The organism is Acinetobacter lwoffii, assembly GCF_029024105.1.
Lineage (GTDB): Bacteria > Pseudomonadota > Gammaproteobacteria > Pseudomonadales > Moraxellaceae > Acinetobacter > Acinetobacter lwoffii.
The window spans coordinates 574720-690062 of record NZ_CP118963.1 but is presented as its reverse complement, the minus strand read 5'-3'; the positions used below and the strand labels follow the sequence as shown (position 1 = coordinate 690062).

The window sequence follows — 115343 nt, the reverse complement described above, 5'->3', positions numbered from 1 at the left end:
GTTAGTTTTGCAGCATTTCATAAAAGACTGAAGGCGGGAATTTTATATCACGATCAACTCAGTGTAAGTGATAGAACTAATTTTCCTGCTTCTATACTTGAGGAATGGCTAATTAATGAAAAGAAAAACATCAATGGCACATATACATATCATCGTCCACCCCCACAAAACGATGAATCTAATGATTATTTTACTATTCCGGAAATTATGGAAATACTAAATATCAATAATCGTAATGCACGTTTATTTCTTAAAATACCAGATATTCCAACGACTAAGAAATATCTAAATCATTATACTCAATATTGTCTTTCCAAAGAATTTGTTAATAGTTTTCATAAAAAATATATTTTTTTAAGTCCACTTGCTGAATACTTGGACGTTTCTCATCTCACACTAAGAGCCAAGCTTGCAAGTTTAAATATTGAACCAATATATATAAACAAACTTTATCCAGCCTATTATGCAAGAAAAGATATAAAGCATTTAGATAAGTCCATGATTGAAAATATAGTTACTTATAAAAATAATTCAGGGCGTAAAAAAGCTGGAATTGTAGATAAGAGGAAAAATGATGCTTATATAAGCCTTAGTGAAGCAGCTAAACTTCTAGGTATTTCCCCATCTCAAACAGCTCAACTTATTCAACATAAATGGCTTAACGTAGAAAATTTAGAGATACGTCCTTATCGTATTCCGAGAAGAAGTATCGACAATTTAATTCAACAAAAGAATGATCCTACGTATGTTGATATAGAGGTGGTACTCAATGCATTAGATTGCTCATATGACCAACTTGAAAAAAATTGGATTATGACAGGTCATTTAAAACTTCGACATATTGGATATTGGCGGTCCTTCTCCAAAACTGAGTTTGATAAAGCCATGAAGATTCACCAAGAGTATTTTACAGCTTCAGAGGCTAATGACTATTTAGGTATGCATCGCACGCATATGACTAATCTAGTAACTCAGGGATTAATTAAGCCTAAATTTCATGGCAATAAATTTTATTCGGTCCGACTATTCTTACGGGAGGACGTTGATAAATTACTCGAAGCCGGTTATGGCTATAAAAGTAATCAAAAAAAATCTTAACTTATGTGTCAGAGATTCTCAGAAAATCTTAACTTATGTGTCAAAACCTCGTTAAGATTGAATGTCAAAAAAACTAATAAATAATTGATTTATTTAATCAAATAAATCTCACATTATCTGTCATTTAACGTAAAATGACACGACATCTGTCATTTTAACTTTAAATAAAAAGCCACCCCTGCGGTGGCTTTTTTATGATCTGATTGATCTGCTTAAATTCTGAAATTTATTTCAACCGATTCCCTGCTTCATCAATAATCATTTCCTCATTTTCCATACTAAAAGCTGCGCGCTGCGGAGCAGAAAGAATATCTAAAACAACTTCTGATGGTCGACACAATCTCACACCAAGTTCAGTCTGCTGATCTCAACAATCGATATTCTGAACGGGTGGAAAGTGCCGAGGAATTATCGAAACGGGTGAATCAACAAAAGATCTAGTTTTATCTCAAATCATCTGATCAACTTTTCAAAACTTAAATATTAAAAAATCCCACTCAGGAAGCGGGATTTTGTTTTTTGAAAATTTAACAGCCCTAAATCATTTCAATTAAAATTCTTTTGTCACACTCAGACCAGCGCTCCAGTTCCGCCCTTCTGCCGGCTCATAATAACGTCCTTCTGGTCTACTACTTTCATTAACAATCACCGAACCAGAATAATCTTTATCAAACAGGTTATCGACACGCGCAAAAGTATTCACCGCCCAATCTTGCATTTTCCAGTGATAACCTACATTGGCACCAGCGACTGTGTAGCTTGGCGCATATTCAGTATTGGTATCATTGACATAAATACGATCTGAGTAACGCACGTCTAAACCCGCACTCAAACCATTTTCAGGTTTCCAGCCTAAACTTAAAAATGCCTGATTTTTGGCAATCCCCGGAATATAGTTTCCTGATTCAACTCTCGACACTGCAATACTGCCATTCTGATTTAAAATTTCAGGAATATCTGCATCAAAAGTTGCATCTATATAGCTATAGCTGGCTTGAGCAGTGAGATCACGCCAAAGGTTTTTGTTCCAGGAGAGTTCAACACCTTCTCTTAAAGTTTTATCGGCATTACGGAAAGTAGAGCGACCATTATCATTTTCTGCAGAGACAATATCATTCTCAGTTTGGGTTTGGAAAATAGCAACAGTAAAATCACCTAATGTACTTACAGACTTTAATCCCATCTCATAGGTTTCACTTTCTGCTGCTTTTAAACTGAAGCTACGGTTTTCTGCAGTATTTGCAGGATAAGACATTTCGGTAAAGGTCGGTGTTTCAAAGCCTTGTGCATAACTGGCATAAGTCATCAGCTCAGGTAAAATCTGCCAGCTTAAGGCCATGGATGGCAATAATTTCTGATAATCGGTTTTACCTGAATTATCGCCATTCGCAAGAAACTTGTCTTTAGATTTGAAATGTACATTGCTATAGCGCAGGCCGACATCCAATGTCCAATCGGGAGCAAAGTGATAAGAAGCTTGCAAATACGGATCTAAATTCCATAGGGTATTGTCTTCATCTCGACGCAGTTCACCTTTAACCCCCAAGCGATCACCTAAAAAATTTTGATAGCCTTTACGATCTTCAGACATGGCATCAATGGCGACACCAGCAATCAGTTTAGTATTGGGCAGAATATCCTTACCTGTCCAGCGTAAATCTGTCCCATAAAAATTACGGTTAAAGTCAATTACACCACCCGGGTGGTTTGCTGCCTGCTGAATAGTCCTAGGAATACAAATATTCGTATCTTTCACATATGCACACTTCGGAATAGACTGATATTGTGTAACTTCACGCTGTCCCCAATAGGCCATACCATACAGTTCATGCTGGTCATTGATCGGTTTATTCCAGGTTAGACCCGTTTGAACCTGTTCAATTTCTTTGCGCGCATTGAAATCTAATACATTTTTTACTACCTGTTTAGGATTGGCCTTCCTCTGCTCTCGGGTTAAACCGCCCGGATCATCCGCTGCAATTTTGACATAGTTATTCATCCAGTTGATTTTAGAGCCATCTTCCAGATCCCAGGTCAGCTTGGCATTGCTCAGCACTTTATGCGCGCCGCTATGCTCCCGAAAACCGTCAGTATCAAAATAAGAGGAGCTAATGATATAAGCTGGTTCATCGGCATTTTCTGCACCGCCTTGCAAAACCAGCTTGGTCTGCCCTTTGTTCTGGCTCCCTGCAGAATGCCCCAGTTCAATCGAGTCAGCACCTTGCCCCTCTCGCGTGGTGGTTAAAATCGTCCCACCGGAAGAGTTGCCATACAGTGATGAAAATGCACCACCCAATACTTCAATATGATCCAGACTATTCAAATCAATATTCGAGGTTTGCCCCTGCCCATCCGGCATTGTTGCAGGGATTCCATCTACATATAAACGCACACCACGCACACCAAAACTGGAGCGAGCGCCAAAGCCTCGCATCGAAATTTGTAGGTCCTGGGCATAGTTTTCACGGTTATTTAACTGTAATCCCGGAACGCCTTTTAATGTTTCTGAAAGGTTCACATTCATACTGTTATCTTGTTCTTGATTTAGATAATACACTGACGCCGGTGTGGTCAATCGCTCCCGATCGGTACGGGTCGCTTGAATGACAATCGTGTCTAACCTTTGGACTTCTTGTGTGTCATTTTCTGCATAAATATTCTGACCTACGCAAGCAATCAGGCAGGACAAGGTCGATCTCACAAATGGAAGTTTCGGGCTTTGATACATAAATGACAGGCCTTATTTGAAAGTGGTTTAATGCGGCAAATACCTTATCGAGATGGCGTACATCTCATGATTCAATTCATTTTGTTTTAAGCATCGATATCCAATAAATGCGTTGATTCGATGACATATAGTTCGCTCAATGGATAGAAAAACTTTGAGCTTAAAATTCTGTGTTCGGTAAATTCAGACTTGATTAGTCCTTTATCTGAATAGCACTGAAAATCAGCCATATACAAAGAATATTATTTTAATGTGATCTGAATAAAATTGAGCTTTCAGAAACAAATCAACATCATTTCTCTGTGTCCTTAAAACTCGATGTAGGCATTCAACAATAGCGTATAAAAAAGCCTGACGAATCAGGCTTCTTCATACTTAATTAAAGGTTCAACTATTTATTGTCTGGCAAGGCATAAGCCACCAGAGAGTCGCCCATTTTGGTGCCAAAGGAACCATGACCACCGGCCATAATGACCACATATTGCTTACCATTGGCTTCATAGGTCATTGGCGTAGCCTGACCACCTGCAGGTAGACGACCTTTCCATAGTTCATCACCGTTGTTCACGTTAATGGCACGGATGTAGTTATCTTGAGTTCCACCCACAAACATCACGTTGCCCGCAGTTGAAATAGGTCCACCCAGCATCGGCACACCCATTTTGAATGGCGGCAATGGAATGCCTGGCATACTGTCACGAATGGTACCGATACGGCGTTTCCAGGCCACTTCATGAGTATTTAAGTCCACACCTGCAACAAAGCCCCATGATGGCTGTTTACACGGCAGCCCAAACGGAGACAGGAACGCACTGATTTCAACGCCATAAGGCACGCCATACATCGGTTGAACGCCGGCTTCTGTGCCTGCACCTTTAGCCGTCTTAGGACGGTTCGGATCTTGAGGAATCAGTTTTGATACAAATGGCAGGCCAATCGGGTTGGTCAGTGCAATTTGACGGTCCGGATTCACCGACATACCACCCCATTCAAACACACCCAGGTTACCCGGGAAGACCAGCGTCCCATTTTCAGAAGGTGGGGTATAAATGCCATCGTAATTCAATTTGTGGAACGCAACACGGCAGACCAACTGGTCGAACATGGTCGCACCCCACATCTGTTTATCGGTCAGTTTATCTTGTGGCGCTAGGTTAAAATCAGAGAACGGTTGAGTCTTAGAATAGAACTCGCCTTTAGTTTGAGGACCGCGTTTCACAGATTGTGGTACCGGTTTCTCGGTAATCGGTACAATGGCTTTACCATTACGACGATCCAGCACAAAAGCATTCCCGGTTTTGGTCAAGACATAAATGGCTGGAACCATATTGCCGTTTTTGTCTTTAATCTCGGTCAATGTCGGCTGTGAAGGTACGTCCATATCCCACAAATCATGATGGGTAGTCTGGAAGTTCCATACCAGCTTACCGGTCGTCGCATTCAGGGCCAGCATCGAGTTGGCATAACGCTCGTCCAGTTCAGTCCGGTGACCACCGTAAATATCCGGTGTACCGACACCCGTTGGTACGTAGACGATATCCAGCTCTGCATCATAGGCCAAAGGTGCCCATGCATTAGGTGAATTATGTACAAATTTTTGACCCGGTGCAGGAATCAAATTCGGATCTTCAGCGCCTGTGTCAAATACCCAAAGCAGTTCACCGGTATTGACATCATAACCACGGATCACACCTGACGGCTCTTCAGTTGAATAGTTATCTGTAGTTGAACCCGCAATAATGATCGTAGTGCCGGTTACTACAGGCGGTGAGGTTGGAATATAACCGCCTGGATATGGGAATGGCATATCTTTTTGCAGATCGACTTCGCCATTTTTACCAAAATCAGAACAGACTTTACCGGTGGTCGCATTGACCGCCACTAAACGCCCATCATTGACCGGTAAAATGACTTTTTGTGGACATTCAGCAGAGCTGCTTTTTTTCGCAGCGAGACTGCTTTCAAAACCAGCCGTATTGTTGACATCATAATAAGACACGCCACGACAGGTTAAATGCTGATAGGTATGATCAGCTTTCAGCTTTGGATCATAGGTCCATTTCGCCTTACCTGTTGCCGGATCAAGCGCAGTCAATTTCTGGTGAGTGGTACAGATGTACATGTTGTCACCCACCTTGATTGGGGTAACCTGATTGGTGGTTTCACCCGAGTCATTTTCAGTCTTGAATTCGCCCGTGTGATATTCCCAAGCCACCTGCAAATCTTTGACATTTTCAGTATTAATCTGCTTTAACGGTGAATACCGTAAACCGGACTGGGTACGACCATAAGCAGGCCAGTCTTCATCTGCCACACCGGGAATTGGCTGGTGAGTTGCAGGCTGCTGGGATTTTAATTCACCGCGAATTTCTTGCGGGTCATTAAATACAGCATAAATCATGACGGCAATAGTAATGGCCAATGAAGCACCCAAGGCAATTTTCGCACCTTTGCTTTGATCAAAGCCACGTGTTACTGCCGGAATCAGCAGGGCCAGACCAAACAGCCCTAAAATATCTAAACGCGGCGCAAGTGCAAAGAAATCTGAACCGACTTCCCACAGCCCCCACACCACTGTCGCCAAAACGAATATGGCATAAACAAGGAGTGCAGCACTTTTTCGTTTATACAAGAGAACTGCGGTCGCAATAAAGAGAATACCTGCAATGATGTAGTACCAAGACCCACCCAGCACTGCAAGATAAATCCCTCCAATCAGCAGTCCTATACCGAAAACAGCGGCAATGACCGCTAAAATCGTTTTCAGTACTGAACCTGATGATGAAGTATTCATATTGAACACCTATAAAAGTTTTTTTGAAAGTCCATGCACATGACAGGCATGAGCACCCTTATTGTTAAATTCTGAGTTATAAATACATCAATGTCTTAAGCAAGCATTGCCCATTACTGCAACAAAGCACCTAGAGATTCAATAGTGTATTTGCAACTAAAAACTATATTTTAAAATGACGTATTAAACTTGATTCCGCCCACCCAGACATTTTCACCATCTTTATATGCACCGACGTGACGCACATATTGCACATTCGGGCGAATGGTGAGCCAGTTGGTGGCATGCAAGCCATAATAAATTTCTGCATCGATTTCTTGATGACGGTCAGCACTGACATCGTCATTCATGTTGATGCGTGCAATACCAAATGCGATTTCATCTTGAGGGCGTGAATCCATTGCACCCTTATAAACCAGCCCGATATTTTGCATATCACTGACATTATTGGTTTTGGAGTCATGCACTGTCGCATTCACAAAGCCGGTCAAACCACGCGAAGCATCTCCGTCATGTGCAGTTAATTGTTGCTTGGCAACAATCCAGCCCCCATGGTGATGATCGGTTTGATCTGGATTGGAAATGACTTCAGCTTCCGCCGTGCTGTAGTAATAACCGGCGCGGTATTCACCTGGCAATTTTTGTGTGCCCAGTTTAGGCGTCCAGACCACTTCTGCAGGAAGCATTGCCCCTTTGGAGCCGTCCGTACTCAGATTAAACCCTTTACCACGTTCCAGATTCTCAGGGTTGTATTCATAAACACCGACCTGGGCATAAAATTCAGGGTTAATGTTGTATTTGACTCGTGCAGCCCATTGGCTTACCGGCCAGTTGTACCACTGATCGCCAACCCAATTCCCGACTTGTGAACCGCATAGGGCCAGATTCTGGAAATCGCAGTCAAAACTGTTGAAGTCTTCGCCTTCACCAAAGCGTCCGACTTTCACATCCAGTTTTTGTTCCAGGAATTTTTTCTTGATCCATAAATCAGTCAGACGCCAGGTTTGACCACGGCCCCAGACCTCTTGCACTGAACTCAGATGGTCGTTTAAAGCAGCAGTGCTTTGAGACAGTGACTGACCATTACGCTGGGTGACAGTAATTTGCGCTTCGGTATCTTGCCAGCCTGCAATCTTTGCCAGATCCAGATGTGCCCCAAAAACAAACTGGTCCGCATATTCAGTTCTATGGTTTGAAGATCTTTGCGCATCAATCAAGCTTGCCATTTCACCCGTATAACCAAAACTGAAATCATAGCCCTGATTTTGGAGTGCTGTACGTTGCCCGTTCCAGTCACCGAGCATCCACGGGCTTTCCGAACTGAAAGCAGCTTCAGCATGCACAGTGGTCGTGGTTAAGATGAAAGAGGCACAGCAAAGGTAAACGGCCTTCGATAATGGGGAGAGATACATTGAATGTGATACCTTCATCACAATATGAAGCTTTTTATTATACGCCTGTTGATTTTAAAAAATCGTTACTAATAGATAAAAAGTATGAATAAAATGTTATATTTATTAGTATTATTATATGCTTTTTGTAAATTTAAAATTTATAAGTATCTGTTTATCATCATATTAAATTTAACAACATCAAACCATAGTTCCAAAGAAAAATTTGATATTCATCAGATAGATTTAGCTTTAATTTCTTATAAAAGATTCAGAGATAAATCAGCTCCATTACTATTTAATTTTCTTCATTTCAAATCATGCAACGCTACATTTTTTGTTGATTGAATACTGAATCACTATTGCGATAAGGCTTTTAAAAACATGAAAAAATTATTGTCATTTCACCATAAACTTTTAAAAATTAGATTATGCTAAAGTTATTCTGATAAGAAATTGCGTCGCTTTAAAACAATAATCTAGCTTAATAGACGAGAACAAGCATGAAAGGTTCAATCCTTGATTTTTCTATTCAACACAATACCGGTTTTATCTCGGGGGATGATAATCAGCGCTATAGCTTTAATGGCGCGGACTGGCGTAGTGAGCGTCCACCTTCACGCGGTGATCGGGTCGATTTTATCGTCAATACTACAGGTGAAGCCTCTGAGGTTTATTTAACCTCAGGCAGTTCTATTTATCTGGGAGAAAAAATTTCCAGTCAGCTTGGCAAATATTCAAATCTGGATCAAGCCGAGGAAAATTACAGCAGCATTGACTGGTTTGTAAAATGTCTGACCAACTATGCAAACTTTTCCGGCCGTGCACGCCGTAAAGAATTTTGGTTCTTTATGCTGTTTTGTGTAATTTTAGGCATTGTTGCTGAGGTAATTGATACAGTTTTAGGCACTAAACCGCTGGTGAATAGCCTGCTTAATCTGGCACTTCTAGTCCCAAGTCTGGCCGTTGGCGCGCGTCGGTTGCATGATGTAGGACGTTCTGGTTGGTGGCAATTACTGACGCTTACCGTGATTGGCATACTGGTACTGATCTGGTGGTGGGCAACTGAAACCAAGCAACAAAACAATGAGTATGGTGCTCCTGCCAAATAACCGAACCTTACAAATCCCGTCTTGATGCGGGATTTGTTTATCGATTATTTAATGACTAAATATCAGCAAAATCAGACTTTCTCCATGCTGCAAGATCAATTAGTGAAATTTCCAGATGCTGTATGGGTGCAAATCTATAAAGATAAAATGCAGCTGATGAATATAGATGGCACGATTACGCATACTCTGCTACCCGATGTGCCTTATGCCCATCCGCGGAGTATTATTGCCGACTTTGATGCAGCCGCGGTGACGCTGAAACGGCTGTTACCATCGTCAATGATGAAGAAACTATTTAGCTCTATAGCACTGCTGCAAATTATGGATCTGCCTGAAGACGGTTTAACCGAAGTTGAAAAGCGCGCGTTACTCGAACTCGGTTATGAAAGTAGCGTGCAAAATGTCATCCTGTTTGACCATGCAGGAAATGCACTGACCAAAGCCAGAGTTCCACCCCAACATCGAATGACGATCATCAATATTTTACTGGTGATTATCATTATGGTGGTGTTGGCATCGACCTGGTTTTTGACGCTTTAAATGTTCTTGTAAGAGCAAAAATCCCGCACGCTGCGGGATTTTTATTGAGATAACAATCTAATAAGAGAGTTAATCTGTATAGATGTAGCAGCTTATAGACAAAATATCTCTAAAAATCAGCTCAAATAAAATAAGCAAAAATTAGGGTTTATTTAAAATAATCTAGCAACTGATTAAAGCGGTCTATTTGATATTTAGGCTGTGCCAGTGCTAACTCTTCCTGACTACCATAACCATAATTTACCGCAATAGTATCAATACCATTTTGACGGGCACCAAAAATGTCATGCTCACGGTCACCCACCATCAGGCATTGATCGGCCTGTAATTTTTGCTGCTCTAAAATATACTGAATCAGCTCAGCTTTATTGGTTCGCTCGCCATTCAGCTCACTACCATAAATGTCGGTAAAATACTGGGCCAGATCAAAATGTTCCAGAATCTGTTTGGCATACACTGTCGGTTTTGCTGTAGCGACAAACAAGCGATAACCACGGCGTTTCAGTTCTGCCAGCGTTTCTGCTACACCCTCAAAAACATGATTTTCATAGAGACCCTTGACTGCAAAGCGCTCCCGATAACCCATCAAGGCCTGTTCAGCCAGAACATGATCGGCCTCAACATTTAAAATTTTGGCAAGCGAGGCTTTTAAGGGCGGACCAATAATCCAGTCGATATTGATCTCGTCACTAATCGGATGACCGATCTTTTCCAGACCATAGCGTGCAGACGTCGTAATCCCCACTTTCGGATCGGTTAATGTCCCATCCAGATCAATTAAAATATTCTTAATCACCGCCTATCCCCTCTCATCAGCACCGATATAAATTAATATCGAGAGTTCATTCAAATTTGCCTATACTAATGCAATTTTAGTGAATGAAGGACATCATTTTGCGCCCTACCGTACTTTGCTTTTCCGGTTTAGACCCTTCAGGTGGAGCCGGCCTTCAAGCAGATATTGAAGCTATTGGTCAAAGTGGTGCACATGCGGCAATTGCCTGCACAGCCCTCACTATTCAAAATTCACAGCAGGTTTTTGGTTTCGAAGCCACTTCCAGAGAATTGCTATTGGCACAGGCCAATGCGGTGGTCAATGACCTGCCCATTCGTTGCGTAAAATCTGGCATGTTAGGCACCACAGACAATATCGTGGCTCTGGCCGAGTTTCTGACTGTACATCCAGATTATCTGTATGTGCTGGATCCGGTTTTGGTCGCCAATAGTGGCGGCTCGCTGGGTAATCAGGAAACGCTGGTCAAAGCATTTACCCAGCTGATTCCATTAGCCACTATCTTAACGCCGAACACGGTTGAACTACGCGCCCTGACGGGTGAGCAAGACCTCAAACTGGCCACTCAAAAATTATTTGAAATGGGTGCACAGGCAGTTTTGGTCAAAGGTGGCCATGAAGATACGCCAGATTACATTCAGAACAGCCTATATATCGCAGGTGAGCTGGTCAACGAAACTCGCTGTCCACGTCTACCAGGTGAATATCATGGTTCAGGCTGTTCATTGGCCAGTTTCATAGCCGGACGTCTGGCCATGGGCGACCAGTTAAAAACTGCAGTACAGTATGCTGAAACCTGGCTATTTGGAGTATTAAAAAATGCTGAAATTCCTGTTCCAAATGGCCAGAGAATTCCAAAGCGTTTTTAAAATCACATGTTTTAAAATTAAAAAGCCTGAATGCGTCAGGCTTTTTTTATCGCTGCTATTTTATAAACAATACTATTTGGCCTGATAAATGACTTTGCTTACGTAGGTCGGTAAATTCCAAGCACCACCGGCGAAGCCTTTACATTGCACGGTCAGACTACTGAAGCTTTTGACAAATTTCTTGCCATTCCAGGCCCATTCGTCCTGACTCAGACAATCACCCAAACCACGTACTTTATGCCCAGAAAATATCTGGCCTTGGCTAAATGTTTCTCCCGAGGTGGTTACTAGCTGTTTCAGTTGCTTATTTTGATCCATCAGCCAGAAGCCACTACCCATATTATAAGCCCCGCGCCAGCACGGCACCTGAACCAGCTGATTCTGGGCATTAATGGGATAAATGGTCATGACATCATCATTGAGAAAACGCTGGCTAAACAGCAAATCACATTGATCCTCGTTGGTGGTGGCTTTCAGTTTTCGAATCATCTGCTGACTGGCTGCCGTATTCAATTTCGCTTGAGTGACTTTGCCTGACTGATATTTTGGTATCTGAATTTTCGGTATCGCTGCAGCTTTGAGCACCGCCTGATTGGATTTTTTCCCCGGCCTGATCAAGGCTGAGGGCGTAGAAAGTCGACGCTGAAATTCATCCATATTCAGTAAAACGGCACTGGCACCGGCGGTCGATAAGTTCCAGCGTGATTGCGCATTTTTAAATATCACTGGACTCGTTCCCTGCACTGCTTTCAGCAAGGCACGCGTTTGACTGCTATTGAGTTGCCCTATTCCTTCCCGATTGAGACCAATCACGCCATAAGGTGTGCTGGCAATTTGTAGCTGAAGCTGTCGTGTGGGTGTGGCAGCAGCTAAGGGTAAAATCTGGACTTGGGCTTTGATAACACTGTTTACACCCGCAGCACGCTCCAATAAAACTGAAACTGGCTGATCAATATCTTGATCCGATTGATAACCGGCAGCGCGGCAGGTGCCGGTATTATCACAGGCAATTTCCCAGTCTTTATGTGAAAAATGCAGTCCCTGCATGGCCGCTAGACTTAATGAGCTGATACTGGCTAGACCAAATGTGATACTCATGATTTTGATGCTGTAGATCCATTTTTGTTTCATCATTTAGTCCTTATTTAAAATGCTTGCCGAGGTGGCTGGCTGCATCTGCTCAATCTGCTTCTGTTTATCTTTTTTCTTACGCTCGTTGCTCAAAGTCGCCATTAAATCCTGTGCCAAAGCCTTAAGCAGAATCATATCTTCGGCCTGCATCTGTCTCGGTTGTTTATCCAGCAGACACAGACTCCCAAGCGCAATTCCATTTTTATCTTTTAAGGGCACACCGGCATAGAAACGGATATGATACTGTCTTAATTCTGACAGATGTGGAAAGCGCGGGTCACGCTGCAAGTCTTCTATCACCAAAGGTTCATTCTGATAGAGCAGATGGGTGCAGACTGAATCCTTGCACATTTGCTGGGTTGCCTCCTGGGTAAAAGGACTGACTGGAATATACATTTCATGCTGATTCAGCCAGGAAATTTGCGCGTAGTCGACATCAAAAGCCTGACGGGCTTCTTCAATATATTGTTTATAAAGGATCTGATGAAAGTGATCTAATAATCCCAACTCATTTAAAGCCTGCTGCCGTTCTTTTTCATTCTTGATCTCCAGATTCTCAAACCAGCTTTCCCCTTCATTCAAGGTATAAGTTTCGATAGTCAGAATCAGATCATCGACATTATTGACCAGTGCCTGCAGCTCAAAACGTTGTTGCAGTTCATCCAGAAGCTCCAGCTGCATCACACTCCAAGTCGCAAAAATGATTTTCAGCTCAGGATATTGCTGCGCCAGTCTATATTTCAGCAACCGGATCTGTGCCGCAGGCGCATGATGAAAAATAGACACACATAAAATCTTGATCGAAGCTGGCAGTACAATACCCTTTCCTGATTCACTCGATTGAATCAGCACATCCAGATCATTTCGGGCAGCAATATTTTTGAGATTTAGGGCATGCGCCAACATGGCAGAAATCTGGGTGTCAATTTCCCAACGCGCACCAACACAATAAACTTCGGGCTGCTCGGCACTCATCTTACTCGGATAGGCTTTTTGGAAAGCATGATTAAAGAACTGCAAGCCCTGATAAAGACGCAACCGGTGCTCGGCAGTAACATCGGTATCATGTCCTTGCGAATAAATCCGAATAGCTGGAATGGCCACTTCGCCATAGAACATTTGTACACGGCGGGCCACCTCCTCCGCACAGGGCTTTTTTGGCAATTGCGCACAGATGTAATCATTGGCTACCTGCATTGCATCATTGACTTCATCAGCCACCAGTCGTTGATAAAAGCGTTCGGAGGGTGACAATACTGGCGTACTGCCAAGCAAAGTTTTAACAAAACCCCAGTGCCGGCACGTAGTTGGACAAAACCAGCAGGCAGGCAGTCAAAGGCGTCGACAAGATCAGCCCTACCGGTCCCCAGAGGGTGGTCCAGAACGTAGCAGCCAGAATAATCGCCAAGGTAGACAGACCGGTACTTTCCCCATAAAGCCAAGGTTCAATCACGTTATTGCTGATGAGTTCCAGCACCAGAATCAAGCCCACAGTCCAGAGCACCATGTCCCAGCCCGGATCAACGGCAAAAGCCAGTGTAATCGGGAAAATAGCTGAAACGATCGGACCAACATAGGGTACAAAACGCATAACCACCGCGACCAGCCCCCACATGATCGCTGCCGGTACGCCAATCAATAACAGTCCAATCGCCATGGGAATGCCATAAGTGACATTGACCAGCAGCTGCATGCGCAAATAGGTTCCGATACTTTTGCCGGCATCATCCAGCGCATCGGTGCCGATATTCAGATTACCGCCCAAGAGTTTCAGAAAGCGGTCGTGCAGGTCTTTGCCATTGAATAAAATCAATACCATAAACAGGAACACAATCCCGATAATCGCCAGCGGATTCAGGATTTTACTCAACCAGTCCAGCGCAGCCTCTTCACTCGTTGGTTCCAAACCGACCACTTTGACATTCTGCACATTCGGGTCTTCTGTTTCCTGTTCGGATGTGTCTATCGAATCTTCGACTGTGTCAAAGGTCTGGATCGCACCGTCCCACATACTCGGTCCCTGACGATAGTTTTCGAGCATTTTCAGTTTTTGCTGGATAGTGTCCTGATATTGCGGCAGTTCCTGACTCAGCTTGCCAAGTTGCACCCCCAGATAAGTTGCAGTACCGCCCAGAAATGACAAGGTCAAGCACATGACCAGGCCAATCGCCGCCCATTGGGGACACCCCCATCGCTTTAAACGGGAAACCAGAGGAGAAAGTAAAAATGCCAGCAGAATGGCCAAAGCCAGCGGAATAAAAATATCACGACCAAAATACAACGCCGTCATGACGACAGCAGCAATTACAAAGCCTGCCATCATTCTGAGTGCATGGTGGGTGCGCTGTCGCTCGGACTGATCCGGCATCAATACTTCAGTCTGTTGTTGCAGGTTGGCCTGTCGTGGTTTTACTTGACTGTTCTTGTTGTTATCCACCTGGAAAGTCCTAAAATATTATTCCTTCAACATAATTTAGGACTTTCTATATTTTTGTTACAAAGGTATTCCTGTAATCATTTGCAAAGATATTTCACTTAAATCTTTTCAGATGAGTGGATTAACTCACGCTTTTGATCCGGCGCATTTTCCGGGTTTCGAGTTGCACAGGGACTGAGGTATGTTGATGCAGCAATTGCCATTTGCCCTGCTGCTTGCTGAGACACATGCTGACCCGACACCAGCCCAACTGAAAAATCGGTTCAATCACCGCATAATTTACCCCTACATAACCATCGACCACAGCCAGATCATGCGTGACATGAATATTCATATTCTGCCGCTCTACACGTATTCCTTCGGGCATAAAGTGCCGATATTGTTGCCAGAGAGCCTGATAGGCTTCGACACCTTTAACTTCCATACTGACATCGACCAGACGGATCTCCGGTCGGCACAATTGAACAATATCCTGAATTTCAAGTCTGGCTATGGCATTATCCCATTCCTGAAGAAATACCATGACCTCCCGAGCCAATTGTTCATCCCCAAAAATCTGCATTAAATTTTCCTCAATCGGACAAGTCAGACCTGAAATCTGGGATTCAATCAACTCACCCGATTTCTGATCTTTTGTTCTTATTATTTTGCCTATGCTAAAGCGTTATTCTCGCTTTGCTCTTCCCACTGCCGGATTGGATACAGCTCACCTGAAGATTATTTTTTAAATTATTTTTATTTCAATCAGGATGAATATGCTGTTTCTAAATTGGATGATTCAAAAATCAGCAGCGATTAAAAGTTACTTTAGAACTTTTATTGCATGCCTGTAAATGACATAAAGCGTCATTTAAAAATAGAAATAATTTTAGATCTGAATAAGATAGCGGGCTGTTACAGACCAAGTCGATCTGTTTATAAATTTCGTATGGCATTAATAAAGTTTTAAGGCATTTGATCCATGTGATATCAGCAGATAAAAGCCATCATTCAGATAATGGCTTTACTATAGGTCTGCTTTGGCATTTCAATGATTTCGACACAAAGCTGTATTTTTAAGTCTGGCTGGGCCGCAATATATTACTGCATGACGTCGAGCACCAATTCGGAAATTGCCTGACGAACTTCGACACTGCGCCCGCTCAACAGTGAAACTTTGGCATGCACATAGGCCTGATCTGTAACAACATTCAGTCCAATCACATAATCCTGCTGCATAATCGCACGACTTTTTAAATCATTGGGATCGGTGACATGGCCGGCGTTAAAAAGTGCCTGATGGATAGCAACCAATAAGGGTTTGATCTCGATATGTTGCAGATTGTCAGAATATTCCAGATGCAAGTGCGGCATTAAAGTGGTCTCAAATCGAAATGCGAGGATCAGGGCGGCAGGAAAATGATTAGCCCAGAATTTCAGCAATAATGAGAATAATACGAATCATCAACCGTATTATTCTCTCGTCAGAATTTTAGTCTAGGGCTAAATTTAAGCTTTCTTGACATATTCGGATTTAAGTTTCATCGGGCCGATTCCCTCGATTTTACAATCGATATCATGCCCATCGGCAGCATCAGGCAACAAACGGATACTTTTGACTTTAGTGCCCACTTTCACCACTGAAGATGAACCTTTGATTTTCAGGTCTTTAATCACCGTTACACTATCACCATCTGCCAGCACATTGCCATTGGCATCCTTAATGATCACTTGTTCTTCAGTGACTTCACCTTCTTTCCACTCGTGTGCGCATTCAGGACAGATCAGTAGATCACCATCTGCATAGGTATATTCAGATTGACATTTTGGACAGTTTGGCAGACCCATAAGAACCTCGAAAAAAGAGAAAAATTAAATAAATGAAACAAATAAGCTCACAGTATAGCATTTTTGTCAGGCGCGCTGATGGAGAGGACATTGGGATGAAACCAACACAGGAGATCCAAGGAATTAATTGTCTGAAATCTGCGGATTAACCAGCAAAGACAGGAGTTGCAGTGATTCCTGCCAACTCAAATGACATACCGCTGGCGGCACCACATCCGGATAACCCACCTGAATAATGTGTAAACCGGTACCGATTGACACTTTTTCAAAGATGATCGTGACCTCTATTTCACCCTGCAATTCGGGGGTAGAAAACTGATCGGTATAGCGCAGCAGCTGATTGGGAATGACCTCATGATAAATGCCATGAAAATGATGTTGGGTTCCGGTAGAAAAATTGGTAAAGGTCGTTTTATAGCTGCCGCCGGGTTTGACTTCCGCATGTTCTACTTTGGCAATAAAGCCATGTGGTGCCAGCCATTTGGCCAGTGCATCCGGATGTACAAAGGCACGATACACCCGCTCCGGTGGTGCACTAAACACACGATGCATTTTTAAGGTGTAACTCATTTTTTCTTGTCCTTTGTTCTTATTATTAGATCTCTTGCGAAAGTAAAAAATTGTTTATACTAGCCCCATGAAATATGAAAATTTAACTCGATTTAATGATGGGGAATTTAAACGACTCGTTGGAGTTCCTCGTCCATTATTCTTAAAAATGGTATCGGTGTTACAACACGCTGAACTTGCCAAGAAAAAATCTGGAAGGCCGCATTCTTTGTGTTTAGAGGATCAATTATTGTTAACTCTAAACTACTTACGCTGTTATAGGACTCAAATTGAATTATCCGCTGACTATAATCTTGCTGAAAGTAATGTGAATCGTACTATTCATAAAGTTGAAAATGCTCTGATTCAATCACGGATTTTTGCATTACCCAAACGGAATCAAAAGTTTAGTGAAGGTGATTATGTGATCGTTGATGTCACTGAGTCACAGATTGAGCGTCCCAAAAAAACAAAGAAAATTCTATAGCGGTAAAAAGAAGAAACATACGCTAAAAACACAGGTCATTTTTAACCCAAGACTAAAGCAAATTGTAAGTATACAGGTCGAAAGTGGCAGAAAACATGATCTGACGATTGCGCGTAAGTATTTTAAGGAGATGATCATTTATCCTTGTATTATGGCAGATTTAGCCTATAAAGGATTTCATCAGATTAAGAGTAAGTTACTCATTCCAATCAAGAAACCTAAGAATTTATCATTACCCAAAATAGCAAAACAGATCAACCAAGAAATCAGTCGGCGTAGGATCACAATTGAACATATCAACGGCAAACTTAAATATTTTCGGATATTAACAGAACGGTATAGAAATAGACGGAAACGATTTGGTCTAAGAATGAATTTAATTGTTGGAATGGTGAATTGGATGCTCTTGAATTAACTTTCGCAAGAGATCTATTTTTTATTGCGGGATATTCCCTGCATTTGTTGTGACTAAATCCTCAGCATCATCAGCCTGAGTTAAGTACTCATTTGAGTTATTTTATCCAGTTTTGAGCTGGCTATATATAATGAGTATGTATCTATACTCAAGCTCAAACCTTCGTATAGCAATTAAAGAGTAATAAAAAAAACCCGGCAGCACCGGGTTTCTTACTTTAAATCATTTAAATACAAGCATGCTCAGCTACTACGCAGGCTGCTCTCTTCGTCATCCAGCTCATCATCATAGACATAGGCCATACAGCCCCAACCATCATATTCACCCTGAAATTGTGCAGCGATTTTGCTGAACCATTGTTCCAGATCCACGATATCTTCGTAGGCAGGCTCCATATATACATAAATCGTGATGATCCATTCCAAGGTATCGCTATCTTCGTCCTGAAACAGGCTGATTTTTTGCTCTTCTTTTAATAGATGCAAGGCACAACGATCTGCCTGCGCTTCATCCGCAAAGGCAATCGAAAATTCAATTTCGTGCGCTTCTTGCAAGTCGTCGCCATCCTGATGCATTTGCCACAGTACATTGCCATTTTCATCGTCAGGGAATTGATTGTAATCACGTGACATAGAAGTATCCTTATTATGATGCTGTTTTATTCTGCATTTAAGATTAGCTGATTTTTGTACCATTATCGAGATACAGACAAAAAATATTATCTTTTAACCATAAATAAACATATGATTTTTATAAATATAAAAATAAGTAAGGGGATCAATATATTCAAGATACCTAAAGGTCAAAAATCCTGAAAAATATCAGGATTTAAACCAACTTATGGCATTCAGAATACTCTGGTAAAAATCTTCTAGCCCTATGAGTGTCATGATCTAAGCGATGTATGGATGCAGATGATCTTGTTTCAATTGCAAAACCAGTGCAGCAAACTTGAGCTCCTCTAAACGCAGATCAAGATAGGATTCTTGAATCATCGCCTGACTCAGTGCCTGCCCGGTATAATTCAGCAAGACATAATCATCCTTTAAGGCTTGCAATATCTCGCCCAGATTTTCTGTGCTTAATTGAGAGAGATATAAATCTGCCTTACAGTTGAAAGCCAGACTAAGGATTTCAATAGTACTTCGACGGCGATTGTCGTCGACATAATTACAGCTCGCCACCTGCTGTTTTTCTATGGCCTGTTGAATTCTGTCACGGACATTGCGTAAATGCCGAACCGCATCCGTTTCGCTATAACCCTCAATCAGCTGCTCTAAAACCTGTGTTGCGGGAAGCTGCAAGCCGAAGCGCTGGGCCTGTATTTTATGCTGTAAAGCACTCAATACCTCTTGCAAGCGATGCTGTTGTTTAGCCTGTTCATAATAACCGTGCAAACTTTGTCGGGCCTCCTGCTCAACCTCGGCCACGGCCTGCGCCTGAAACTGGGCAAGATAATCTTTTACTCTTGCGATATAGGCTTTGAGATCATCGATCATGATCGAAGCATCCAGCTTGGTCGCTTCAACAAAGTTTTCGGCCTGCAAAGTCCGGTTAATAATATATTGCTCGATATCCCAGATATCCTGATATTTTTTATATTTATTCAGGGCAATGTTTAAACTGCCATTTTGTACCCGCAATTGGGTGATTTCATAATTCAATTCATCGACTTGAGTTTCATAATCTGCCAATTTGCTGCGGGAATGATCCAGGTTTTCCTGTAAAAACTGGATATTGCTGCGTAATGAAGCCTGTACCTTTAAGCTCCATAGCAATGCACATATTAAAATACTCGCGAGAACGAAGAGAGCCATACTGAGCATCGTTCTTTCCTTTAACCCCGGGCAGCGCCCTAAACCATCAAATTAAAAATTTATTATAAAGTCATGATTAATTTTGCATCACTTCGGCCAGATAATCAAAGCCGTTGATCAATACTAAGTCATTCATTCATTTTATTTTTCTACAAAATTTTTATGTGCAAGTCATGTATGACTGACTACTTTCCAGCTCAAGACAAATCCATTCTGAAACAACTTACGATATTTTTTATATCAAAGGATATAATTTGAAAGTTTAAAAATAATGAAAGGAAGGTTAAAAAATCATAAAAATAAAGGCATCAGGCCTATAGCGGGAGATAAAAGAATAAAAAATCTCTAGGCTTATCGTCAAGAGATAAACCGAACATTAAAATTTATATTCTGCAGTAACAGCCGATCAGGCAATGGATCAGTAGAAAATTTCATTTGAACATGCTTATAAAGCCACTCATTTCCACGCTGTTATCGAAATAAATTCTCACACTTTTTTATTCGGATTGCCCAGTTTAAGAGCTTGATCCTCATCATATTTATGAGCTTAAAAAGCATGTGTCCAGCTGGCTCTGATTATTAAGCAGAATCAAATTAGAACGGTATGGCTGTCTTAATTTCGACCGGGATACCACTCAAAGGCTGGATAAAGGCCAGATAACTGGCATGCAAGGCCATACGATTCAAAGGACTGCGCTGGGGTTCAGGATGATAAATTTTATCACCAGTAATGGGATGACCCAGATGCAGCATATGCACGCGTAGCTGATGGGAACGGCCGGTAATAGGTGTCAGTAACACTCGGCTAATGTCTTGCTGGGGTAGATATTCTATTGCCTGATATAAGGTTTTGGCGGCTTTGCCCAGTTCATAATGCACCATTTGACGCGGACGGTTTTCCCAGTCAGTTATCAGAGGTACTTCGACGCTGCCCTGTCCTTCAAGTTTGCCTTGTACCAGTGCAACATAATTTTTATGCACGGTGCGCGCCTGAAACATTTTACTCACCGCCACTTCTGCATCGCGGTGTTTGGCAAACATCAAGATACCCGAGGTGGCCATATCCAGACGATGGGTAATTTTAGCCTGCGGATACTGATCTAAAACCCGTAAATAAGCGCTGTCATGATGTTCAGGTAAACGCCCCGGCACCGACAATAATCCGGCCGGCTTTTCAATCACCAGCAGATCATCATCTTCATAAACAATCTGCAACGGCTCTTGCGGTGGGCAATAAATAAAGTCGAGGTTAATCGGCATGTAGGTGTAGCATCTGGGGCAATGCGCGCAAAATAACAAGCGGGATTTAGCCTGTCAATCACTGCGCACAGCCAGATAGATTAATCTGCCAGATAATAATCGACTGTCGAGACCACGCGGACTTTCTTCAAATAGGGTGTATTGCTGTCACGATCTTCAATACTAAACAGTCCCTGATTGGCGGACTTGATTTTGCCCAGACTGCTCTTTGAATCGGCAGCAAATTTTTCTGCCACACTGCGGGCATTTTCGGTGGCTTGTTCAATCATTGCCGGCTTGATGTCATTCAGCTTGGTAAACAAATATTCCGTTCTTTGTCCAGAATCATCTCCAGCAAAGGCAATGCCTTTTCTGCCCAAAACCACCAAACGGCTTTGCGCTTTGCGTACTGTATCGATGTTGTGGGTATAGACGGTAATGGTCTGGCTGGCGGTATAGCGCAGTGCGACATTGGCATCACCACCATATTGCTGCGCGTATTTATCGGTAATACTGGGTGAGGCGCTGGTGATCTCTTCCGCACTAAAGCCTTCATTTTTTAGAAAAGTCTGAATTTCCTGGGTATTGCTTTGCATGGTGTCATACAACTCGGCCAGATCCTGATTGCCGGCATTAAAGCGGATCGGCCATACCGCCACATCGGCTTTGACTTCGCGTTCCGACAAGCCTTTGACCGAAACTATACGTTCATATTGTTTAATTTTCAGCGCGCTATTACCCAGAATCCATCCGGCAATAATCATCCCTAAGCAAATCAAGGCACCTAAAATCAGGGCCGGTTTGAATTGATTCATCCTTCAACTCCTTTGAAATCTTTTTTCATTCTTATTGATCCTGCCACGCTATCAAGTAGCGATAAAATGATACTAATTTGATCTTATTTTTATCACACGAAGATTTAATCACAACACCGCACTTAGCCTTGATTCATCAGATAGATTGCAATTAACGGTGTCAGGTTAAACAGCAGAATGCCAATTTTATACACCGCCATACCCGAATAATGAATCACATCAAAACTGGTGTCTGACAGCCGAAACCATTTTCCATGCACCTGCTTCATCCAGTTTCGGGCAAAGACAAAGACCATGAACCAGATCATGAGAATGACATAATTAATGAGTGTGCAAAACAGTAAAAAACGACACCAGATATCGAGATTCATGAGGATTCCCCTAGGGGACAGCTGATGTTTTTAAAATAACAGATCATCTTGAGAAATGAAGGATTGATTTGTATCTTGCTTGGATAAATAGTTTTATTAAACTTATGATTTATATTTATTTTTTATTCTGCATGTATTGCTAGAGAATTTTTTAGGGTGTTGGGAAAACTCGCAATGGTTTACTTCAACTATCATTCTTTGTAAGACCTGATCTTATAGCCTATAAACTTTTGGTCTATAGCGTCCTAAGCCGAATCGAGACCTTTTGGGTTCGTACTGCACTCGCGTTTTGCGCCGCTCACAGCATGCTACTCTTTCCGATCCCATCACACCCTTGAGAGCTATATTAGGCAAAGATGGGCGGGATTAATTTCCTATGTTTTTTTAATTTTTAGAATTTTTGAAAATTTATTTCATTATTAATCCAATTTAAGGAAAATAAACCCTATCCTTCAATTTTTACGCTTTTTTCTTCGATAAAAATGGACTTTATTGCAATTTATCTTCAAGACATGAGGACTATTTATTGAAACAAAGCAGCCTGAATCCATTGTGCATTAAACCACCAGATACTGATCGCTGACATCCCGCAGAGCAGATTGGCCAGAACCTTATTGAGTCTCGTCAGTTCAGAACTATAAATTTTCAGGTTAAGCAGGTAAGCGATCACAGCGTAAAACGAGCCAATCGCGCCCCCGAAAAGAATCAAGATGAGCGGCCATGCGGAATAGAAATGGGCTTTTTTATCTAATTTTCCTGACTCTGGTGCGTGCTGTTGAATATCCATAGGTGATAGCCCTCTTTTTAATATATGCACTTGCACTATTTCTAGGCAGATATTTACTCTTTAGAAAATATTTGCCTTTTAGGACTTTCATTGAAGCAAGAAGCAGACCAGTTTTAACGTACAAAAAGCTGTCGAGTATGATGATTGATATAGGCATTTAGCCCATCGCCATATTGGGCAAGCTGTTTCATGTTTTCGACATGCTGATAGCCGGCACTGCTATAGCTGTAGGTATAAACTTTCGAGGTTTTCTTAAATTGAACCCGAATAAACTCGTTACCAATCTCGTAATTGGCAACACCTGAGTCATGATTAAGATCAAGATAATATTGCAATTGAGCTGCCCTAAACACGATGAATCTAGGGTTTTATATGGGGTTTTATTGGTTAATTTTCAAACAATAATATTTTAAGAAAATAAAATCTATAAAAAAAATATCCCATTATTTAATGGGATATTTTTTAAATCGGAGTGAACTATTTAACAATTAGGATCCACTACAAAACTTGTCTGGCTGAATTTTTGCCATGCACCAGTAGCAGCACCATCCACAACGAGAATAGAGATAATTCCCCAATCCAAGAAAACACCTAATAAGGTTGTTGGATCAAAAGTTTTTTGTGGAATAACGATGTTGGTTTGGCAGCCTTGCTTCTCTGCTTTAATTACATAATTTTCTTTCTTTTTGAAAGTATAAACAGTATTACGCTGACCCATATATTCTTCATTGACATATAACTTAGCCAATTCATCGTTACTACGGATATTCACAGTTTGTGTTGAACCATTAAACATCGTCGCACAGCCTGAAGTAAATAACATCACACTTCCTATTACTAAAGCTGTAAATTTTTTCATTGTTTCCCCCGGAAATATCTAACCTTAATTCTAAGTGGTTAGCTAATTTTTAAAGCAGACAACCTATACCTTTTATAACAATAGTTCAAATAATTTTTTGAATTTATTATAATTTTTTACTTTAAACCAAGATTCTCCTCCCGATATAAAACTGTTTTCTCATAATAATTTTTTATTTCTATGTATGAGATTTGGATACCACAGCAAAAAGCCCTATCGAGTAATAGGGCTTTCGTTCAAAACAGAGGGTAACTGTTTGAGTTGTTTTGCTTAGGCATTCTTATTGTTAAATTGATTGCCTTGGCATTTGGTACACGGTGGTAAACGATCAGTACCAATTTCTAAGTAGGTGCGGTGTCCGCATTGAACACAAAAATAGAAGCCTGTTCCGGGTTTTTCGCCAGCAGTAACCATCTTTGTTCTCCATGGTTTTAGAAATGGTCTATCTAGTATAACCCTCTAGTGATGAATGTCTATTGTCCATTTTTGTAAATGATGATGGCATTTGGGCAAAGTAGTATTTCTAATTATTATTCAATAACTCATTAATTAAGTGATAATTTATTATTTTTTTCAAGTTAACTAGTTTAATAACATTGAGATAAGTGATGCATAAGGTCAAGTATAGCGCAGTGCGTTAATACAAAATTATCGCCATAGCCATATGAAATTTTATATTCCCTTAAAGTTATAGACGTCTTTAATCATTGAGGAAGCTCAATTGCTTAAGTTTAAAAAGAAAAGTACCTGTTTGTATTTTCTTGATAAAGACATTAATGCTCTAAATAAAAACCCCACTTCACAGTAGGGTCTTTTTTAAACAATATCAACAACTTTAATCCACTCCAACCCTCCTTAAAAAAGTAGGGAGTTCCCCACTGCTGTCCCATAGTTTGCTTTAAATAAAAAAACCTGAGTCCTAACAGTTAAAATATGAGTGCAAACAAACACTTTAACGACCAGGATTCAGGTTTTGTCACATCAGAATACCGTATTTCATGAGCTAATTAAACCTGTTGTGCGACAGGATTTTGAACAACTTGCTAAAGTACACCATGTTGGACAGAAATTTAGAGCGGCTTCCCGGTGGGATCAGTTTATTGCCATATTGATGTCTCAATTCTCTTGTAGACAAAGTCTGAGAGATATTCAATCCAATTTGGAGTGCCAACAGGAAAAGCTAAGTCATCTCGGAGCAAAGTCTATTCCCCGAAGCACGCTGGCACGAATCAATGAGCAGCAGCCTGCTGCCTTGTATCAACAGCTATTTCACAAGTTGCTTAAATACTATGAACACTCAAAAGTAGCTCATAAATTTCGCTTTAAGAATCCCTTGTATTCCTTGGATGCCAGTCATATTGACCTGTCGCTTTCCTTATGTGAATGGGCCAAAGTTCACGACTCAAAAGCCAGCATGAAACTCAGCATAGGATTGAATCACAGCAATGATATTCCTGAGTTTGTTGCAGTTGAAAATGGCAAAGAAAATGACATGGTACAAGGCCGCAAATTCCAGTTTCCTGCTGGCAGCATTGTAGTTTTTGATAAAGGCTATGTCGATTACCAATGGTATGCAAATCTGACTGCTCAAAACATTGGATTTGTCACACGTTTTAGGCCTAAATCTGTGTATCAGGTGATCCAGCAACATCCAGTGCTTGAATCCAAAGGTATTCTAAAAGATGAAACCATTCAGCTGAATAGCGCACATGCCCTAAAAAGAAAAGCCCCAGTGTTAAGAAGAATTGAATATAGAGATCAGCAAAGTGGCAAGCACTTTAGCTTTCTCAGCAATAACTTTCATTTAGCCGCCTCCACCATTGCGGCGATTTATAAAGATCGTTGGAAAGTTGAGCTGTTCTTTAAGGCGATTAAGCAGAATCTCAAATTAAAAGCGTTTCTAGGCCGCAGCAGGAACGCAATTCAGACACAAATCTGGATTGCGATGATCGCCTATTTATTGGTGAGTTTCGCTCAACATTTAGGGAAAACAGGTTGGACAGTTCAACGTTTACTCAGAATAATTCAAGTGAATTTGTTTGAAAGAAGAACTTTAAAAGCTTTATTTTCACCCGATAAAATACCCATAAAACAAGAGGAAGCTCAAATGAGCTTCCTCTTGTGAAAAATTGTGGGACAGCAATGGGGAGTTCCCCTCTTTTTCAAAGAGGGGCTAGGAGTGATTAAAAAAAAGATTAAGCCACATTTCCTTCCAAGAAATCCTGTGCAAAGCGCTGTAATACCCCACCCGCTTCATACACATGTACTTCTTCTTCAGTATCCAGACGACAAGTGACTGGAACTTCAATAATCTGGTTCTTACCATCATCGGTTGAACGCTCAATCACTAAAGTTAAAGTCGAACGTGGCGCAATATTACCAATCACGCTATACAGCTCTGTACCATCAAGACCTAAAGTCTTACGATCTGTACCCAGTTTAAACTCAAGCGGCAACACGCCCATACCGACCAGATTGGTACGATGAATACGCTCAAAACCTTCAGCGACAATTGCTTCTACACCTGCAAGACGTACACCTTTCGCTGCCCAGTCACGACTCGAACCCTGACCATAATCCTTACCGGCAATAATGATCAACGGCTGTTTACGGTTCATGTAGATCTCAATCGCTTCCCACATACGCATCACTTCACCTTCAGGCTCCACACGTGCTTTAGAACCTTGTTTAATGGTACCGTCAGAACGCACCACCATTTCATTGAACAGTTTAGGGTTGGCAAAAGTCGCACGTTGCGTGGTGAGGTGATCACCGCGATGCGTTGCATAGGAGTTAAAGTCTTCCTCAGGCACACCCATTTTTTTCAGGTATTCACCTGAAGCACTGTCGAGCACAATGGCATTCGATGGTGATAAATGATCAGTGGTGATGTTATCGCCCAAGATCGCCAGCGGACGCATATTTGACAAGGTACGCGGTGCAGCCAAAGCCCCTTCCCAATACGGCGGACGACGGATATAGGTACTTTGCGGACGCCAGTCATACAACGGACTTGTTGCTTTTTCATTCACACCCAAGTCGAACATCGGAATATAGATTTTTTTGAATTGTTCTGGTTTTACAGCAACTTTCACCAGCGCATCAATTTCTTCATCCGATGGCCAGATATCTTTCAGATAAATCGGGTTGCCATCTTTATCATTTCCTAAAGCATCCTTTTCTATGTCAAAACGAATCGTACCGGCAATCGCATAAGCCACTACTAATGGCGGTGAAGCCAAGAATGCCTGCTTCGCATAAGGATGAATACGTCCATCGAAGTTACGGTTGCCCGAAAGCACCGCTGTTGCATACAGGTCACGGTCGATGATTTCCTGCTGAATCTTTGGATCTAATGCGCCCGACATGCCGTTACAAGTCGTGCATGCATAGGCCACGATACCAAAGCCCAGTTTTTCTAAATCTTTAAGTACGCCTGCTTCTTCCAAATACAAAGCAGCCGCTTTAGAACCCGGTGCAAAAGAAGATTTCACCCAAGGTTTACGCACCAAGCCCAATTCATTGGCCTTACGTGCTAGCAAACCTGCCGCCACCGTATTACGTGGGTTAGAGGTATTGGTACAAGAGGTAATCGCCGCGATAATCACCGCGCCATCTGGCATTAAGCCTTCTGCTTCTTGTGCGCGAGCAGCATCTAGATTACCGGCAATACCTTTTTCTTTCAGGTCAGAGGTTGATACACGTGCATGCGGATTCGATGGGCCAGCGATATTACGTGTCACAGTCGATAAATCGAAATGCAGCACACGTGGATATTCCGCTTGGGTCATATCCGATGCCCAAAGCCCGATCTCTTTGGCATAAGTTTCGACCAGTTTGACTTGCTCAGGCTCACGACCGGTCAAGGTCAGATAATCAATGGTGTTCTGGTCGATATAGAACATCGCAGCCGTTGCGCCATACTCAGGCGTCATGTTGGAAATCGTGGCGCGATCACCCACCGACATGCTGTCAGCACCTTCACCAAAGAATTCTAAATATGCGCCAACCACACGCTCTTTACGCAGGAATTCAGTTAATGCCAAGACGATATCCGTTGCGGTAATACCCGGCTTGCGCTGACCGACCAATTCCACACCAATGATATCAGGCAGACGCATCCAAGACGCACGACCAAGCATCACATTTTCAGCTTCCAAGCCACCCACACCAATCGAGATCACACCCAATGCATCGGTATGTGGCGTATGCGAATCTGTACCAACACAGGTGTCCGGGAATGCCAGACCATCACGGTTTTGAATCACCGGAGACATTTTCTCCAGATTGATCTGGTGCATGATGCCATTGCCCGCAGGAATTACATCAACATTTTCAAACGCGGTTTTAGTCCATTCAATAAAATGGAAACGGTCTTCGTTACGACGGTCTTCAATGGCACGGTTTTTCTCAAAGGCATCCGGATCAAAACCACCAAACTCAACCGCCAGTGAATGGTCGACAATCAGCTGGGTTGGAACTACCGGATTGACTTTAGACGGGTCACCGCCCTGTTCTGCAATCGCATCACGTAAACCGGCAAGGTCCACCAGCGCCGTTTGTCCCAAGATGTCATGACACACTACACGTGCCGGATACCAGGGAAAATCATGTTCCTGTTTACGCTCAATTAACTGGCGTAAAGACTGTTCCAGAATGGCAGGATCACAACGACGCACCAACTGCTCTGCCAGGACTTTGGAAGTATAAGGAAGTTTGGCATATGCGCCTGGCTGAATATCTTCTATGGCCTGTCGCACGTCATAATATTCCAGCTGGGTGGATTGCAGCGGTTTACGGTAGTTGTTGTTCATAAGCTTGCCTGCCCTCGTTTATCTCTATTTTTATTCATCAATAGATATTGATGAGTTACTTTTGTAATAGCAGCATTGTACGCCGCACAAATAGCATTTCCCAAATTTTATATTTCTCAAATACTTAATTATAAAAATCGGTATTTTCGCAAAAATTTGTTACATAGACTTTAGAATTTTTGCTTTAAAGCGGTCTTTTGCTAAAAAAATCTGAATAATTCGCCTTATTCTTTAGTCTTATGTTGCAAAATATTTCTCTATATTTTTATTTGATTATTACCCTAAACCACTAATATCATTAATAAATAATTAATTTTATGTGCATTTTTCTAAAGATAAAAAAATATAGTCTCACTGGTTTTCATAGGCCTGTCCTGCCGCCGCATTTAGCAAAATTTCAATCCCCTAATTTGGGATAGCAGATTTTCCAAAACTATCAGAAGCTCAGTGTGACGCATGTCACATTATTCGCAAACCTCACATTAAAACAATAACCATAACAGGCAGAACTGAAATGTTGAAAATCGCAATATTCGGAGCTATAGCCGCCATTTTGACGCTCTTAGCTCGCGGTTGGGATGGAACAAAAAATCCATCACCACCGTCCAATCCATCACCACCGTCCCAACCCTCTCATCCCTCACACCCAACACCTCCACCCAAACCCTCACATCCCGTTCCGACCACATCAGACAGCTTGATTAGCAACCCACCTCTGTTACCGAAAAGTGCCAAGGGCAAATATGAGCTGATCGTGGCCTATAAAACCAGCAAGCTCTATAACCCCAGAAATGGCTTATGGGATCAGGTACTGCTGAGAGGCTATTTAACCAAACCCAGTTTATTTGATAAGAAAAAAACTGGTGAATATGTTGAGGATCAATTGGTCGGGCCACAGATTCGGGTCAAACAGGGTGAAACCTTGGCACTTAACCTGAATAACCAGCTTCCACCCGAGTCAGAAACAACTTGTCCAACTCATGTTGAGAATGTAAATGAACCTCACTGCTTTAATACTACCAACCTGCATACCCATGGCTTCTGGGTCAGTCCTCAAGGCAATAGCGATAATGTTTTCCTGAAATTCAAACCTCAGGAAAAATTTGATTATCAGTTCAAAATGGAACCGAATCATCCCGCAGGGACTTACTGGTATCACGCCCATCTGCACGGTTCAACTGCTCTTCAGGTGTCGAATGGCATGGCTGGCCCATTGATTGTTGAAGGCTCAAGAACGCCAAAAGTCAAAAATGGTAAAGTCACCTCAACTGGAGATATGGATATTCTATGGAAAGAAAAAAACAGTTACCCGAACGAAAACATCCTGTTGTTCCAGCAAATCCAATATCGCTGTAGTAATCCCGATCCTAATATCACATTCGCTGTTCCCAATAACTGTGAAGGTGTAGGTATAGGCATGCTGGAAAATTATAATGACCTGTCTATTAGTGGCTTCTGGACCAACCAGAATTACTACACGTCTATCAACGGTAAAATTGTGGGAGAGATGAAGGTTGAACAGAATGTATTTAACCGCTGGCGCATGATTCATGGCGGTGTACGCGATACCATTGGTTTAATCATAAAGGAAATTCCTGACTCCAGTAAGTTTAGCGCAGAGCAAACCATTAAAGCCTGTTCAGCCTATCAGGAGGCAGACAAGAAAGCTGAATTTGAGAAGCTGAATAGCCTGAATGTGCATACCATCGCGCAAGATGGCTTAACTATGAATCATATACAGACCAGAACCCTGTCCGTGTTCCATCCTGGTTATCGTCATGATGCAATGGTTGCCTTTCCGACCACCAATAGATACTGCATTTTTGACACCAAATTGAATATCGATGATGAAATTAACGCGCCATTACCGAATGTAGGCCCTCAAATTGCTCCAAATCATCGGTTCAATGCCCAACTGCTGGGATGGGTCAATGTAAAAGCAGCCAAGACCAAGGCTCAGACTGCTGCACAGTTCCTGAAAGATCGGGCACAAAAAATTGGTTTAAGCAAAGACATCCAGACCCAGTTATCTCAGCTTAATCTTTCTGCGTTTAGTGATCATCCATCATTGATGACACCCGAAATTGATAAAGTAGTTGCTGCCCGACCAAAACAATATAGTGCTTTTTCGCTCGGCCCCGACCCTAGAACTGGCGTATTCAAATTTGGCTTCCGACATAAAAAAGATGGAGATACACTGAGTTTTGGAGATTTCTTTGATGGAGATGGTTCAGTGGGTGGCGAATATGTCCGTCAGTTACAAGTTGGACAGACTGATGAATGGGAATTGACAACCGAAAATTTTGGCGGTCATCCGTTCCATATTCATGTTAACCCGTTCCAGATTGTTAAAATTTTGAATCCTGATGGTAAAGATGTCAGTGAAGCATTATCTGAGCCAGTCACAGATCCAAATGGACTTGAAGATGTGCAATACCGTGGCATGAAAGGACAATTTAAGGATACGCTTTTTATAAAAGCTAACTATAAATTTATTCTCAGAAGCCATTACAAGAAATTTGAAGGTGACTTCGTACAGCACTGCCATATCCTCGACCATGAAGATCAGGGTATGATGGAAACCGTACGAGTCTGTGGAGGCAAATTCCCTTGTGATTCGCCATTACCGGCTAGCCATCATCACTAAAGATCTGCTCGCTAAAAGCCAATGATTTCGATTGTTGGTTTTTTTGTTTGCCTCTATTTGATGCTTGCTGCACAATAACTGCATTGATTTATAGTATTCAAACCGGGGCTTATTATGGCAGCGTCTCCTGCTTTTACATTGTTTAGTCTGAATGGTGTAGATGCACAAAAATTCCTTCAAGGTCAGGTGACTTTGAATACTGAAACTTTGGCGGAAAACCAGACACGCTATACTGCGATCTGCAGTCTGAAAGGACGCATTCAATTTGGCTTGTGGCTTAAAAAAATCAGTCCGGAAAGTTTTGAAATCGTCAGCACTGAAGATCAGGCTACGGAACTGACCAATCATATTAAAAAATTTGGTGCCTTTTCAAAAATGAAACTGGAATTGGTCGGTCCAGTTTATCCAGTCATCAATGGCATTCATACTGACTTTGTGGCGACTGAAACCGATGTGACGATGTGGGAACAGCAAGCCATTGAATCAGGTCAGGCCTGGATTCAGGCTGCCACTGCAACCCTGTTTCAACCACAGGAATTACGTTTGCATCAACGCGAAGGCATTCACTATGACAAGGGTTGCTATCTGGGTCAGGAAGTCATTGCACGTTTATGGTTTAAAGCCAAGCCAAAACACTGGTTACATCTGGTTCAAGGCACAGGTGCCGCACCTGATGTTGCGACCAAACTGAATAATGATGTTGAAATCGTCAATAGCATCGCGATTGAGAATGGTTATAAAGCACTAGTCGTGGCAAAACCTGAAGCATTGACCGAGCTAGGTCTCGAAGTTCTGGAGCTTCCTGAAGCTTTGAGCGGTGATGTAGCGCGTCCGCAATAATCACTGCATAACTCATAAAAAAGCCAAGATAAAATTCTTGGCTTTTTTATTTTAGAAGCCATGAAACAGCTTGTTCATGTCTTTTACCACATAATCTTTAAAATGATAGGCCCGCGCATGTTTGGCATCAAACTTTGCCGTGAGTTCACCTTTTTGAAAGACATATACTCGGTCTTCCTGACTCATCAAAAACTCTGCACCAAGTTTCATCAGCAGCGCATCAATCTTGTCTTCATCAGCAATCGATTCATCAGCATTGATTCTGTCATAGTGACGTTTAATGGTTTTGACAAACATGGTGAAATCCTGGGAGTCTGATTCAAACCGAGATTTAACCAGAGAAGTCGTCTTAAGCAAAGTAATCCTTTTGATATCTGCAAGATTGAGCAAAACCTGTCCAAATCATGCATCGATTTAAACGGTGTATTGTGCTTTGATGATTTGTATTTAGTGACAAATTGTATATTTACAAAGCACAAAATCCTTTTATGATGTAAGTGAAAATGATTAAAACCGCACCAAGGAATAAGGTGCCAGCAATAATAAGGTTATAGGAACCATGAAAAAATTAGTACTCGCTACAGTTCTTGCCCTTTCTGCGCAATTCGCTCTGGCAAATACCGTAAAAGATCAAGTCGATCCCCAATTCCAAAAAGTTGAGGCCATGGTCAAAGCCAATAATTTTAAAGGTGCCTATGACGCTTTGAATCAATTGGCCAGTCAGGGAAATGCCCAAGCTTTATATAACTTAGGCTATTTGACCCAAACCGGCCAAGGTACAACCAAGGACGAGAAAAAAGCCATTCAGCTTTACGAGCAGGCAGCCAGCAAAGGCTATCCGGTGGCCAATTATGTACTGGGTAAAAACTATGCAGCCGGCACACTCGGCCTCAAACAGGATTTGGCCAAAGCCAAACAGCATCTGGAACGCGCTTCAGCAGCCAAATTTGATGATGCCAGCATTGATCTGGCCATACTGCTATTTTCTGAAAATACGACAGCGTCAAATAAAGCCGGACTACAAAAGCTGCAACCGCTGATCAGCAAAGGCAATATGCAGGCCATTCATGCCAAAGCCTTATATGACATCAGCAGCGGTTTCAAAAACAAAGATGAAAAACCGATTCAGCAAGGCCTAAGCAGCATTCAGGAACTCGCCAAAAAAGGTTATATTCCGGCGCTGATGGCAGTAGGTAATATGTTTGCCAATGGCAGTATTGTTCCGCAAAATCTGCCAGAAGCTAAGAAAATCTTTGCCGCACTGGCGCAGCAAAATGTTCCGCAGGCCAAAGAGTCTTTGGCAGCGGTAGACAAAATGCTGGCTGAACAGAAAAAAGCGCCTGCGAAGAAAAGTTAAGTTAATTCCACAAAATTAAAATATAAAAAGCCCCATGCAATTTGGGGCTTTTTTTAGTAGCAGAGCATCCATCTGCTAAAAGATTATCCCCACCACAAGGCAATTAAGCCACTGGTCACGATAAAACCGACAATAGTACTCATCAACAATGGCGTTAAGGTTCGATCATTCAAACCATACGCCTGTCCCAGCATGCCAAAAATCGTCGGCATCGGCAAAGCTGCAATTAGCGTACCAGCATGGACCATTTCCTGACTTAAATCAGTTAACTGGCTCAGTCCCAGATACATCAATAACGGCATCATGATATTGCTGGAAAATACCAGATAGAAACTTTGCAGGTTGACATATTTCAGACTCATTCCCACGATCCCACCTCCAATGGCAAACAAGGCCAATGGTGAGGCCGTCTGACCAATCAAGGCAAAGACCTGATCGAGATAGACTGGAATTTTAATCTGGAAAACTGCACAGGCCATGCCCAGCATCACTCCCATAAATAAGGGATTCTTTAGCAAGGTCAGTAGCACACTTTTCAAAATGGCGCCAAGGTTCGCCTGATGTTGTGTGCCCAGCGCAGCCATGACCAGCACCAGCGGAATCAGCAACACGCTTTCAATGATGACCACCAGAGAGGTATAGGTCATCGCCTGTTGTCCGATCAATAAGCTAAGCACAGCTGTACCAATCAGCCCGGTATTTGACATTGCAGCACCCAGCGACAAGACTGCACTTTGCGAATGCGTATTCTGAAAATGACGGCGCATGATCCAGAAACCGCTACCATAGAGCAGTAAGGTCACGCTGCTATACACGGCAAAGTATTCAAAATACCAGATTTCATGCAGGTCTTTGGAGGCAAGGGACTGAAAGAACAGCAAGGGCAAGGCTACTTTAATCACAAAAGCACCGACCGTCCCCACCTGTTCTTTGTTTAACACTTGACTCTTTACAGTCAGATAACCCAGCGCCAACAATAAAAATATGGGCACAATGACCGCAAAAATCATAATGCAGTATCCTCTTGTCAGTGATATTCCATTATAAGAATTTCTGAGACTAAAGCAGTGTTAAAAAGGCTCAAACAGGTGATTCAAACCATGCGGTGCACAGCGCAGATATTGCGGTGAAATTTTGATTTTTTCCTCAAGTGCTGCCGCTGCATGCCAAGGCCAATGTGGATCATAAAGAATGGCACGAGCCAGTGCGATGGCATCAGCTTGACCTTTTTGCAAAATATCTTCTGCCTGCTTAGCTTCAGTAATCAAACCGACGGCAATCACGGGAATACTCACGACTTTCTTGATCGCATCTGCAAAAGGCACCTGATAATTCGGCTTCACATCAATGTTCTGTTTGACATGCAGCCCGGCACTGGAGATATGAATATAAGCAGCACCCGCAGCTTCTAGTGCTTTGGACAATTCAATTGAAGAATCAATGGTCCAGCTATCTGGCTGATCCATCCAGTCGCTGGCTGAAATACGCACTCCAATTGGATAACCTTCTGGAACCGCCGCTTTCATGGCTTGTAATACTTCCAGAGTCAGGCGAATCCGGTTTTCCAGTGAACCGCCATACTGATCATCACGTTTATTTGAAAGTGGTGACATGAACTGATGCAGTAAATAACCATGCGCTGCATGCAGCTCAATCAGGTCAAAACCGGCATCAACTGCACGTTTGGCACTTTCTGCAAAGTCAGCAATGACCTGCTCAATTTCCGACTGGCTTAAGGCTTTGGGTGGATGTTCATCGGCCTGAAAAGGAATATCACTGGCAGAAACAGTTTGCCAGCCATGTGCTTCATCCGGCTTAAACTGACCTTTACCTGCCCATGGTTTATCTGTTGAAGCTTTACGTCCGGCATGTGCGAGCTGAATGGCAAAAGGCATCGGGGAGATGGATTTGACTTTTTCCAGTAGGGTCTTGATCTGCTTAGCCTGTTCATCATTCCACAAACCTAGGTCAGCATAACTGATCCGGCCTTCTGGCTGTACTGCAGTCGCTTCGACAATACATAAACCTGCACCCGATAAGGCATAGTTAGCCCATTGCTGCTCATGCCAATAGGTAATTTCCCCCTGCTCTGTTGCAGAGTACTGACACATCGGCGCAATCACGATTTTATTTTGAAGTTGCAGTGATCCAAATTGAATAGGTTGAAATAGTAATGCCACGCTGTATTTCCTCTTTTTATTGCCTAGTTTCACTCTAAAAATAAAAACAGGCTCCTAAGAGCCTGTTTAGTTATAACGTGAACGATCAAACTTTAGAAGATGATTCGTGTAGTCAAACCGAGTACCAGTGCATCATCTACATTATTACTTGAACCTGGATTAATGACATATTGCAGGTTTGGACGCAGCATCAGCCACTTTGTTGCGTTATAGCTATAGTTCAGTTCAATATTGTATTCTGCATCAGCATTGAAAGCTGGCCGTGAATCAGCAAAGCGATTATTCACATGCACACGGTTTACTGCTAAACCTAAAATATCATTCGGCTGGCTGTCCGCAAGACCGATATATTTCACACCGATTTGTTGTGAATTATCCACTTTATTGGTATCGCGGTCATGCCAGGTAAAGTTGGCAAATGAATGCAAACCCTGACGGCCCTGACCTGTAGACGTTAACTGTTGCTCTACAGCTAACCAGCCGGCAAAGGTACGGTTTTTGGCATCAGTAGGATTGGCAATATCCTTTTGGTTGGCAACATCATCGGCAGTATTGTACATCCCGCCGACACGGTAGCTGCCCGGCAAGCCATTCACCAATGATTTCGGCGTCCAGATTACTTCTGCCGGAATCGTCACGCCATCGGCATGGTCGGTATCCAGACTCCAGCCCTGACCTTCTTTAGCGCCATTACCATTATCTGGATTAAACTCATACACACCGACTTGTACTGCAAGTTCAGGATTGAGTTGCTGCTTCACGCGCGCACCCCATTGTGCTACAGGCGTATTCATCCAGATATTGCCCTGCCATTTTCCCATTTGCGCTGCACAAAATGCAGTACTGGCAAAATCACAAGCCATGACATTAAAGTCCATGCCCAGACCAAGACGACCCACCTTAATACTGAGTCCCTGCTCTTTATAATTCTTTTCAATAGACAGCTCGCTCAGACGGCTATCCTGATTACCACGTCCGAAAGTACCTTGTACATTGGCCAGTTGCGGTGCACTAGGATCCTGCAAGTCACGGACAGAGGTACTTTGACCCTGACGTGCACTCATCACGGCACGTACGGTGACGCCATTCCATCCTGCCAGCTTTTCCATGTCCAGTTGAGTACCTAGCCATAATTGGGCAGAAGTTAATGGATCTGCGCCCTCATTACGACCACCATCAGCAAGATAGGCGGTATCGGTTAACAGATTGGCTTCAAATTTAATTCCCTGTTGGGCCAGTTCTGTACGTTGACCATTCCAGTCACCCAGTAAATATTGACCTTGTGGATCAAATGCAGATTCCGCTTGAGCGGTTGTCATGGCAGCCATTAAAGGCAATAGAGCTAGACCTAAATATTTCATGTAAAACCTAAACATTCGGAGAGAAAAACAAGCAAGGTTTTTAAATTGCTATTAGGTGCATGAATTTACATAACTTTTCATATAAATTCCCAGCATTTTTTTTATTACTCATTAAACTTTTAGTTATGCCTTAAACATAAAAATATAATTTTTATTTTAATAATCTTAAATTATTTATATATTTTTCATTAGCTTATAATGTATTGATAATTTCCATTCGATTTCCTCCCAAGAAAATTCACTATAAAAACATAGAAACCTAGTTTATTCTTTAAACAATTCCAGTTTAAATAAAGATGAAATACCCAGTCATTTTCCAGCGATTTCACCCAGATTAACGCTTGCAATCCCAGCCAATTCACCCAATATTAGCTGCATCTCCCTCGCCACTGATGAGTTATGCCTGAATTACCAGAAGTTGAAACCACCAAAACCAGTTTATTACCCTTATTGGAACAACGCGTCCAACGTGTTGAAGTGCGTCAGTCCAGTTTGCGCTGGCCCATTCCAGAAAATATAGAAAAGCTGGTGGGGCAAAAATTACTGAAGCTCACTCGCCGTTCTAAATATATTCTGGCGGAGTTTGAACACGACACCATGCTCTGGCATTTAGGCATGTCGGGGAGTTTCCGTCTATGCGAGAGCAATGAAGAATTACGCAAACATGACCATCTAATCATTCAGTTTGAAGATATCGAACTGCGTTATCATGATCCTCGCCGTTTTGGCTGCATTCTTTGGCTGGATGCACAATCACAAAGCAAATTGATTGACACGTTGGGGCCAGAACCTTTAAGCGAGAACTTTAATGCCGAGTATTTATTTGAAAAATTGAAGAATAAAAATGTTGGCACCAAAGTTGCAATTATGGATAACCATGTGGTGGTGGGCGTAGGCAATATTTATGCGACCGAAAGTCTGTTTAATCTGGGGATTCATCCGGCACAACCGGCCTCGACTTTAAGCTTGATTCAGATCGAAAAGCTAGTATTGGAAATCAAGCGCATCTTGAAACAGGCGATTGATCTGGGTGGTTCAACCTTAAGAGACTACACCAATGCCATGGGAGAAAATGGCTATTTCCAGCAAACCTTGCTGGCTTATGGTCGTGCCGGTGAAATGTGTATGAACTGCGAGACCACGCTTGAAAATATCAAATTGGGACAACGAGCTTCAGTTTTTTGTCCTGAGTGCCAACCTTTGAAAAAGATTCATCTCCCTATCAAAAAAGTGGCAACTTTACGAGGGGAAAAGTCATGAAAACAGCCATTGTGCGTCATATTCTGGTTAAAGATAAAGAAACCGCTGAGCAGCTTAAAAAGAAGATTTTAAGTGGCGCCGACTTCAATAAAATCGCAAAACAGTATTCAACCTGTAATTCTGCCAAACGTGGCGGTGAGCTAGGTGAAGTGAAGAAAGGCCAGCTGGTTCCAGTGATTGATAAACTGGTATTTACTGCCGCTGAACGTGTATTACATGGTCCGGTCAAAAGCCAGTTTGGTTTTCATTTGGTCGAAATCAAGTTTCGGATGGATTTTTAATATTTATAAATCCCTCCCTACCTCCCTTTGTTAAAGGGAGAAGTTCCCCTTTTATAAAGGGGATTTAGGGGGATTAGAAAAATTAGACTTGAGGTGGACGCTTTTTCAATTCATCACGAATTTCACGCAATAATTCAATATCGGCTGGGGTGGTCGGAGTTTCCTCGACTGGGCCTTCTTGTTTACGTAAACGGTTCATGAACTTCACCAATAAAAATACGACCCAAGCCAAGATTAAGAAATTAATTAAAATCGTTAAAAAGTTACCGTAAGTCAGTACATTCACACCCGCCTTAGTCAAAGCATCCAGAGATTGTAAATTGTCTGGGTTTCTTCCCAAGATAAAGAATTTTTGCGTAAAATCGACGCCACCACCGGTGATCACGGTAATTAGAGGCATAATGATGTCTTTCACCAATGAATCGATGATCTTGCTAAAAGCACCACCGATAATGACACCAATCGCCAGATCCATCATGTTGCCTTTGATCGCAAACTCTTTAAATTCTTGAATAATGCTCATAACTGCTCCCATATGTTATTTTCAAGTTTTGGGTCAAATTATACCTGAATAAATACTTTTAATTTTGACTTAGTTTAATGCGTTTTAGTAAATTATGATTTAAGCATAACGTAAATATAAAAAAACCGTAATCTTCGAAAAGATTACGGTTTTTGAAAACCCGAAATAATCTAGCGATTATTTACCTGAACGGTTACGTTTACGTTCGTTTTCAGTCAAGAAACGCTTACGGATACGGATTGACTTAGGTGTTACTTCTACTAGTTCATCATCTTCAATAAACTCAAGCGCTTGCTCAAGTGTATATTCAATCGCAGGAACCAGCGTTAACGCATCATCAGTACCAGAAGCACGTACGTTCGTTAACTGTTTTGCTTTAGTCGGGTTAACTGTCATGTCGTCTGAACGAGAGTTAATACCGATGATCATACCTTCATAAACTTCTAACTGTGGTTTCGCGAATAGACGACCACGATCTTGAAGTGTGAACAGTGCATAGCCCAGACAAGTACCTTGAACCATAGAAATCAGTACACCGTTTTGACGTTTTGCAACAGTACCTTGCTTCATTGGACCGTAGTGCGAGAAGCTAGACGTCATGATCCCTGTACCAGAAGTCATGGTCAGGAATTCAGAACGGAAACCAATCAGACCACGTGAAGGAACAGTTGCTTCAATACGGATACGGCCTTTACCGTCAACTTCCATATTGGTCATTTCGCCTTTACGGTGACCCATTTGTTCCATTACAGCGCCTTGGTGCTGTTCTTCAACGTCAAAAGTAACGTTTTCGTATGGCTCTTGTTTTTCACCATCAATTTCTTTGATGATTACTTGTGGACGCGATACGCCCATTTCGAAGCCTTCACGACGCATGTTTTCAATCAGAACTGAAAGGTGAAGTTCACCACGACCAGATACTTTGAAACGGTCTGGACTGTCAGTATCTTCAACGCGTAATGCTACGTTGTGAATCAATTCGCGGTCTAGACGTTCACGGATATTACGTGAAGTTACGAACTTACCTTCTTTACCAGCAAACGGTGAGTTGTTTACCTGGAATGTCATCGATACTGTAGGTTCATCTACAGACAATGGCGGTAAAGCTTCAACATTTTTCGGATCACAGATGGTGTCAGAAATGTTGAGTGCATCGATACCTGTTACACAAACGATATCGCCTGCAGAAGCTTCTTCAACGTCAACGCGATCTAGACCATGATAACCCATGATTTTTAAGATACGGCCGTTACGTGTTTTGCCATCTTTATCGATTACAGTTACTTGTGTGTTTAATTTCACTGAACCACGCTGGATGCGACCAATACCGATAACGCCTACGAAGCTGTTATAGTCAAGTGAAGATACTTGCATTTGGAATGGACCGTCAACATCAACCGCTGGTGGTTCAACGATGTCTACGATCGTTTGGAACAACGGAGTCATATCTTCAGCAAGTTCTTCTGGAGAAGGACCAGCAACACCACGAAGGCCTGAAGCATAAACAACTGGGAAGTCTAACTGTTCGTCAGAAGCACCTAAGTTGTCGAACAAATCGAATACTTGGTCAATTACCCAGTCTGGACGCGCGCTTGGCTTGTCCACTTTGTTAATAATCACGATTGGTTTCAAACCACGTGCGAACGCTTTTTGCGTTACGAAACGAGTTTGTGGCATCGGGCCTTCTTGTGAGTCTACAAGAAGAAGTACGCAGTCAACCATCGACATTACACGTTCAACTTCACCACCGAAGTCGGCGTGTCCCGGGGTGTCCACGATGTTAATGCGGTATTCAGTATTGGTACGTTCATCTAACCATTTGATTGCAGTGTTTTTTGCAAGAATGGTAATACCACGTTCGCTTTCAATAGCGCCAGAATCCATGACACGCTCGATCTCACCCGCGCGATCACCGAGAGCACCTGATTGTTGCAAAAGTTTGTCTACAAGAGTGGTTTTACCATGATCGACGTGCGCAATAATGGCGATGTTACGGAGAGTTTTAATATCTGACATGTAAATTCAATGCGTATGTAATTTGAGGGCAAATTATACAGAAAAATACAAAACTTTTATAGTCACTGTAACCACACTCCTCAACTTTTTTTGCCCAGTTGGGGCTTTTTTGATTTTGTAAAGACGTGTAACTCGATTAGAATAGCGCCACCCAGCCTTAATTTGCATTGACACATGTCTGATTTTAATCAATCTCCTCTTTCTAAAGATCAACTCGACCTGGTATATGGTCTGGAAGATCGACCAAAACCATTAATTGCTTTTTTAGCTGCATTCCAGCACTTACTGGCGATTATTGTCCCGATTGTGACCCCTGGCCTGCTGATTTGTTTGGCACTCGGTGTTTCCAAAGAAGACACCAACATGATTTTATCCATGTCCTTGGTAATCTCGGGCATCGCGACTTTTTTACAGTCTAAAAAAGTGGGGCCATTTGGTGCCGGTCTGCTGATTGTCCAAGGAACCAGCTTTAACTTCATCGGTCCAATTATTGGTATTGGTTCAGCCATGGTGGCTGCAGGCACACCTGTAGAAGCAGTCATGGCTTCTATTTTTGGTGTGGTGATTGCAGGTGCATTTATTGAAATGGGCGTGTCACAAATTCTGCCTTGGATCAAAAAACTGATTACACCGCTGGTGACCGGGATTGTCGTGCTGCTGATTGGTTTGACCTTAATTAAAGAAGGTTTAATCAGTATGGGCGGTGGTTATCAGGCCATGAGCGATAAAACTTTTGCCAATGCTGACAACCTGATCATGTCTTGTACCGTCTTGGCGTTGATTATTATTCTGAACCGTATCCGGATTACCTGGGTAAAAAGTTCTGCCATTTTGATCGCCCTAATCTGTGGTTATGTTCTGGCGGGCTTTATGGGGCATCTGGATTTCTCTGGTCTAAAAGATGCATCGTTGGTACAGATTCCAACCCCAATGCATTTCGGTTTAAGCTTCTCCTGGAGCCTGTTTATTCCGATGGCATTCATCTATCTGGTGACCTCTTTAGAAGCGATTGGTGATATCACTGCGACTTCAAAGCTTTCCAACCAGCCAGTTGATGGTCCAAAATGGATGCAGCGCATTAAAGGCGGTGTACTGGTAAATGGCGCGAATTCATTCCTTGCCGGTATTTTTAACACCTTCCCGAGTTCCGTATTTGCACAAAATAATGGCGTAATCCAGTTAACGGGCGTAGCAAGTCGTTATGTCGGCATCTGGATTGCTGCTTTGCTAGTTATTCTTGGTTTACTGCCTGCAGTTGCTGGTATTATTCAGGCCGTTCCGCAAGCGGTACTGGGTGGTGCAGTGATGGTGATGTTTGGTGCAGTCGCAGCCTCTGGCATTAACATTCTGTCTGGTGTCCATCTGGACCGTCGTGCCCTGCTGATCATTGCGATTTCACTGGCACTGGGTTTAGGTGTTGCACAAGTTCCACAAATTCTTGAACATCTTCCTGAGTTATTCCGTAATATCTTTAGCTCAGGCGTTGCTACTGGTGGTATCGCTGCCCTTATTCTGAATGTAGTACTTCCTGAAACAAAGAAGTAATTTCATGTCCAAAGAACACTGTCTAGGTCAGACTTAGGCAGTGTTCTTTATATTGGAGAGATACCTATGGATCCTAAAAGCGAAGTTTTATTAAGACAATATGATTTTTTGTCGGGTCGCATCCTACTGATTAATGCACCAACAGATGATCTGCTCGCTGAATTCGATGCCTCTATCAATCCCGCTGTCTGGACATGGAATTTTAACGATTTTCAATATTTCCAGTCACAACAAGCAGATGTGCATTTTGGTGCAGAGATGCCTGAGGGTGAGTTTGATCAGGCGGTTATTTTTGTACCTAAGTCTAAAGAACTCTTAAATTACTTACTGCATAATGTGGCAGCGCAGCTTAAACCGGGTAGCAGTGTTTTCCTGGTCGGTGAAAAGAAAGGTGGGATAGAACGTGCAGCCAAACAGTTGCAGCCTTTTGGTAAGACACTCAAACTTGACAGCGCACGTCATTGCCAGCTGTGGCAATTGGTTCTAGACCATACGGTCGAGAAAAAAGCACTTGCAGACTGGGCGCAGCACTATACCGTATCTACACCAAATGGTGATCTGAATATTTGTGCACTTCCGGGCGTTTTTAGTCAAAACCGTTTGGATGTCGGTACTGCCACACTATTACCTTATTTGTCACAAGTCACTTCAGGTAAAATTGCTGACTTTGGCTGTGGCGCAGGCGTCATTAGTGCGTATCTGGCAAAATTAAATCCGAAAAACCGGATTTTTGCCATGGATGTCGATGCCTTTGCACTGGCTTCTACGCAAATGACCTTTGCAGAAAACCAGCTTACTCCTGAACAGATTGAAATCAAAGCGGTTACAGGCATTGAAGATGCACCCTTGTTCTTGCATGCCATCGTCAGTAATCCGCCTTTTCATATGGGAATCGAGACCGATTACACGGCAAGCGAAACCTTATGTAAAATCTCGCGCCGTCATTTAAAATCGGGCGGTGAGCTTTGGATCGTGGCCAACCGTTTCTTGAACTACCCGACCCTGATTGAACAAAACTTTGGTCGCTGTACAGTCAAAGCGGATCAACAAGGCTTTAAAGTGCTCTTCGCCAGCACTCAAAAAAATGTTAAGGAATCATGATGAGCGAAACGCAAAACACGATGCAGCTGCAGCGTAAGCTGGGTGCTCGTCATCTGAATATGATCGCCATTGGCGGATCTATTGGTACAGGTTTATTCCTGGCCTCAGGGGCGACCATTGCCAACGCTGGACCAGGCGGTGCACTACTTGCATATGTACTGATTGGTATCATGATTTATTTCTTGATGACCAGTCTAGGCGAGCTTGCCACACACAACCCGACCTCAGGTGCATTTTTCACTTACGGCACCAAATATGTCGAAGGTGGTTTTGGTTTCGCTCTGGGCTGGAACTACTGGTACAACTGGGCCATTACCGTGGCTTTTGAGCTGGTTGCCGTTCAGTTTATTATGAAATTCTGGTTTCCAGATATTCCGGGCGTGTACTGGAGTGCCATTTTCCTGGCCATTATTTTCGGGATTAATGCCCTGACGGTAAAAGGCTTTGGCGAATCTGAATTTTTCTTTTCTCTGGTTAAAGTTCTCGCGATCATTGCCTTTATCATTATCGGGATCTGGATGATCGTGAAGATCATGCTGACCCCGGGTGCAGAAGCATTTGCCAACTGGAGCATTGGTGATGCACCCTTTGTCGGTGGTTTCCAGGCATTAATTGGCGTGGCGATGATTGCCGGATTCTCTTTCCAGGGTACCGAAATGGTCGGTGTGGCGGCAGGTGAATCGAAAGATCCAAAGAAAACCATTCCGGTCGCCATCAAACAGATTTTCTGGCGTATCCTTCTGTTTTATATCGTGTGTATTTTCATTATCGGCACCTTGATTGCCTATAATGACCCACGTTTATTACAGGCCGCTGCAACAGATAATATTGCGCTTTCGCCATTCACCTTATTGTATGAAAAAGCCGGTTTTGCCTTTGCCGCCAGTATCATGAATGCAGTGATCCTGACCGCTATTCTATCTGCGGGTAATTCTGGCATGTATTCATCTACCCGTATGCTGTTTGATATGTCGCGTAAAGGCAGTGCACCTAAAATGTTTGCGCGTCTGGACCCGCGTGGTGTGCCAATGAATGCACTCTATGCCACTACGGCGATCGCAGCTCTATGCTTCCTGACTACTTTCTTTGGTGAACAGGAAGTCTTTAACTGGCTGCTAAACATGTCAGGGATGTGTGGCTTTATTGTCTGGCTCGGGATTGCAATTTCGCATTACCGCTTCCGCAAAGGTTATTTGGCTCAAGGTTATAAACTGGAAGATCTGGCTTATCGCGCTAAATTCTTTCCTTTTGCTCCTTGGTTTGCATTTATCCTGTGTGCGATTGTTGTTCTCGGACAGAACTATCAGGATGTTTTGGCCGGTCAATGGATGGGTGTGTTATCGACCTATATCAGTATTCCGCTATTCCTAGCCATTTGGTTCGGCTACAAATGGAAGAAAAAAACCAAACTGGTCTCTTATCAAGAGATGGATGTGCAGCCGATGAAACTTGATCAGGAATAAAAAATTATTCATTAAAAAAATCAGCTTACGGGCTGATTTTTTATTTCTTGAATTAACTATGACGCATCACGAAATTGCGATCATCAATCACAATCACTTGCTGGCAAATTCCGTCTACCCGACGTTGCTGCTCAAATACCTCTTTAGGCATAGACTCAAAACTATCAAAGAAGCTAATTTCATTTTCATCAATTTCATATATCAGGGAATGATTCCCTACTCCCTCTAAGGTGTCATAGAACACAATCACAAAACGGCCTGCTTCTACATTTTCCTGAATTTCTGCATAAGACAATGGCTGTTCTATAACAGGAATATTTAAGCGATGTGCTTGTTGATAGAAATCGACTTCAATTGGCTGTTTATCTGCATCATGTTCAGTACAAAAATTGACATCCAAACCCAATGTCTTTAAAGCAACTGCAAGTGCGATGCTTGAGCTTCCCATTTCAGGGTCATGTTGACAGAGCTGAGTTAAATCAGGAATATTCAAATCAATGCCATAATGATGAAAAATCATCCATATTGCAAAAATTCCGCTATTGGCTTCCAGATTTTGCAAATCTTCAGGAATTTCGACACTCATATTTTTACTCAACGACATCTTAACAGGCTAAGTGTAGTCAAAATACAGACATAAAAAAAGCAGCTCCGAAGAGCTGCCTTTTTAATGAGTGTTCAATAATGAATTATTGAGCAACTGGTTGTTCAGCTAAAACAGTACGGCTACCAGTGATTGTCGCGAATACACGACGGTTCATAGCACGACCTTCTTTAGTGTTGTTGTCTGCAATCGGTTGATCCCAAGCAAAACCTTGAGTAGACAAGCGAGATGCATCAACATTGTATTCATTTACAAGCGAAGATTTAACAGAGTTAGCACGTGCTAGAGATAAACGTTCGTTTAGTGCACGTGGACCAGTGTTGTCAGTGTGACCTTCGATACGAGCAGTAGCGTTTGGATATTCAACTAGCTTCTCAGCAACTTTAGCGATTTCTGGTTTGTATTGATCTTTGATGTTTGATTTGTTTGTATCAAAGAACACACGAAGTTCCATGTTCAGGTCTTCAGTCAACTCTTGTGGCGCTGGAGCAACTGGAGTTACAGGCTCAACTGGAGCAACTTCAACTACTGGAGCAGCTGGTTTCAGACGACCACCTAGAACAACATTAAGACCAGCTAATGCTGTGTAGTTCCAGAATTTTTCGTCAAAGTGGTAAGTACCACGAGCTTCAGTACGTAGCGCTAAGGCATCGTTGATGTGCCAGAATGCACCCACACCAGCATTACCTAGAGTACCTTCTTCTTCATTACCGCGAGTACCGCGTGGCACACCTTCAAATTCGTATTTGTAGTGACCCGCACCTAGAAGCATGTATGGCTTCACTTTGCTGTCATAGTTACCAGTAAATACGTCAGAAGTTGCGTAGAAGTTACCTGCAATATTTTGGCCTTTGTATTCTGCACCTTCAGCAGCACCGTCAACATCGCCCTTTACTTGGCTATATTCAGCTTCAAAACCTAACCAAGGAGTTAATTCAACACCAATAGCAGCACCTACGAATAAATCGTCTTGTAATTCAGGACTACTAGTAAGTTCGCCATCATTACCGTTATTGTTGTGCTGGGTGTCTTGGAATGTATAACCTAACATCAACGGAGTAACAGTTACGCCTGCATTTGCAGCAGCAAAAGGTGCAGCTACAAGCATAGCTAAAGCAATACGACTCATTTTCATGGATTTATCCTCCAGAGATAAAAATTGTTGTTCAAGCTCAAGCCCGCAATAGGCCATCCTGAGATAGGCTTTTTATTACCCCAGTTTTATTCTTAAGCTATTCACATGGCATCATACAAACACTTTATTATTTTTCCAAGTGCTTGATTAATTTAATCAAGTAAATTATTGACAAAATTACTTACAATTTCCGTTGTAATTCGGTAACTTTTTACTCAATTTTTTATTCTGAATACCCTATGGTGATTGCCAATTATTTTTTAATCACTTTCTTGAAACTTAAGTAAGGACTGATTACTCGGCTCCACAAAGCATAAAAAACGCATAATTAATAACATATTCCTCATAAAAATAATATATAAATCAGGTAACTCTATGTATAAAAAAATAACAACAGGCTTCACTTTTGTTGAACTCATTATCTGTATTGCAATGATTGCAATTTTAGCCAGTATCGCTCTACCGTACTTCCATGAGTATCGTTCCAGACAGGAAGCCAAACAGATTCCAATCAAATTATCTGCGGTTAATCGTTATGCACGCAGTCAGGCTGCTGTGTTTCACCAGAATATTGTGATCTGCCCCAGCCAGGACTCACTCAGCTGTCAACCCAATCAATGGAATAAAAATATACTGGTCTTTATTGATAAAAATAAAAACCGACAAGTCGATACAGGCGAACAAATTTTACATATTGATGCACTGAACCTCAAATACGGTAACTTAAGTTGGCGAGGAGCTTTAAGTTTATCGAGTGTCACTTATCAAGCGCACACTGCCTTGCCGATTGGTTCAAATGGTAGTTTTTATTATTGTTCTACCCATCTTTCTAACCAACAGCGTATTGTACTCAGCAAAATGGGGCATATCCGGATCGAAAGTCTCTCGTCTTGCTAACAGAACTATCCAGTTTATGCTTCTCTGCGTTTAACGCTTCAATCCTGAGTTTTTTCCAATATACTGCTTAAGTTTGAAAAAATTGATTAAAACTCATACGGAGAGAAAACAATGACTGACATCGTAATTGTCAATGGTGCACGTACAGCCATGGGTGGCTTTCAGGGTAGTCTTGCAAGTGTAACTGCACCCGAACTCGGTGCGGTCACCATTAAAGAGGCAATTTCCCGTGCGGGTCTGCAACCAGCGGATATTGAAGAAGTCATTATGGGTTGTGTACTCCCGGCAGGTTTAAAGCAAGGGCCTGCACGTCAAGCGATGCGTCAAGCTGGTCTTCCAGATTCTACTGGTGCTGTGACCATTAATAAATTATGTGGTTCAGGCATGAAAGCCGTCATGCAGGCTGCTGACATGATTAAAGCAGGTTCTGCTGATATCGTGGTTGCCGGTGGTATGGAATCCATGACCAATGCGCCTTATGTATTGCAAAAAGCACGTAGCGGTTTCCGTATGGGTCACGGTGAAATCAAGGACCATATGTTTCTGGATGGCTTGGAAGATGCTGAAACAGGTCGTTTGATGGGTTCATTTGCCCAAGATATGGCAAATACCAAAGGCTATACCCGCGAGCAGATGGATGATTTTGCGATTCGCTCATTAAAGCGTGCGCAAACTGCGGTCAATGAAGGCTACTTTGCTGATGAAATCGTGCCTGTAACAGTTAAAAACCGTAAAGGCGATGTGGTTGTTGATAAAGATGAGCAACCATTTAATGCCAACATCGATAAAATTCCAACTTTACGTCCAGCGTTTGCTAAAGACGGTACGATTACGGCGGCTAATGCCAGCTCGATTTCAGATGGTGCATCAGCTTTAGTAATTACCTCGGCTGACAATGCAGCAGCAAAAGGTTTAAATCCTTTAGCCAAAATTGTGGCCTATGCATCGAATTCTCAACATCCATCTGAATTTACCATTGCTCCAGTCGGTGCAATCCAGAAAGTACTGGATAAAACCGGATGGACCGCTTCTGATGTCGACCTTTGGGAAATCAATGAAGCCTTTGCCATGGTCACCATGTGCCCAATGGATGAGTTCAAGCTAGATCCTGAAAAAGTCAACATCAATGGTGGTGCATGCGCACTCGGCCATCCTGTGGGTTCAACCGGTTCGCGTATTATCCTGACTTTGATTCATGCACTAAAACGTACCGGTGGCAAGAAAGGTATTGCTGCTCTATGTATCGGTGGTGGTGAAGCAACTGCTGTAGCGATTGAATTACTCTAACCTCTTCCCTCACCCCCATCCCTCTCCCATAAGGAGAGGGAGTTAAAAACCCTCCTGATCTGGAGGATTTTTTTCGCTTACATTTTGATAAAGCTTGCTCGCGCAAAATACCACAAAGTGGCGTAGATTAAAGCAAGCAAAATAAAAAGGGAGTTCTCCCATGCAACTGAATCATTACCTCAATTTCCAAGGTCAGGCTGAAGCAGCCTTTAACTTTTATAAATCAGTTTTTGGAGGCGAATTTTCAAGTCTGAGTCGTTATGGTGAAATGCCAGCTGAAGAAGGTGTCACACTGTCGGAAGTGGATAAAAATAAAATCTTGCATATCTCACTTCCCATTAACGAATTTACAGAACTGATGGCATCCGATACGAATGATCAATTTTGCGCGCAAACCAATACCGTGTTTACGCAAGGTAATAACCACTATATTTCCATTAACTTAGACGCTAGCGAACAAGCTGAAGCACAATGACTTTTTAATGCTTTATCGGTGAATGGTCAAATTGAGATGCCGCTTGAAAAGATCTTTTGGGGCGCACTTTATGCTGCCTTTAGCGATCAGTTTGGAATTCACTGGATGATCAATTGTCAACTTGAAGAAAATTAAAGGTTTTTACCAAGACATAAAAAAGCCGGACTCAATCCGGCTTTTTACAGCAGCATAATTTAAATTATGCACCTGTTTGATAATGTGCCTGTGCAACCGCAGTCGATGCCTGATACGGATTTTTGAAATCATTCAAACCGGCAGCTGCTTCCTGAATATCTTTACCTTCTTTAATCACGAAAGTGTCGAAACCAGAACGCTTCATGTAGTTCAACACATCTTTGAATACATCCCCTGTAGCACGTAGTTCGCCCTGAAAACCCTGGCGACGAAGAAGTGCTGCAAATGAATAACCACGGCCATCATTAAAACCGGCAAACTCGATAAAGATTGCGTCTAGCTGGTCCAGTGGAAATTCATGGTTTTCAGGAGAAGCATCGACAGTTAAGTACAATGCTTTTTTACCTGATACATTGCCAATCTGGTCTAACTGGTCCACAGTCAGAACCACATCACCCTGCGGCAAAACACCATCTTCACCAATCAATTGATAGGTATTGTCTGCAATCGTGCCATCTTTAGAGAGCACTTGAAGTGCGGTATTAAGCATATGCACGCTCCTTGAAGGGTTGAATGCCGACACGGCGATAAGTATCGATAAACTCTTCACCATCCTGACGCAGGTCAAGATAAGTATTCAAAATTTCTTCTACGATATCCGGCACGACTTCGGCTGCAAATGATGGCCCAAGAATGTCACCAATTGACGCATCATGATCGGCATTACCGCCTAAAGTGATCTGGTAGAACTCAGCGCCTTTCTTGTCTACACCTAAAATACCGATGTTACCCACATGGTGATGGCCACAAGCATTCATACAACCTGAAATATTCAGATCCAGTTTGCCTAAATTGTAAATCGTATCCAGGTCATCAAAACGGCGTGAAATTGCTTCAGAAATCGGAATGGATTTCGCATTAGCCAAAGAACAGAAGTCACCGCCCGGGCAGCAAATAATGTCGGTCAAGAAACCGATATGCGCACGTGCCAGGTTGTTTTGGTCAAGGGTTTGCCATACAGCGAACAAATCTTTTTGTGGGACATCGACCAGGGAAATGTTTTGTTCATGCGTGGTACGCAGCTCACCGAAAGTGTACTGATCGGCAAGATCTGCAATCAGGTTCATTTCTTCTGTGCTGACATCACCCGGCGCAATCCCGGCACGTTTCAGTGAAATCGTCACGATACGATAACCTTTCACTTTATGTGCATTGGTATTGATGTTGAACCACTGTTTGAATTTTGGATATTGTGCAAATAGTTCAGTGAAATCTTCATCTGCATAATCTTGGTAGTCAAATGGCGTGAAGTTCTCATCCATTTTCGCCAAGGTGTCTGCATCGATTTTCAGTGTTTTAATCGTATGCGCAAATTCAGCTTCAACTTTCTCGGCAAATACTGCTGGTGTTAAAGCTTTTACCAGAATCTTGATACGTGCTTTATATTTGTTGTCGCGACGGCCATGCAAGTTATACACACGAAGGACTGCTTCCAGATAAGCAATCAGGTCTTCACGCGGCAAGAACTCACGGATAAAGCTACCAATCACTGGCGTACGGCCGAGACCACCACCGACTTTGATTTTATAGCCCATTTCGCCTGCTTCATTACGCACAATATACACACCGATATCGTGGAATGCAGTGGCTGCACGGTCAGTTTCTTCAAGCGCAGAGACTGCAATCTTGAATTTACGTGGCAAGAAAGCAAATTCCGGATGGAAGGTTGACCATTGACGGATCAATTCACAAGTCGGACGTGGATCGGCAATTTCACCTGCAACCACACCGGCATACTGATCCGTCGTGGTATTACGGATACAGTTACCTGAAGTCTGAATCGCATGCATTTGCACAGTGGCCAGTTCAGCCAGCATATCCGGCACATTTTCCAGCGCAGGCCAGTTAAACTGGATGTTTTGACGGGTCGAAATATGCGCGTAGCCACGGTCATATTCTTTTGCCAAATCAGCCACTTTACGAAGTTGTTTTGAGTTCATCAAACCATATGGCACGGCAATACGTAACATTGGCGCATAACGCTGTACGTACAGACCATTTTGCAGACGAAGCGGACGATACTCATCTTCAGTGAGTTTACCGGCTAAATAACGTTCCGTTTGGTCACGGAACTGTGCAACACGTTCATTAATCAGTTGCTGATCGAAATCAGTATATAAATACATGGCGTACAGCTAGTAGTTTCTATTATATCGCCGGCAAGGATAGCGAGATTGAACCTATCAATAAAATGCTTTTTATACATATTTCATAGCGGTTTTATTGATAAGCCTACCAAAGTTTCACGGATCTCAGTATTTACAGCATTCGATTAAATTTAAAGTAATAATGATTAAATTCTTCAATCATTATTACTTATTTTCATATAGGAAAAATTTTCTCAACTTCGGTTAACTATCTTATTAATACTTTAAAAATTCTACCAATTTTGGCTCTCTCCCAATTGCTGCCCTACAAATTCATAACGTATCGTTGAACGTGAAAATTTAATCGGGCAAGCCAGTTGTGCTTCGGTCTGCTGACTGCTGGATTTGAGTGGCACCTGTACGACCCATCCTCGCTGCTGGGCCAGATCAGAATGTAATGCTTCCTCAAGTTTGAGCACCGGTTCGACACAGACATCCAACGCGGCAAACAGCGTTTGCCATTCAGATAAAGACTTAGTCTTGATTTTATTCTGAATCGCCTGCTTCACTGCAGCATGATCTTCAGCGGCATAAGAAGCGCCTTTTTCCAGGAGAATCGGCAGCTCTAAAGACTGTGCCAGTCCCTGCATAAATTGTGGTTCCAGACTGCCAATCGACAGATAACGCCCATCTTGGGTTTCATAATAGTCGTAAAAAGTTCCGCCATTCAGATAGCCGGATTCTGGAGATTGATGCTGATTGCCAGCCAGACTGGCAGAAGCCGCCAGATTGCTCATCGTCACCACACAATCGGTCATGGAAATATCAATATATTGCCCTTTGCCACTTTGTTGGCGTTCAATCACCGCAGCCAGAATCGCAATCACAGCATGCATGGAACCACCCGCAACATCGGCAACCTGAATTCCCAAGGCAGGTGGACCATTTTCAATCCGGCCACTGTGTCCGGCAATTCCGGATAAAGCCAGATAATTAATGTCGTGCCCTGCCTTATCTTTATATGTGCCAGTTTGGCCATAACCGGTAATGGAACAGTAAATCAATTTTGGATTAATTTCGCTTAAGGTTTGATAATCTAAGCCTAGACGTTGCATCACCCCAGGACGGAATTGCTCAATCACAATGTCATAATCTGCAATCTTGGATTTGACCAGTTCGATATTTGCAGGATCTTTCAAATCCAGTGCAACCGATTGCTTGTTTCGATTCAGATAACTCTGTGAAGTGGCTTGTCCATTGGCAAAGGGTGGCATTAATCGCAACAGGTCCGGTCGGGTCGGTGATTCAATATGCACAACTTCTGCACCTAAATCAGCAAGATATAATGTGGCAAACGGGCCGGGTAAAAGTGTAGAAAAATCTAGGATTTTCAATCCTTTTAATACATATGACATTGGAGTATTTGCTCTACTTATATTGCTTTTTTCAGCATCTTAGGCACATAAATGCATAAAAACAATGTCATGTTCAGCCATTTACCTTGATAGTTTCGGCAATCTAATATGTAAGAAAATGGCAAAGGTATTCTTGTAAATTGCCATTGCTTTATTATTTTTCGTCATTTAGGTCAATTATTAGTGAACATTAAAGAGACTGAAGGATTAAACATGAGTCGTGATACGATCAGTATCCACTTCGTCAATGCAGCCTTATCTGGCGTTAAGCGTCTGGGCATGGATGTCGATACTTTATTGTCTCACGTCGGGATTGAAGCAGAATTGCTGCATCAGCCCAAAGCGCGTATTTCGCCTGAACAATATACCCGCTTTATTAAAATGTTGTGGATGGTAACCCAGGACGAGCATGTCGGCTTTGACAAACAGCAACGCCGTCTGGGTACGTTTGCGATCATGTGCCAGCTGATCATTCATGCCAAAACTCTGGGTGATGCACTGGAACTGTCTTCCCAGTTCTACAAACTCTTTGGTGATGACTGGTCGGTGACCCTGGAACGCGACAAACACGAAGCACGTCTGGTTCCGCTGATTCCAAATGCGATGGATCCGGATCATTTCATTACTGAAAGCATGCTGATGATCTGGCATGGCTTGGCGTCTTGGCTCATTGAGCGTCGCCTGCCACTGGAACGCGTGCATTTTAGTTATCCGCGTCCAGACCATGCCGATGAATATGATGCCTTATTCTTTGCGCCGGTAATGCAGTTCGATATGCCACGTACTGAAATCACTTTTGCTGCGGACTATCTGGACCTGCCAATTCGCCAGAATGAAGAAACTCTGGAAGAGTTTTTGAAAGCAGCACCGGCCCAACTGCTGGTGAAATTCAAAAATACCAATTCACTGACTTCTAGAATCCGTGATGTGCTGAAGAGCCAGATTGGTGAAGAAATGCCAACCTTGAATGATGTGGCATCGATGTTATATCTATCACCGCAAACCTTGCGTCGCCGTCTGGCAGCCGAAGGCAAAAGCTATCAAGGCGTGAAAGATGCATTGCGACGTGATGCCGCAATTCACCTGTTACTTAACCCTGATCTTACCCTTGAAGATGTCGCCCAACAGGTCGGTTTCAGTGAAACCAGTACCTTCCACCGTGCTTTCAAAAAATGGACAGGTGTGACTCCGGGTCTGTATCGTCAATTACATGGCTATCATTAATCAAGTAATGCCGCAAAAGAGCATGTAATAATAAAACCAGTTCTCTCCGCCTAAGCAAAAGCTTAGGCTTTTTTATAGCTAAAATTGGCTAAATCGCTCAAATGATCTGGCCCGTTCTCGTCATTGCACTTCAAAAATTAAGTATTACACTCGAGTCATTAGAATAATTTTCATCAAATCAATAAAAGGGACATGCTATGAGCGAGGCATATATTATTGACGCCATTCGTACGCCACGCGGAAAAGGCAAAAAAGATGGATCTTTACATCAGGTAAAACCCATTTCATTATTGACTGGCTTACTCAACGAACTTCAGGCTCGTCATCAGTTTGACACCGCAAAAGTAGATGATATCGTGCTCGGTTGTGTCACCCCAATTGGTGATCAGGGCGCCAATATTGCCAAAACGGCTGCCATCGCTGCTGGTTGGGATAATGATGTAGCGGGTGTGCAAATTAACCGTTTTTGTGCTTCCGGTCTGGAAGCTGTCAATCTGGCCGCACAAAAAGTCCGCTCTGGCTGGGAATATCTGGTTGTGGCAGGTGGAGTCGAATCCATGTCCCGCGTGCCGATGGGTTCTGACGGTGGTCCTTGGGCACTGGACCCTGAGACCAATATGGCCTGTGACTTTATTCCACAAGGTATTGGTGCAGATTTGATTGCCACGATTGACGGTTATACGCGTTCTGATGTAGATCAATTTGCCGAACAATCACAACAGAAAGCAGCTGCCGCTCAAGCCAATGGTTATTTCAACGCCTCTGTTATCCCGGTAAAAGACAAAGCTGGTGTAGTAATCCTGGACAAAGACGAATTTATCAAACCGACAACGACTGCAGAAGGCCTAGGCAAACTCAATCCAAGTTTCGCCACTATGGGACAAATGGGCTTTGATGCAATTGCCCTGCAAAAATATCCTGAAGTGGGTGCTGTCAATCATGTGCATCATGCCGGGAATTCTTCAGGAATTGTCGATGGCGCGGCTGTGGTTTTGATCGCATCGGAACAAGCAGTAAAAGAACAAGGTCTGAAGCCACGTGCCAAAGTACTGGCGACGGCACTGGTCGGTGCAGATCCAACCATTATGCTGACCGGCCCTGCCCCGGCTGCTCGTAAGGCCTTGGCTAAGGCGGGTTTAACGATTGATGATATTGACCTGTTTGAAGTCAATGAAGCTTTTGCTGCCGTGGTGATGCGCTTTATCAATGAAATGAAGATTGATCCTGCCAAGGTGAATGTCAACGGCGGTGCAATTGCCATGGGACATCCACTCGGTGCGACTGGTGCGATGATTTTAGGGACATTACTGGACGAGTTAGAACGCCAGGGGAAAAAACGTGGATTAGCCACACTTTGCGTGGGTGGTGGTATGGGCATCGCAACCATTATTGAACTGGTATAAGGAGAAAAATAATGAGCGCAATTCAATATCAAAAAAATGAAGATAATATTGTTATTTTAACGTTTGATTCTCCAAACCAGTCTGCCAATACCATGAATGCCGACTTTCGTACGGCACTAGATGAAGTCGTTGTCCAGTTACAAGCAGATGAAGATATTGCCGGGATTATTTTCCGTTCAGCGAAAAAAACTTTCTTTGCTGGCGGCGATCTGGATGAACTGATTCAAGCCACTCCTGAGCATGCAACTGAATTCTTCAATATGATTGAAGAGATGAAAGCCAAACTACGCTATATCGAAACTCGCGGTATTCCTGTGGTTGCTGCACTGAATGGTACAGCGCTTGGCGGGGGCTGGGAAATTGCCTTGTGTGCCCATCATCGTATTGCCCTGAATGACCCTAAAAGCAAATTTGGCCTACCTGAAGTCACACTGGGTTTATTACCAGGTGGCGGTGGTATCGTCCGTAGCGTCCGCCTGCTCGGTCTGCAAAATGCCCTTCCTTTATTAATGGAAGGCAAACAGTTTGGAGTCGATAAAGCCAGATCTTTAGGGTTGATTCATGAGATCGCAGACAGTACAGATGAATTGCTAGAAAAGGCCATTGCCTGGATCAAAGCCAATCCAAAATCTCAGCAGCCATTCGATGTAAAAGGCTATAAAATTCCGGGTGGTAGCCCTTCGACACCAGCAGTTGCCCAGATGCTGGCAATTGCTCCGGCGATGCTGCGCGATAAAACCAAAGGCTGCTACCCTGCACCTGAAGCGATCATGTCGGCTGCGGTAGAAGGTGCACAGGTCGATGTCGATACTGCCCTGACCATTGAATCGCGTTACTTTACTTATTTGGCGACCAGTCAAATTTCTAAAAATATGATTGGCACTTTCTGGCATGGTCTGAATGCAATCAAGTCCGGTGCCAGTCGCCCTCAAGATATTGAAAAGTGGAAAGCCACTAAAGTCGGTATTTTAGGTGCAGGCATGATGGGTGCTGGGATCGCCTATGCCACTGCCAGCACAGGCATTCCAGTAGTTCTGAAAGATATTTCATTAGAAGCGGCTGAAAAAGGCAAATCCTATAGCCAGAAACTGCTGGATAAAAAAGTCGCTCAAGGGCGTTTATCAGCCGAGAAACGAGATCATTTTTTAAGCCTGATTCAAACAACTGCATCGAATGAAGATCTAGCGGGTTGTGACCTGATCATTGAAGCCGTCTTTGAAAATCCCGCGCTCAAGGCTCAAGTCACGCAAGAGGCAGAGCAATATCTTGCCAGCAACGGGGTGATGGCTTCGAATACCTCGACCCTGCCGATCACAGAGTTAGCCCAGGCTTCAAGAAATGATCAGAACTTTATCGGCCTGCATTTCTTCAGTCCGGTCGATAAAATGCAGCTGGTGGAAATTATCAAAGGTAAAAATACCTCGGCAGAAACGCTGGCCAAAGCTTTCGATTTCGTGCAGCAGATTGGCAAATTACCGATTGTGGTGAATGACAGCCGTGGTTTCTTTACTAGCCGCGTGTTTGGTACCTTTATACAGGAAGGTTTACGCCTGCTGGCAGAAGGTGTACATCCGGCACGAATTGAAATGGCTGCACTCAAAGCCGGTATGCCAGTGGGCCCGTTGGCGATTCAGGATGAAGTGTCCTTGACCTTATCTGAACATGTAGCCAATGAAAGATATAAAGCTTTAGAAGCACAAGGTCAGACCATCCCTAAATCACCTGCGGATGATGTGATTCACAGCATGATTCACGAATTTAACCGTAAAGGTAAGGCTGCAGGCGCAGGTTTTTATGATTATCCGGCCAATGCCAAAAAGCAGCTCTGGTCTGGTCTTAGCCACTGGAAAAAAGACAACGATATTTCTGAACAGGAAATGATTGATCGCTTCCTGTTTGTACAGGCACTGGATACGGTTCGCTGTCTGGAAGAAGGTGTTTTGGAATCTGTGGTCGATGCCAATGTCGGTTCCATTTTTGGCATTGGCTTTGCCGCCTGGACGGGCGGTGCAGTACAATTCCTGAATCAGTATGGTTTAGCCAAAGCCGTGACCCGTGCCAAAGTACTTGAAAATAAATATGGCGAACGCTTCAAAGCCCCACAACTCCTCAGAGATCGTGCAGCACATGCCCAGCCGATTCAATAATTTGAGCACTTAAATAAAAAGAGGAACGTGTTTCCTCTTTTTTTATGATCCAGATTGGGCTTAAGCACTGGATAGACTCATCTGATGACAGATTTCGATCTGCTTTTTGATCAATTTATGTTATAAAGTTACATAAGTTTGGTATCCACGTGGGTAAAACCTATGACTGATCACAGTTCACCTGAAAAATCTCCTTGGGGTTGGAAAGCACTTATTATCTTCTGTATTTTAGGTGGATTATTCATGCTTATTTTTTGGCTCGCGATAAGTAATGAACCGGATTACATGCCAAGCCAGCAAAATAAACAGACTACCCAGCAGCATGCTTTTAAAAATGCACCAACGATGTCTCCAGAAGCGCTTGCCAAAGCTCAGGCAGATCGTGAAGCACGTGAAGCTGCCAATGTGGCTCCTACAGGTACGACAGCCGCTGAACACAATATGTCAGCTGAAGAACATGCCAATATGGATAATGCCGAGCACAGCTCAAATGCAGCGCATGGCCACTAATTCAGATTCAGGCTATGCATCAAAAAGCGAGGTCAATGCCTCGCTTTTTTGTATTTGAAGGGCTGAAAATTAGGGTGTGTTGACACTTTTAGCTTAAAAAAATAGCGAAGTAGTAAAATCAAATCGCCAAACCCAATTTTACTATTCGCTATGCCTCGTACCATGCTGACAGATCAACACTGGCAAAAGTTGAAAGTTATTCTGCGTAATTTATCCATTCACCACAACTCAAATTTACGCAATTTTATTGAAGCTATTCTCTATAGAATTAGAACAGGCTGTCCGTGGCGAGATATTCCTTGTTGTTTTGGTCATTCAAACTCTATTTTCAAACGTTTTAATCGTTGGTCAAGCAGCGGTAAGTTACTTAGATTATTCAAATTACTAGCCTCATGCCCCGATATGGAGTGGATTTTTATTGATGGCTCTCATGTACGTGCTCATCAACATTCTGCCGGCATAGCGAATCAATCTATTTCTAAAAGTGTAGGAGGAAACTCCTCAAAAATACATTTGATTGTTGATGCACATGGCAATCCTATTGATTTCATGATTACCGATGGAACCACACATGATGTTAAAGTTGCACCTGATTTAATATCAACATTAGATTTAAAAGAGACAAAAGTGGTATGCGCAGATAAAGGCTATGATTCAGAACCACTGCGTGAACAGATCAGGAAAACAGGGACTAAAGCGAATATACCAAAGAAAACAAATAGCCAATCGAACAATGACCATATGGACTGGTATTTATATAAAATCAGGCATTTAGTTGAAAATATGTTTTGTAGATTAAAGCAATTTAGAGGAATAGCTACTCGATATGACAAGCTCAAAAGAAATTATCAAAGTTCTGTTGCTTTAGCCTGTATATTTTTATGGCTACCTTTATAGGGTTAATTATGAACAGTAAATGTCAACAGACCCTAAAGTTTTAAATACATATCAATATGCGGAATACCACAATCCAGATATTCCTCACCTTGAGCTTCAAATCCCAGCGCTTGATAGAAGCCAATGGCATGCACTTGCGAAGATAGCTTGACCAACTCACGCTGCTCTGCACGCGCATAGTCAATCACGGCCTGCATCAAGCGCTGACCAACACCTAAACCGCGTGTTGTTGCTAGGACTGCAACCCGACCGATACTGTTATTTGACAATAAGCGTGCTGTAGCAATCGCCTGATCCTGCTGAAAAACAATGAAATGTACAGCAACCACATCCTCAGCATCCCACTCATCTTCAGCTGCAATATGCTGTTCTTGAATAAACACGGCTTCACGAATCGCTTTGGCATACACTGCCAAAGCTTTCCAGCTGCCGGACACTATTTTCAGTTCTGGGTTGTTTAGCATTTAGAACCCATTCCCTGCTGATCCCACTGGTCATTGAGCAACAATTCCAGTGAATGTTTCTGGATACCATACATCTCTTTTAAGGCCTGAATTTGTGCCAGAACCGCCTGATCAGGTTGTTGATAGTCTTTACGTTTTGTCGCCAGAATCATTTTATTTTTACTGGTATGTTCCAGCGCCACAAATTCAAAAACTTTGGTTTCATAACCATAAGCTTTGAGCAGTAAAGCACGAATGGTATCGGTCAACATTTCTGCCTGCTGTCCGGCATGAATACCAAACTGTAACATCGGGCTGAGGACTTTTGGCGCCTGCAACTGCGGACGCAATTCCTTATGACAACACGGTGCACACATGATCATCTGCGCATTCAGGCGAATCCCGCTATGAATCGCAAAATCTGTTGCTACATCACAAGCATGTAAGGCAATCATCACATCCAGACGTTCCGGTGCATAAGTACGGACATCCCCCTGGAAAAAGTCCAGCTGATCAAAACCAGATTGCTGCGCGACATTCTGGCAGAATTCAACCATTTTCGGATTAAGCTCTACCCCGGTGACATACGGCGTTTGACCATGTTTTTGCATATAGTCATATAAAGCACAAGTCAGATAGCCCTTACCCGAACCAAAATCCACCACGCGCAGGCCTTCAGCCTGTGGCTTAATCTGTGCCAATGCACCTGAGAAGATTTCTACAAACTTATTAATCTGCTTCCATTTACGCGCCATGCTCGGAATGATTTGCGCTTTTTGATCGGTAATACCGAGATATTGGAGAAAGATGCTGTCCTGATCGACATAACGTTGTTTAATCCGGTCATGGCCTTGTTCAGCAGGCTTCACCTGATTCATCGTGGCTTTATGTTTGCTACGCGTTAACATGGCTTTTTTCTTGTTTTTTTTCAGCTGTAATTCTTCATCTACTGTCATCAGATTGGCCTGTTTGCAACACGCCAGTAGTGAAGTAACCTGGAATAATGCTTCATCTAAAGGATAATTTTTCGTGACATCCTGCGTCTTGTAACGATATAGACAGCTCAATACGCGCTGTTCATTTAATGTAATGACTCGCAAGGTCATTTTCTCTAAATCCTGCAGTTCACCTTTATACTGGCTTAAGATCAGGCGATCAAATTGATTCCTTTCAACAGCTTGCTGAAAGGTATCCAAGAATTGCTGTTCCTGATCTGAGAGAGTTGCCAACGTTGACATAGATAAAACCTGAAATGAATTGCGCATCAAGTTTAAATCTTCTTAACCTAAAAGCAAAATTGAATTACTATACAAGTGTATATTTGAAAAAGAATGACAATCATGCAGAATGCTCCACTGGTTCCAGATTATGATCAAAATGAGGAACGGATTAACTATATTAGTCATGGTGTAGGTGCCGGGCTGTCCATTATTGCCGGTATTCTTTTGATTATTAAAGGGTCTTACCTGAGTACTGGACAATGGATTGGTCTTTGGGTTTATGCACTGAGCATGATTCTGTTATTTTCTGCTTCCATGCTTTACCACATGGCCACTGCAGCAGACCGCCGTTATTTTTATAAAAAAATCGATCATACTGCGATTTATTATTTAATCGCCGGAACTTATACCCCTTTCCTATCGATTGCCATTCCGACCGCCAAAGCCCAGTATTTATTGATTGCTCTCTGGGTGATTGCTCTTCTTGGTACACTTTTCAAGTTCGTTTTCATTCATTGTTTTCAGAAACTTTCTTTGGCGGCTTATCTGGCCATGGGCTGGCTGGCGCTGCTGGTGATTGATGATATGCAGCAATATTTAAGTGCTCAATCTTTAACCTTTCTCATCATTGGTGGACTCGCTTATACCGTGGGTGCATTGTTTTACGCTTTAAAAAGAGTAAGATATACCCACGCTATCTGGCACATATTTGTATTGATAGGCGCAGGATCACATTTTCTGTCTATCTATCTTTACGTGATTTAATCATCTCCTTTTTCATTTCAGTGACCCTGAGCGAGTTGAAGCGAGAAGATTGCAGTTGTTTTTTTAAAAAATTACGCCTTTTTTAAAAAGATTACGCTTTTAAAACTAAGTTTTTTTATTTTTAGTAAGTGTAAGGTTTTCCATGGCGTCGTCTAATTCTGCTGCTCAGCCAGCACAAAATTCAAAATTTCGCGTTTTAACAGCGAGCTTGGTAGGCACCACAATCGAATTCTTCGATTTTTATATTTATGCCACCGCTGCTGTCATTATTTTTCCGTATCTGTTCTTCCCTACCAGTACAGATCCGATGACCGCAACCATTCAGTCTCTTGCGACTTTTGCCATTGCCTTTATTGCCCGTCCGATTGGTGCAGCATTATTTGGTCATTTAGGTGACCGGATCGGACGAAAAGCCACCTTGGTCGCTGCTTTGCTGACTATGGGGATTTCAACCGTTGCGATTGGTCTATTGCCAACTTATGCGCAAATCGGAATTGCTGCGCCACTGTTACTTGCACTGTGCCGTTTAGGTCAGGGCTTGGGTCTGGGTGGTGAATGGTCAGGTGCGGTACTTCTTGCAACTGAAAATGCCCCGGAAGGCAAACGTGCCTGGTACGGCATGTTCCCGCAACTGGGTGCTCCAATCGGCTTTATTCTGGCAACAGGTTCTTTCCTGACCCTTGGCGCTTTCATGTCTGAAGCTGACTTTATGGCGTGGGGCTGGCGTATTCCGTTTATCTCAAGTGCCTTGTTGGTGATTGTCGGTTTATGGATTCGTCTAAAATTGCATGAAACCCCTGCTTTCCAGAAAGTGCTGGATAAACAGAAAGAAGTGAATGTTCCTTTTGTTCAGGTATTCAAAAAGCATTCTCGTATGCTGGTTCTGGGTACGATTGCTGCAATCTGTACTTTCGTTGTGTTCTACCTGACTACGGTATTTGCGCTGCAATGGGGAACAAAACAACTCGGTTATTCTCGTGAAGAATTCCTGCAATTGCAATTAGTTGCAACCCTATGTTTTGCTGCCTTTATCCCGCTTTCAGCAGTATTGGCTGAGAAATTTGGCCGTAAGACCACTTCGATTGCGGTATGTGTCATTTCTGCGATCTTCGGTATCTTCTTTGCAGATATGCTTGAATCTGGCAGCACTTTGGTGGTGTTCCTGTTCTTGTGTATTGGTCTGGCGATCATGGGCTTAACTTATGGGCCAATCGGTACTGTATTGTCTGAAATCTTCCCGACTTCAGTACGTTACACAGGTTCTGCATTGACCTTTAACTTGGCAGGCATTTTCGGCGCATCATTTGCACCGTTAATCGCAACCAAGCTGGCAACAGCCTATGGTTTGTCTGCAGTCGGTTATTATCTGACCGCAGCATCTATCCTGTCACTTGTCGCGTTTTTGCTGATTCGTGAAACCAAGAATGATGATGTAAATAATCAGATCTAAGATTTTAGATTGATTCAAAAGCCAGCACTTGATGCTGGCTTTTTTTATGATTTCACAACAAAACTCGGCTACTTATCTCGTTAAATTTGCTCAACAATCAAATGAACTCAATTTAAAAAAATGAGGCAAGGCCATGCAGGATCTTATTGAATACCTCTCGCAGGAGCAGTTGGTCAATATCATTATTTTGCTGGAAGATGATAAAAAATTAGAAGCTGTTCGCTATATCACCGAGAATACACCCTTGGATGAAGCTCAGGCGCTGCAAGTGATTGATGAAATTGTGCAGGAACATGATGTGGTCATGAAGCATGAGAGTATCGGTCCACGCTTTAGTGATGATGCCGGTGATATCGACCTGGTGACACCGCCACTGGAAATCCCCACCCATCCTAGTTTGAGTACACCGACAGAAGCTGAAATCACTGCGCAACAATTACGTGAAAATGTGCCAACCCGAAAAATTGAAAAGAAAATCTGGATGATGGCGGCCGTCGCAGTGGTCTTGCTGATTCTGGTCTGGATCATCAGTTAACGCGGTACAGAATGCCGGCTGAATTTAAATCAGTTCAATAATATCAATGGTAGGCGGCACCCGGAAACGGAAAGGTACACCGACCAAACCGGTACCGACAGTCACGAACACATCTGCATGTTCATGACGGTACATGCCCTTTTTATGTCCCAAAATTGAAACCTTTTTCATGACGTAATTAGTTAGCCAAGGCAGCTCTACCTGTCCGCCATGAGTATGCCCGGACAGCATCAGAGGACGCGTTGGCAGTTTTGGAATCATATCGACCGTATCAGGGTTATGCGAAAGAATGACCCAAGGCTTGTCCTGAGGCAAGTCTGGCAAACTGCGCATATCGGCTTTACCAGCCCAGAGGTCGCCTACGCCCAAAAGTCGGAATTCATCAAATTCGACAATTTGACCTTCAATATCCATAACCTGATTGACTTGCAATGCATAGTGCAATAACTCTCGAATCGGCGGTCCGGGATATTGCTCATCGTGATTACCATTGACTGAATAGACCGGAGCGTGAATCTCTTTTAAAACCGCCAGTTCCTGTGCCAGTTTATTTTCTGGCTCGTAAGTCCAGTCGCCAGCAACCACCACCAAATCAGGTTGAATATGATTTAATTTGTGTACAATTTGTCGCAACTGACGCTCATGACCCGAAAACAGACCGATATGCAAATCTGCAATCAGGGCGATTTTTACTGGCTGCTTTAAACGTTTATCTGCATTGATCTGATATTGTGTCGTTTTCACTTGAATTAAATGTGGCTCGATAAAGCGTGCATAAGTCAAAACCCCACTCAGCAAAAATACAAAAATAGCTTCATGCAGCGAATAATACCCCGTCCATCCAGCATAAATACTGAAGAAAACCAAAGGGATTAATAAATAGGCAAGATAAAACGCCAGCAAATGACCAAAAGCTTTAAAGGGATGAATGGTTTCGGTACGTGATTGGCTCGACCATGCCTGAGCCACAGCCCAGATGGCTAAAATCGCCATTCCTAGATAAAAATAAAACAGTACGGAATTCGAATCCCACATAAATTGGCCTTATTCAGTCGAGCAGCAGATTACTGGCTTTATATTTATCTTTTCATAGCTGGCAATTATACTCAATTCTAATTTTTCATTCTTCGACTTATATGGCCACTGCTCCCCGCGATCAAGTTCATCTTCAATCCTCAAGTTTTATACGCACTCATCGCTATAAAGCCGGCATTTTACTGAGCTGTAGCCTGGTACTGGGTCTGCCTGCGTGTAGCACCTTACCCAAGCAAACCGAACAGCCAAGCCAGATGGCATTTGAAACGGATACATCGCGAACCAGCCTGGCACAAATTGTTGAACCTTTACGTGATCAGAACATCGGGTTGACCGGTTATCGCGTGCTGTATGATCCGCTTGAAGCACTGGCTGCGCGGATTCAGCTGATTAATAAAGCGGAACGCAGTCTGGATCTGCAATATTACATTTGGGATAATGACCGAATCGGTGCCCTCGCCCTGCATGCGATTATTCAGGCAGCGGATCGTGGCGTAAAAGTGCGCCTGTTGATGGATGACAATAATGCCAAGAAAATGGAAGGGATTTATCTGGCCTTAAACCAGCATCAGAATATCGATGTCAAACTGTATAATCCCTATCGCTTTCGTAAATACCGCGCCATGGACATGGTGCTGGATTTAAAGCGCATTAACCGCCGCATGCACAATAAAAGTTTTATTGCCGATAACCAGATTGCCTTGATTGGCGGCCGCAATATGAGCAACCAGTATTATAATGTCAGTGAAAGCTATCAGTTCTCTGATGTCGATGTGATGCTGGTCGGTGCGGCATCGGATGAAATCATTCATTCCTTCGATGAATACTGGAATGATGATTATGCCTATCCGGTGCAAGAGGTTGTGAATCCACGGCATCATGGCTTACGTTTTCCAAGTTTAAAAGAACAGCTAGAAACCCATAGTCAGGATCCAGCGACTCAAAATTATCTGGATCTGGCCAATCGTTCCAGAGCCTTTGACCAATGGCTGGAACAAAACATTCAGCTGGATTGGGTGGAAGCTGAAGTGGTCAAAGATCCACCGAGCAAAATCAAAGCCAAGGCCAAAACCGAAGAACACCTGAATTTCCAGTTATTACAGCGCCTGGAAAAACCTGAACAAAGTGTCGATATTGTCTCTGCCTATTTTGTCCCGGAAAAAATTGGTGCAGACCGTTTAAAGAAACTGGCGAATGAGAATATCAAGGTTCGCGTCCTGACCAACTCTTTTAAGGCCAACGACGTTGCCGTGGTGCATGCCTTTTATGCCAAATATCGTCAGGATCTATTGGAAAATGGGGTGCAGCTGTATGAGTTCTTGGCAGCGCCAGAAGCTAATCACCTAAATGCCAATACTGAGGAAATTTCGAAAAAAGCTAAAGTCAGCCTGAAAGGACTGAGCCGTTCCAGCCTGCATGCCAAACTGATGGCACTGGATCAAAAACAGGTGTTTATTGGTTCTTTTAACTTTGATCCGCGTTCAGCCTATTTGAATACTGAAATTGGCGTGTTGCTGAACAGTCCGTCTTTGGCACGTGCAGTACACGACACCATGGACAAAAATTTAAGCAAATATGCGTATAAACTGGTGCTGGATGCGAATCAGAACATTAACTGGAAAATCAAGAAAGCCAATGGTGACGTTCAAACGTTTACCAAAGAACCAAAAATGAAATGGTATCAGAAAGCTGGACTTAAACTGGTGTCGTGGCTGCCTATTGAAGGCTTTATGTAAGTTTGATTCTTTGAACAAAAACCATAAAAAAGCCTCTTATTGAGGCTTTTTTAATACCCGTGACTGAAGTTCAACTAGGCCAGTCTGCATTTTTTCTTGGACCACACGGGTCAGGCTTTCAACCGTATGCCCTTCCGTGGCAATTGCAGGTAAAGCCACTAAATGTGCAATGACTTGCGGCATTTCCAGTACTTTTTTGACATGGGCAGCAAAACTGATGTCATTGACAAACGGCGCAACCATATCCAGTTCACCCTGCTGATTCACATAACAAATCAGACAGATTTGTACAGGACGCTGCGCTTCAATCGCGGCGCCTAAAATCCGGCCGTGCACTTTTTTGATGGCTCGCCCATCAGAAGTCGTCGCTTCAGGAAAGAACAGCACCGGAATATTCTGTTTCAGGAAACCGGTAATTTGTTCACGAATCCTGACGGAATCTCCTGAACCACGTTTAATAAATAAGGTGCCACCACCCTTGGCCAATTTGCCTAGAATTGGCCAGTTCTCAATTTCTGCTTTCGCCAGAAAAAATACGCGTGCCCCTGAACCCAGAACTGCAATATCGAGCCAGGACACATGGTTACTGACCCATAAGGCGGGTTCACGCGGAATCTCGCCATGTACCCGCACTTCGATATTGAATACTTTGCATAACTGGCGGCAAAAATGTTGCACATAGCGAGTATTGGTCGGGTTATTCGGATTTTTATATAAGCCATGACGAAAAACCAAATAGAACCCCTCACTGATGGTGGCCAATGAGGCGGTAATTTTCCGGCTATACAGAAAAAACTTGGCCAAGCCTTCGATATCTGGAGTCTGGTTTTGTACAGTTGAGTTCATAAAAACGTCATTAAATCCTAAGCGAGATACAGGGAATATCCACGAATTAAACTCATTCTATACTGTTCATTCGCAACTTGCATTGATAATAAAAATCGACCAATAACATCTATATCTTCAATTTTAATTGGATTAAAAAATCATTCAAACTAAAACTATCGAAATATTAGATTGAAAAGGATCGTAGCCATGCCAGATCAAACCCAGCCCGCGAACGACACACCTCAGCCTTTACAAGTGCTCAAATATATTTTGGGCGGCACCTTCATCTATGCCGTGGTACTGGTAACACTTGCACAACTGTTTATCAGCGCACTTTAAACCAAAGCGGCGCTAATTCAGTATCTGCACAGCCCTTTTTCAACTACACTAAAGTTTTCAAGTGGAGATTGGCCTGAGTGGAATATTTACAACAACATCGAGGGAGAGAGCGCGTCATTCTGGTGAGTGTCAGCGTACAAATGCTGGATGACCTTGATGCTGAAGAGTTTCGTTTGCTGGCCCAGTCTGCAGATACTGAAATTCTCGAACATATTTATGCTCAGCGGGTGAAACCCGATGCCAAATTTTTTATCGGCTCCGGCAAGGCAGAAGAAATCGCTGAACGTGTTGAAGAGCTGGAGGCCAATCTGGTCATTTTTGACCATGCCCTAACCCCAGCCCAAGCCCGTAATCTGGAACAGGTGATTAAATGCCGCGTGGTCGATCGTACTGAACTGATTCTGGATATTTTTGCCCAGCGTGCCCGTACCTATGAAGGTAAGCTGCAAGTCGAACTGGCACAGTTACAACATTTATCTTCACGTTTAATTCGTAGTCGTGGCAATCTCGACAGCCAGAAAGGCGGGATCGGTTTACGTGGCCCGGGTGAAACCCTGCTTGAAACAGACCGCCGTTTGCTGCGTATCCGTATGGGACAACTCAAGGCACGCATTGATAAAGTCCGCCAGACCCGGATGCAAGGCCGTGTTGCCCGTCAAAAAGCAGCTGTTCCAACAGTATCTTTAGTCGGCTATACCAATGCCGGCAAGTCGACCCTCTTTAATTTACTCGCCAACAGCGATGTCTATGCAGCCAATCAGCTGTTTGCAACCTTGGACCCTACTTTACGGCGTCTGGAATGGGATGGGATCGGCAATCTGGTGCTGGCCGATACGGTCGGTTTTGTCCGTAATCTTTCACATTCTCTGGTGGAATCCTTTAAAGCAACTTTGGAGGAAACCGTAGAAGCCACGCTGTTACTGCATGTCATTGATTCAAGCAGCCCAGAAATGCTGGAGCAGATTGAAGCTGTAGAAAAAGTCCTGAAAGAAATTGGTGTCGATGTTCCGATCCTGCAGGTTTACAATAAAATTGACTGTAGCGGTGACGAGGCCAAAATTATTTATCGACGTCCGGGTGAGCCAGAACGTGTCTATGTTTCAGCATATAGTGGCGAAGGAATTGACCTGCTGCGTAAAGCAGTACATGAGTCCTTGATGGGGCAACTACAGTCTTTCGATTTAATCTTGAAACCCGCTTATGGCAAGCTGCGCAACCAGCTCTATGGTCTGAATGTGATCCAGTCAGAACATTATGATGATGAAGGCCAGTTGCATCTGCATATTCGAATTGCCCCACAGAAACTGGAACAGTTGATTAAACAGGCGCATTTACCTTTAGATGAAATCCTGGGCAAACAGGCGCAGCAATTTCAACGTCCACTGGAAGCGTTTGAAATCCAGTCAAAGATCGAGTAAAACTTGATAAGTAAACTTATTAATATTAATGATCATAGCAATGAACTGGATAAAACGAATAGATTGGCCGGCATGGATCGGCACCCTTTTACTAATTATTGTCTTTCGGGAAGCTTCAGTCTGGTTAATGACCCAACTGAATCATCCTGAATTAGGTAATCTGGTCGGATTATTGAGCCTTTTAATTGCGCTGTTTACCTGGCGCTATTTTGGCAAGCTTCCTGCTCGCCTGGTCGATACCAATAACAAGCTCATGAAGGAAAGCGCCTTTGCCTTCCTGCCTGTCAGTGCAGGTGCACTGATGATGCTGGTACATATGGGCCAGAAAATTCCGGCCTTTCTGTTCATCATGTTTTTCAGCACCCTGATTCCTTTATGGATTTACGCCAAAATGGCCAAGCGCTGGTTATAGGAGTTCCGCATGTTATCTATTTTGTATGGCTTTGCGGTTACCCTCATCGCCTATCTGATTGCCAAACCCTGTAACCGGTTCATTCCGCAAATTCCCGTCATCGTGTTCAGCATGTTCTTTGTACTGGTGATTTTATTTGCGCTCGGCATTCCCTATGAAAATTACATGGATGAAGTTAATCCACTCTTTAACCATTTACTCGGCTATGTGACCGTCGCATTGGCTATCCCTCTGGCCGCGATGCGCTATGATGACCTGCCGCTCAAGGCCATTATCGGCATTTTAGTTTTTGCCAGTATTAGTGCTGTCGCCTTGCCGATGGGACTGGCTTATCTGCTGCATATGTCCTCTGCAGACATTATGGCGTTTGCTACCCGTGCCGTGACTACTCCAATTGCGATTAATATTGCCACCCTGCTGGATGCACCCATCAGCATGGTCATTTTGATCGTGATTCTTTCTGGTGTGATTGGTGCAGCTTTTTCTCCATTTATTCTGAGACATATCAATGATGAGCGCGCTTCCGGACTGGCTTTAGGACTGGCCGCGCATGCTATTGGTACAGCTCAGGCCTGGCAGCGCGGCAGTGTTGCAGGTCGTTATGCTGCTTTTGGCATGGCGGTAAATGCGGTCTTTACCGCGATCTGGTTGCCAACTTTTATACTTTATTTGCAAAAAATGTGACTAGTGAATCAAATTATTCATTTGTTTTATAGGGTAATCGTTCTTACTATAGAGTAAGAACACTAATCTCACCTAGGAACAGATATATGAAAAAGGTTCAATTCTTTTCAACTTTACTTTTAGCCTCTTTCAGCCATCTGGCCTTTGCCTCTGACCTTTCAGGCACATGGAGAAATATTGACGACAAAACTGGTTCGCCTAAAGCATTCCTCGAAATTCGTGAGACGGCTTCCGGCGTCTATGCTGCCAAGATCACAAAAATTACCCCGCGTCCTGGATATACCCCGAAAGAAAACTGTGTGTCCTGTCCTGCACCTTATACCAATAAACCTATTCTCGGTCTGGATGTGCTCACTGGCTTAAAGCACGTCGGCAATAACAGTTTTGCTCAAGGCAAGCTGCTTGATCCATTATCAGGGAATCTTTATAACACCAAGGCAAAATTAAGTGCCAATGGGAAACGTCTGATCCTACGCGGCTATATCGGCGTTTCAGCACTAGGCCGTAGTCAAACCTGGATTAAGCAGGATTAATTCCTGCTTTATTAAATAAAATGTGACGGGGTTATGCTTTAGTAGATAGAAGCTTGCATTTTAATGCATTAAGTTGTATGAATATTAAACATATGCTTTTTTCATGCAATATATATTATGAAAGTGTATTAACGTAGTTTGCGTCAACATTCACCACATGGAATTAGGTGAATGTTCATAAAAAAATAAGGATAAGGATATCGCATGTATAAAATCGCAATTTTAACTGTTTTTTCAGCTTCTTTATTCACAGGCTCTATGGCCTTTGCTCAGGAGTTATCTGGTCTTTGGCAACAGATTGATGATAAAACCGGCTCACCTAAAGCATTGATTGAAATGAAAACGCAGGCTGATGGCTCCTATACCGGAACGATTAATAAAGTCACACCTCGCCCAGGTTATACACCACGGGAAAAATGTGTCAAATGTCCACCACCTTATACCGATAAACCGATTTTGGGATTAGACGTTATTAAAGGACTGAAACCCACCACCAAAAATAACTATGCACATGGCCGGGTACTCGATCCACTCACCGGCAAAATTTATGATTTAAAAGGGCGGATTTCTGCCAATGGGAAACGACTGACTTTACGTGGATATATCGGGATCTCTGCGATTGGTCGCACACAAACCTGGATTCGCCAGGATTAATAAAAACAGCACTTTTGTGTTGGGGATATTTTATTCATCTATAAAAAAGGCATAAATATAATGAAACAAACTAAATTAGGATTAATGTTCATCGCTGCACTGATGACTGGGACTGCTTATGCACAGGATCTGACGGGCATCTGGCAGCAAATTGATGATAAAACCGGCTCACCAAAAGCAATTATTGAAATTCGTCAAAATGATAATGGGACTTTTGCTGGAAAAATTATCAAAGTGACTCCACGTCCAGGCTATACTCCACAAAAGACCTGCAATAAATGTCCCGCGCCTTATACCAATCAGCCGATCATGGGCATGGATGTATTGACTGGTTTAAAACATGTGGAAGGCACCAACAATTATGAAAAAGGTAAAGTGATTGATCCATTGGCAGGTAAAGTTTATGACGCTCGAGTGCGTCTAAATGCCAATGGTAAACGTTTAACCTTGCGTGGTTATGTGGGTGTGTCCGCTTTAGGCCGTAGCCAGACCTGGATTCGCCAAGATTAATACCTAATTCTCATTATTCAAAAAAGCTGCCAAATTGGCAGCTTTTTTTAGTGTATCAACTCTATAGTATTCAGATAAGTGTTGACTATTTTAGTAAGATTTCTAACATGAGCGGGCGATGATAAAAATTCTTTGGAATGACTCTCTATGTTTAAAAAAATATTACTTGCCGCGCTTACAGCAGGATGTATGACGAATTTGTGGGCAGACGATATTACCGGGACCTGGCAACAAATTGATGATAAAACGGGGGCGGCTAAAGCGATTATCGTCATTAGCAAAGAAGCAAATAATACCTATTCAGGCAAAATTGTAAAAATCACGCCTCGCCCAGACTATAATCCACGTGAAAAATGCAATAACTGCCCTGCACCTTATACCAATCAGCCTATTTTAGGCATGACCATTTTAAAAGGCCTAAAACTGGTTGAAGGCACCAAAAATTATGACAAAGGTCGTATTATCGATCCATTGGCAGGTAAAATTTATGATGCAAAAATGCGTTTAAACAATACCGGTAAACGTTTAACCTTACGTGCCAGTATGGGCGTTTCAGTTCTAGGCCGTAACCAGACCTGGATTCGTGCAGACTAATCAAGAATCCAAGAATTAAAAAAGCCACGTGATCACGTGGCTTTTTATTGGATACACTTAGATCACCGGATTATCAACCGCGAACATCTGCTGATCTTCCAGGCGGAAGGCCATCAGTTGATTACCCCAGACACAACCGCCATCTACATTCTGAATCTTGTTCGAAATGGTTTTACCGTTCAAGGCGGCCCAGTGACCAAACAGGATCTGATGAGTTTGTGCGGCCTGTGATTCAAACTCAAACCAAGGTTTAAAGCCTTGCGGCATCGGATCATCCAGCGCATCTTTAAAGCTGTATTCCAGGCGTCCCTTAGCATCGATTAAACGCATCCGGGTCAAGTAATTCACGATACAGCGAATACGTTCATGGCCTTGTAGTTGATCCGACCAGAGTGCTGGTTCTTTCCCGAACATTTCTTTCAGGAAATCATCCAGCACATCAAAGTCATCATGAGCAATGATCGCTTCAACTTCTTGTGCCAATTGAGCAGTTTTTTCTGCACTCCAGATATTCGGAATTCCAGCATGCGTCAGAATAGTCTGCTCATTTGGAAATAGACACATTGGCTGTTTGCGCAGCCAGTCAATCAGGTCATCACTGTCGATCGCATCAATCACATCACGGACATTGTCTTTTTCTTTTACTGGCTTGATACCACGGGCATAAGCCAGCAAAGTCAAATCATGATTTCCCAAGACCGTCGCAGCCGCACCTTGTTCAGCCAGCTTTTTGATAAACCGCAATGCAGCGATTGAGTTTTCACCACGTGCAACCAAATCTCCAGCAAACCAGATAAAATCTTGTTCTGCATCAAACTGGATTTCCTTGAGTAAAGCTTTCAAGGCCTCAAAACAACCTTGAACATCCCCAATCACATAATTATATCGAGCAGTGCGGTTCATCGTAATTTAAGCCACCATTTGATCTGAAAGTGCAACAAACTGTTCAAGGGTTAGGGTTTCTGGACGCGCCATCGGATCAACACCCGCTTTTTCAAAACCTTCTTCGACCAGCATACCCTTCAAGCTGTTACGCAGAGTTTTACGACGCTGGGTAAAGACATGCGATACCAGACGTGCCAGCGCTTTTTCATTCTTCGCCACAATCGGTTTAACTTTATAAGGCTCTAAACGGAATACCGCTGAGGTCACTTTTGGAGGCGGATTAAAAGATCCAGGTGGCACTTCGAATAAGAAAGTCGGTTTACAGAAATATTGAATCATCACCGACAGACGGCCATATTCTTTGGTATTCGGTGATGCGGTAATGCGATCCACGACTTCTTTTTGTAGCATGAAATGCATGTCTTGCACTTTGTCACCAAATTCCAAAAGATGGAATAACAATGGCGTAGAAATATTATAAGGCAAGTTACCGACGACACGTAGTGGACGATCTTCCTGAAACAATTGAGAATAATCATATCTCAAGGCATCGGCTTCAATAATGGTTAAACGTTCCGGATGCGGCACACGACCCGGCAGACCAGCAGCCAGATCACGATCCAGCTCAAGTACGGTTAAGGCATCACATTCGCCAATTAAAGGTGAAGTCAAAGCGGCCAGACCCGGGCCAATTTCCAGAATGTTCTGACCTGGACGCGGATTGACTGAGCGTACAATTTTGGCAATGACACGCTGGTCATGTAAAAAGTTTTGACCAAATCTTTTTCGAGCCTGATGCCCTTCATCTTTTGGGTTTAAGGCATTAATTTGATACATAAAAACATTTCCAACGTGAGTGATGAACAATAATCAGTGGCGCGCCAGATCGAGGGCTAAATCGACAGCAACGTGCAGGCTGGAACTTTTCGCAAGTCCCGTCCCCGCAAGGGAGAGTGCTGTGCCATGATCAACAGAAGTTCGAATAAACGGTAAGCCGAGGGTAATATTAATGGCTTCACCAAAGCCCTGTGATTTTAACACAGGTAAGCCCTGATCGTGATACATCGCCAGAACAGCATCAGCATCTTTTAGGTTTTCTGGAGTAAATAAAGTATCAGCAGGTAGGCTTAAACTCATGTTGATACCTTGGGCACGATAGCTTTCGAGTACCGGATTGATCACTTCAATTTCTTCCATCCCCAAATAACCGCCCTCCCCGGCATGCGGATTTAAACCGCAAACCAGTATATTCGGCTGTTCAATCTTGAATTTGGATTTCAGGTCGTGAATCAGAATATCAATCACCTGATGCAAGCGTTCAGGCGTAATCGCATCTGCCACGGCACGAAGCGGAAGATGGGTAGTGGCCAAGGCCACGCGTAAAGTTTTGGTGGCCAGCATCATGACTACACGTGGAACACCAGCAAATTCCTGGTAATACTCGGTATGACCACTAAAAGAAATGCCCGCTTCATTTATCACGGACTTTTGTACAGGCGCAGTCGCGACGCCGACACTTTTTCCTGACATGGCATAGTCTGCGGATCGACGCAGTTGCTCCAGTACATAAGCCGCATTGTTCAGATTCAGCTCACCCAATACGACGTCTTGCTGCACGGGAACATGCTCTACAAATAGCTGACCGATGCCTGAAGATGACTCCTGTCCTTGATATTCAATCAGCTCAACCGATAATTTGAGTATCTGAGCACGTTGCTCGAGCATATGAATATCCGCCAATACCACAATTGGGCGCTCATCAACACGATCTGCAAGACTCAGGCAAATATCAGGACCAATTCCGGCAGGTTCCCCACTGGTGACATATAAAGGCAGCATCATCTTCTCAATTTGGCAAAGCTGAGAAATATTATAACCCGATCACGCCTACGCTGTAGTAATCATTGCAAAGAGTACTTATAAATCAATATTTTGATACCATTGAAACTATGGTTACAAATATAGTTGCAGTTTTTGTAGCATATAAAGGCTTAGGTCTTTCTTTCACCAGGGAGATTAGATAAAATACAGCGCTTGAAATTTTAATTTTCATTTGTGATTCTTCACGTATTCGTTTAGAATCGCGTCTCCTTTAGTTTGGACAGATTCCATAGTCCAAACCAACTATAATAGGTAGTGGTTTAATGAAAACTCTCAGCGCTAAGCCAGCTGAAGTTCAACACGACTGGTACGTTGTTGATGCTTCTGGCAAAACTTTAGGTCGCCTTGCGACTGAAATCGCTCGTCGTTTACGCGGTAAGCATAAAACTTCTTATACTCCTCACGTTGACACTGGCGACTACATCGTTGTTATCAATGCTGAAGAAATCACTGTGACTGGTAAAAAGTCACAAGATAAGAAATACTATCGCCACACTGGTTTCCCTGGTGGTATCCGTGAGACTAACTTTGAAAAGTTAATCGCTCACAAACCAGAAGCAGTTCTAGAAAAAGCTGTTAAAGGTATGTTACCTAAAGGTCCTCTTGGTTATGCAATGATCAAGAAAATGAAAGTGTATGCAGGTACTGAGCATCCACACGCTGCTCAACAGCCACAAGTTTTGGACATCTAAGGGATAACAGCACATGGCTACTAATTATGGTACAGGTCGCCGTAAGACCGCAACTGCACGTGTTTTCCTATCAGCTGGTACTGGTAAACTCGTAATTAACAACCGTACTCTTGAACAGTATTTCGGTCGTGAAACTGCTCGTATGGTTGTTAACCAACCACTTGAGCTTCTTGAAGCTACTGACAAATATGACCTTTACATCACTGTTGCTGGTGGTGGTATTGGTGGTCAAGCAGGCGCTATCCGTCACGGTATTACTCGTGCATTGATCGCTTCTGACGAAACTTTAAAACCTGCTCTTCGTCAAGCTGGTTTCGTTACTCGTGATGCTCGTGAAGTTGAACGTAAGAAACTTGGTTTACGTAAAGCTCGTAAACGTCCTCAGTTCTCTAAACGTTAATTCGTTTACCGAATCGGACAAAAAACCCTGGATTTTCCAGGGTTTTTTTATGGCGGTTAGTGGGTCATTTAGAACTTTTTTCTTGTTATTGTTCATGTACATCCTTACCCCATACCCCTTCGTGACACCAGAATGACTTCATCAAATAATAATTTGCGATCCCAATACAGATAAACAGCAAAATGACAGGAAGCTTGATCAGCATCTTATTTTCCTCCAGTTGTTTTTCTTATAATCTACCTTGGCTCAAGCCGATTGATCTTTGATGCTTGGTGCTTTTTAGGTTGAATTTTAGTATCCTAGTCTATTCATTAGAAGCTCATCAGGATTTATGTCAGTCGAAAGCGCGCCTCTTCAAGGAATCACTCTCTATAGTCATGCCGATGACTTTCGTTCCCATTGGATTCGCTATGTGCTTACCGAAAAACAGATTAAATATAACCTGATTTTGGTGGATGCCGATGATGAGGATCTGGCCAGTCTCAATCCTTATAATCAATTGCCGATGCTGATCGAAAATGAACTTAAATTATTTAATACTTCGATTATCTCAGAATATGTAGATGATCGTTATCGTCAGAATAAACTGTATGCCGATGCTCCGATGCCCCGGGCAGAGCAACGACAATACATCTGGCGCTTTGAAAATGACTGGCTGAAACTGGCTGATCTCATGTTACGCCATCCTGATACGCTGGATAAGAAAGCCAGAACTCAGGCACAAAAGCAGTTACAGGATATCCTGATTTCACTAATGCCACTATTCCAGCATTTTCCCTATTTTATGTCTGAACAATTTAGTATCCTGGATTGTATGTTGGCACCAATTTTTATCCGTCTGAAACAGATGGGCGTAGAATTACCACAGCAGCAATGCCGTCCGTTTTATTTATATTGCCAACGAATTTTTAGTCGTCCTGCCTTTGTAAAATCCATGACATTGCAGGAAAAGAACCGTTATTCAGTGCAACTCAAACATCCATAGAGAAACATCATGTCCGAACAAGAATTCAACCTTAGCCCTACCCGTCCCTATATGGCACGTGCAATCTATGAGTGGGTTTGCGATAACAATATGACGCCTTACCTGCTGGTGGATGCCACACGCCCAAATACCATGGTTCCTGAGCAGTTTATTAAAGATGGACAGATTGTTCTGAATATTGTGCCACATGCCGTGCATGCGCTGCATATGAGCAATGATGCCATTAGCTTCTCGGCTCGCTTTGGTGGCGTTTCTCGTGATATTTATGTGCCTATGGCAGCAGTACTCGGTATTTATGCACGTGAAAATGGTCAAGGTTTATTCTTTGATCCAGGTGAATATGAGCATACACAAAATGATGAAGATGCTTTAAAATCAAGCACTGAAGAACAAACTGAACAACCAAAGAAAAAACCGACTTTAAGACTATTAGATTAAAAATAATGGAGCAAGTGAATGGCTTTTGATTTAGTACAATATTTTGTTGAACAGATAGAGACTCAAAAGCCTGAGCTTCTAAAAGAATATACAAAAGAAGAAAGACGAAAATATATATCAGAAATCAATGCCTTAACTTTAGGAAAACTTATTACTGAATGGCGTCATAACCCACAAAAAATTTATAATGAAATCAATCATCCTGATGAATTATATATCCTGGAAATCGTGCGTCATCTCGCTACCAGTCCGGAAAATCAATCCACTCTGGATCGAGCCCAGCTTGAGCACAGCACTTCAGAAATTTTTCATTTACAGCTTATTGAATTAAAACAACTGCATGATACCGGCAACCATAATATCCATAGCATTCAGGAATTACTGACCGGGCAAATTGAACATTTATCTGGTCAAGCAGATGATTGGGTTTGGACAACAAACAAGCTAACAGAACTCAAAGGCTCTAAACCAATTGTGCAAGAAGAGCTATCATTGGAAGCATCAATGAAGGAGTTTAATCAAATGGTAAGCCAGAATCAGCAGCATCAAGATATCGAAGAAGTGATTGTTGTCGACACCCCAAAATGGGCAAAGATTGTTGAACCAATCGTAGCGATTGCCATTCTTTGGGTATTAATTGCAGCCGTAATGCGTGTGTTTGGATAAAATAGCCAGCAGTAAAAAACCAGCGATTTGCTGGTTTTTTTATGTGCCAAAATTTACAAAATCAGCTTATAAACTCTTTTAGAGCCAGCCTTACAGAGATCCTAATAGGTCAAACAAATTGACAGGAGTCCTCTGTCTCAGAAGAATCTGATCAACTTTGAGGTATAGATATGTTAAATATCTTATCTAAAAACCCGCACATAAAAAAATCCCCCTCTGCGTATGCGGAGGGGGATTTCGAATAATGAGCTGGCGATGACTTACTCTCACATGGGTAACCCCACACTACCATCAGCGCTAAGAGGTTTCACTTCTGAGTTCGGGAAGGGATCAGGTGGTTCACTCTTGCTATGGTCGCCAGCACAACTGTTTATGGACTTGTTCGGGTCTTATTTACGCTGTTTATTTCGTATGCCTTACTTCGTACCAAATAGAATTCATTAACAGGTTTTATTTGAGTTGAATATTGTCATACTAACGAGCTTATGAATCAAGCTGTTTTGCTGAATATCGAATCGATTGATGCTTAATACAACAACTGTTTGGGTGTTGTATAGTCAAGCCTCACGAGCAATTAGTATTGGTCAGCTTCACATATCACTATGCTTCCACATCCAACCTATCAACGTCGTAGTCTTCAACGGCTCTTTAGGAGACATAAAGTCTCGGGGAAATCTTATCTTGAGGTAGGCTTCCCGCTTAGATGCTTTCAGCGGTTATCCCTTCCGAACATAGCTACCCGGCGATGCCACTGGCGTGACAACCGGTACACCAGAGGTTCGTCCACTCTGGTCCTCTCGTACTAGGAGCAGATCCTCTCAAATTTCCAACGCCCACGGTAGATAGGGACCGAACTGTCTCACGACGTTCTAAACCCAGCTCGCGTACCTCTTTAAATGGCGAACAGCCATACCCTTGGGACCTGCTTCAGCCCCAGGATGAGATGAGCCGACATCGAGGTGCCAAACACCGCCGTCGATATGAACTCTTGGGCGGTATCAGCCTGTTATCCCCAGAGTACCTTTTATCCGTTGAGCGATGGCCCTTCCATACAGAACCACCGGATCACTAAGACCTACTTTCGTACCTGCTCGACTTGTGGGTCTCGCAGTTAAGCGCGCTTTTGCCTTTATACTCTACGCGTGATTTCCGACCACGCTGAGCGCACCTTCGTACTCCTCCGTTACTCTTTAGGAGGAGACCGCCCCAGTCAAACTACCCACCAGACATGGTCCTCGTCCCGGATAACGGGACAGAGTTAGAACCTCAATATTACCAGGGTGGTATTTCAAGGACGGCTCCATCGCAACTAGCGTCGCGACTTCAAAGCCTCCCACCTATCCTACACAAGTAAGATCAAAGTTCAATGTCAAGCTGCAGTAAAGGTTCACGGGGTCTTTCCGTCTAGCCGCGGGTACACCGCATCTTCACGGCGAATTCGATTTCACTGAGTCTCTGCTGGAGACAGCGCCCCCATCATTATGCCATTCGTGCAGGTCGGAACTTACCCGACAAGGAATTTCGCTACCTTAGGACCGTTATAGTTACGGCCGCCGTTTACTGGGGCTTCGATCAAGAGCTTCGCTTACGCTAACCCCATCAATTAACCTTCCAGCACCGGGCAGGCATCACACCCTATACGTCCACTTTCGTGTTTGCAGAGTGCTATGTTTTTAATAAACAGTTGCAGGGGCCTGGTTTCTGAGGCTGTCGCCCGCTCAAGGAGCAAGTCCTATCACAGACAACAGCGTACCTTCTCCCGAAGTTACGGTACCATTTTGCCTAGTTCCTTCAGCAGAGTTCTCTCAAGCGCTTTGGTCTACTCGACCTGACCACCTGTGTCGGTTTCGGGTACGATTCCTGTGTAACTGAAGCTTAGAGACTTTTCCTGGAAGCATGGTATCAGCCACTTCACTGTACAAGTACAGCTTGCTATCAGTTCTCAGCATAGAGTACCCCGGATTTGCCTAAGATACATGCCTACAACCTTCCACCTGGACAACCAACGCCAGGCTGACTTAACCTTCTCCGTCCTCTCATCGCATTACACAGAAGTATTGGAATATTAACCAATTTCCCATCGACTACGCCTCTCGGCCTCGCCTTAGGGGTCGACTCACCCAGCCCCGATTAACGTTGGACTGGAACCCTTGGTCTTTCAGCGTGCGAGTTTTTCACTCGCATTGTCGTTACTCACGTCAGCATTCGCACTTCTGATACCTCCAGCAGACTTCTCAATCCACCTTCATCGGCTTACAGAACGCTCCCCTACCACGCATAATAAATTATGCATCCGCAGCTTCGGCATATAGTTTTAGCCCCGTTACATCTTCCGCGCAGGCCGACTCGACTAGTGAGCTATTACGCTTTCTTTAAAGGGTGGCTGCTTCTAAGCCAACCTCCTAGCTGTCTATGCCTTCCCACATCGTTTCCCACTTAACTATAATTTTGGGGCCTTAGCTGGCGGTCTGGATTGTTTTCCTCTTGACTACGGACGTTAGCACCCGCAGTCTGTCTCCCGGATAGTACTCATTGGTATTCGGAGTTTGCATCGGTTTGGTAAGTCGGGATGACCCCCTAGCCGAAACAGTGCTCTACCCCCAATGGTATTCGTCCGAGGCGCTACCTAAATAGCTTTCGGGGAGAACCAGCTATCACCAAGTTTGATTAGCCTTTCACCCCTATCCACAAGTCATCCCCTGGCTTTTCAACGACAGTGGGTTCGGTCCTCCAGTTAGTGTTACCCAACCTTCAACCTGCTCATGGATAGATCACCTGGTTTCGGGTCTATACCCAGCAACTAAACGCCCTATTAAGACTCGGTTTCCCTACGGCTCCCCTATTCGGTTAACCTTGCTACTGAATATAAGTCGCTGACCCATTATACAAAAGGTACGCAGTCACCGGACTAAGCCGGCTCCCACTGCTTGTATGCATGCGGTTTCAGGATCTATTTCACTCCCCTCACAGGGGTTCTTTTCGCCTTTCCCTCACGGTACTGGTTCACTATCGGTCAGTCAGGAGTATTTAGCCTTGGAGGATGGTCCCCCCATATTCAGACAAGGTTTCACGTGCCTCGCCCTACTCGACATCATCATATAAGCCCTTTCGTGTACAGGACTATCACCGTCTACGGTCGCACTTCCCAGAGCGTTCCACTAGAACTTATATGACTTAATGGGCTCTTCCCCTTTCGCTCGCCGCTACTGAGGGAATCTCAATTGATTTCTTTTCCTAAGGGTACTGAGATGTTTCACTTCCCCTCGTTCGCCTTGCAACACTATGTATTCATGTTGCAATACCTACCTTATGGTAAGTGGGTTTCCCCATTCAGACATCTCCGGATCACAGGATATTTGCCGCCTCCCCGGAGCTTTTCGCAGGCTATCACGTCTTTCATCGCCTCTGACTGCCAAGGCATCCACCACATGCACTTAATTACTTGACTATACAACCCCAAACAGTCGTTTATCCTTACAAGTAGGATAAGCAACAGAGCTTGTCTTGCGACTTACTCATACAGTTGGCGTTTTGTAGATTTAACTACAGTACAGCTTCAATTAGATTCATATACCAAAACGCTTGATTCAGTTAATTTCGCTAGAACTCATTTCCTTAATCTTCACATCACAGGAATAAATCACTGTTAGTGTTGATCTTAAAAACGAGTTTGAACAAATTATTTCAACTCAAATATATTCTGTTAATGATTTTTCCAGCCTTCGTCAGGTCAGGAAACTGTGATAAATCACAGAGGTTATCAAGTGCGCGTATCATAACGCTTGTACTTGTTAATCTCTAGGATCTAAACACTTGATCGCTTAAGGACTAAACTAACAATCAACTGATTGTCTATTTATTAGCTTTTGTCTTTATACATTCCGAAGGAATGTATGGTGGAGACTAGGAGAGTCGAACTCCTGACCTCCTGCGTGCAAAGCAGGCGCTCTACCAACTAAGCTAAGTCCCCAGCTTATCAATAAGTCAATGTATCGTTCTGTTCTGTTTGCTTCAGCACTTTCATGCTTCGTTAGTCAGATTTGGTGGGTCTGACAAGACTTGAACTTGTGACCCCACGCTTATCAAGCGTGTGCTCTAACCAACTGAGCTACAGACCCTCAGATACATCGTATGAAGAACAACTTGTTGTGGATTCTTACCAATCGTCAATCTTTCGTTAAGGAGGTGATCCAGCCGCAGGTTCCCCTACGGCTACCTTGTTACGACTTCACCCCAGTCATCTGCCACACCGTGGTAAGCGTCCCCCCTAAGGTTAGACTACCTACTTCTGGTGCAACAAACTCCCATGGTGTGACGGGCGGTGTGTACAAGGCCCGGGAACGTATTCACCGCGGCATTCTGATCCGCGATTACTAGCGATTCCGACTTCATGGAGTCGAGTTGCAGACTCCAATCCGGACTACGATCGGCTTTTTGAGATTAGCATCCTCTCGCGAGGTAGCAACCCTTTGTACCGACCATTGTAGCACGTGTGTAGCCCTGGTCGTAAGGGCCATGATGACTTGACGTCGTCCCCGCCTTCCTCCAGTTTGTCACTGGCAGTATCCTTAAAGTTCCCGGCTTAACCCGCTGGCAAATAAGGAAAAGGGTTGCGCTCGTTGCGGGACTTAACCCAACATCTCACGACACGAGCTGACGACAGCCATGCAGCACCTGTATGTAAGTTCCCGAAGGCACCAATCCATCTCTGGAAAGTTCTTACTATGTCAAGACCAGGTAAGGTTCTTCGCGTTGCATCGAATTAAACCACATGCTCCACCGCTTGTGCGGGCCCCCGTCAATTCATTTGAGTTTTAGTCTTGCGACCGTACTCCCCAGGCGGTCTACTTATCGCGTTAGCTGCGCCACTAAAGCCTCAAAGGCCCCAACGGCTAGTAGACATCGTTTACGGCATGGACTACCAGGGTATCTAATCCTGTTTGCTCCCCATGCTTTCGCACCTCAGTGTCAGTATTAGGCCAGATGGCTGCCTTCGCCATCGGTATTCCTCCAGATCTCTACGCATTTCACCGCTACACCTGGAATTCTACCATCCTCTCCCATACTCTAGCCAACCAGTATCGAATGCAATTCCCAAGTTAAGCTCGGGGATTTCACATTTGACTTAATTGGCCACCTACGCGCGCTTTACGCCCAGTAAATCCGATTAACGCTTGCACCCTCTGTATTACCGCGGCTGCTGGCACAGAGTTAGCCGGTGCTTATTCTGCGAGTAACGTCCACTATCCAAGAGTATTAATCTCGGTAGCCTCCTCCTCGCTTAAAGTGCTTTACAACCAAAAGGCCTTCTTCACACACGCGGCATGGCTGGATCAGGGTTCCCCCCATTGTCCAATATTCCCCACTGCTGCCTCCCGTAGGAGTCTGGGCCGTGTCTCAGTCCCAGTGTGGCGGATCATCCTCTCAGACCCGCTACAGATCGTCGCCTTGGTAGGCCTTTACCCCACCAACTAGCTAATCCGACTTAGGCTCATCTATTAGCGCAAGGCCCGAAGGTCCCCTGCTTTCTCCCGTAGGACGTATGCGGTATTAGCATCCCTTTCGAGATGTTGTCCCCCACTAATAGGCAGATTCCTAAGCATTACTCACCCGTCCGCCGCTAGGTAATGTAGCAAGCTACATTTCCCCGCTCGACTTGCATGTGTTAAGCCTGCCGCCAGCGTTCAATCTGAGCCATGATCAAACTCTTCAGTTTAATACTATGTAGTGCCTTAAAGGGCACCAATCTTGGCTCATCAATTTTCTGACAAATATTTCTCAAATAAACTTCGAGTAATTTCTACCATCAATCAATGAAAATAATTTCGATCAATCAACCAGTAAAAATCCACACAAGTTGTTCTTCATAATCTCTTAATGATCTTCTTGCTAATTCGTCACCAGCAAGCTAGGTCGACTATATTACTCTCTATCTCTAGAAAGTCAACCAGTAATTCAGATTATTTTTAAACTTATCAAATAAAACCCAACTCAATCAAACTTAACTAAGTCACTGTTTTATCAGAAGTTTTAATCTTCATCACCGCCGATGGATGTGCATTCTACAGCATTCCCGGCCCAATACAACCCCTATTTTTAAATAATTCAGAAAAATCATCACGATTGTTTATTTATTCTACAAAAAATACAGGTTTTTCTATTTTTCACTCAAAATTTATTCAATTATTGATGTTTTAAAGTAGTTTATTTACTTATCAATGGGTATTTCTAGTTAATTTAATTGCTATATCTATCTAAAAATTTTTTATTGTCTTTATTTCAGATCAAACACAACAGATGAGTTAATAAAATAGATTTACTATGGAATCCCTTACCCATTTTAAAAATATGATCCTCATCCATCCATTAAAATTCCATTCAACAAGATAATCACTCTATAGATAAACTCTGGTTAAATTGTTGAATGATTAAAATTAAGAGTGAAGCAATGCGAGAAGAAAGCAATCTTCAATGCACAGTTTTATTAGATGAAAAATAATTTAATAGGAATTCGAGCATTCATCATGATAGCCACCGATAACAATTGTATATTTTTTATTCACATTGAATTTCAGGCATAAAAAAACCGCTTAACGCGGTATCTTTTATCTCGACCATCTTGAAGGAGATGGTCGGAGCAGTAGGATTCGAACCTACGACCCCCTGGTCCCAAACCAGGTGCACTACCAGGCTGTGCTATGCTCCGATTTCAACTTTAAAAGTTGGGGTGAATGACGGGATTCGAACCCGCGACAACTGGAATCACAATCCAGGGCTCTACCAACTGAGCTACATCCACCATCATTTTGATTCTTAACATCAAGCGACCAAATGGCGCGCCTGACAGGATTCGAACCTGTGACCATCCGCTTAGAAGGCGGATGCTCTATCCAACTGAGCTACAAGCGCGTTACTGATGCAAACATCATTTGCCTTGAAGAATTGGTCGGAGCAGTAGGATTCGAACCTACGACCCCCTGGTCCCAAACCAGGTGCACTACCAGGCTGTGCTATGCTCCGATTCATCTCAGCTTTCGTATCGAACATCGTTCGGTACGGTGTGCATTCTAGGCGCGACGCCCGGAGACGTCAACACCTATATTTAAAAAAAACCGAAAAAACGCTTCAAGCGTTTATTTATCAATCGCTTCAGACATTTTTTATACAAATTTTAACGTTTTAGTCCGGCACTAAAGTTCAGCATGCGATCTAGAGGCAGTTTAGCTCGTTCAGCAAGTACCGGATCGACATGCACTTCCTGATCTTTATGCTGTAACACATGCAAGATACCATCCAGCTCGTTCATGGCCATCCAAGGACAATGCGCACAAGAACGACAAGTTGCCCCCTCTCCTGCGGTTGGTGCTTCAATCAGAATTTTATCCGGCACTGCCTGCTGCATTTTATAAAAAATACCGCGATCAGTAGCAACGATTAAACGTTGATTCGGCAAAGTCTGTGCTGCTTTAATTAATTGTGAGGTACTACCCACGGCATCGGCAATCTCGACTACAGACATCGGTGATTCAGGATGTACCAGAACCGCAGCATCTGGATAGAGTGCTTTCATATTGGCAATACCGCGTGAACGGAATTCTTCATGTACGATACAAGCACCATCCCAGAGCAACATCTCTGCACCGGTTTTTTTCTGGATATAACGACCCAAATGCTGATCGGGTGCCCAGATGATTTTTTCGCCCAGACCGTCCAGATGTTCGATAATTTCCACTGCACAACTTGAAGTGACGACCCAATCGGCTCGGGCTTTCACAGCCGCTGACGTGTTAGCATAAACCACCACGGTATGATCCGGATGCGCATCGCAAAAAGCGGTAAACTCATCGACAGGACAACCTAAGTCCAGTGAACAGGTCGCTTCCAAAGTTGGCATCAGCACGGTTTTATTGGGTGAAAGAATTTTAGAGGTTTCGCCCATAAATTTCACACCAGCTACCACAAGCGTTGAAGCTGGATGATCGCGACCAAAACGCGCCATTTCCAGTGAATCGGAAACACAGCCCCCCGTCAGTTCAGCCAGTTCTTGCACTTCAGGATCACAATAATAATGCGCCACCAAAACAGCATCCTGTTTTTCCAGCTCTGCCTTGATCTGTGCAAATTTGTCCAATTTTTCCTGCTGGCTCATTTGATGTTCTTGTGGAACACCTAAACGATCTAAATGCGCCTGCACAATCGATTTAGCTTCATTGGCTATTAATTTGGTCGCATCATTCATAACAACTCTTACTCTACCCTCATGGTTCACTATTCAATGAACCTTTCACCCTACATCCCGGTCATCTCTGGCGAAATGCTATTTTTGACCAGTCATTAAAAATCATTAAGTATAAAAAAAGCCCCACAACGGAGGCTTTATAAACAATCTGAATTATGAGCGATAATCTGCATTGATTTTTACGTAGTCATACGACAGGTCACAGGTATAAACCGTATCTTTTGCCTGACCTCGTCCAAGATCAACACGAATCGTCATTTCAGCCTGGGCCATCACACGTGCACCGGCTGCTTCAGTATAGTCTGCTGCCGCACCACCATCTTTACAGATTTGTACATCATCTAACCAAACCTGAATTTTTGCAACGTCTAAATTCGGCACACCTGCATAACCAATCGCTGCCAGAATACGGCCCCAGTTTGGATCAGAAGCAAAGATTGCGGTTTTAACCAGCGGTGAATGCGCAATGCTATAAGCAATATCGCAGCACTCTTGAGTATTACCACCGCCTTCTACAGTCACGGTAATGAATTTAGTCGCACCTTCACCATCACGTACAATCAGTTGCGCAAGGCGTTTCATGGTACGTGTCAATACGTCTAGCACCACTGCATAACGCGGATCTTCAGTCGAAGTGATCTCAGCACCACCGGCCTGACCTGTGGCAATAAAAATACACGAATCATTGGTCGAGGTATCGCCATCAATGGTAATACGGTTAAACGATACATTGACCGTTTCAGTTAATAACTGTTGAACCAGTTCACGGCTGATCGGCGCATCTGTCGCAACATAACCCAACATGGTCGCCATATTAGGACGAATCATGCCTGCACCTTTGGAAATACCGGTCATGGTATAAGTCACACCATCCAGCTCGAACTGCTCTGAAGCACCTTTCGGAGTGGTATCTGTGGTCATGATTCCGGTCGCTGCGTCGACCCAGGCATCATCACGCAATGAGTCCAGCGCAGGCTGTAAACCTGTAAGTAAACGCTCCATCGGAAGCTGCTCACCAATCACACCAGTCGAGAATGGCAACACTTCAGCAGCCTGCACGCCTGCAAGTTCAGCCAGCTTGGCACAGGTGGCTTCTGCATTTGCCATGCCTGTAGGACCTGTTCCAGCATTGGCATTGCCGGTATTGATTACCAAGTAACGTGGATTGCCAGCTTGCAAATGGGCTTTAGATACATGCACTGGTGCTGCACAAAAGGCATTCTGGGTAAACACCCCAGCAACATTGGAGCCTGCAGCTAGTTCAAATATCACCAGGTCACGTCGGTTCTGATAGCGCACATAGGCTTCAGCCGAACCAATTTTAACCCCTTTCACCACATGCATCTGTGGCATAGATACGTCACCAACTGCCATTTTAAAGTCCAATATTGAAGTTTTAGAAAAATACAGCTTAGTTGATCTGCAACAAAAAATCGAGCCAAAGCCTGAGCCAGCCTGAGATTTGTTATGGGTTTTCACAATAAAAAACCAGTCATCAAGACTGGTTTCTACGTTTTTAAAATTAAGATATTTTTAATTTTGTGCAAGTTGTCCAGATTCGCTTAGTAAAGCCTGTTTCGCTTGTTGTTGACTTGCACTAGAAAGTGCAGGATTAGTAGCAACAATACGGTCTGCATTTGCCGCATTAGCAGCTGCAATCGCAGCGGTCTGCAATACAATCGGACGGTTCTGGTTGGCAAAGGTATAACGGATGCCGGTACGTGGGCTTGCTACAGTCACTTGCGCATCGGTACGTTGTACTTGAGCAGTGTTAGTACCTACCGCTTGCTGAACTTTATCAATTGTTGTGGTCGCTGCAGTTTGTGCAAAACTTAAGGCAGGTATTGCCAAAGCGGCAATCATGAGCGTTTTTAATACTTTTTTCATTCAGGTTATTCCACTTTGAGGTGTTGAATGAGCCATTAAATAGCATTTAATTCCTAAGACTGCAAACAGTATTCAATTTCTGAAAAATCTTCATACATAAAAAAATCAGAGCCATGTGGCTCTGATTTTTTTTAACACTGTTTAGATCTTGCCATGACACTGTTTGTATTTCAGGCCTGAACCACATGGACAAGGTGCATTACGACTTGCCGGTGCTTCAAAGACTGGTGCTACAGGATTCGCCTGAACATTTTGCTCGGTCGTCACCTCATGTTCACCTGCCAGCAAGCCGTCAAACTCTTCATGAGATAACTGCAAACGCATTGCCTCAGCCTGTGCCTGCTGCTGTGCTTCCATTTCCGCCAGCTCTTCAGGTGTCGGTACGTGGATGCGTGACAGATCTGTCACGACATCGGACTTAATCGTACCCAGCATGTTTACAAACAGGTTATAAGCTTCTTTTTTATATTCCTGCTCTGGATTCTTTTGCGCATAACCACGTAAATGAATACCTTGACGCAAATAATCCATAGCCGCCAGATGCTCTTTCCAATGACGATCCAGAGAATTCAGCATAAAGTGACGTTCAAGCGAAGCTGCAGATTCTTCACCCATTTGTTCACGACGTGAACGGTAGCGGTTCAGTACTTCATCGGTAATGCGCACCACCAAAGCTTCTTCATCCAGACGACGGTCCTGTTCCAGCCATTGTCCGATAGGAAGATCCATCGAAAGATCTTCACGCAGCGCCAGTTCCAGACCTTCACTATCCCACTGGTCATGAATCGATTCAGGCGGAATATAGTTGGCGATTACACCCTGCATCACTTCACGGATCATTTCTTCAATATAATCCTGCAGTGAATTTTCTGCCAGAATGTCGTCACGCTGACTATAAATGATCTTACGCTGTTCGTTATTGACGTCATCGTATTTCAGCAAATTCTTACGAATATCGAAGTTACGTGCTTCCACTTTACGCTGCGCATTTTCAATCGAGCGAGACACCATTTTGTGCTCAATCGCTTCATCTTCCTGCAAGCCCATGGCACGCATCATGCCGACTACGCGATCACCGGCAAAAATACGCATCAAGTCATCTTCAAGTGACAGATAGAAACGCGATACACCCGGGTCACCTTGACGACCGGCACGACCACGCAGCTGGTTATCGATACGGCGTGATTCATGACGCTCGGAACCGATAATATGCAAACCGCCTGAATCCAGCACAGCCTGGTGATTAACATCCCATTCTGCTTTCAGACGCGTTTCATCTTCAGGAGTCGGGTTTTCAATTTTAGCCAGCAACGCCTTCCAGTTACCACCCAAGAGAATATCGGTACCACGACCGGCCATGTTGGTGGCAATCGTCACTGCACGCGGCGCACCGGCCTGCGCAATAATATCGGCTTCACGTTCGTGCTGTTTGGCATTCAGTACTTCATGCTGGATCCCTGCCGCTTTTAGCTTATCCGACAGAATCTCAGAAGCTTCAATGGTGGCTGTACCAATCAAAATTGGTGCGACACCAGCTTCATGCACACGCTGAATTTCTTGAATAATCGCGTTATATTTCCCTTCACGATTTAAATAAATTAAATCGTTATGGTCTTGACGAATCATTGGACGGTGGGTCGGAATCAGCACCACATCCAGACCATAAATTTCTTTCATTTCCGCTGCTTCAGTATCAGCAGTACCGGTCATACCGGATAATTTTTTATACAGACGGAAATAGTTCTGGAAGGTTGTGGTTGCCAGAGTCTGGTTTTCCGGCTGGATTTCCAGACCCTCTTTGGCTTCTACGGCTTGATGCAAACCTTCAGACCAGCGACGTCCCGGCATGGTACGACCGGTATTTTCATCGACAATAATCACTTCACCATCGTTGATGATGTATTGCACATTGCGTTGATAGAGATAATGGGCACGGATCGCTGCAGTGACATGATGCAACAGGTTCAGGTTCGACGCTGAATACAAGCTCTCGCCTTCTGCCAGCAAGCCCATTTCAATCAATTCACTTTCAATGGTTTCAAAACCCACTTCAGTAATTTCAACTGAACGCTGTTTTTCATCAATCCAGAAGTGACCGCCATCCGGCACTTTCTCTTCTTTCTGTGCCTGTAATTTTGGTGGAATATTATTGATGGCTGCATAAAGCTGTGAAGAATCTTCACTTTGACCGGAAATAATCAACGGGGTACGTGCTTCATCAATCAGGATCGAATCGACCTCATCGATAATCGCATAGGTCAAACCACGCTGCTTTTTCTCAGCCAGCGAGAACACCATGTTGTCACGCAGGTAGTCAAAGCCAAATTCGTTATTGGTACCGTAAGTAATATCGGCACGATAAGCTTCAGCTTTTTCCATCGGATTTTGCATGGAATAAATAATGCCGATGCTTAAACCCAAAAACTCAAATAATGGACGGTTCAACTCGGCATCACGTTGCGCCAGGTAATCGTTCACGGTAATGACATGCACGCCCTGACCACTGATGGCATTCAGATAACAGGCCAAAGTACCCATCAGGGTTTTACCTTCACCGGTACGCATTTCTGCGATTTTGCCTTCATGCAAGGTAATACCACCGATCAGCTGCACGTCATAATGACGCATGCCCATCACCCGCTTCGCCGCTTCACGACAGACTGCAAATGCTTCAGGCAATAATTTATCGAGGGTTTCACCCTTATTATATCGTTGTTTGAATTCTTCAGTTTTTGCAGATAAGTCTGCATCGCTAAGGGTAGATATCGTCGGCTCGAGCACATTAATCTTGTCTACGATTTTACGCATGCGTTTGAGTTCGCGCTCATTTTTGGTACCGAAGATTCCTCCGATCAGACTTGCCAACATGAATAGACTCTCTAAATCTTGCTTGTCAAATGAATATGTTCTTAGTCGTTATTATGGTGCTAGAAATTTGAACTACAAGGGTTTTGCTGTAAAACCGCTAAAAAAATCTGATCCTTAGTTCTAGCCCTAAGATCTAAGGCAAAGTAATGTAGCAAATTTTCCCTGTGCAACATAGTCAATTAAGTGACTGATTTTTGCGCTTCTGGATAGATGGATATCCCATTTATGCAATTTACTCATAAAGAAAGCAAAAAACACTATTTTTAATCATAAAAAATTTGATTCATATTAAATCCTATCTCGACATTAAAAGACCAATTGAGGCTAAAAAGATGAGTTTACGTTTAGGCGATACCGCACCGAATTTTGAACAGCAATCCAGTGAAGGCCTGATTAATTTTTATGATTTTCTGGGTGATAGCTGGGGCATTTTATTTTCACACCCTGCCGACTATACACCGGTATGTACGACTGAACTTGGCTATACCGCAAAACTGAAAGATGAGTTTGCAAAACGTGGTGTTAAAGCGATTGCCTTGTCAGTTGATGATGTGGAGTCGCATCATGGCTGGATTAAAGATATTAATGAAACCCAGAACGCCACGGTGAATTTCCCGATCATTGCCGATCAGGATCGTAAAGTTTCCGAGCTATATGACTTTATTCATCCAAATGCCAGTGAAACTCTAACGGTTCGTTCTTTAGTGGTCATTGATCCCAATAAAAAAGTCCGTTTGATTATTACTTATCCTGCATCGACCGGCCGTAATTTCCATGAAATCTTGCGTGTGGTGGACTCCCTGCAACTCACCGATAGCCATAAAGTAGCAACGCCTGCGAACTGGCAGCATGGTGATGATGTTGTGATTATCCCTTCACTGAAAGATGAGGAAGAAATCAAGCAACGTTTTCCAAAAGGTTATACAGCGGTCACGCCTTACCTGCGCTTAACGCCCCATCCTGAGCAAGGATAAGCAGAGCACTGCTCTGCCCTGAGGAATATATTCCGCAAGAAGGTGAGAAGCTATGCTTCGAGCAACAAATTAAAAGGACTCCTTTTTAATTTTGCGCAAGACAAGCAAAGTAAAGGATAAGAGAAACTCTATTTTCCACATTTTATGCTTTATCGAATACGACATTGACGTGCCACGGATTCGATTTGTTGATACAGCCTGTCTTCGGATAGGCTTTTTTATATTCAAAATCCCATATCCACTTTAAACTTGAAATAACAAAAACAACATCTATGCTCTGTATGGAAATCTGCATATTTCTAATCCTGATGAGCTGCCTCCTGACAGGTTGCATGACTACGCCCGCCCTACCTGAACCTCAACGTCCTCAACATTGGGGACAGCCCATTCATCAGGATCATAATTTTCATCAAATCAGCAATTTTGTCTATCGTAGTGAGCAGCCTTCAACTGAACTCATTCCTTTATTAAAACAGCATAAGATCGATGTGGTTATTAATTTACGTTCACGGGATAAAGACAGCTTTCTTTTGAGCAATGAAAAATTTCAGCTGCATCATGTACCCATACATACCTGGGCAATTGATCGGGAAGATTTATTGAAAATTATGCTACTGATTCAGCAAGCACAACAAAATCATCAAAAGGTGCTCCTGCATTGTTATCACGGCTCAGACCGAACCGGTGCCAGTGTCGCCATGTACCGGATTATTTTTGAACATTGGCCGATTGAGCAGGCACTACAGGAAATGAAACATGGCGGTTATGGCTTTCATGCCATTTGGCGCAATATTGACAATCTATTCACCCCTAAAAATGTAAAATGGATTCGCGAGCAACTCACGAATCCATCTACAAAAACTTTGGTTAATGCAAAGAATTAACGCTTATCCAGTGGCACCCAATCATTCACCCAAGCTGATTTCATATTCAGGCTGGCATCAGACGCAATTTTCTTACGGAGTGCATCTGCAGTCTCACGGTCTTTGGACGGCCCCACCATGATGCGTACACCTTTAGAAGTTGAGCTTTTGGTCACTTTATAACCTTTAGCACGCAGTTTGGCTGCTACAGCATCTGCATTGGCTTCATTCGCTGCCAGTGCCACCTGTACCATCCATTGCTTGTCCTCTTCACCTTCCAGTAACTTACGCGCCTGCTCAGCTTCTGCTTTCTTCTTGGCTTCTTCGGCTGTAGCCTTTTTCTTGGCTTCTTCAGCTTTACGTTTTTCGTCAGCTTTACGTTTTTCCTCGGCAGCTTTACGTTCAGCTTCTTTCTTTTCAGCCGCTTTACGCTCTTCCTCGGTTTTACGTTTTGCTTCAGCCGCCTTACGTTCTGCTTCGGTTTTTTGCTGTTGCTCTAACTTGCGTTTTTCTTCAGCGGCTTTACTTTCAGCAGCTTTACGCTCTGCTTCTTTCTTGGCTGCATCAGTAGAACTATTGGCTTTTTGTTGGTCCAGCTGCTGCTGGGCTAACTTTTTTTCTTGCACCGCTTTTTCTTCAGCCAGACGTTTCTGCTTGGCCTGTTCATCTTCCACCAGTTCTGGTGGAATATTATCGGAACTTTGCTGTCCTAGGCGGTGTGCATTCAGGGCAGCATATTCTTCAGCCGCTTTACGTGCAGCATCTGCTTCAGCCTGCTGTTGCATCGCTAAAAATTCGGCTGCACGCGCCTCCTGTTCTGCAACCGCTTTTTCGCGATCACGGCGTTGCTGTTCAAGTAAACGCTTTTCTGTTTCTACATCGACCGTCAAAGAACCGAGCGAATGATTGCCTGCCTCTTTATTTTCAACTTCCGCAGCCTGTGCCGGATTTTGCTGACGGTCCTGATTGATTTCATCTTGGCCTTTCAGGAGTAATGCTGCCAATAAAACACCACCACCGAGTAAAACAACACCGCCCATCCAGCGCTGTTTGTTATTCATTGACATTCTTCCAAATACTCCCATACCGCTTCTAAGGTATGAAATGATCCACATACCAAAATCAGCTGATTATTATCTGTTTGATCCAGTGCTGATTTAAAAGCTAATTTTACATTGTCAAATTGTTCTACCGCCTCACCGCTTAAAGCATCAGCCAAAACTGTGACCTCTGCCGCACGTGGGACGAATAATGGTGCAATTTTCCACAATTGAACCGTGTCTTTCAATAACTTGACGACAGAATTTATATCTTTATCTGCCAGCATTGAAAATACACAAATGACTTCATTATATTTTTGATTGTAATTTAAATAATCTCGTAATTGTTTCAGCAGAAATTCCACCCCATGCGGGTTATGTCCTGCATCAAAAATCACGGTTTTATTCTGGATTTGACGGATTTCAAACCGTCCCGGCAATTTTGCCGTTTGAATGCCTTGTGCAATTGCCTGCTGGCTGACGTTTAATCCGCTCAGCAGAATGGCGGCCACGGCGGTAGAAATATTATCCAGTGCCAGCGAACCTGTTGGGAGTTTTAAGGTCGTACCCGATGAAGCAAAAGCCCAGCTTTGGCCATCTTCAAAGGCTTTATAGAAATAATCACGGTTGATTGCATACAAAGATGCATTACATTCTTGAGCTTTATTTAGAATGGCTTGCGGGATCTGTTGCTGTCCACCAAACGCCACGGGAATATCCGGGCGAATAATTCCGGCCTTTTCAAAAGCAATTTTCTCGATGGTGTCACCAAGCCAGTCAGTATGATCCAGACCAATATTGGTAATCACCGCCACATCCGGGTTGACCACATTGACCACATCCAGACGGCCGCCTAAGCCAACTTCCAGCACCCACACATCACAGACTTGATCTTTAAAAATCACAAAAGCAGCCAAGGTCGTGGCTTCAAAGAAAGATAGGCTCAAACCGCATTCGCGACGAGCCTGATCGACCTGAACAAAAGCATCAATCAGCAACTGATCTTCCACTTCAATGCCGCGCAATTTAACACGCTCATTGAAACGGTACACGTGGGGGGATTGATATAGCCCGACCTTGAAGCCTTGCGCATTCAGGATCGCGGCCAGCGTGGTGGTGGTCGAACCCTTACCATTGGTTCCTGCCACCGTCAGCACTTTGGCCTCTGGAGATGTCACGCCCAGCTTTTCAGCCACAGGAATAACCCGTTCCAGACCTAAATCAATACCCGTAACGTGAACATGGCTCCAATAATCGAGCCATGTATTTAAAGAATCTGTTGCTAAGGGTGCTGTGTTCAATGCAAATTCATCAACTTCGTAACGATACGATAAACTGTATCACGTAATGCATGACGGTGAACAATCTGATCGATTACCCCATGATCAAGCAAATATTCCGCGCGCTGGAACGGTTCTTCCAGTTTTTCACGTACAGTCTGTTCGATCACACGTTTACCGGCAAAGCCAATCATCGCTTTCGGTTCAGCAATATGTACATCACCCAGCATTGCCAATGATGCGGTCACACCGCCGTACACTGGATGAGTCAATACCACTACATAAGGCAGACCTGCTTCTTTTAAACGCTGGATCGCAGCCGAAGTACGCGCCATTTGCATCAGGGACAACATGCCTTCCTGCATACGAGCACCACCCGAAGCAGCAAAACAGATCAAAGGTTGACGAGCTTCAATCGCATGTTCTGCAGCCTGAACAAAGCGGTCACCGACCACTGTGCCCATAGAACCGCCCATGAAGTCGAACTCAAACGCACAGGCAATCATCGGTACGCCTTTCAGCAAACCCTGAATTACCACCAGTGCTTCAGTTTCACCGGTTTTCTTTTGCGCTTCAGCCATACGGTCTGGATAGGCTTTACTATCGACAAATTTCAGGGGATCTTTGGCTATAAATTCCTGACCCAATTCTGTTTGTACCTGATCAAAGAACCAGTTCAGACGTTCACGGGCTTTCATGCGCAAATGTTCATCACATTGCGGACAGACATAGGCATTAAATGACATGGCAGTACGGGTCACCAATGCATGACATTCAGGACACTCAATCGTAGGCTCGGTAAATGTCGCTTTATATGCCGTTTGCTCATCGGGTACCTGAATGCCCGGAACAGTACGCTCCGTCCATGGGGTCGATGGGCTCAGAATTTTGCCTGATTTCACTTGTTGACTCATACTAACTCATCGAGCGCTGCTCGAAGCTCCTTGACTTTATTCACCGTCGCAATAACGGCTTGTTCTGGTGCGAGCGTTGCAAACTGCTTTACAAACGCACTACCCACAATAACTGCATCGGCAGCAACACCCATCGCTTTCGCAGATGCAGCATCACTGATACCGAAACCTACGCCTACAGGAACATCAGTCACAGCTTTAATCTTTTGAATGCGTGCAGCGGCTTCAGAGACATCTAAAGTTGCTGCACCGGTCACGCCCTTCAGTGACACATAGTAAATAAAGCCGCTGGCCTGTTTCGCTACGTGTTGAATACGTGCATCGGTTGAAGTTGGTGCCAGCAGGAAAATCTGATCCATATCATATTTTTCCAGTACTTCACCCAGACCTTGTGCTTCTTCTGGTGGCAAGTCCACCAGCAGTACACCATCTACTCCACATTCATAGGCATAAGCCACAAACTTTTCATAGCCAATCACTTCAACCGGATTCAGATAACCCATCAGTACCACTGGTGTTTCGCGATCTTTCAAGCGAAATTCTTTCACCATGTGCAGGGCATCCAGGGTATTGGTTCCACCTGCCAGAGCACGTTCAGCAGCTAGTGCAATCACCGGCCCATCTGCCATCGGGTCCGAGAAAGGAAGTCCCAGCTCAATCACGTCGACACCCGCTTCCACCATCTCATGCAGCAAAGGCACTGTGACTTCTGGATGCGGATCACCCGCCATGACATAAGAAACTAAAGCTTTACGCTGTTGAGATTTAAGTTGTCCAAATCGTGTGGCTAAACGTGACATAGGGTGGTATTTTCCTTAACGTGTTTCAAACTTGAGGCATTGACTATGTAGAAATACAAGACATCGCATTGTAACGCTATTTTTTGTCCAATGAACAGTCTGCGATACCGACCTCGAGTACTTCATTTCCTGTGCGAAGATTTCAAAACAATTCGGAAGGGTCTATTTACGATTATTTTGATTTTTTTCTCAATGATCAAAGATGCCTAATTTTGCTATTACCTAAAATCCTGAATATTTAGATAAACTTATTTTTATCATATAAAAATTAATAAAAATGCAGATGTTAGCGCATTCATTTAAAGTTTTCTGAAATAGCAAAACCTGCTTTATACTAGTCCTATTCTCTTACTTTTTTATCTCCTATGCAGACTGATTCTGAGGCTACAGTGCAGGCACGCGCCATTGCACTGCTGCCGCTTATTGTATTTTTAACCATATTTTTGGGTAGCGGGATCTATCATTCCCTGATCGGAACCGAGTTCGCGTTCTATCAGGTGAAAGCGCCTGTGGCTGCCCTGCCTGCGATTATCTTGGCTGCATTAGTGTATCGCGGCAAACTCAACCAGGGCATTGAGGAATTCCTCAGAGGTGCCAGTCATCCAAACTTAATTCTGATGTTTATGGTGTTTATGTTGGCCGGCGCCTTTGCCAGCGTCAGTAGCGCCATTGGCAGCGTCGACGCCACCGTGCAGATGGGCCTGTCGGTGATTCCACCCACATTTATTCTGCCGATGTTATTTGTGATCTCGGCCTTTATTGCCACGGCGATGGGTACCTCCATGGGCACCATTGCGGCTTGTGCGCCAATCGCTTTTGGTTTCACCCAGGTTACCGATATTGATGTGATTTATGCGATTGGTGCAGTGGTCGGTGGTGCCATGTTTGGTGATAACCTGTCCATGATCTCAGACACCACCATTGCGGCGACCACCAGCCAACGCGTACAACTGCGTGACAAGTTCAGGGTCAACGTCTGGATTGCGGTTCCAGCCTCAATCGTCACTATTTTGATTTACGTGTTGAGTACCAGTAGTAGCAATGCAGTGGAATACAAGGATTTTAACTGGCTTCTGGTTTTACCTTATATCGCCGTATTTATTTTAGCCTTTAGCCGTTTACACGTTCTCGCTGTGCTGACCATTGGGGTGTTACTTTCCGGCTTGTTTGGCCTGTTTGCCACAGCTGAATTTGATCTGCTCAAACTGAATACTTCAATTTATGATGGCTTTGTCGGCATGTTTGAAGTGGCGTTATTGTCGATGTTCCTGGGTGGCCTCTCGGCGATCATGCAACGAGAAGGCGGTTTACGCTGGCTGATCGAGCGCATTTATAGCTTGACCCGTCTATTTAAAGTTGGGAAGCAACGTGCCGGCGAAATCGGGATTAGTTTTCTGGTGGTGTTTTCGAATATCTTTGTGGCCAATAATACCGTGGCGATTATTCTGTCTGGTGATATGGCGCGTGAAGTCGCCAAAGAATACGGGGTGGATCCCAAGCGTTCTGCGGCACTGATGGATATTTTCTCTTGCGTGGTACAGGGTTTAATTCCTTATGGCGCACAGTTACTACTGGCCTGTTCCATTGCAAAAATCTCGCCGGTTGAACTGATTGGTGGTGTGTACTATTGCTGGATTCTGGCCATTTTTGCGATTGCTGCGATCGCGTTTAGATTCCCTCAGGTGAAAGCAAGCACTTAATCCATCATCCTGCGAAAATAAAAAAGCGACCGATACCGGTCGCTTTTTTCAGCTTCGTGCTTTGTGTAACTGCCTTTTTCGCTCTAACAAGGTCTGTCCGGTGGCTGCCTTATAGGCCCGTGCCAAAGCCGACTGATCAGAATAATCCAGCTGCTCGGCAATCTCGGTCAGACCTAATCCCTGCTGCAACAACAGCTCGCAACGTTTAATCCGCTGCTGTTCCAGCAGTTTTTTAAATGAAGTGCCCTGTGTACTGAATAAGCGCTGCAAACTACGTGTCGACATCAACAACTGCCGGGCAAGCTGTTCAACTTTAATGGCCTGATGCTGGGTCCGCAGCTGTTCGGCAATCATTTGCTGCGCCTGTTCCAAATGATTTTCAAGGGGCGGCTTGGCTGCAATCGCCTGTTCTGCCTGATGAACCAGTAGCTGCAACAGGATTGGATCAGCCTGCTCAGACCCATGTGCCAGTCCTTGCAAATCCAGCTCTATGCCATAATAGTCCTGAGAAAATCTCACCTCACTGGCAAAAAACTTTTGATAATGCATTTGCCCCCTGTCGGGCGCATGGGCAAAACGTACACAGTGCAGTAACAGTTGATGATCCTGCAAAATGACACGCCCCAACTGCACCATCGCGGCCATGGTCAGCTCATTTAACAGATTATATTTTTCATCCAGATAGGCCCAAAATAATTCAAGACTGTGTTCACGCTGCTTCAATTGCAAAGGTACAAACTCACTGCCATCAATCACCAGTCGTTGAAAGCGAATGATATGCCGGATCATTTCCGCAACGCTGCTGCTTCGCGAAGCCATATAACCGAGCACGCCAAAATGTTCTGGACGAATAACCTGCACGATCTCGAAAATTAGTTGTGGACAGTTTAAATGTTGCCGGGTTCTTAACAGAAGCTGATTTAATAATTCCAGCGGCACTTGCGTGGCAAAAGGCTGATCAATCAGGGGGACAAGCGCTTCATGTACATCTTGCAGAAAGTCAGCTTCCAAAGGCTCAATTTGCAGACTGCGCAGATAAGTCGCCCAAAGCTGAATATAACCATTGGGTATTTTAATTTCTTGCATGCGCGCTTCCCGCTGCCTGCTTTAGTCTAAGCAGTTTTATTTTCATTTGGCATAAAATGTATAAAAATTGGCAAGCACTGTCAAAACAATTACGGCATTCCCCGACATACTGTCAGCATCGTCACAAAAAAGAATTCATAAGATGAATGCAGTATTAAAATCTTCAATAAAGCCCGTGGTCCGGACCCAGCTTGATTTTAAACTGGATGAAATCCCGCGCTACTGGTTTGGCGGTGACCCCTTTCTGACCCGCATGTTCGATGCCTTGAGCCTGACCTTTCCAGATGGCGAGCGTTATTTTATTCAGAGTGTGCGCCTGTTCCGAGATCAGATCACAGACCCGGAGCTGCAAAAACGTGTGGCAGATTTTATTCGTCAGGAAGCACAGCACGGCATTGCCCATGAGAAAATGAACCAGCTGATGCGTGAACAAGGCATGCCTGTCGATGATTTTATTGAGCGTCTGAATAATATGTTCGCCTATGACCTCAAACATCGTTCAGCACAGTTCAATATTGCAACTACGGCAGCGGCAGAACACTTGACCGCGCTGATGGCTGAAACTTTTTACGGTCAGAAATCCACCTTAAAAGACGGCCATCCTTATGTACGTGCCATGTTTGCCTGGCATGCGATTGAAGAAATGGAACATCGTGATGTGGCTTTTGACGTGATGAAAGAGGTCGCAAAAACACCTGAATGGATGCGCAAAATGACCCTGCTCAGTACGACATTTTTGATGTTTAGTTATACCGCCTATCGCGCCAATGTCATGCTGAAACATGATGGCTTCAGTGTCTTAGAGCGTCTGCAAATGAACCTGAAAGGACTGCCCTGGTTGTTTGGCCGTAACGGCACCTTGACCCGCATGGGCCCACAATATCGGGACTGGTTTAAAAAAGACTTCCATCCTAGTCAACATCCGGTTATTGCGCAATATGATGTCTGGGTAAAAACCTTAGCCGAAACCAATGATCCAATTCAGGCCGGTGAAGCCTTCTGGCAGGCCGCCAAAGATTAAGCTCAAATCAAAAGAGCCTTCAAAATTGAAGGCTTTTAAATTAGGTCTTATGTCCTGCACTTTTACCATTTGGCATAATGCTGTTCAAGCAAGGCATATTCATTTAGTAAAATAATTTCCTGATCATCCTGCTGAATCGTTCCGGAAACCTTGGCTTGCCACTGACTAAACTGGCTCCCGACCAGACGCAGGTTGAGATTTTCATAACGGCGCCAGCCTGTGCTGACCATCAGATTCAATCTTTCATCCAGCGACTGAATCGTCCATTGGTTTTCCGATTCCTGCTGGAACAGCACATCGGCCAACGGATAAATCTTGCCATTGATCCACAGACAGTTTTCATTGCCAAAACTTTCATTCACACCTGAAGCCAGATTAAGTCCAATCCGATTATGGTTCACATCCCAGAAATTACAGGACAACCAGAACCAGGCCGTTTCCGGGCGCAAAAAGCCACAGGTATCATCCAGAGAAGCAAAGCTGCGTTCATTAAACTGAATGGTTTCACCCTGCTTGTTAATGAAAAAGCCTTCACAGCCCAAAGTGGTCAGTTTCTGAGTATAGGTCCAGCCATTGATGCCGGTCGGACTGCACATACTCAGTGGATCGGTTCCGGCACAGAAAATCCGGGCACTGAGTTTAATTTCGCCGTATTTGCTGACGTTGATATAACGCACGCCGTTGGCATGCTGGATATCGATCTGAAAAGGTGACTTATGGAAATAACTATGATTAAACAGTGGCTGTTCATCCAGCACAGTGTTGCGTGACAGGAAATTAATCGCATTCCATTCCAGCACTTCATTGGTCATATGGTTATAGACATAGACAAAACCATGCCCTGCCCATGCGATATCGGCAATTGCCAGTCCAATGGTATAATGCTCGTGCTGAATACTACAGAATTTGAATTTTTTATATTTTAGATGCTTACGCCAGCCTGACAGCACATGACCATAAGGATTCTTGTATTGATATGCCTGATAGTCAATACTTTTTGGAAGTTCCTTGAAACGTCCATAACGCGGTTGTCCATTTGCCTGAATTAAATCCATTTAAGACATTCCATCTCAGTCAAAACTGCTTTTCCTTGGCAGTATTATGCCGATTATTAAATTTTGATAAAGATTTTTTTAAGTCACTCGTCGAATCATTCAGCTAGCCCTAGGTTTAATTCAATCGCAAACTGCTTTAAATCGTGAGATAAGTATTTTCCCAACGATTGCCACTGAAACTACCCTCTAACAGTTGTACGTAGCGACCATAAACCTGATCAATGGCAATACAGTCATCTACATCCAGCACACGGTCAGTATGCTGTTTTTGCCAGTGCCGGGCGAAGTAGGCTTTACCGCGCTGTTTGGCCACCATGGCATTCTGTGCAACCACCAGCACATAACGATGCAGCTCGCCAAACTCACGTGGATCATAACCACCCAGATTAATCAGCCAAAGTTTTCCATCGGATTGCTGTGGCTGTGCATCAGTAAATTGCAGCGTATAGGATTTGCCCTCGAACTCCAGTCCGTTGATTTGCGCCCAAGCATCAATATGCAGACCTTTCTGTTCCGCAAACCAGGCATTTTTCAATTGCGGATAGGTATCTTCCAGACTCTCTCCTATTGCCAAAACCACATCATGAACTTCTGTATTGGCACGGGCATGACGACCACCGAGCATCACAATAAACAAGCTGGGCATTACATTTCCTTGTTAGCGTCAATCTTTAAGATCATTTCATTGATGCTTGCCAGTATAGCGCAAAGCTATTCCATGATGATGTAGCCATCTGCCAAGGACAAATTTGCATCATCAGCCTGACTGAATTTGCGCAAAACAGCATCCAGTCACTCGGTATCCATCTCCATATCGAGGATCAGTTTAAGCCTGTGTCAGGATCAAAAAACCATTTTCAGTGAATACAATTGGCTAGCGAATCATTTCCGATCATTTTCATCAGGATTTACAGCGATAGAAGATTATTTTTTTGTACAAAATACAAACACGGCTAAACCGCACAAATCTGTACAAATTTTCGCCCAAATTTCAATCTAAAGGCATATTTCGTTGACTGAAATGCGCTGAAAGACGATACTCTCAATGTTTTTATTTAAGCAAATCGGTTCAAAGAGGCTGGGCCAAAAGTTCGGTCCTCAGAAACTCAATCCAACGCAAGGGGCTATATATGGCTGGTGGAAAGTCAACTATCATTTACACACTGACCGACGAGGCGCCATTACTGGCGACTTATTCTCTGCTGCCGATCATTGAGACCTTTACTAAGCCAGCTGGCGTTGAGATCGTCAAAAGTGACATCTCTGTAGCTGTGCGCGTGCTCTCCGAATTTACAGATTACCTAAGCGAAGAGCAAAAGGTGCCTGACACTCTAGCTGAGCTAGGTCGTCTTACACAAGATCCAGACACGAACATTATCAAACTCCCAAATATCAGTGCTTCTGTTGGCCAGCTAACAGCGTGTATCAAGGAACTTCAGTCTAAAGGCTATGCAATCCCTGACTATCCTGAAAACCCGACCACTGAAGAAGAAAAAGCAATCAAGGCACGTTATAGCAAATGTCTTGGTTCAGCAGTAAACCCTGTTCTACGTGAAGGTAACTCAGACCGTCGTGCGCCTGCTGCCGTTAAAAACTACGTGAAAAAACACCCGCACTCTATGAGCGAGTGGAAACAGTGGTCTCAAACTCACGTTTCACACATGGACGAAGGTGACTTCTACCACGGCGAAAAGTCAATGACTTTAGACCGCGCACGTGATGTGAAAATGGAATTGATCACCAAGTCTGGTGAAACCATTGTTCTTAAGCCAAAAGTTGCGCTTCAAGACGGCGAAATCATCGACTCAATGTTCATGAGCAAGAAAGCACTTTGCGACTTCTACGAAAAAGAACTTGAAGACTGTCGTGAAGCAGGCATTCTGTTCTCTTTACACGTTAAAGCAACCATGATGAAGGTGTCTCACCCAATCGTCTTTGGTCACTGTGTAAGAATCTACTACAAAGAAGCATTCGAAAAACATGGCAAGCTTTTTGATGAGCTTGGCATTAATGTCAATAACGGTATGGCCGGTCTTTACGAAAAGCTTGAAACTTTACCAACCTCTGTACGTGAAGAAATCATTGCTGATTTACATGCTTGTCAAGAACACCGTCCAGCTTTAGCGATGGTTGATTCTGCAAAAGGCATCACTAACTTCCATTCACCAAACGACGTGATTGTAGATGCTTCTATGCCTGCAATGATTCGTGGTGGCGGTAAAATGTGGGGCGCTGACGGCAAGCCTTACGACTGTAAAGCAGTCATGCCTGAATCAACTTTCGCACGTATTTACCAGGAAATGATCAATTTCTGTAAATGGAATGGCAACTTCGATCCAAAAACCATGGGTACTGTACCTAACGTTGGTTTGATGGCGCAAAAAGCGGAAGAATACGGTTCACACGACAAGACTTTCGAAATTCCTGAAGCAGGTGTTGCGAACATCACTGACCTAGAAACAGGTGAAGTGTTAATGTCTCAAAATGTGGAAGAAGGCGATATCTGGCGTATGTGTCAGGTGAAAGATGCACCGATCCGCGACTGGGTGAAACTTGCTGTGACTCGTGCACGCAACTCTGGCATGCCAGCAATCTTCTGGCTTGACCCGTACCGTCCACACGAAAATGAACTGATCAAGAAAGTTGAAAAATACCTGAAAGATCATGACACCACTGGTCTTGATATCCAGATCATGTCACAAGTACGTGCAATGCGTTATACGCTTGAACGTGTTGCGCGCGGTCTAGATACTATTTCTGTAACAGGTAACATCCTGCGTGACTACCTGACTGACTTGTTCCCAATCATGGAATTGGGTACATCTGCGAAAATGTTGTCTATCGTGCCATTAATGGCGGGTGGCGGCATGTACGAAACAGGTGCAGGTGGTTCTGCTCCTAAGCACGTACAGCAGTTAGTTGAAGAAAACCACTTACGTTGGGATTCACTGGGTGAATTTATGGCGCTTGCAGTTTCTTTAGAAGAAATGGGTATTAAAGAAGGCAATGACAACATCAAGTTACTTGCCAAAACTTTAGACCGTGCAACTGGTAAATTACTGGATAACGACAAGTCACCTTCTCGTCGTACAGGTGAGCTTGATAACCGTGGCAGCCATTTCTACCTGGCGAAATTCTGGGCTGAAGAACTTGCTGCTCAAGACGAAAATGCTGAATTGAAAGCGAAGTTTGCACCTCTTGCAAAAACTTTAGCTGAAAATGAAGAGAAAATCGTTGCTGAGCTTGCAGAAGTTCAAGGAAAATCAGTAGACATCGGCGGTTACTATGCGATTGATCAAGAGAAAGTAAATGCAGTGATGCGTCCAAGTGCTACTTTGAATGCTGCTCTTGCTTCTATGTAATGAGTTAAAAAATCGATTTAACCTTAGGTTAAATTGATTAAAAAAACCGGCACTGACGTGCCGGTTTTTTTTATGTCCAATTCATGCATCGCAATCACTGAAGTAATCTATTTTTAAACGGTGCTATGCAATGTTATTTTCACGAGTTGTCTTTTAAATCAAGTAGATAATTTTGAAGAGAAGATAAAAAGAAACAGGTTATTATTTTTCAGGCAATAAAAAACCCCAAGACTGAATGCGCTTGGGGTTTTCTAGAATTTTGGTCCCGAGGGTCGGACTCGAACCGACACGTCATCTCTGACAGCGGATTTTGAGTCCGCCGCGTCTACCAATTTCACCACCTCGGGAGTGGATGAAAGGTATAATACGCGATTTCTCAGCACTGTCAACGCAGAATATTTTCATTTGTTTATTTTTAAAACAAATCGCATTTTTTCGTTTTAAAATCGAGCAATTCCCGCCATAAAAAAGAAAAAAGTTTATACTAGCCGCAGTTTTTTTAGCGTAAATCATCATGCAACTTTCTGATTTTAATTTTGATCTCCCCGATGAGCTGATTGCTCGCTACCCACTGGAAACACGCAGTGCCTCTCGCCTGTTGCACCTCGATGCCCAAGGTCAATATCATGACCATCAATTTACCGATATTCTGGATTTACTTGAAGACGGCGACTTGTTGGTATTAAACGACACCAAAGTCATGAAGGCCCGTTTAAAAGGTAAACGTGCTTCAGGCGGTGCGGTAGAAGTGCTGGTTGAGCGTATGCAAGATCGCTTTATTGCCTATTGTCATATTAAGGCCAGCAACACTCCGAAAGCCGGTGCAGAACTTTTTATTGGCCCGGATGCAGTGAAAGTGACCGTACAAGGCCGTCATGAAAATCTGTTTATTGTAGAATTTTCACAACCAATTCTCGATGTGCTGGATCAATACGGCGCCTTGCCGATTCCGCCTTATTTCAACCGTGAAGCGGAAGAGATTGATACTGAACGTTATCAAACTGTGTTTAATGACCCAACCAAACTGGCCAGCGTTGCAGCACCTACTGCCAGCCTGCATTTTGATGCCGATCTGTTGGCAAAATTGGAAGCCAAAGGGATTCAAAAAACTTTTGTGACCCTACATGTTGGTGCAGGTACTTTCCTGCCAGTGCGTACCGATGATATTCAAAATCACATCATGCACAGCGAATGGTGCGACGTCCCTGAAACTGCGGTCGAGATGATTCGTCAGACTAAAGCCCGCGGTAATAAAGTCATTTCTGTAGGCACGACTGCCACCCGTGCAGTCGAAAGTGCAGCACAAGCACATAACGGTGAACTGGCAGCCTGGACAGGTGATACCCAGATTTTCATCTATCCGGGTTATCAGTTTAAAGTGGTCGATCGTTTGATCACTAACTTCCATTTACCAGAATCGACCCTGTTAATGCTGGTGTCTGCCTTGTCCAATCGTGACAATATTCTGAATGCGTATAAACATGCAGTAGACAGCAAGTATCGCTTCTTCAGTTATGGCGATGCCATGCTGATTGATCAGGCGAAATAAGCGAGAACCATTGCCCATGCCGATCGAGTCTGTACAACAATCCATTCATATTCGTCGCAAGAAAAATGCAGTGGTATTTCAGAATATCGCTCGGCTCTGGGATCTGGGTCAACAGGCCAAAACTCATCAAGAACTGCTCGACGGGCTGCATCCCTGGAATGGCCCGATTACGCTCAAGTTTGAAAATAACCTGCCGCTTGCGCTTGCCGGAATTGGGCTTTTTCTGATTGGCAGCATTTTTATTGCGCCGGGAAATATCTGGATTCAGGGCAGTGTTTTTCTCGGCTGTCTCTGTATCTTCTGGGCCTATATTTGCTATGAACAGCAGCAGCCCTTAGAGGAAGTCATTGCTTTTCTGGAAGAACAGGCACTGGCCAAAAAATATCAGCTTGCCTTTCAAAAACAGCCACTGCATATTTCCATGCCACTCAATCCCCTGCACTTTATCCGGCATTTAAAACAATTATTTCCAGTATTCAATCAAGGTTCGTTGAGTAATGAGATTCAGCGTTATGCCAGCACGGTCTGGGAAGATGAAAATGGCCAGCAACATCAGGTGCTACTGTTCCAATACCACTATATTGATGAAGTACAGGCCCGAAATAAGGAAGGTCAGCCAGTCAAACTGATGCAGGTCCATAAAGACCTGTGGGGCGTATTTGTGTTTGATATCCAGATTCAGGGACTGGCCGTTACGACTTCCAGAAAGAAATTTTATTATCCTTATAGCCATCCCTGGCACAGCAGCGATATTCGCACCAACCAGAGATTAAGCTTTTATGGCAGTGATCCGCTGCAAACTGCCAAATTACTCAGTCCGGGTTTTGTGCTGCGACTGGCCGACTTTTTTGAACAGCGTCAGGGTGATTTACTGTTTCACCCAGAAAATAAGATGCTGTGCTATCTAGGGCCCCATGATTTATTTCAGGTATCGAGCAAGCAGCAGAATATTAGCGATATTTCCACATTGCGCGGCCACCTGAGAACGTTTAAATTAAAACAGCTCGAAAACTTACAACATGATCTGCTGCAGTTTTTAAAATAAATTTTTCGCATCATTTTTAAAATATAGATATAGCTTGGGGAGATCTCGGATGGGATTTTTGATTTTATGTTTGATCATTGTGGCGCTGATTGTCACGATTATCATGATCCGCAACAGTATTGTCCGTCATCACAACGCCACGATTCGCGCCTGGTCGGATGTAGCCAGTTATGAACGGCAAAAACTGAAAATTCTGGATGGGCTGCAACCGCTGGTCGAGCAATACTCGAGTTTTGAAAAAGGCACGCTAGAAAAAGTCACCGAACTGCGTCAGAACATCATGAACCTGAATATCAAGGATGCCGATATTGGACAATTACAACGCATTGAAAGTCTGAACAAACAGTTAATGCATAGCCTGAATGTCGTGATTGAAAATTATCCGGAACTGAAAGCCAATGACATCTATCTGAAAATGATGGCTGAAATTGAAGAACAGAATGAAAATGTCGGTGCGGCGATTACCATTTATAATCGCAATGTCGAGCTGTTTAACAACCAGATCCAGATTTTTCCGCACAACATCATTAATAATATGTTACTCAGAAAAAAAGTGGTACGTCCATTCCGTGATCAAAGCGTGACACAGAATTTTGATTACCGTCCGAACTTTCACTGAGTGAACAGCAAGATCTGATAAAATTTTGCATCCTTGGCGCATTAACTTATTATAAAAATAGCCAAGGATGCGGCTGTATCTGTCTAAAACTTATAAAATAAAGAATAAAAATTATACTGGATTATTTAGAGCACTTGCAACAGATGCTGGTCGAGGAATTTTATCGGTTATACAACCATTATCAGGATGATGAAATCTATGCCTGTAGTCTGGTCTTTGACGAATTTTTACTGCTGGATAATCTGGCGATCTCGACTGAACGTAGTATTTTTAAAGATCCAGAAGATCCTCAGCAATATCTGGCGGAACAGGATCGCTGGAATGTCCAGAAATGGCGTTATCGGGCCCACACTTCACCCGACTCAGGACTCATCCCCTTTCAAACCTTGCTGGCCGATTATTTTAAAACCTAGCACAGCTTTGGCCATCCGGTATTGACACAGCAAAAACAGCTGCACGCGACGCATCTGGATTTATTGCTGGATAGTTTTAAACAGGCCAAACATCGTCTTTCTGAGGCCTATGGTCTGGATCTGGATGGCATCCTGTTTTTCATGAGCCTGCCAACCCAAGTCGAATTTGAATGCCAATCTGCGCAGACCCTGAATCCTGAGCATATTCATTTACAGAAATTTCTGGTATCCAGACAAACTACTCATTTACCTGCCATGCAGAAACGCTTGAAACTCTCGCAAAACGACAAGGATATTCTGATTGATCTGGAGCAGATGCTGGTAATGGAACCTTATGATTATCTGCAAGTGGCACAAGATGCCTATTTACTGACCTTAGAATCCTACTTTGTCGATAGCAATATTTATATCCAGAAACTGATCCAGCATATCGCTGCAATGGCCTCTGAGCCGGATGGCAGCTGCGCCCTTAGCCGGGAAGATATCCAGCAGCGCTTGCAGCAGTTTTCTGCCCATCCGCCAATATCTCCGGATGTTCTCTAGCTTCAGCGATAAATAAAATTACAGAGCGAATGCTCTACAATGCTGGCGTTTAGTGTAAGAATCAAGGAAAATAGCGCCCTTTAGCTATAACAATCAGCGAACTGTTTTTTCGCCTTGATGTGGAACTCCTATGAAGTTTGAAAAATTAGGTCAGTCGGGCCGTGCCCGTCGTGGTCGTTTAACGCTTGAACATGGTGTGGTGGAAACCCCGATGTTCATGCCTGTGGGTACGTATGGTACGGTCAAGGGCCTGTTGCCACGCGACATTAAAGAGATCAAATCTCAAGTCATTCTGGGCAATACTTTCCATTTGTATCTACGTCCAGGACTGGATGTAATTCGTGAACATGGCGGCCTGCACGGATTTATGAAATGGAATAGTCCCATTTTGACCGATTCAGGCGGCTTCCAGGTCTTCAGTCTGGGCGCAATGCGTAAAATTAAAGAAGAAGGTGTGACCTTCCGCTCGCCGATTGATGGTTCAAAAGTATTTTTATCTCCTGAAATTTCAATGGATATTCAGCACACGCTGAACTCTGACATTGTGATGATTTTTGATGAATGTACCCCGTACCCTGCGACGCATGAAGAAGCGCAAAAATCTTTGCAACTTTCTTTACGCTGGGCCAAACGCTGTAAAACCCAGCATCATGACGTGCTGAAAAACCGTAATGCGCTGTTCGGTATTATTCAAGGCGGCATGTATGAAGATTTACGCGATGAATCTTTAAAAGGCCTGCTAGAAATCGACTTTGATGGTTATGCGATTGGTGGTCTGTCCGTGGGCGAACCAAAAGAGGAAATGATCAAGGTACTGGATTATCTTCCAGAAAAAATGCCTGCAGACAAACCGCGTTATTTGATGGGTGTCGGCAAGCCTGAAGATATTGTGGAAGCGGTGCGTCGTGGTGTCGATATGTTTGACTGCGTGATGCCAACCCGAAATGCACGTAACGGTCACTATTTTGTGACAGACGGCTTGGTGCGCATTCGTAACAGTAAATACCGTCATGACCAAAGCCCGCTCGATCCGCATTGCGACTGCTATACCTGCCAGAATTTCACCCGTGCGTATTTATTCCACCTGGAAAAATGTGGGGAAATGCTCGGCTCTATGCTCGGTACGATTCATAATCTGCGCTATTACCTGCGTTTGACTGAAGCGATGCGTGATGCATTAGACAACGGTACATTTGACGAATTTGTTCATGACTTTTATACCCGCCGTGGCCTGGAAGTTCCACCTTGTCCGCAAGATTAATCCATCAGCATTTGCGCTGAGGAAAAAGACAATGTAAATTGCAAGAATATGTCAATTTATTATCGAGTTGATCACCAGTTTTTTATTTTAGGAAAATGTAATGAGCCTTTTTATTTCGACTGCTCACGCTGCAGGTGAAGCTGCACAACAACCAAGCATGATGGCGAACCTTTTGATGATTGCTGTTTTTATTGCAATCTTCTATTTCTTGATCTGGCGTCCTCAATCTAAACGTGCCAAAGAACACCGTGCTTTGGTCGACAGCCTTGGCGTTGGCAGTGAAGTGGTATTTGCAGGCGGATTAATGGGCAAAATCACCAAGATTGAAGGTGACTTCGCAGTGGTTGAATTGAGCCGTGGTGTAGAAGTCAAAGTTCAACGTGCAAGTGTGATCTCAGTCCTCCCTGAAGGCACTTTAAATAACCTTTAATCAAAAATAGTCGTGCCCTCGCACGACTTTTTCATTTTAAGAAGAAAACGAATGCGTTACCCAGCATGGAAATATGTACTGATCCTGGTTGTCCTGGTGATCAGTACCTTATATGCCCTGCCAAGTTTGTATCCAGATGAACCTGCTGTACAGATTTCGGGTGCCAAAGCCGGTACTCAAATTGATGCAAGCATCGTACAAAAAGCAGAGCAAATTTTAAAAACTGAAAATATTGCCACCCATGACAATAGCTTTGGCAACAATGCAGCCTTATTACGTGTAGATTCAAGTGAATCGCAGCTTAAAGCCAAAGAGGCTTTACGTCGTGGTTTAGGTGATGATTACGTGGTTGCACTGAACCTTGCCCCGACCACCCCAGAATGGCTGCAAAAAATTGGTGCCAAACCAATGAAGCTCGGCCTGGATTTACGTGGTGGTGTGCACTTCTTGCTTGAAGTGGATATGGACAAGGCCATTTCCCAGCGTATGGAAACCTCTGCGACGGATCTACGTCGTCAGTTGCGTGATAACAACCTGAAATTTAATAGCCTGAATTTAAGCAACAACACCATTGTGATGCAGTTTGCCAACAATGATGACCGTTCTGCAACGATGGACTTCTTGCGCCGTAATGGCAATGAGTTTACCCAGCAGGCTGTTGCGACCGAAACCGGTTCGACTTTACGTTTGAACTATACTGATGTGCGTAAGCAAGAAATTGAATCTTATGCAGTCAACCAGAACTTGACCACTTTACGTAACCGTATTAACGAGTTAGGTGTGGCGGAAGCAATGGTTCAAACTCAGGGCAGCAACCGTATTGTGGTTGAGCTTCCGGGTGTACAGGATACCGCTGAAGCGAAACGTGTCTTGGGCCGTACCGCGAACCTCGAGTTCCGTTTAGTGTCTGACCTGAATGATCAATATATTGATCCATATACCGGTCAGGCAACGGGTGCATTGCCACCAGGCACAGAAGTATTCGCTTATGAATCACTGGACAGTGGTCGTCAGCTCCTCCTGAACCGTAACCGTATCTTAACCGGTGAACGTGTTCAGAATGCCTCAAGTGGCTTTAGCCAGGATACAGGCGGTGCAGAAGTAAATATTACCCTGGACAGCGCAGGCGGCAAACTGATGTCGGATGCCACCCGTAATGCGGTCGGCAAACGTATGGCCGTCTTGTTCATCGAGAACAAACAGCGCATTAATTATGTGGAAGATCCTGCGACCGGCACTCAAACTGAAGTTCGTACCCCGTATACTGAATCTGTGGTGATTAACGCTGCAACCATTCAGGCAGTACTGGGTTCTCAGTTCCGTATTACCGGTCTGGACTCGCCGCAAGAAGCTGCTGAACTTGCCTTGATGCTGCGTGCAGGTGCGTTGGCTGCGCCAATGTACTTTGTAGAGGAACGTGTGATTGGTCCAAGTCTGGGTCAAGAAAACATCGACAAAGGTGTACTTTCAACTCAGATCGGTTTCCTCTTAGTCGCAATCTGGATGGTGGTATTCTTCCGTGTGTTTGGTGTGATTGCTAACTTTGCGCTGGTCTTTAACCTGGCGATGATTCTGACAGTCATGTCCTGGATTGGTGCTTCCCTGACCCTTCCTGGTATTGCCGGTATCGTCATTACCATCGGTATGGCGGTCGATGCCAACGTACTGATCTGTGAACGAATACGGGAAGAAATGAAATGGGGGGCGTCGCCAAAACAGGCGATTGTGGCCGGTTATGATCGTGCCTATAACACCATTTTCGACTCGAACTTGACCACCTTCCTAGTGGCGTTCATTCTGTTCGCGATTGGTACAGGTCCGATCAAAGGCTTTGCCGTAACCCTGATGATTGGTATTGTCTGCTCGATGTTTACTGCCATTACAGTAACACGTGCCGTGGTACAGCTCATTTATGGCAAAAAACGTAACTTGAAAAAGTTGAGCATTTAAGGAGATCACTGATGACTGAAAATACTCAACTGAATCAAAAACAGTACGGTCGCCCGGAAGACGAACGCATTATTCCGTTTATGAAGATTGCGATGCCTGCGGCATTGTTTTCAATCCTCTTAACTGTTGCGAGTATCTTCTTTATTGCCACCAAAGGCCTGAACCTCGGTTTGGACTTTACCGGTGGTGTGGCAGCCGAATTAAACTATACCAATCCGGTCAAACCTGAAGATGTCTCCAAGGCATTGAATCAGGCAGGTTTTAATGATGCTGTGGTACAAACCTTAGGGTCTGAACGTGACCTGATGGTGCGTATGCCGGTTCAGGAAGATATCGAAGCTGAAGACTTGACCAAGGCTGTTACAGCAGCGGTTCAACTGCCAAATAATGCGGCAGAAGTACCCAAGGTCGATGTCGTCGGTGGACAGGTCGGTAACGAGCTCTATGTCCGTTCTGGCGGTGCTGTGGCATTAGCACTCCTGTTGATGCTGGTCTATGTCACTATCCGCTTTGAGTTCAAGCTAGCCATGGGCGCCGTGTTGTCGCTATTCCATGACATCATCGTCACCCTCGGGATTTTTGCGATGATGCAGTGGCCATTTGACCTCACTGTACTTGCGGCACTCCTTGCAATCATCGGTTTCTCACTCAACGATAATATCGTGGTTTCTGACCGTATCCGTGAGAACTTCCGTAAGATTCGTGGTGCCGAACCGGTCGAGATTATCAACATTGCCCTGACTGAAACGTTGCGTCGTACCATTCATACCTCCATGACCTTATTGCTCGTGGTGCTTGCCATGATGCTGATGGGTGGTGATGGCCTGAAATGGTTCTCGATCGCGATGTTTGTTGGTGTCTTTGTCGGAACATATTCGTCGATCTATATCGGTACAGCCTTTGCCCTATGGCGTGGTCTGAACCGTCAGGACTTTATTGTTCAGGTGAAGCCAGAATTTGAAGACGAGAACCAGATTCCATAATCTGTTCTATTTCATTTTCATCGTTCAGCCCATCTTTTGATGGGCTGAATTATTTCTGCTATTTGAATATGCTCGCAGTGGGAAGAATCGCAATGACTGGATGGATTTTCTCAATATCGTTTTTTTGGAAAACCACCTTTCTGTTTTCATCCAGACTTTGAAATTCATAATGATCCCGAGCTTCGCTCACCAACTGCAAAATGAGCTGCAGGCCATTGAGCAGATACACACAGAGTATGCCTGTAGTGGATAACTCGGCCTGTTTGTCACAAATCAACCACCAGCCCGGTTTTAAGCTGGGAAAATAATACGGCCCTGCTACCTGAATCGCATAATGCTGTGCTTGCAAATGAAAAATATCCTGATTGAATGAGAGCGCTGAATCTATAGGAATAAGTGCAAATGCCTGCTGTTGCACCACCTGCATCTGAAATAATACGCCTTGCTCTGGAATTGGAGCTAATTCAACTTTTGGTTCAGCCGACTGATCTAAAATAAGAGTATCCAGACCCAGTTGTTGTTCCAGTTCCCTTGCTGCCTTTTCCCCGATCTGGCGTTTGCTATTCAGCAATTGCGCAATATATGACGCAGACAAGCCGAAATACTCACAGATCTCTTTGCCGGTTTTAAATTGC

At 43.7% G+C, this 115343-nt stretch carries 99 protein-coding genes, 7 tRNA genes, 3 rRNA genes and 6 pseudogenes (2 of these 115 only partly in view); 53 read left to right on the top strand and 62 right to left on the bottom strand.

The window, feature by feature from the left end; translation table 11 throughout:
- On the top strand, nt 1-1098 hold the 3' portion of the coding sequence (locus PYW33_RS03205) for a TniQ family protein (protein ID WP_004645895.1). 912 nt of this gene lie to the left of the window's left edge; only the last 1098 of its 2010 coding nucleotides appear in the window; the start codon falls outside the window, past its left edge; it ends in the stop codon at nt 1096-1098.
- Nucleotides 1099-1324: 226 nt separating this feature from the next.
- On the opposite strand, the pseudogene PYW33_RS03200 reads toward PYW33_RS03205, so the two are convergent.
- A pseudogene (locus PYW33_RS03200) lies at nt 1325-1456 on the bottom strand (arsenate reductase (glutaredoxin)); the annotation flags it as partial.
- Here PYW33_RS03200 and PYW33_RS03195 point away from each other — a divergent pair.
- Nucleotides 1453-1539 (top strand): annotated as a pseudogene (locus PYW33_RS03195) (arsenical resistance protein ArsH); the annotation flags it as partial. The pseudogenes PYW33_RS03200 and PYW33_RS03195 sit on opposite strands and share 4 nt — an antisense overlap.
- A 109-nt stretch (nt 1540-1648) precedes the next feature.
- Here PYW33_RS03195 and PYW33_RS03190 read toward each other — a convergent pair.
- The 3 genes from PYW33_RS03190 to PYW33_RS03180 all read right to left on the bottom strand — a co-directional run bounded on the left by PYW33_RS03190 (nt 1649) and on the right by PYW33_RS03180 (nt 8032).
- Nucleotides 1649-3826 (bottom strand): TonB-dependent receptor, encoded by a 2178-nt coding sequence (locus tag PYW33_RS03190; protein WP_004645896.1) that lies wholly within the window; start codon nt 3824-3826, stop codon nt 1649-1651.
- A gap of 391 nt (nt 3827-4217) precedes the next feature.
- On the bottom strand, nt 4218-6620 hold the full coding sequence (locus PYW33_RS03185; RefSeq protein ID WP_004645898.1) for a glucose/quinate/shikimate family membrane-bound PQQ-dependent dehydrogenase: 2403 nt from the start codon (nt 6618-6620) through the stop codon (nt 4218-4220).
- A 170-nt stretch (nt 6621-6790) separates the two neighbouring features.
- Complete coding sequence (locus PYW33_RS03180; protein WP_004645899.1) at nt 6791-8032, bottom strand: carbohydrate porin; 1242 nt, start codon at nt 8030-8032, stop codon at nt 6791-6793.
- A gap of 482 nt (nt 8033-8514) precedes the next feature.
- Between PYW33_RS03180 and PYW33_RS03175 the strand changes: the two genes are divergently transcribed.
- Both PYW33_RS03175 and PYW33_RS03170 read left to right on the top strand, forming a co-directional pair.
- The gene (locus PYW33_RS03175; RefSeq protein WP_004645900.1) at nt 8515-9123 is read left to right on the top strand and encodes a DUF805 domain-containing protein; all 609 of its coding nucleotides are present in this window, start codon (nt 8515-8517) and stop codon (nt 9121-9123) included.
- 24 nt (nt 9124-9147) lie between these two features.
- Nucleotides 9148-9663: a hypothetical protein gene (locus PYW33_RS03170; RefSeq protein ID WP_004645901.1), complete on the top strand. Its 516-nt coding sequence runs from the start codon at nt 9148-9150 to the stop codon at nt 9661-9663.
- A 148-nt stretch (nt 9664-9811) separates the two neighbouring features.
- Here the strand turns inward: PYW33_RS03170 and PYW33_RS03165 are convergent, their stop codons facing one another.
- Complete coding sequence (locus PYW33_RS03165) at nt 9812-10459, bottom strand: HAD family hydrolase (protein ID WP_004645903.1); 648 nt, start codon at nt 10457-10459, stop codon at nt 9812-9814.
- A 98-nt stretch (nt 10460-10557) separates the two neighbouring features.
- Between PYW33_RS03165 and PYW33_RS03160 the strand changes: the two genes are divergently transcribed.
- On the top strand, nt 10558-11325 hold the full coding sequence (locus PYW33_RS03160) for a hydroxymethylpyrimidine/phosphomethylpyrimidine kinase (protein WP_004645904.1): 768 nt from the start codon (nt 10558-10560) through the stop codon (nt 11323-11325).
- A 72-nt stretch (nt 11326-11397) separates the two neighbouring features.
- On the opposite strand, the gene PYW33_RS03155 is transcribed toward PYW33_RS03160, so the two are convergent.
- The 7 genes and pseudogenes from PYW33_RS03155 to PYW33_RS03125 form a co-directional block, all read right to left on the bottom strand.
- The gene (locus PYW33_RS03155; protein ID WP_004645905.1) at nt 11398-12456 is read right to left on the bottom strand and encodes a DUF1176 domain-containing protein; all 1059 of its coding nucleotides are present in this window, start codon (nt 12454-12456) and stop codon (nt 11398-11400) included.
- Nucleotides 12457-12459: 3 nt separating this feature from the next.
- Nucleotides 12460-13731, bottom strand: a complete 1272-nt coding sequence (locus PYW33_RS03150; RefSeq protein ID WP_228127472.1) for a GAF domain-containing protein — start codon at nt 13729-13731, stop codon at nt 12460-12462.
- Between the two features lie 4 nt (nt 13732-13735).
- A complete protein-coding gene (locus tag PYW33_RS03145) occupies nt 13736-14893 on the bottom strand; it encodes an AI-2E family transporter (RefSeq protein ID WP_004645908.1) in 1158 nt (385 codons plus the stop codon).
- Between the two features lie 121 nt (nt 14894-15014).
- Nucleotides 15015-15455, bottom strand: coding sequence for a YybH family protein (locus PYW33_RS03140; protein WP_004645909.1), 441 nt, complete (start codon nt 15453-15455; stop codon nt 15015-15017).
- Nucleotides 15456-15883: 428 nt separating this feature from the next.
- A pseudogene (locus PYW33_RS03135) lies at nt 15884-16246 on the bottom strand (5-carboxymethyl-2-hydroxymuconate Delta-isomerase).
- 135 nt (nt 16247-16381) lie between these two features.
- Nucleotides 16382-16720, bottom strand: coding sequence for a zinc ribbon domain-containing protein YjdM (locus tag PYW33_RS03130; protein ID WP_004645911.1), 339 nt, complete (start codon nt 16718-16720; stop codon nt 16382-16384).
- Nucleotides 16721-16843: 123 nt separating this feature from the next.
- A complete protein-coding gene (locus tag PYW33_RS03125; RefSeq protein WP_004645913.1) occupies nt 16844-17290 on the bottom strand; it encodes an SRPBCC domain-containing protein in 447 nt (148 codons plus the stop codon).
- A 67-nt stretch (nt 17291-17357) separates the two neighbouring features.
- Between PYW33_RS03125 and PYW33_RS03120 the strand changes: the two genes are divergently transcribed.
- A protein-coding gene (locus PYW33_RS03120; RefSeq protein WP_004729218.1) for an IS5 family transposase occupies nt 17358-18171 on the top strand; the annotation gives its coding sequence in 2 pieces (ribosomal slippage) (nt 17358-17744 and nt 17746-18171; 813 coding nt in all).
- Between the two features lie 242 nt (nt 18172-18413).
- On the opposite strand, the gene PYW33_RS03115 is transcribed toward PYW33_RS03120, so the two are convergent.
- The 9 genes from PYW33_RS03115 to PYW33_RS03075 all read right to left on the bottom strand — a co-directional run bounded on the left by PYW33_RS03115 (nt 18414) and on the right by PYW33_RS03075 (nt 24473).
- The gene (locus tag PYW33_RS03115; protein ID WP_004645916.1) at nt 18414-18803 is read right to left on the bottom strand and encodes a ribonuclease E inhibitor RraB; all 390 of its coding nucleotides are present in this window, start codon (nt 18801-18803) and stop codon (nt 18414-18416) included.
- A 261-nt stretch (nt 18804-19064) separates the two neighbouring features.
- Nucleotides 19065-19997 (bottom strand): SNIPE associated domain-containing protein, encoded by a 933-nt coding sequence (locus PYW33_RS03110; protein ID WP_004645917.1) that lies wholly within the window; start codon nt 19995-19997, stop codon nt 19065-19067.
- Between the two features lie 585 nt (nt 19998-20582).
- Complete coding sequence (locus PYW33_RS03105; protein WP_004645918.1) at nt 20583-21248, bottom strand: pseudouridine synthase; 666 nt, start codon at nt 21246-21248, stop codon at nt 20583-20585.
- An 80-nt stretch (nt 21249-21328) separates the two neighbouring features.
- Nucleotides 21329-22042, bottom strand: a complete 714-nt coding sequence (locus PYW33_RS03100; protein WP_004645919.1) for an SIMPL domain-containing protein — start codon at nt 22040-22042, stop codon at nt 21329-21331.
- 122 nt (nt 22043-22164) lie between these two features.
- Nucleotides 22165-22413 (bottom strand): DUF6868 family protein, encoded by a 249-nt coding sequence (locus PYW33_RS03095; RefSeq protein WP_004645921.1) that lies wholly within the window; start codon nt 22411-22413, stop codon nt 22165-22167.
- A 523-nt stretch (nt 22414-22936) separates the two neighbouring features.
- On the bottom strand, nt 22937-23200 hold the full coding sequence (locus tag PYW33_RS03090; RefSeq protein ID WP_004645922.1) for a hypothetical protein: 264 nt from the start codon (nt 23198-23200) through the stop codon (nt 22937-22939).
- 113 nt (nt 23201-23313) lie between these two features.
- Entirely contained in the window at nt 23314-23535 is a 222-nt protein-coding gene (locus tag PYW33_RS03085; protein WP_016806680.1) for a hypothetical protein, read from the bottom strand.
- 146 nt (nt 23536-23681) lie between these two features.
- The gene (locus tag PYW33_RS03080) at nt 23682-24023 is read right to left on the bottom strand and encodes a hypothetical protein (RefSeq protein WP_004645924.1); all 342 of its coding nucleotides are present in this window, start codon (nt 24021-24023) and stop codon (nt 23682-23684) included.
- Nucleotides 24024-24329: 306 nt separating this feature from the next.
- A complete protein-coding gene (locus PYW33_RS03075; protein WP_004645925.1) occupies nt 24330-24473 on the bottom strand; it encodes a zinc ribbon-containing protein in 144 nt (47 codons plus the stop codon).
- Between the two features lie 559 nt (nt 24474-25032).
- On the opposite strand from PYW33_RS03075, the gene PYW33_RS03070 reads away from it, so the two are divergent.
- On the top strand, nt 25033-26184 hold the full coding sequence (locus PYW33_RS03070) for an IS4-like element ISAbe18 family transposase (RefSeq protein ID WP_004645517.1): 1152 nt from the start codon (nt 25033-25035) through the stop codon (nt 26182-26184).
- Nucleotides 26185-26254: 70 nt separating this feature from the next.
- On the opposite strand, the gene acnD is transcribed toward PYW33_RS03070, so the two are convergent.
- A complete protein-coding gene (gene acnD, locus PYW33_RS03065; protein WP_004645926.1) occupies nt 26255-28873 on the bottom strand; it encodes a Fe/S-dependent 2-methylisocitrate dehydratase AcnD in 2619 nt (872 codons plus the stop codon).
- A 514-nt stretch (nt 28874-29387) separates the two neighbouring features.
- Between acnD and PYW33_RS03060 the strand changes: the two genes are divergently transcribed.
- Complete coding sequence (locus tag PYW33_RS03060) at nt 29388-31520, top strand: multicopper oxidase family protein (RefSeq protein WP_004645927.1); 2133 nt, start codon at nt 29388-29390, stop codon at nt 31518-31520.
- 114 nt (nt 31521-31634) lie between these two features.
- A complete protein-coding gene (gene ygfZ, locus PYW33_RS03055) occupies nt 31635-32360 on the top strand; it encodes a CAF17-like 4Fe-4S cluster assembly/insertion protein YgfZ (RefSeq protein WP_004645928.1) in 726 nt (241 codons plus the stop codon).
- Between the two features lie 51 nt (nt 32361-32411).
- Here ygfZ and PYW33_RS03050 read toward each other — a convergent pair whose 3' ends face one another.
- The gene (locus PYW33_RS03050; protein WP_004645929.1) at nt 32412-32657 is read right to left on the bottom strand and encodes a hypothetical protein; all 246 of its coding nucleotides are present in this window, start codon (nt 32655-32657) and stop codon (nt 32412-32414) included.
- A 262-nt stretch (nt 32658-32919) separates the two neighbouring features.
- Here PYW33_RS03050 and PYW33_RS03045 point away from each other — a divergent pair, with 262 nt between their 5' ends.
- Nucleotides 32920-33717, top strand: coding sequence for a tetratricopeptide repeat protein (locus PYW33_RS03045; protein ID WP_004281723.1), 798 nt, complete (start codon nt 32920-32922; stop codon nt 33715-33717).
- Nucleotides 33718-33800: 83 nt separating this feature from the next.
- Here the strand turns inward: PYW33_RS03045 and PYW33_RS03040 are convergent, their stop codons facing one another.
- From PYW33_RS03040 to PYW33_RS03030, 3 genes are all read right to left on the bottom strand, one after another.
- Nucleotides 33801-34727, bottom strand: a complete 927-nt coding sequence (locus tag PYW33_RS03040; RefSeq protein WP_004281722.1) for an AEC family transporter — start codon at nt 34725-34727, stop codon at nt 33801-33803.
- 60 nt (nt 34728-34787) lie between these two features.
- Nucleotides 34788-35897, bottom strand: a complete 1110-nt coding sequence (locus PYW33_RS03035) for an NADH:flavin oxidoreductase/NADH oxidase (protein ID WP_004645930.1) — start codon at nt 35895-35897, stop codon at nt 34788-34790.
- A gap of 92 nt (nt 35898-35989) precedes the next feature.
- Nucleotides 35990-37258 carry a carbohydrate porin gene (locus tag PYW33_RS03030; RefSeq protein ID WP_004645931.1) on the bottom strand — a complete coding sequence of 423 codons (1269 nt, stop codon included), beginning with the start codon at nt 37256-37258 and terminating at the stop codon, nt 35990-35992.
- 399 nt (nt 37259-37657) lie between these two features.
- Between PYW33_RS03030 and mutM the strand changes: the two genes are divergently transcribed.
- Complete coding sequence (mutM, locus tag PYW33_RS03025) at nt 37658-38518, top strand: bifunctional DNA-formamidopyrimidine glycosylase/DNA-(apurinic or apyrimidinic site) lyase (protein WP_004645932.1); 861 nt, start codon at nt 37658-37660, stop codon at nt 38516-38518.
- Complete coding sequence (locus PYW33_RS03020; RefSeq protein WP_004281718.1) at nt 38515-38799, top strand: peptidylprolyl isomerase; 285 nt, start codon at nt 38515-38517, stop codon at nt 38797-38799. The genes mutM and PYW33_RS03020 overlap by 4 nt, the downstream gene beginning before the upstream one ends.
- Nucleotides 38800-38881: 82 nt before the next feature.
- On the opposite strand, the gene mscL is transcribed toward PYW33_RS03020, so the two are convergent.
- Together mscL and typA are read right to left on the bottom strand one after the other, a co-directional pair.
- On the bottom strand, nt 38882-39322 hold the full coding sequence (gene mscL / locus PYW33_RS03015) for a large conductance mechanosensitive channel protein MscL (protein WP_004281717.1): 441 nt from the start codon (nt 39320-39322) through the stop codon (nt 38882-38884).
- 177 nt (nt 39323-39499) lie between these two features.
- Complete coding sequence (gene typA, locus PYW33_RS03010) at nt 39500-41338, bottom strand: translational GTPase TypA (RefSeq protein ID WP_004281716.1); 1839 nt, start codon at nt 41336-41338, stop codon at nt 39500-39502.
- Nucleotides 41339-41512: 174 nt separating this feature from the next.
- Between typA and PYW33_RS03005 the strand changes: the two genes are divergently transcribed.
- The 3 genes from PYW33_RS03005 (at nt 41513) to PYW33_RS02995 (ending at nt 45447) form a co-directional block, all read left to right on the top strand.
- A complete protein-coding gene (locus tag PYW33_RS03005) occupies nt 41513-42883 on the top strand; it encodes a uracil-xanthine permease family protein (RefSeq protein WP_004645933.1) in 1371 nt (456 codons plus the stop codon).
- Nucleotides 42884-42949: 66 nt separating this feature from the next.
- Nucleotides 42950-43984 (top strand): methyltransferase, encoded by a 1035-nt coding sequence (locus PYW33_RS03000; protein WP_004645935.1) that lies wholly within the window; start codon nt 42950-42952, stop codon nt 43982-43984.
- Entirely contained in the window at nt 43984-45447 is a 1464-nt protein-coding gene (locus tag PYW33_RS02995) for an amino acid permease (protein ID WP_004645936.1), read from the top strand. The genes PYW33_RS03000 and PYW33_RS02995 overlap by 1 nt, the downstream gene beginning before the upstream one ends.
- 52 nt (nt 45448-45499) lie before the next feature.
- On the opposite strand, the gene PYW33_RS02990 is transcribed toward PYW33_RS02995, so the two are convergent.
- Together PYW33_RS02990 and omp38 are read right to left on the bottom strand one after the other, a co-directional pair.
- Complete coding sequence (locus tag PYW33_RS02990) at nt 45500-46033, bottom strand: cysteine peptidase family C39 domain-containing protein (protein WP_004645937.1); 534 nt, start codon at nt 46031-46033, stop codon at nt 45500-45502.
- Between the two features lie 103 nt (nt 46034-46136).
- Nucleotides 46137-47186 (bottom strand): outer membrane protein Omp38, encoded by a 1050-nt coding sequence (omp38, locus tag PYW33_RS02985; protein WP_004645938.1) that lies wholly within the window; start codon nt 47184-47186, stop codon nt 46137-46139.
- 375 nt (nt 47187-47561) lie between these two features.
- Between omp38 and PYW33_RS02980 the strand changes: the two genes are divergently transcribed.
- From PYW33_RS02980 to PYW33_RS02970, 3 genes and pseudogenes are all read left to right on the top strand, one after another.
- Nucleotides 47562-48083 (top strand): GspH/FimT family pseudopilin, encoded by a 522-nt coding sequence (locus PYW33_RS02980; protein ID WP_004645939.1) that lies wholly within the window; start codon nt 47562-47564, stop codon nt 48081-48083.
- A 111-nt stretch (nt 48084-48194) separates the two neighbouring features.
- Entirely contained in the window at nt 48195-49370 is a 1176-nt protein-coding gene (locus PYW33_RS02975) for a thiolase family protein (RefSeq protein WP_004645940.1), read from the top strand.
- 160 nt (nt 49371-49530) lie between these two features.
- A pseudogene (locus PYW33_RS02970) lies at nt 49531-49980 on the top strand (VOC family protein).
- 64 nt (nt 49981-50044) lie between these two features.
- Here the strand turns inward: PYW33_RS02970 and PYW33_RS02965 are convergent.
- From PYW33_RS02965 to PYW33_RS02955, 3 genes are all read right to left on the bottom strand, one after another.
- Nucleotides 50045-50530, bottom strand: coding sequence for a DUF934 domain-containing protein (locus PYW33_RS02965; protein ID WP_004645942.1), 486 nt, complete (start codon nt 50528-50530; stop codon nt 50045-50047).
- Nucleotides 50523-52166: a nitrite/sulfite reductase gene (locus PYW33_RS02960; protein ID WP_004645943.1), complete on the bottom strand. Its 1644-nt coding sequence runs from the start codon at nt 52164-52166 to the stop codon at nt 50523-50525. The genes PYW33_RS02965 and PYW33_RS02960 overlap by 8 nt, the downstream gene beginning before the upstream one ends.
- A 254-nt stretch (nt 52167-52420) precedes the next feature.
- Complete coding sequence (locus tag PYW33_RS02955) at nt 52421-53542, bottom strand: CaiB/BaiF CoA transferase family protein (RefSeq protein WP_004645945.1); 1122 nt, start codon at nt 53540-53542, stop codon at nt 52421-52423.
- Between the two features lie 213 nt (nt 53543-53755).
- Here PYW33_RS02955 and PYW33_RS02950 point away from each other — a divergent pair, with 213 nt between their 5' ends.
- From PYW33_RS02950 to PYW33_RS02930, 5 genes and pseudogenes are all read left to right on the top strand, one after another.
- Nucleotides 53756-54766 (top strand): AraC family transcriptional regulator, encoded by a 1011-nt coding sequence (locus PYW33_RS02950; protein ID WP_004645946.1) that lies wholly within the window; start codon nt 53756-53758, stop codon nt 54764-54766.
- 197 nt (nt 54767-54963) lie between these two features.
- Nucleotides 54964-56169 (top strand): acetyl-CoA C-acetyltransferase, encoded by a 1206-nt coding sequence (locus PYW33_RS02945; RefSeq protein WP_004645947.1) that lies wholly within the window; start codon nt 54964-54966, stop codon nt 56167-56169.
- Nucleotides 56170-56180: 11 nt separating this feature from the next.
- Nucleotides 56181-58316, top strand: coding sequence for a 3-hydroxyacyl-CoA dehydrogenase NAD-binding domain-containing protein (locus PYW33_RS02940; RefSeq protein ID WP_004645948.1), 2136 nt, complete (start codon nt 56181-56183; stop codon nt 58314-58316).
- Between the two features lie 162 nt (nt 58317-58478).
- Complete coding sequence (locus PYW33_RS02935) at nt 58479-58826, top strand: hypothetical protein (protein ID WP_016806670.1); 348 nt, start codon at nt 58479-58481, stop codon at nt 58824-58826.
- Nucleotides 58827-58976: 150 nt separating this feature from the next.
- A pseudogene (locus PYW33_RS02930) lies at nt 58977-59742 on the top strand (IS5-like element ISAba31 family transposase).
- 13 nt (nt 59743-59755) lie between these two features.
- Here the strand turns inward: PYW33_RS02930 and PYW33_RS02925 are convergent.
- Together PYW33_RS02925 and PYW33_RS02920 are read right to left on the bottom strand one after the other, a co-directional pair.
- Nucleotides 59756-60187 (bottom strand): GNAT family N-acetyltransferase, encoded by a 432-nt coding sequence (locus tag PYW33_RS02925; RefSeq protein ID WP_004645950.1) that lies wholly within the window; start codon nt 60185-60187, stop codon nt 59756-59758.
- On the bottom strand, nt 60181-61404 hold the full coding sequence (locus tag PYW33_RS02920) for a class I SAM-dependent methyltransferase (RefSeq protein WP_004645951.1): 1224 nt from the start codon (nt 61402-61404) through the stop codon (nt 60181-60183). Before PYW33_RS02920 ends, PYW33_RS02925 begins: the two co-directional genes overlap by 7 nt.
- A gap of 102 nt (nt 61405-61506) precedes the next feature.
- Between PYW33_RS02920 and trhA the strand changes: the two genes are divergently transcribed.
- From trhA to PYW33_RS02905, 3 genes are all read left to right on the top strand, one after another.
- Nucleotides 61507-62151 carry a PAQR family membrane homeostasis protein TrhA gene (trhA, locus tag PYW33_RS02915; RefSeq protein WP_004645953.1) on the top strand — a complete coding sequence of 215 codons (645 nt, stop codon included), beginning with the start codon at nt 61507-61509 and terminating at the stop codon, nt 62149-62151.
- Between the two features lie 142 nt (nt 62152-62293).
- Complete coding sequence (locus PYW33_RS02910; protein WP_004281697.1) at nt 62294-63601, top strand: MFS transporter; 1308 nt, start codon at nt 62294-62296, stop codon at nt 63599-63601.
- 133 nt (nt 63602-63734) lie between these two features.
- Nucleotides 63735-64136, top strand: coding sequence for a hypothetical protein (locus tag PYW33_RS02905; protein ID WP_004645954.1), 402 nt, complete (start codon nt 63735-63737; stop codon nt 64134-64136).
- 24 nt (nt 64137-64160) lie between these two features.
- Here the strand turns inward: PYW33_RS02905 and PYW33_RS02900 are convergent, their stop codons facing one another.
- Nucleotides 64161-65171, bottom strand: coding sequence for a metallophosphoesterase (locus PYW33_RS02900; RefSeq protein WP_004281695.1), 1011 nt, complete (start codon nt 65169-65171; stop codon nt 64161-64163).
- 101 nt (nt 65172-65272) lie between these two features.
- On the opposite strand from PYW33_RS02900, the gene PYW33_RS02895 reads away from it, so the two are divergent.
- A complete protein-coding gene (locus PYW33_RS02895; protein WP_004645955.1) occupies nt 65273-66907 on the top strand; it encodes a phospholipase D family protein in 1635 nt (544 codons plus the stop codon).
- Nucleotides 66908-66943: 36 nt separating this feature from the next.
- On the opposite strand, the gene PYW33_RS02890 is transcribed toward PYW33_RS02895, so the two are convergent.
- Complete coding sequence (locus tag PYW33_RS02890) at nt 66944-67753, bottom strand: lysophospholipid acyltransferase family protein (protein WP_004645956.1); 810 nt, start codon at nt 67751-67753, stop codon at nt 66944-66946.
- A gap of 189 nt (nt 67754-67942) precedes the next feature.
- Between PYW33_RS02890 and PYW33_RS02885 the strand changes: the two genes are divergently transcribed.
- From PYW33_RS02885 to PYW33_RS02850, 8 genes are all read left to right on the top strand, one after another.
- Nucleotides 67943-68074, top strand: a complete 132-nt coding sequence (locus PYW33_RS02885) for a hypothetical protein (RefSeq protein WP_004645957.1) — start codon at nt 67943-67945, stop codon at nt 68072-68074.
- Between the two features lie 77 nt (nt 68075-68151).
- The gene (gene hflX / locus PYW33_RS02880) at nt 68152-69492 is read left to right on the top strand and encodes a ribosome rescue GTPase HflX (RefSeq protein WP_004645958.1); all 1341 of its coding nucleotides are present in this window, start codon (nt 68152-68154) and stop codon (nt 69490-69492) included.
- 40 nt (nt 69493-69532) lie between these two features.
- Entirely contained in the window at nt 69533-69904 is a 372-nt protein-coding gene (locus PYW33_RS02875; protein ID WP_004281691.1) for a hypothetical protein, read from the top strand.
- A 9-nt stretch (nt 69905-69913) separates the two neighbouring features.
- On the top strand, nt 69914-70588 hold the full coding sequence (locus tag PYW33_RS02870; RefSeq protein WP_004645959.1) for an LrgB family protein: 675 nt from the start codon (nt 69914-69916) through the stop codon (nt 70586-70588).
- Nucleotides 70589-70674: 86 nt separating this feature from the next.
- Complete coding sequence (locus PYW33_RS02865) at nt 70675-71121, top strand: DUF2147 domain-containing protein (RefSeq protein WP_004645960.1); 447 nt, start codon at nt 70675-70677, stop codon at nt 71119-71121.
- Nucleotides 71122-71325: 204 nt separating this feature from the next.
- Nucleotides 71326-71775 carry a DUF2147 domain-containing protein gene (locus PYW33_RS02860; RefSeq protein ID WP_004645961.1) on the top strand — a complete coding sequence of 150 codons (450 nt, stop codon included), beginning with the start codon at nt 71326-71328 and terminating at the stop codon, nt 71773-71775.
- Nucleotides 71776-71835: 60 nt separating this feature from the next.
- Nucleotides 71836-72285 (top strand): DUF2147 domain-containing protein, encoded by a 450-nt coding sequence (locus tag PYW33_RS02855; protein ID WP_004645963.1) that lies wholly within the window; start codon nt 71836-71838, stop codon nt 72283-72285.
- A 147-nt stretch (nt 72286-72432) separates the two neighbouring features.
- The gene (locus PYW33_RS02850) at nt 72433-72879 is read left to right on the top strand and encodes a DUF2147 domain-containing protein (RefSeq protein ID WP_004645964.1); all 447 of its coding nucleotides are present in this window, start codon (nt 72433-72435) and stop codon (nt 72877-72879) included.
- A 57-nt stretch (nt 72880-72936) separates the two neighbouring features.
- Here PYW33_RS02850 and PYW33_RS02845 read toward each other — a convergent pair whose 3' ends face one another.
- Genes PYW33_RS02845 through pdxA form a run of 3 tightly spaced genes read right to left on the bottom strand, consistent with a single transcriptional unit; the run spans nt 72937 to nt 75603 of the window.
- Nucleotides 72937-73782, bottom strand: a complete 846-nt coding sequence (locus PYW33_RS02845; protein ID WP_004645965.1) for a symmetrical bis(5'-nucleosyl)-tetraphosphatase — start codon at nt 73780-73782, stop codon at nt 72937-72939.
- Nucleotides 73783-73788: 6 nt separating this feature from the next.
- Nucleotides 73789-74601: a 16S rRNA (adenine(1518)-N(6)/adenine(1519)-N(6))-dimethyltransferase RsmA gene (rsmA, locus tag PYW33_RS02840; protein ID WP_004645966.1), complete on the bottom strand. Its 813-nt coding sequence runs from the start codon at nt 74599-74601 to the stop codon at nt 73789-73791.
- Between the two features lie 33 nt (nt 74602-74634).
- A complete protein-coding gene (gene pdxA / locus PYW33_RS02835) occupies nt 74635-75603 on the bottom strand; it encodes a 4-hydroxythreonine-4-phosphate dehydrogenase PdxA (protein ID WP_004645967.1) in 969 nt (322 codons plus the stop codon).
- A 305-nt stretch (nt 75604-75908) separates the two neighbouring features.
- Between pdxA and rplM the strand changes: the two genes are divergently transcribed.
- The 5 genes from rplM (at nt 75909) to PYW33_RS02810 (ending at nt 78826) form a co-directional block, all read left to right on the top strand.
- Nucleotides 75909-76337: a 50S ribosomal protein L13 gene (gene rplM, locus PYW33_RS02830; protein ID WP_004281682.1), complete on the top strand. Its 429-nt coding sequence runs from the start codon at nt 75909-75911 to the stop codon at nt 76335-76337.
- A 13-nt stretch (nt 76338-76350) separates the two neighbouring features.
- Nucleotides 76351-76737 carry a 30S ribosomal protein S9 gene (gene rpsI, locus PYW33_RS02825; protein ID WP_004281681.1) on the top strand — a complete coding sequence of 129 codons (387 nt, stop codon included), beginning with the start codon at nt 76351-76353 and terminating at the stop codon, nt 76735-76737.
- A gap of 331 nt (nt 76738-77068) precedes the next feature.
- Nucleotides 77069-77722 carry a glutathione S-transferase N-terminal domain-containing protein gene (locus tag PYW33_RS02820; RefSeq protein WP_004645969.1) on the top strand — a complete coding sequence of 218 codons (654 nt, stop codon included), beginning with the start codon at nt 77069-77071 and terminating at the stop codon, nt 77720-77722.
- A 9-nt stretch (nt 77723-77731) separates the two neighbouring features.
- Nucleotides 77732-78160: a ClpXP protease specificity-enhancing factor gene (locus PYW33_RS02815; protein ID WP_004281679.1), complete on the top strand. Its 429-nt coding sequence runs from the start codon at nt 77732-77734 to the stop codon at nt 78158-78160.
- 18 nt (nt 78161-78178) lie between these two features.
- A complete protein-coding gene (locus tag PYW33_RS02810) occupies nt 78179-78826 on the top strand; it encodes a hypothetical protein (protein WP_004645970.1) in 648 nt (215 codons plus the stop codon).
- A 247-nt stretch (nt 78827-79073) separates the two neighbouring features.
- Here PYW33_RS02810 and rrf read toward each other — a convergent pair.
- The 13 genes from rrf to secA form a co-directional block, all read right to left on the bottom strand.
- Nucleotides 79074-79188 (bottom strand): 5S ribosomal RNA (rrf, locus tag PYW33_RS02805).
- Between the two features lie 191 nt (nt 79189-79379).
- A 23S ribosomal RNA gene (locus PYW33_RS02800) occupies nt 79380-82274 on the bottom strand.
- A gap of 446 nt (nt 82275-82720) precedes the next feature.
- A tRNA-Ala gene (locus PYW33_RS02795) sits at nt 82721-82796 on the bottom strand.
- A gap of 71 nt (nt 82797-82867) precedes the next feature.
- Nucleotides 82868-82944 (bottom strand) — tRNA-Ile (locus tag PYW33_RS02790).
- Between the two features lie 60 nt (nt 82945-83004).
- Nucleotides 83005-84542 (bottom strand): 16S ribosomal RNA (locus PYW33_RS02785).
- Together the 16S, 23S and 5S rRNA genes with 2 tRNA genes alongside form the textbook arrangement of a ribosomal RNA operon.
- Before the next feature lie 913 nt (nt 84543-85455).
- Nucleotides 85456-85532: transfer RNA gene (locus PYW33_RS02780), tRNA-Pro, on the bottom strand.
- A gap of 17 nt (nt 85533-85549) precedes the next feature.
- Nucleotides 85550-85625, bottom strand: a tRNA-His gene (locus PYW33_RS02775).
- A 33-nt stretch (nt 85626-85658) separates the two neighbouring features.
- Nucleotides 85659-85735, bottom strand: a tRNA-Arg gene (locus tag PYW33_RS02770).
- Nucleotides 85736-85769: 34 nt separating this feature from the next.
- Nucleotides 85770-85846: transfer RNA gene (locus PYW33_RS02765), tRNA-Pro, on the bottom strand.
- Between the two features lie 151 nt (nt 85847-85997).
- Nucleotides 85998-87065: a quinolinate synthase NadA gene (nadA, locus tag PYW33_RS02760; RefSeq protein WP_004645183.1), complete on the bottom strand. Its 1068-nt coding sequence runs from the start codon at nt 87063-87065 to the stop codon at nt 85998-86000.
- A gap of 153 nt (nt 87066-87218) precedes the next feature.
- Nucleotides 87219-88439, bottom strand: a complete 1221-nt coding sequence (gene argJ / locus PYW33_RS02755) for a bifunctional glutamate N-acetyltransferase/amino-acid acetyltransferase ArgJ (protein ID WP_004645182.1) — start codon at nt 88437-88439, stop codon at nt 87219-87221.
- A gap of 159 nt (nt 88440-88598) precedes the next feature.
- Nucleotides 88599-88952: a hypothetical protein gene (locus tag PYW33_RS02750; protein ID WP_004645181.1), complete on the bottom strand. Its 354-nt coding sequence runs from the start codon at nt 88950-88952 to the stop codon at nt 88599-88601.
- Between the two features lie 141 nt (nt 88953-89093).
- The gene (secA, locus tag PYW33_RS02745) at nt 89094-91820 is read right to left on the bottom strand and encodes a preprotein translocase subunit SecA (protein ID WP_004645180.1); all 2727 of its coding nucleotides are present in this window, start codon (nt 91818-91820) and stop codon (nt 89094-89096) included.
- Between the two features lie 332 nt (nt 91821-92152).
- Between secA and PYW33_RS02740 the strand changes: the two genes are divergently transcribed.
- Both PYW33_RS02740 and PYW33_RS02735 read left to right on the top strand, forming a co-directional pair.
- Nucleotides 92153-92794 carry a peroxiredoxin gene (locus PYW33_RS02740; protein ID WP_004645179.1) on the top strand — a complete coding sequence of 214 codons (642 nt, stop codon included), beginning with the start codon at nt 92153-92155 and terminating at the stop codon, nt 92792-92794.
- A 281-nt stretch (nt 92795-93075) separates the two neighbouring features.
- Nucleotides 93076-93678 (top strand): dual specificity protein phosphatase family protein, encoded by a 603-nt coding sequence (locus PYW33_RS02735; protein WP_004645178.1) that lies wholly within the window; start codon nt 93076-93078, stop codon nt 93676-93678.
- Here PYW33_RS02735 and PYW33_RS02730 read toward each other — a convergent pair.
- From PYW33_RS02730 to trpA, 4 genes are read right to left on the bottom strand one after another with little or no spacing between them, the layout of a single operon-like run.
- Complete coding sequence (locus PYW33_RS02730; RefSeq protein WP_004645176.1) at nt 93675-94718, bottom strand: SPOR domain-containing protein; 1044 nt, start codon at nt 94716-94718, stop codon at nt 93675-93677. The genes PYW33_RS02735 and PYW33_RS02730 overlap by 4 nt on opposite strands.
- Nucleotides 94715-95998, bottom strand: a complete 1284-nt coding sequence (gene folC / locus PYW33_RS02725; protein WP_004645175.1) for a bifunctional tetrahydrofolate synthase/dihydrofolate synthase — start codon at nt 95996-95998, stop codon at nt 94715-94717. Before folC ends, PYW33_RS02730 begins: the two co-directional genes overlap by 4 nt.
- Nucleotides 95995-96891: an acetyl-CoA carboxylase, carboxyltransferase subunit beta gene (accD, locus tag PYW33_RS02720; protein ID WP_004645174.1), complete on the bottom strand. Its 897-nt coding sequence runs from the start codon at nt 96889-96891 to the stop codon at nt 95995-95997. Before accD ends, folC begins: the two co-directional genes overlap by 4 nt.
- Complete coding sequence (gene trpA, locus PYW33_RS02715) at nt 96888-97691, bottom strand: tryptophan synthase subunit alpha (RefSeq protein ID WP_004645173.1); 804 nt, start codon at nt 97689-97691, stop codon at nt 96888-96890. The genes accD and trpA overlap by 4 nt, the downstream gene beginning before the upstream one ends.
- A 365-nt stretch (nt 97692-98056) precedes the next feature.
- On the opposite strand from trpA, the gene PYW33_RS02710 reads away from it, so the two are divergent.
- Nucleotides 98057-99391: a Na+/H+ antiporter NhaC family protein gene (locus PYW33_RS02710; RefSeq protein ID WP_004645172.1), complete on the top strand. Its 1335-nt coding sequence runs from the start codon at nt 98057-98059 to the stop codon at nt 99389-99391.
- Nucleotides 99392-99439: 48 nt separating this feature from the next.
- Here the strand turns inward: PYW33_RS02710 and PYW33_RS02705 are convergent, their stop codons facing one another.
- Nucleotides 99440-100477: an AraC family transcriptional regulator ligand-binding domain-containing protein gene (locus tag PYW33_RS02705; RefSeq protein ID WP_004645171.1), complete on the bottom strand. Its 1038-nt coding sequence runs from the start codon at nt 100475-100477 to the stop codon at nt 99440-99442.
- A 142-nt stretch (nt 100478-100619) separates the two neighbouring features.
- Between PYW33_RS02705 and PYW33_RS02700 the strand changes: the two genes are divergently transcribed.
- Nucleotides 100620-101498 (top strand): metal-dependent hydrolase, encoded by an 879-nt coding sequence (locus PYW33_RS02700; protein ID WP_004645170.1) that lies wholly within the window; start codon nt 100620-100622, stop codon nt 101496-101498.
- 62 nt (nt 101499-101560) lie between these two features.
- Here the strand turns inward: PYW33_RS02700 and PYW33_RS02695 are convergent, their stop codons facing one another.
- Entirely contained in the window at nt 101561-102553 is a 993-nt protein-coding gene (locus tag PYW33_RS02695) for a DUF2804 domain-containing protein (protein ID WP_004645169.1), read from the bottom strand.
- A gap of 136 nt (nt 102554-102689) precedes the next feature.
- Entirely contained in the window at nt 102690-103199 is a 510-nt protein-coding gene (locus PYW33_RS02690; RefSeq protein WP_004645167.1) for a DUF1543 domain-containing protein, read from the bottom strand.
- A 484-nt stretch (nt 103200-103683) separates the two neighbouring features.
- On the opposite strand from PYW33_RS02690, the gene PYW33_RS02685 reads away from it, so the two are divergent.
- The gene (locus tag PYW33_RS02685; RefSeq protein ID WP_004645166.1) at nt 103684-105915 is read left to right on the top strand and encodes an NADP-dependent isocitrate dehydrogenase; all 2232 of its coding nucleotides are present in this window, start codon (nt 103684-103686) and stop codon (nt 105913-105915) included.
- 260 nt (nt 105916-106175) lie between these two features.
- On the opposite strand, the gene PYW33_RS02680 is transcribed toward PYW33_RS02685, so the two are convergent.
- A tRNA-Leu gene (locus PYW33_RS02680) sits at nt 106176-106262 on the bottom strand.
- Nucleotides 106263-106429: 167 nt separating this feature from the next.
- Between PYW33_RS02680 and queA the strand changes: the two genes are divergently transcribed.
- The 8 genes and pseudogenes from queA to secF all read left to right on the top strand — a co-directional run bounded on the left by queA (nt 106430) and on the right by secF (nt 114708).
- Nucleotides 106430-107464, top strand: a complete 1035-nt coding sequence (gene queA / locus PYW33_RS02675; RefSeq protein WP_004645165.1) for a tRNA preQ1(34) S-adenosylmethionine ribosyltransferase-isomerase QueA — start codon at nt 106430-106432, stop codon at nt 107462-107464.
- Nucleotides 107465-107480: 16 nt separating this feature from the next.
- Entirely contained in the window at nt 107481-108509 is a 1029-nt protein-coding gene (locus PYW33_RS02670; protein ID WP_004645164.1) for a hypothetical protein, read from the top strand.
- Nucleotides 108510-108558: 49 nt separating this feature from the next.
- Nucleotides 108559-109128 (top strand): LemA family protein, encoded by a 570-nt coding sequence (locus tag PYW33_RS02665; RefSeq protein WP_004645163.1) that lies wholly within the window; start codon nt 108559-108561, stop codon nt 109126-109128.
- A 113-nt stretch (nt 109129-109241) separates the two neighbouring features.
- A pseudogene (locus tag PYW33_RS02660) lies at nt 109242-110084 on the top strand (hypothetical protein).
- Nucleotides 110085-110214: 130 nt separating this feature from the next.
- Entirely contained in the window at nt 110215-111345 is a 1131-nt protein-coding gene (gene tgt, locus PYW33_RS02655; protein ID WP_004645159.1) for a tRNA guanosine(34) transglycosylase Tgt, read from the top strand.
- 100 nt (nt 111346-111445) lie between these two features.
- Nucleotides 111446-111775: a preprotein translocase subunit YajC gene (yajC, locus tag PYW33_RS02650; RefSeq protein WP_004645158.1), complete on the top strand. Its 330-nt coding sequence runs from the start codon at nt 111446-111448 to the stop codon at nt 111773-111775.
- Between the two features lie 51 nt (nt 111776-111826).
- On the top strand, nt 111827-113725 hold the full coding sequence (gene secD, locus PYW33_RS02645; RefSeq protein WP_004645157.1) for a protein translocase subunit SecD: 1899 nt from the start codon (nt 111827-111829) through the stop codon (nt 113723-113725).
- Between the two features lie 8 nt (nt 113726-113733).
- Nucleotides 113734-114708 carry a protein translocase subunit SecF gene (gene secF, locus PYW33_RS02640; protein ID WP_171057021.1) on the top strand — a complete coding sequence of 325 codons (975 nt, stop codon included), beginning with the start codon at nt 113734-113736 and terminating at the stop codon, nt 114706-114708.
- Nucleotides 114709-114766: 58 nt separating this feature from the next.
- On the opposite strand, the gene PYW33_RS02635 is transcribed toward secF, so the two are convergent.
- Nucleotides 114767-115343 carry the 3' portion of a hypothetical protein gene (locus tag PYW33_RS02635; RefSeq protein ID WP_004645154.1) on the bottom strand. Its footprint extends 74 nt past the window's final position, so only the last 577 of its 651 coding nucleotides appear in the window; its start codon lies beyond the right edge, outside the window; the stop codon is at nt 114767-114769.

What these genes read in the sequence shown, in the direction of transcription:
- PYW33_RS03175 (WP_004645900.1), top strand. Translation starts at nt 8,515, where the DNA reads ATGAAAGGTTCAATCCTTGATTTTTCTATTCAACACAATACCGGTTTT.
- PYW33_RS02690 (WP_004645167.1), bottom strand. Translation starts at nt 103,199, where the DNA reads ATGCCCAGCTTGTTTATTGTGATGCTCGGTGGTCGTCATGCCCGTGCC.
- accD (WP_004645174.1), bottom strand. Translation starts at nt 96,891, where the DNA reads ATGAGTCAACAAGTGAAATCAGGCAAAATTCTGAGCCCATCGACCCCA.
- PYW33_RS02670 (WP_004645164.1), top strand. Translation starts at nt 107,481, where the DNA reads ATGCCGATCGAGTCTGTACAACAATCCATTCATATTCGTCGCAAGAAA.
- PYW33_RS03080 (WP_004645924.1), bottom strand. Translation starts at nt 24,023, where the DNA reads ATGTTATTTACTTCAGGCTGTGCGACGATGTTTAATGGTTCAACACAA.
- rpsI (WP_004281681.1), top strand. Translation starts at nt 76,351, where the DNA reads ATGGCTACTAATTATGGTACAGGTCGCCGTAAGACCGCAACTGCACGT.
- PYW33_RS02945 (WP_004645947.1), top strand. Translation starts at nt 54,964, where the DNA reads ATGAGCGAGGCATATATTATTGACGCCATTCGTACGCCACGCGGAAAA.
- PYW33_RS02960 (WP_004645943.1), bottom strand. Translation starts at nt 52,166, where the DNA reads ATGTATTTATATACTGATTTCGATCAGCAACTGATTAATGAACGTGTT.
- tgt (WP_004645159.1), top strand. Translation starts at nt 110,215, where the DNA reads ATGAAGTTTGAAAAATTAGGTCAGTCGGGCCGTGCCCGTCGTGGTCGT.
- PYW33_RS03105 (WP_004645918.1), bottom strand. Translation starts at nt 21,248, where the DNA reads ATGCCGATTAACCTCGACTTTATTTATTGCCCACCGCAAGAGCCGTTG.
- typA (WP_004281716.1), bottom strand. Translation starts at nt 41,338, where the DNA reads ATGTCAGATATTAAAACTCTCCGTAACATCGCCATTATTGCGCACGTC.
- PYW33_RS03190 (WP_004645896.1), bottom strand. Translation starts at nt 3,826, where the DNA reads ATGTATCAAAGCCCGAAACTTCCATTTGTGAGATCGACCTTGTCCTGC.
- PYW33_RS02665 (WP_004645163.1), top strand. Translation starts at nt 108,559, where the DNA reads ATGGGATTTTTGATTTTATGTTTGATCATTGTGGCGCTGATTGTCACG.
- PYW33_RS02955 (WP_004645945.1), bottom strand. Translation starts at nt 53,542, where the DNA reads ATGTCATATGTATTAAAAGGATTGAAAATCCTAGATTTTTCTACACTT.
- PYW33_RS02875 (WP_004281691.1), top strand. Translation starts at nt 69,533, where the DNA reads ATGAACTGGATAAAACGAATAGATTGGCCGGCATGGATCGGCACCCTT.
- PYW33_RS02750 (WP_004645181.1), bottom strand. Translation starts at nt 88,952, where the DNA reads ATGAAAAAAGTATTAAAAACGCTCATGATTGCCGCTTTGGCAATACCT.
- PYW33_RS02920 (WP_004645951.1), bottom strand. Translation starts at nt 61,404, where the DNA reads ATGTCAACGTTGGCAACTCTCTCAGATCAGGAACAGCAATTCTTGGAT.
- PYW33_RS02980 (WP_004645939.1), top strand. Translation starts at nt 47,562, where the DNA reads ATGTATAAAAAAATAACAACAGGCTTCACTTTTGTTGAACTCATTATC.
- PYW33_RS02700 (WP_004645170.1), top strand. Translation starts at nt 100,620, where the DNA reads ATGAATGCAGTATTAAAATCTTCAATAAAGCCCGTGGTCCGGACCCAG.
- PYW33_RS02935 (WP_016806670.1), top strand. Translation starts at nt 58,479, where the DNA reads ATGACTGATCACAGTTCACCTGAAAAATCTCCTTGGGGTTGGAAAGCA.
- PYW33_RS02925 (WP_004645950.1), bottom strand. Translation starts at nt 60,187, where the DNA reads ATGCTAAACAACCCAGAACTGAAAATAGTGTCCGGCAGCTGGAAAGCT.
- PYW33_RS02890 (WP_004645956.1), bottom strand. Translation starts at nt 67,753, where the DNA reads ATGAACTCAACTGTACAAAACCAGACTCCAGATATCGAAGGCTTGGCC.
- secA (WP_004645180.1), bottom strand. Translation starts at nt 91,820, where the DNA reads ATGTTGGCAAGTCTGATCGGAGGAATCTTCGGTACCAAAAATGAGCGC.
- PYW33_RS02965 (WP_004645942.1), bottom strand. Translation starts at nt 50,530, where the DNA reads ATGCTTAATACCGCACTTCAAGTGCTCTCTAAAGATGGCACGATTGCA.
- PYW33_RS02710 (WP_004645172.1), top strand. Translation starts at nt 98,057, where the DNA reads ATGCAGACTGATTCTGAGGCTACAGTGCAGGCACGCGCCATTGCACTG.
- PYW33_RS03140 (WP_004645909.1), bottom strand. Translation starts at nt 15,455, where the DNA reads ATGCAGATTTTTGGGGATGAACAATTGGCTCGGGAGGTCATGGTATTT.
- PYW33_RS02810 (WP_004645970.1), top strand. Translation starts at nt 78,179, where the DNA reads ATGGCTTTTGATTTAGTACAATATTTTGTTGAACAGATAGAGACTCAA.
- PYW33_RS03185 (WP_004645898.1), bottom strand. Translation starts at nt 6,620, where the DNA reads ATGAATACTTCATCATCAGGTTCAGTACTGAAAACGATTTTAGCGGTC.
- PYW33_RS03095 (WP_004645921.1), bottom strand. Translation starts at nt 22,413, where the DNA reads ATGAATCTCGATATCTGGTGTCGTTTTTTACTGTTTTGCACACTCATT.
- trhA (WP_004645953.1), top strand. Translation starts at nt 61,507, where the DNA reads ATGCAGAATGCTCCACTGGTTCCAGATTATGATCAAAATGAGGAACGG.
- PYW33_RS02850 (WP_004645964.1), top strand. Translation starts at nt 72,433, where the DNA reads ATGTTTAAAAAAATATTACTTGCCGCGCTTACAGCAGGATGTATGACG.
- PYW33_RS03110 (WP_004645917.1), bottom strand. Translation starts at nt 19,997, where the DNA reads ATGCTCAGTATGGCTCTCTTCGTTCTCGCGAGTATTTTAATATGTGCA.
- mutM (WP_004645932.1), top strand. Translation starts at nt 37,658, where the DNA reads ATGCCTGAATTACCAGAAGTTGAAACCACCAAAACCAGTTTATTACCC.
- ygfZ (WP_004645928.1), top strand. Translation starts at nt 31,635, where the DNA reads ATGGCAGCGTCTCCTGCTTTTACATTGTTTAGTCTGAATGGTGTAGAT.
- PYW33_RS02895 (WP_004645955.1), top strand. Translation starts at nt 65,273, where the DNA reads ATGGCCACTGCTCCCCGCGATCAAGTTCATCTTCAATCCTCAAGTTTT.
- PYW33_RS02950 (WP_004645946.1), top strand. Translation starts at nt 53,756, where the DNA reads ATGAGTCGTGATACGATCAGTATCCACTTCGTCAATGCAGCCTTATCT.
- PYW33_RS02975 (WP_004645940.1), top strand. Translation starts at nt 48,195, where the DNA reads ATGACTGACATCGTAATTGTCAATGGTGCACGTACAGCCATGGGTGGC.
- PYW33_RS02905 (WP_004645954.1), top strand. Translation starts at nt 63,735, where the DNA reads ATGCAGGATCTTATTGAATACCTCTCGCAGGAGCAGTTGGTCAATATC.
- PYW33_RS02940 (WP_004645948.1), top strand. Translation starts at nt 56,181, where the DNA reads ATGAGCGCAATTCAATATCAAAAAAATGAAGATAATATTGTTATTTTA.
- PYW33_RS03045 (WP_004281723.1), top strand. Translation starts at nt 32,920, where the DNA reads ATGAAAAAATTAGTACTCGCTACAGTTCTTGCCCTTTCTGCGCAATTC.
- rsmA (WP_004645966.1), bottom strand. Translation starts at nt 74,601, where the DNA reads ATGTATCAAATTAATGCCTTAAACCCAAAAGATGAAGGGCATCAGGCT.
- PYW33_RS03040 (WP_004281722.1), bottom strand. Translation starts at nt 34,727, where the DNA reads ATGATTTTTGCGGTCATTGTGCCCATATTTTTATTGTTGGCGCTGGGT.
- PYW33_RS03075 (WP_004645925.1), bottom strand. Translation starts at nt 24,473, where the DNA reads ATGGTTACTGCTGGCGAAAAACCCGGAACAGGCTTCTATTTTTGTGTT.
- PYW33_RS03180 (WP_004645899.1), bottom strand. Translation starts at nt 8,032, where the DNA reads ATGTATCTCTCCCCATTATCGAAGGCCGTTTACCTTTGCTGTGCCTCT.
- PYW33_RS02735 (WP_004645178.1), top strand. Translation starts at nt 93,076, where the DNA reads ATGGAAATCTGCATATTTCTAATCCTGATGAGCTGCCTCCTGACAGGT.
- PYW33_RS03020 (WP_004281718.1), top strand. Translation starts at nt 38,515, where the DNA reads ATGAAAACAGCCATTGTGCGTCATATTCTGGTTAAAGATAAAGAAACC.
- PYW33_RS03115 (WP_004645916.1), bottom strand. Translation starts at nt 18,803, where the DNA reads ATGTCACGTGATTACAATCAATTCCCTGACGATGAAAATGGCAATGTA.
- PYW33_RS02990 (WP_004645937.1), bottom strand. Translation starts at nt 46,033, where the DNA reads ATGAGTGTCGAAATTCCTGAAGATTTGCAAAATCTGGAAGCCAATAGC.
- PYW33_RS03125 (WP_004645913.1), bottom strand. Translation starts at nt 17,290, where the DNA reads ATGAGTTACACCTTAAAAATGCATCGTGTGTTTAGTGCACCACCGGAG.
- PYW33_RS02870 (WP_004645959.1), top strand. Translation starts at nt 69,914, where the DNA reads ATGTTATCTATTTTGTATGGCTTTGCGGTTACCCTCATCGCCTATCTG.
- pdxA (WP_004645967.1), bottom strand. Translation starts at nt 75,603, where the DNA reads ATGCTGCCTTTATATGTCACCAGTGGGGAACCTGCCGGAATTGGTCCT.
- PYW33_RS03155 (WP_004645905.1), bottom strand. Translation starts at nt 12,456, where the DNA reads ATGAAACAAAAATGGATCTACAGCATCAAAATCATGAGTATCACATTT.
- PYW33_RS02860 (WP_004645961.1), top strand. Translation starts at nt 71,326, where the DNA reads ATGTATAAAATCGCAATTTTAACTGTTTTTTCAGCTTCTTTATTCACA.
- PYW33_RS03005 (WP_004645933.1), top strand. Translation starts at nt 41,513, where the DNA reads ATGTCTGATTTTAATCAATCTCCTCTTTCTAAAGATCAACTCGACCTG.
- PYW33_RS02815 (WP_004281679.1), top strand. Translation starts at nt 77,732, where the DNA reads ATGTCCGAACAAGAATTCAACCTTAGCCCTACCCGTCCCTATATGGCA.
- PYW33_RS03130 (WP_004645911.1), bottom strand. Translation starts at nt 16,720, where the DNA reads ATGGGTCTGCCAAACTGTCCAAAATGTCAATCTGAATATACCTATGCA.
- PYW33_RS02900 (WP_004281695.1), bottom strand. Translation starts at nt 65,171, where the DNA reads ATGTGGGATTCGAATTCCGTACTGTTTTATTTTTATCTAGGAATGGCG.
- argJ (WP_004645182.1), bottom strand. Translation starts at nt 88,439, where the DNA reads ATGGCAGTTGGTGACGTATCTATGCCACAGATGCATGTGGTGAAAGGG.
- PYW33_RS02695 (WP_004645169.1), bottom strand. Translation starts at nt 102,553, where the DNA reads ATGGATTTAATTCAGGCAAATGGACAACCGCGTTATGGACGTTTCAAG.
- PYW33_RS02865 (WP_004645960.1), top strand. Translation starts at nt 70,675, where the DNA reads ATGAAAAAGGTTCAATTCTTTTCAACTTTACTTTTAGCCTCTTTCAGC.
- PYW33_RS02995 (WP_004645936.1), top strand. Translation starts at nt 43,984, where the DNA reads ATGAGCGAAACGCAAAACACGATGCAGCTGCAGCGTAAGCTGGGTGCT.
- PYW33_RS03090 (WP_004645922.1), bottom strand. Translation starts at nt 23,200, where the DNA reads ATGGATATTCAACAGCACGCACCAGAGTCAGGAAAATTAGATAAAAAA.
- PYW33_RS02855 (WP_004645963.1), top strand. Translation starts at nt 71,836, where the DNA reads ATGAAACAAACTAAATTAGGATTAATGTTCATCGCTGCACTGATGACT.
- acnD (WP_004645926.1), bottom strand. Translation starts at nt 28,873, where the DNA reads ATGAACAACAACTACCGTAAACCGCTGCAATCCACCCAGCTGGAATAT.
- PYW33_RS02910 (WP_004281697.1), top strand. Translation starts at nt 62,294, where the DNA reads ATGGCGTCGTCTAATTCTGCTGCTCAGCCAGCACAAAATTCAAAATTT.
- PYW33_RS02885 (WP_004645957.1), top strand. Translation starts at nt 67,943, where the DNA reads ATGCCAGATCAAACCCAGCCCGCGAACGACACACCTCAGCCTTTACAA.
- omp38 (WP_004645938.1), bottom strand. Translation starts at nt 47,186, where the DNA reads ATGAAAATGAGTCGTATTGCTTTAGCTATGCTTGTAGCTGCACCTTTT.
- queA (WP_004645165.1), top strand. Translation starts at nt 106,430, where the DNA reads ATGCAACTTTCTGATTTTAATTTTGATCTCCCCGATGAGCTGATTGCT.
- PYW33_RS03030 (WP_004645931.1), bottom strand. Translation starts at nt 37,258, where the DNA reads ATGAAATATTTAGGTCTAGCTCTATTGCCTTTAATGGCTGCCATGACA.
- rplM (WP_004281682.1), top strand. Translation starts at nt 75,909, where the DNA reads ATGAAAACTCTCAGCGCTAAGCCAGCTGAAGTTCAACACGACTGGTAC.
- PYW33_RS02820 (WP_004645969.1), top strand. Translation starts at nt 77,069, where the DNA reads ATGTCAGTCGAAAGCGCGCCTCTTCAAGGAATCACTCTCTATAGTCAT.
- mscL (WP_004281717.1), bottom strand. Translation starts at nt 39,322, where the DNA reads ATGAGCATTATTCAAGAATTTAAAGAGTTTGCGATCAAAGGCAACATG.
- PYW33_RS02740 (WP_004645179.1), top strand. Translation starts at nt 92,153, where the DNA reads ATGAGTTTACGTTTAGGCGATACCGCACCGAATTTTGAACAGCAATCC.
- PYW33_RS03170 (WP_004645901.1), top strand. Translation starts at nt 9,148, where the DNA reads ATGCGGGATTTGTTTATCGATTATTTAATGACTAAATATCAGCAAAAT.
- PYW33_RS03050 (WP_004645929.1), bottom strand. Translation starts at nt 32,657, where the DNA reads ATGTTTGTCAAAACCATTAAACGTCACTATGACAGAATCAATGCTGAT.
- PYW33_RS03000 (WP_004645935.1), top strand. Translation starts at nt 42,950, where the DNA reads ATGGATCCTAAAAGCGAAGTTTTATTAAGACAATATGATTTTTTGTCG.
- secD (WP_004645157.1), top strand. Translation starts at nt 111,827, where the DNA reads ATGCGTTACCCAGCATGGAAATATGTACTGATCCTGGTTGTCCTGGTG.
- PYW33_RS03100 (WP_004645919.1), bottom strand. Translation starts at nt 22,042, where the DNA reads ATGAATCAATTCAAACCGGCCCTGATTTTAGGTGCCTTGATTTGCTTA.
- trpA (WP_004645173.1), bottom strand. Translation starts at nt 97,691, where the DNA reads ATGTCACGTTTAGCCACACGATTTGGACAACTTAAATCTCAACAGCGT.
- PYW33_RS02705 (WP_004645171.1), bottom strand. Translation starts at nt 100,477, where the DNA reads ATGCAAGAAATTAAAATACCCAATGGTTATATTCAGCTTTGGGCGACT.
- PYW33_RS03060 (WP_004645927.1), top strand. Translation starts at nt 29,388, where the DNA reads ATGTTGAAAATCGCAATATTCGGAGCTATAGCCGCCATTTTGACGCTC.
- PYW33_RS02845 (WP_004645965.1), bottom strand. Translation starts at nt 73,782, where the DNA reads ATGAACCGCACTGCTCGATATAATTATGTGATTGGGGATGTTCAAGGT.
- yajC (WP_004645158.1), top strand. Translation starts at nt 111,446, where the DNA reads ATGAGCCTTTTTATTTCGACTGCTCACGCTGCAGGTGAAGCTGCACAA.
- PYW33_RS02730 (WP_004645176.1), bottom strand. Translation starts at nt 94,718, where the DNA reads ATGAATAACAAACAGCGCTGGATGGGCGGTGTTGTTTTACTCGGTGGT.
- PYW33_RS02685 (WP_004645166.1), top strand. Translation starts at nt 103,684, where the DNA reads ATGGCTGGTGGAAAGTCAACTATCATTTACACACTGACCGACGAGGCG.
- nadA (WP_004645183.1), bottom strand. Translation starts at nt 87,065, where the DNA reads ATGAATGATGCGACCAAATTAATAGCCAATGAAGCTAAATCGATTGTG.